Origin of the sequence: Bacillus sp. ok061 (assembly GCF_900108285.1) — a bacterium.
Classification (GTDB): Bacteria; Bacillota; Bacilli; order Bacillales; family Bacillaceae_G; genus Bacillus_A; species Bacillus_A thuringiensis_S.
In genome coordinates this window covers 30,785-146,127 of the sequence record NZ_FNUW01000005.1, presented here as the reverse complement: position 1 = coordinate 146,127, position 115,343 = coordinate 30,785, and the positions used below count along the sequence as shown (strand labels likewise).

Below are 115,343 nucleotides of genomic sequence, written 5' to 3'. Positions count from 1 at the left end.
ATTGTTGTCATCGTCATCATCCACGGTCACTCACCCCCTTTCAAAGAATACAAAAATCCGCCCCTATAAATAGGGACGGATTTTTTTCCGCGGTACCACCCAAATTGTCATACTGACCATCTTAGCCCTGATAACGGTAGGTACCGTTTGCTTTTACTAATAATCACGTTCAAAGCAACACTCACAGGTGTCTTTCCATCATGCGGTATCGCAACCTTCCCAGCAACCGGCTGCTCTCTGTAGACCTTAGCATCATGTACTTTTCCTGATCATCACTTTTTATATTTACAGAGTATTCTAACTCTTCTTTTTATAGAATGCAAGCCTTTTTAAAATATATTCTGATTTTTCACATCCACTTTTGTACAATCTCCTCTAAAGCCATGCCACGTGAACCTTTCAGTAAAACAATATCTTTTTTCGTTATAACTTTCAATACTTCCTCTGCTATTTTGGCTTTATTATCAAATGACTTTATTTTTCCCGTATGATAGTTCTTTCTTGCTTCTTCCGCTACAATTTCAGCTAACTCTCCATACGTAAATACATATTGAATGCTCTCCTCATTTAACATTTTACCAATTTCTCTATGATATGTTTCAGCTTTCTTGCCTAACTCCAACATATCCCCAATCACTATAATTTTTTTCTTATAGGCATTTAATTTCTGCAACGTTTCAATTGCAACCTTCATGGAGGAAGGACTAGCATTCCATGCATCGTTAATAATTGTAAAACCTGTTTTAGCGGTTAAAAACTGAAAGCGCATTTGTGTAATGTTTATTTGCTGCAATGCTTCTTGTATTTTTTCTATAGGGACTTTGTAAAATTGACCTACAGCGATTCCGACAATCGTATTAAAAATATTATGTTTTCCATGTAAGGGAACATCGTACTGTATTTTTGAATGATTTAATTTAAAATGAACACCATATTCATCTAATTGTACGTTCGTTGGAAACAAATCATTTGTATACTTTCCACCAAACGACTTACTTTCTATACCTAGCATATTAATATTTTGAGAAAGTAATGGCTCATCACCATTATATAAGAACAGTCCACCGTCATTTAATCCGTCTACAATTTCAAATTTAGCCTTCGCAATCTCTTCTCTTGATCCAAGCGTTTCTAAGTGTGACTGTCCAATCATTGTAATGATCGCTACATCTGGCTGTGCTATTTGTGCTAAGTTTCGAATTTGTCCCGTTTCGCTCATTCCCATTTCAAGTATTAAAAACTCTGTATCCTGTTTCATTTCTAAAATCGTTAGTGGTAAACCAATTTGACTATTTAAATTTCCCTTCGTTTTATGCACACGATAAGTTGTACTTAATATCGTGCTTATTATATCTTTTACCATTGTCTTTCCATTACTACCAGTAATTCCGATAACTTTCACATTACTTGTCTTTCGGTAATATCGCGCTATTTTTTGCAGTGCAAGTAATGTGTCATCTACAAAAATAATCGGTATTCCTTTTGGAGGATCACCGTAAGACTTTTTCCATAAAGAAGCAGCCGCACCTTTTTCCATCGCTTCTTTTACATAATCGTGTCCATCTTTCACCCTAATAATCGGAACAAACAAATTCCCTTTCGTAATTTTTTTAGAGTCAATACAGACGCCTTGCATCTCTATATAATGAAATGATTCTTGTAATCCTTCACCATTTACTATCTCTTCCAATTTATTTAATTGTATTTGAATCAAATCGTCATCCCTTTCCATTTTATTACATAAAAGTTGTATTTTTCACGCATATTAATAAAAAATTTTATAGCGAGGTGTGTATATGCAAAAAGCAATTAGTTTCTTTCTCCTATTGTTTTGCCTAATTGTAGTAAACGAAACATACGCCTATTCACCAAACTCTTTACCAATCTCTCAAAACTCTGATCAATGGCAAGTAAATATTGATAAACCGAAAAAAACAAACAAGAATATGCTTCAAGCTAAAAAAGATGAATTTCAAACATATCATTTTTCAGTAACGAATGTCGGGAATAGTGAGGTATATAACGTAAACGTCGAAGTATTCCGCAACGAACCAAATAAGAAAACGAAATATGAACTCTTTTCCCTAAAGGAAAGTCGTTTAGCAAGTGGAAAAACTGGATTTGAACACGCTAATTTACCTGTTGCTACAAAAGCGGATGAGGTTGATGTTATTATTACATGGCAAGAACACCCATTCCGATCGATGCGAAATGGTCAAAAAATTGAATCTAGAAAATTTAAAGAGCATTTTGTTTTTAAAGAAGCTAAAAAGTAAAGGGAATACGGATATATTGACACTATCATTGATATAGCTTTATTTACTAGTACCAGTTCGTAAGCAAATTAAAAAGTCGTGGCTTAATGCCACGACTTTTTATATTAATTCGTACTAATGCCTCTCGCTGCCCAAATGCGATCGATATCAGCAGCATGTTGTCCACCATATAAAAGAGCATCCGCTTGCTTAATCGCTTTTGCTCCATCACTGAATTTAGAGTTTGGTGTTAATGACCAGTGTGATTGTAAAATGATTTTTGTTGCTACATCACGGCCAAAAGCTTGTGCCATTTCGTATTGACCTTGAGCCCAAATTTCACCATCATCATGCACTTCATTCGTTATATCTTTCGGATATACTTTATTCGTATCTAATCGGCGTAAGCATGTTGGATCTGAACTAGAATAAGCTGTCGCATCCCATTCTCCAACACATGCTTTACCATATCCAGTAGTCGATACTGCATCTTCATATGTAGCACCTAAGAAGTCGCCAAATCCTTCTCCCATCGCTCCACCTTCTGCTGAACTACCAAAGCCAGGAACTTGGTTATCTTGAATCGAATGCCCATATTCATGTGCGATAATACCAGCATCTTCTGCATCATCAACACCGCCAGTACCGAAAGTTAAAGCTTTTGTTGATGGAGAATAGAATGAGTTATCATCAGTTGTACCATTAACATTCACTTTTATCGAACGGTTATTAATATTTTTAAAACCTAGACTTTGAATGTAACGTTGCAATGTGTCGATATGATAGTACGACATAACATCTTCAAAGCTATCATTTGCGCGTGTATAGTTAAATTGTAAATTCGTAGATTTTGTTTTCGCTTTTGAAGAAATCGTTACATATTCTCCAATTAAAAATCCTGTTCCATCTAAACCTTTTAACGTAACAGTTTTCAGTTGGTTCGTTAGAGCTGTTGAATCTGCATCGTTATTATCTTTTAAGCCTACTTTACTACCGCTAGATACGACTGGGTTAGGTAAAAATACTTTTCCTGACCCTTCAGCTTTTCGGTTTATATCAACCTTTTTAATTAACTTTCCATTTTCTGCATCAATAAATGTTTCCCATGCACCAAATGGATTATTAGAATGGACTACAACTTTATATACTGGACGAGCCATTCCTTCTTCAACAATATATCCGAATTCTTTCTCTGTAGGAGCCCATAAGTTTTGCTCACTTGCTTCTCCAACATACGCCATTGATTTTTGTATTGCATCTTTTTCACTAATTTTTGTCGTTACTTCCTTCACACCTGTAACAGGCTGATAATCAGAAACAGCGAGTACTCCCTTTCCTTCTCCGTTAAGAGTAACTGTAATTTGTTTTGAAAATACAGGCGCACCGTTAACAACTTGTTGGAACCTAACATATGAAGCTACTGACGTTTCTGTTGTAGAAATATATTGCAAGTCTGAAAGGTCTGTCTTCAATCCATACTGCGCAGCATTTTCTTTTAAATATTCAGTTGCTTTTTTCTGTGGCGAATAAGCTTCTAACTTTACTTGCTGTTGTTTTTCCAATGCCGAAACCGTAGAAATCGTCCCCATTACTAACGGCACAGTCATTGCCATTGCCACCATTTTTTTATTAAACATAGAACCACTCCCCCTAATAAAGTAGCTCAACCTTATCCCGTTACCACTCAGCAATCATTCTCCACAAAATGGAGGGATAAAAATTGAATCTAGGAGTAATTCTCTATGGACAATTCTATTACCTTTCCATTTGGGGTAAGTGAAATTTTCTCAATATTTATGTGTAAAGTGAAAACAATACTGTAGAAATATATTTCTACAGTATTGTTTTCGGTACGCTATGAAAAAAGACAATTGTTAGTGATTCTATCGAATGTATAGTCAAATAAATTCTAATCATACAAAAAAGGAAGTTGGAATCATTCCAACTTCCTTTTTTCTTTAATTAGCCGCACTTAATTTAATTCTAAGTTTTGTCTCACCTAAAGAAAGTTCATCGTCTTCGTTCGTTAAGTGACCAAATGTAAATTGTTTAACGAGTAAGTTTTCTTCCAATAAATCTTTATGGTTCGTTAACGTTCGTTGTAGTTCTTCTTCTGTATCGAGAATAACATCGACTCGTAAATTAACTGGTAAATTCAACTGTTTACGATATTCTTGAACCGCACGAATGAATTCACGCGCTACTCCTTCTTGTAACAATTCTTCCGTTACATTCGTATCTAACATAACTGTATATTGTCCGTTAGTCGTATTAGAGAATCCTGATTTTGCAACTTTCTCAACTAACACATCTTCAGCAGTTACAACTACTTCTTCTCCTGGTGTTGCTTCGTAAACTGCTCTTCCTGTTGATACAAAGTTTTGTACTTCTTCTTGTGATAATTGTTTTAGCCAACCATTCACTGCATTCACATTTCTACCGAATTTCGGCCCCGCTGTTTTAAAATTAAGCTTCAATTGATATGATGTGTATTTTGTTTCATCGAGTTCAACATGGAATGCTTTTACATTTAACTCATCCATAACGATATCACGATAAGATTCCCAATCCATATCATTCTCGTTATGCTCAAGTAATACAAGTTCTGCTAGCGGCTGTTTTACTTTTAAAGAATGCTGATTACGGTTACTTCTTCCAAGTTCAACAACTTGTAAAACAGCATCCATTTCCGCTTCTAATTTCGGCTGAAGTAGTGATTCATTTACAACTGGATAATCGGCCAAATGAACGCTGCTTCCTTCTAAATTCAGATGAATGTCTTCCGCGACAAATGGTGTAAATGGTGCAATTAATTTACTAATTGTTACAAGTACTTCATGAAGTGTCTCATACGCAGCTGCTTTCTCAGCGTTCATACCAGATTCCCAGAAACGATTACGTGAGCGTCTTACATACCAGTTACTCACTTCATCTACAAGTGTTGCAATTTCACGAGCTGCATTCGTAAATTGATAATCATCAAGTCCAGTTCTCACTTTTTTCGTTGTACTATGCAACCTTGATAATACCCATTCGTCTAATTTTGTAAGCTTTACATCATACTTTTCTTTCGGATTATACTCATCTAAATTTGCATATAAAACGTAGAAGCTATACACATTGACTAATGTATCTACAAATTTAGATTTCGCTTCCAGTACTGTTCTTTCAGAAAAACGCTTCGCATTCCACGGGGCACTATCAACAAGTAAAGCCCATCTTAGCGCATCTGCACCAAACTTATCTACTAAATCAACTGGGTCTAGTGCATTCCCTTTACTTTTAGACATTTTCTGTCCTTCTTCATCTAAGACATGCCCTAATGATAACACTCGTTTATACGGTACTTTTCCTGTATATAGTGCTGAGACTGCTAATAAACTATAAAACCAGCCGCGTGTTTGATCAATTCCTTCTGCAATTACATCTGCTGGAAACTGTTCTTCAAATAACTCTTTATTTTCAAATGGGTAATGATATTGTGCAAATGGCATGGAACCACTATCAAACCAAACATCAATTACTTCTGGTGTACGATCCATTGTGCTTCCGCATTTCCCGCAGCAGACTTGCACTTCATCTACATAAGGCTTATGCAATTCCAAATCTTCCGGAGTTTCTTTCGTACTATGCTTTCTTAATTCGGCAATGCTTTTCGGTGCGAACTGATTATCACAACTTTCACATTCCCATACATTCAATGGCGTTCCCCAATATCTATTTCGGCTAATATTCCAGTCCACCATATTTTCTAAAAACTTACCAAAACGTCCATGTTTCATATGATCCGGATACCAAATAACAGAATCATTATTTTGTAAAAATGTATCTTTAATTGCAGTTGTTCGGATTAACCAACTTTCTCCTGCATAATAAAGTAGTGGTGAATCACAGCGCCAGCAATGCGGATAGCTATGTTCATATTTTTCTTTATGATATAGTAAACCTTCCTTCGCTAAATAACGAACGATATCCACGTCACAATCTTTTACAAATTTTCCTTTCAAAAATGGTACTGCTTCTGTATACTCACCTTTTTCATCTACAACGTGCAAGAATGACAATCCTTCACTTTGAACGACTCTATAGTCGTCCTCTCCATATGCTGGAGCAATATGAACAAGTCCTGTACCACTATCTGCCGTTACAAAATCTGCTGCGATAACGCGGTAACCATTTGTAACTTCTTTCATTGGAAATGGCGCTGTATAAGATGTGTTTAATAATTCTTCGCCTTTATGAACAGATAATACTTCATAGTTCTCTTTTAATACTTCTTGTACACGTTCTTTCGCAACAATGTATACATGACCTTCTTGTTTTGCTTTAACATATTCCATATTTGGATGTACAGCAAGCGCAACGTTTGCTGGAAGTGTCCAAGGCGTTGTTGTCCAGCCTAAGAAATACTCATTTTCACTATCTTTCACTTTAAACTTCACAGTTGCACTTAAATCTTTTACTGTTTTATACCCTTGTGCAACCTCGTGTGAGCTCAATGAGGTTTGGCAGCTTGGGCAGTATGGTGAAACTCTATGTCCTTTATATAACAATCCTTTTTCATGGATTGTCCCCAAAATATGCCATACACTTTCGATATATGGATTCTTTAAAGTTACATATGGATCATCCATATCTACCCAATAACCAATACTTTCAGTGAATTCACGCCACTGCTTTTCATATGTGAAAACACTCTCTTTACACTTCTTAATAAACGGCTCAATTCCGTACTCTTCGATTTCATGTTTACCAGAAATACCGAGTTGCTTCTCAACACCTAGTTCTACAGGTAAACCGTGTGTATCCCATCCTGCTTTTCTTACTACTTTATAACCAGCCATCGTTTTATATCTTGCTACTAAATCTTTAATTGCCCGACCAAGTGCATGGCCGACGTGTGGTAAACCGTTCGCCGTTGGTGGTCCTTCATAAAACACAAACGATTGCGCGCCTTCTCGATTCTGAATTGATTGTTCAAAAATGCTTTGTTCGTTCCACTGCTTACGAATGCGTGTTTCTCTCCCTACAGCTGACTCTTTTACATCTACTTTCTTCATCTACAATCACTCCTTTGAATGTTTTAAAAGCACACAAAAAACCCGCCCCTATGAAGTAGGGACGGGTTTACCCGCGTTACCACCCTAATTCTATTAGCTTTTCACTAATAGCGCTTAGCAACGTACTATCATACGTGTTCTTTGTAACGGTAGACATCCGTCCGGGCTTACTCACTTTCAGCCTCGGCTCCTCGGAGATGATTTTCAAATAACGTCTGCCCACCGGCTTTCAGCAATATACCGGTTCTCTGGAGAACAGTTCACTATTTTACTCTTTCTCGTCTTCAGATTTGTATACTTTGTTAAAAGTTATTTTATGCCATTTGGCAACTAATTGTCAACTAATTCAAAATATATTCTTATCCCCTACTCTTATACAGTTACTTTTCAAATTCTCGCAACGCTACTAAATTTTCATCATCCTCAATAAGTTCAGCAAAGAATCCCGATTCATCCTCACGAAGGACAATTTCAAGCTCTTCCTTCGCCTCTTCATTTCTATTCAACTGTGCTAAATAACAAGCACGATCGTATCTCGCTAACAAATTACTCGCATCAATTTTTAATGCTTCATTTGCTATTTTCTCTGCCTTTAGTGTTTGGCCGGCACCATGATAAGAAGATGCTAAAGAAAGAATCATTGCTGTTTCATTTGGATGATGTATAGAAGCATTTTCTAATACTTGAATTGCCTCTTCAAACTTTTCTTGACTTTGATACATTTCTCCTAAAGCAAGAAATGCTCTACTTACAAACGGTGTTTGCTCTGTTAATTGTAAGATAATCTTTTCTGCTTTTCTTTCTTCCCCTGCTTTAAATAATACTTGTGCTTGCAGAAGAAGAGTATCATAATCATCTGGTAGTTCTCGAACCATTTGCTTCGTTAATTCCAAAGCATCTCTTAACATATCTTCTTCCTCGCACTCAACGAAAAGATTTACAAGTTGCTTCGCTACTTCATAATCCCATTTATTTTCTAGTGACGTGTGCAGAATCTCTATTGCTTCTATATTCATCTCTACATTCTCATAAAATAGCGCAAATCGCTGTGCTGCCATACTATTTTTCGGATTTAACTTTAAAGAGATTTCATATAAATCAATTATCATAGTAACCATTGAAATTTCTTTCGCACGATTTTTCATACGATAAAAAGCTCTCGTAATGATAGATCGTTTCGGCTGTTCATGCAGCTGGCGTTCAATCCATATTTCCGTAACCGCAGCTGCAGCATACATGAATGCTGTACTTCTTTCTGCTTTTTTCACCTTTAATGTATGAAGAAAATCTCGTATGTTAGACAATTTTTTATGTTGCTCTACCGCTTTTACATAAACATCAAATATACGTTCATTATCAAAATTTTTTTGTATTACTTTCATTGCAACTTCAATTGCTTTTACATTTCTTTTTTTCACTAATACTTTTGCATAATGATATAGAACTTCTATATGCTCACCATCTAATTGTAGCGCGTATTCAATCTGTGCTTGTTCTTTATCTATTTCATTCATCGCACCATGCACATATGCAATCGCATCTAAACGCCATATTTCAGGTACTTCGTCCGCTAATCGTTCTAGTTCAGTCAACAATTCTTCCTGAAGATTCATATCTACTGAAAGCTGTGCCAAATATTCCATATTAATATGCAACGGCTCTTCTTTCATCGCCTGAACCATATGACTTTGTTCTTTAGAACGGTTTTCTTCTTTTTCGTATATTTCCGCAAGCTGTAAATGTACACCAACGAAATTCCCATCAAACTCTAAACATGTTTCATACGCTTGTTTTGCTTCCGTCAATTGCCCTAATGCCATAAGTGTTTCACCAATTCGGTAATACGGTAATGCCGTTTCCTTTTGTTCTATCGCCTTATTATATCTTTTCATCGCTTGGCCGTACTGTCCAATAGATTCATATAAAATACCTGCATAACAACCGTACTCACTTACTTCATTTCTTTCTTTGTGTAACGTTCTTAAAAACGCTATACCTCGTTGTACAAATTCCGTTCCTTTAATCCGATTCACATATTCATCTAACGCACTTGCTACATTATAATCACTTTTCTTTATACCATTTTCTAACTTAGATAGCGCTACTTTAAATCCTTCTTCATTTCCACCAAGTTCAAGTTCAGCATCCCATAAAACCATTCCTGCATTCATGAGGAAATCTTGGCTCTTTTCAATTTGCTTCTCAAGACCAAGAATATATTCTTTTGCTTCCTTGTATTGTTCTCTTGCCATATAAACTTGTGTAAGTCCGAAGTGAGAATAAACATCATCATTTTCTTCTAAAGCACGCTTATACAATACTTCTGCTTCTTCCAAGCTATCATTTTGAAAATGATAGTCACCTAATTTTACGTAAAGAGGTGCTTTATCATCACAATTCTCAATACCGTTTAATAAAATTTCTTTCGTACTTTCCTCATCCTTCAAATCAGATTCGTATATTTCCGAAAGTTTCGTATAAATGTAAGGTGCATTACTATCCAAATGAATCGCTACTTTAAGCCCTTTTATTGCTAAATATAATTTTCCTAGTTGATGTGCACATCTCGCTCGTTCATACCATACATGTGCTTCATATTTATACTCTTTTAACAAGTCATTAAAGATTTCATATGCTTCTTCATATCTTTCTAAATCTATTAATATTAAACCGTGATTCGTTAAAGTGAATCTTTCAGGACTACGCTCTAACGCAACTTGAGAGTATTGCAATGCTTTTTCAGATTGATCAATATACATATAGGATAAAGCGAGAAAACTCCAAGCAATCGGCTGATCTGCATCTAATTGTAATGATGAACGAAAGCTTGAAATCGCTTCTATATAACTTTCCTGCTCAAAAGCATATCTTCCATTTATCAAATGATATAATGCACGATTATTTTTCTTCTCAACGCTTGTCAGCATTTGCTCGGCTTTCTCTACTTCCTGAAGACGAATAAAACACTGTGCACCATGCAATTTAACAAAGTCCGAGTTCGGAAACTTTTCCATTAACTTATCGATACAATATAAAATAAATTCTTTATCTACTTCAACATCTAAGTGCTTTATCGTATATAACCACGTATTTGGATTATCGCTCGTTTCTTTTAAAAATTGTACTAAGTTACTAATTCCCTCTTTGTCATGTTCATCTAAATGATCCGTAAGAGAAAAAATAGATTTAAAATAACGATTTTCTTCCTCACTTAGAAACGCTAGTTGCGCCTTCTTTTCTTTCGGAACAAACGTGATTGCTAAACAGCCTGTATAACGATATTTTTCTTGTAATTTACTATATTCCACAAGCACTGGTTCTATAAAGTTTGGATCTTGAACATAGAAAGCTTGCAATGTATCATCATATCCAGATAGAACTTGTACGTGTGAAGCATGCTCAATATCTATACTTAATAAAACAGGAATTCCTTCGTCAATCAGTCTCTTATAATTCTCTTCATTCCCTTTAAAATAACGATATTCATAACCTAATTCTTCTAAATAAGAAACAGTATCTGAAAACTTCGAACCTGTCATATCAAAAATAAACTCTGCTATTTCATCTTGTGTACGTTTTTCTCCCCATAACTGCAACATCATTTCTAAACTTGTCGGAACACAATAATTATCCTTTTGTACAATAGGAACTATCGGTAAATGCACCTTTTTTCCATCTGGATTTTTTTCTAAATTATGATATAAAGACTCTTTTAAACTTTTTTCTTCTTTTAATAGCTTTTGTAAATCTACAAGTTTATTCATTTTGTAAAGCGCTTCTGCACGTAAATGTACAAAGTAAGCTTTATACGCATGATAAGGAAGCTGATTATTTATGTTATCTATTACCGCTAACATTTCTTCATACTTCCTTAAATCTAATAAATATTTTACCTTTTCAAAATGAAAATATGGTACTTGCGGGAACTTTACAATCGCATCATCAATTAGCTGTAATGCACGTTTTTGTTCTCCTTGATTCGCATATAATTGTGATAATAAATAGGTAGATAGCTCTTCACAATCTTTATGCTGCATGCCGGCTATAAATTGTTCTTCTGCTTTCTCCCATTCACCTGTATGCATATAGACGTAGCCCCATTTATCAAATACGGCACGCGCACTGTACTCCTCTGCCTTTTGCATATAGATTAGGGCTTCTTCATTTCGTTTCATTTCCAACAAACATCGTACTAATGTAAAATATGTTTTCGCTAAAAGATCAGCTTCTATTTCTTCTTTACTTACCTCTTCTAATGAGTCTTTTAACAACTGTTCTACTTCAAGTATTTTCCGCTCATCAATTAACTCATCACAATATAAAGAGAGCGTTCTCATGTTTGGGAATTTTTTGTAGGCGTAGCGAATGAGGAATGAACTGTATTGGTGCATAAGGCCTTCATCAGTAAGACGTATTAATATGTCAAACTCCTTATGCGAAGGAACACTAGCAAGCCAATTCTTCACATAGGATAAAGTATTCGTTTCTTTTATATATGAAATTTCATTATTTATTTCCTGTAATCCGTCTACAAATCTCTTATCTTTCAAACACGCTTCTAACTGTTTAAAATCTAGCATGCATTCACCTCGAATTTATATTTAAACTGCTACTTGCTTAGATTTTACACACCATATAGTATGTATTCAACTAAAATCTCTTATAATGGATGGTATTAATTAATATTATTCAAATTTATAACAAAATATAGTAAAAACGATTGCTTTTCTCTGTATTTTGTTTGATTATATGGAATAACGTAACATGCGGTTTTAAACTTGTAGAAGCTGAAATTAGTACATAAAATTATATCGGCGATAATTTAAATATATCGGCGATTTTCAAATTATATCGACCAATTCTTAACATATATCAGCGATTATATGTCGAATATCGATTTATCGACATTAAACGACAATCCTTATATATCCTACCCTTTAACATACTATGTCACCAAATGTAATTTTCATATTCGGAGCGTACACTAAAGAAGAATGCGCATGAAATATTTTAAAAAATCGTAGTTCAGCTTCATATTGAGCTAGCGCATTATCATATGTTAATCCTTTGGATATTAAACGTTCTATAAATTGCTGCTTATCACCTGGATTCCCTGCAATCCCCTCTTCTTTTAATGAATGATACAAACTTTGTTTATCATTATGGTGCATATTAGAATCTAAAAAGTTCACTTTATCACTTACTCTACACTCAATATTTTTAACACCTAATTCACTTAAATACATCGGTATTTTCATACCAATATTTCCATCTTTTCCACTTCTCTGCGTGTCACTTTCAAATAAATTCTGCAAAATGCCTAGCTGGATAATTTCCGATTGGTTCTCTCCATCCAAAGTGTATGAAGACATATTTGATATCCAATGTGGTTCAAAACAGATTATTTTCCCGCCACTTTTAACTGAATGAATCATTTTTTGTAGCATCGTTTTTGGTGAACTCATATGTAATAAGAAGGCATGACAAATTGCTATATCGTATGTATCGTTCAATTCAATTTCTATAGCATCTCCTTCAAGAAATTCTGAATCATACGGAAGTAAACGAAACAACTCCCTCGCTTCAGCTAATAATGTTTCTCCACTATCAATACCTGTATACTTTGAACCTTCTGGGAGTAATGGCATTAATACTAACCCTAAATAACCATATCCACAACCGTAATCAACGATATGTACAGGCTTAGTAATCTTCCAAACTGTATCTACTAAAAAGCTTACATAATCGTCATTATAATATAAATCTCTCGTGTTTTTTAAATATGTTAGTTTATTGTTCCAATCATACGTTTCCAACATCTAACGCCTCCTTTTATATACAAAACTAAAGTTCTCTATATAATAGCCGTATTCCTACACTTTTCTTAAAATTTCAAAGCAAAAAAGCTAGTGTATTTTTAATAATTCACTAGCTTTTTATTTGGAAGAAAAATTTAACAAGTACAATCACAATCAATCCGTACAGTCTAAATCGTCACAATCTACTTTTCTCTTTCTTTTGTTTCTCTTAAGATAATAATACAGTAGCCCAAACAATAGTATACAAATAACAAAAGCTATTATTGCTTCTGTATACTTATTTTGAATCATAAAACCAATTCCACTTCCACCTGAAATAAAAATTAGAATTAAGTAAATCCAGAACATCTATGTAAATACCTCCATTACTATATATCTTAAGATAATATCCATATAACACTAGATGAAATGAATAATCCCATACCATTACCGCTTAATACACCAGTAGTTATTCTTAGCAAATTTGAGCTACTTCTCCATTTCCACTTTTGGGTGAACCCATCGATAAGTAAAGGAATTTGAGCGAAAAATGATAGTATGATTGCCAAAAGAAGTGAAGGTGTCATATAAAAATAAATTGGAAACATTAAAATACCAATAAGCATGCCTGTACAACGCGCACATAAAGGTATGTACTTTTGTAGTTTAAGAAAACTCCTATCTAACCTTCTATGACAAGGAATTTGTAAAATAAAAGTTCGAATCAATATGAATCACCCTCTCTAATAAGATTTTAATTGATTTTGCAAAAAAATTATATATCCAATAAAAAAACAAACCAGGTTTATACTAGACCCAGTTTGTCAGTTTACTACTATGTTACATCTCCTCAGGTGCCTCCACCCCAAGTAAACGTAATCCTTCTTCTAATACAACCGTCACAGCATAAACCAATGCGAGTCTGCTGTCTTTTTCTTCGCTCTCTTCTAATATACGAACATTACCGTAATATTTATTGAATGATTGTGCTACATCTAATACATATTTCGAAATAATAGATGGCTCATTTTTATTGAAAGCTGCTTCAATTACTTGAGGGAATTTATTAAGTAATTTTACGACACTCCAGCTATGATCACCTTTTAAAGCAAACGTACATGTTTCAAATTCTACACTTTCTTTTCTTAAAATAGAGCACGCACGTGCATGTGTGTACTGTACGTAAGGTCCTGTTTCTCCTTCAAATTTCAGCATATTTTCTAATGAGAATTCGATATTGTGCATACGCTCATTTTTTAAATCGTGGAAGATGACTGCACCAACACCGACTTGCTTTGCTACTTCTTCTTTCTGTTTTAAGTTTGGGTTTTTCTCTTCAATATTTTGTTTTGCAAGTTCGATTGCTTCCTCAAGTACTTCTTCGAGTAAAATAACTCTTCCTTTACGTGTGGACATTTTCTTACCGTCTTTTAAAATGAACCCAAACGGTACATGTTCCATGCCATCAACCCAAGTGTAGCCGAGCTTTTTTAATACAGTAAAAAACTGATTGAAGTGTAAGCTTTGTTCTGGACCAACAACATATAGCGCTTTATCAAACCCATAAGTGTTTTGACGATATAAAGCTGCCGTTAAGTCACGCGTTGCATAAATCGTCGCACCATCTGATTTTCTAATTAAGCAAGGCGGCATTCCTTCTTCTTCTAAATTAACGACTAATGCGCCTTCTGATTCTTCAAGCAACTCATGCTCTTCTAAAATCCCAATAAAATCTTCCATTAAATTATTATAAAATGCTTCTCCCTGAAAATTAGTAAATTCTACGCCGAGAAGTTCATAAATGCGAGAAAATTCTTTAAGGGACTCATGACGGAACCAATTCCAAAGCTCTACCGCTTCTTCATCACCTTCTTCTAATTTCTTAAACCAAGCACGTCCTTCTTCTTCTAGTTCTTCGTCGTCTTTTACCTCTTCATGGAATTGAACATATAACTTAAATAGCTCACGTATTGGATCTTCTTTAACTACTGCTTCATTTCCCCATTTTTTATAAGCCGTAATTAACTTTCCAAACTGTGTTCCCCAATCTCCTATATAATTAATCCCTACAACTTCATAGCCACATTTTTCAGCAATATGTTTCAGCGAATTTCCTATCATTGTAGAACGTAAATGCCCCATCGAAAAAGGTTTCGCGATATTAGGAGAGGAATAATCAATTACTACTGTTTTTTCACAGCCAAAGTGGTTTTGACCGAACTCTTCTTTCTCCGCTAAAACCGTTTTTAATACTGCATCACTTACAGTTTCACGATTGAAAAATACATTTACATAAGGACCAACGGCTTCTACTTTCGTAAAAAACGGATCATTTAATTTCTCAGCAACTTCCTTTGCGATAATAGCTGGTGCTTTTTTATATTGCTTCGCTAATGAAAAGCATGGGAACGCTGCATCTCCAAATTCATCTTGTTTCGGTGTTTCAATTAAATCTAAAATTTGTTTTTGCGTTAATTCATTCGTGAAAATATTAGATAAACTTTCCGCAAACTGCATTTTATAATCCATGATTTAACCTCCTTATTTTTTAAAACACAAAAAACTCGTCTCTAGAAAAGAGACGAGTTTTAACCCGTGGTACCACCCTTGTTGTTCGTTACGAACCACTTTCCCGTTTATAACGAGGACAGGGGGCCTCGGCTTTCTCTACTATTCGTTCAAGAAGCATCTCCGAAGTGCGCTTCATCTTTTTCTTTCGTACTAGGCTCACACCATCCCTAGCTCGCTTTCCTTCTAAAAAAGACTACTCTCTTCATCACAGACAGTATATTTAATTAATTATTGCTTATTATACATCTTTTCAAACAATTAGCAAGGGTCAATTACACCAAAGTGAAACTTAGCACTTTTTCTTTTGTATACGTGAAAATTGTGTTTTTCAAATCTAGAACTACGGAAATGATCTTTTAATACGACACGTTTTCTCGCCACTCGCTTCGCCTCCGCAATTGTTTCATCAGTAATATCATGATACAAAGCGAAGTGTTTTAATCCTTTAATTCCGTCAGATTCTATGACAGTTTCTTCAAACATCGGATCAAGGTAAACGACATCGTAACTATTATCTTCACATTGCGCTAAAAATGAAAAATGCTCCGTTTGCTTTACTTGGATTCTTTGCATTGCTTCATCGATTTCAGAAACAGATGAAGACCATGTTTTCAAACCATTTCTCATGATATAAGCCATATATTCATTACCTTCAAGTCCTGTTACTGTTCCACTTTCACCAACAACATAACTAGCTACAATACTATCTGATGCCATACCGAGCGTACAATCTAACACTGTCATTCCGCTCTCTAATTTAGCAGCTTGTACAAACGGATCGTGTTCTCCACGCATTAACCTTTTCACACGAAACATCGCTGAGTTCGGATGAAAGAAAAATGATTCTTCCGTACCTTTCGGATAAATAGCTAATCGGTTCTTTCCTACGACAAGTACATCTTGTTCATACTGCTCATGTAATTTATGTACTGGTATTTCATTACGTTTAACGAATGAACGATTTAATTCTGCGGCTACCTGCTTTGCATAATCTGTCATTTCTTTATTCGTTCTTCCTGCTGTTGTTACTATCATTGTTTCACCTCTATATAAAGAAAAGAGGGAGATTTACTCTCCCCCTTCTTTAGCAATTCTTTTCGAAAGCTTGCTCTAAGTTCGTAATAATTTCGTCCATAGTTGCACCTTCAATTTCATGACGGTGAATGAAGTGAACAACTTCTTTTCCATTTAATAATGCCATAGATGGTGAAGATGGAGGAATTTCTCCGAAGTATTCACGCATTTTTGCAGTAGCATCTTTATCTTGACCTGCGAATACAGTTACAAGATGATCCGGTTGTTTTTCAGCACGAACAACCGCTTGACCTGCTGATGGACGTGCTAAACCAGCTGCACAACCACAAACAGAGTTTACAACTACTAAAGTTGTACCTGATGTATTTTCCATAAATTCTGTTACAGCTTCTTCTGTAGTTAACTCTTCAAACCCAGAACGCACTAACTCTTGGCGCATTGGGATTACCATTTGGCGCATGTATTCTTCATAAGCATTTGACATCTTGTAATCTCTCCTTCAACTTTCATTCCAAATTCATCATATCACGCTCTATTAATAGGTGCAAAAGAAAGATAACGATGATTTCATTTTTTTGTAGGGATTTCACAAACCCCACCGCGGCAATGTCCCACTGGAACAAGTTTTCTATTGTTAGCGATATAATCGTATACTTTACTTCCAAAACCAAGTACGATTGATAACTTTATAAAAGGAACGGCAAACCAATAAGATGGAACGGCCTTTGCTAGTACATCTATGCTCTGAATGCCGTCATACCACTTATTATTTTTAAAAATATACAGTCTTTGTTCCATCTTACTTTGTAGTTCTTGAGAAAGCTCATACTTCTCAACTACATCTTCATCTCGAAATGAAACAAATTTCATCTTACCTTTTTTATCTAATTTTTTCGTACGTTCTGCAACCGCCGTACACATCGGACACCAACTATCATAGAAAACAATCATACATTATTCCCCTTTACGAGACTCCGTCATTTGTTTCCATACAGAACCTTTTGCTTCTTCTCCGCCTTCAATACGCTCTAATGCTAGACGCGCTTGCATCGCTACTTCAAACTCTGGATCATCTTGCGCTGCTTTTAATGCTGGAATCGCACTTTCATCTCCAAGCTCAAATAAGAACATCGCTGCACGCCAGCGTACTAATTTACTTGAATCTTTCAGAGATTTAATCATAACGAACATCGCTGCTGGATCACCTACGTCTGATAAGCAATCGCCTGCTGTACGGCGAACACTTACTGAACGATCTAATAACGCTTTATATAATAATGGCAATACTCCATCACCTTTTACCATACCTAAATACGCTGTTGCTAAACGGCGTATTGAAACTTTTTCATCATCTAACGCCATCTTCAACACTGGCATATCTTCTTCAGTAGGATCCATTTGTTCTAATGCTGCAAAACGGTTTTTCCAGTCAGAATCTTTCATCATCTCTTCTGTTACTTTATATGGCTCACGCTTTTGAATCGTTACTTCAACAGCCCCTGCTTGATTTAATAATTCTTTAACCGTTTCATTTACACGTTCTTCTGAATATGCAGCAACAATCTCTTCCACTACTTCTTTCCCAATTTCTTCAAAATTACCGTAACGTGTACTTTGTTCTACCCATTTACGCTCTTTTACAACGTTTGGTGCAGACATTTGTACTTTCATAATTGATTCTTTGAAACGATCTGGTAAGCCAACACGTTCTTCCGATGTTCCATCTGTTAACTTTACTTGCATTGGAATTGTAAAGAACATTTGAACAAACACTTTCACTTCTCCAAAATGAGCAAGTTGTTGTTCTTCACTTTCTTCCACTACTTCTTCGCCAAAAACAGCACGAACTTGTTGTAATAAAACTTTCCAGTCATACTTTGCATTTCGCTCGACTGCTAAAAAGTCAGCTACATGATACACACCTTTAACACCTTCAATTTTCAAAATTTCTTGCACTTGCATTGGTGCTTGTTCTTTATTTTCATTTGTATAATTATTACGCGCTCCTGATGGTAATACTTCATTCAAAATAACTTTCATTGTATTTGGACTTGGCGTCGGTTCAATTGCTTTAATCTTCACGTAAAAAACTCTCCTTTATTGCTTGTTCTTAGCTGTATTGTAACATGTTATTACTCTATACTCCTACTCAGGTGCTTAATTTTACTACTTTCTTCCCGCTACCATACTATTTCATTCTTTTTACATTTTAAATTAGGAATGGGATTTTAAAAGCTTTCGTTTCCAATGATTTTTATTTTTTATCCATTTCTTGAGGTACCGCCAGTATAAAAAAAAACACGCTAAGCAAAAAATATAATAAGCTGTCCATATGGACAGCTTATTTACATAATTTTCGTTAGCGGAAGTTGATTTATAAAAAATGTTCCAAGTATTTTCAATTTCTTTTTAAAAGATATCTTTCACGGGAACCGTAATTTTGCTCAGCTTGAAAATATGCAAGTTTGTCTGGGACACATGAAATGATAGAAGATAAACCATAAAAAGCTATTTTTTCTACCGCAATGTGTAAAGGTAAGTGTTTACCGTCTATATCTTCGTTTAAGGACATAACATAACAGTTATCCTCGGCACCATGATTTTTTAATAGTTGTAGGAGTTCGTCGATGTTAGCTATACGTTGTGTGATGCTTACGATGTATTTCTCATTCAAGGCAACGCTGTAGTTATGATTTAAACGCCATAAGGCATCTCTTCTTTTTTTAGGAGAAAATAATTCAAATAGAACCCTGTCACGTAATCTCTTAGAAAAAAATTTTTTGACAAATGCTTCTTCATATTCTTTGTCCATATATAGTCCTCCGAGTAAATGATTTCTTTAAGGTTGTATTCCATACTAATCAGAGGTAACCTTCTCCGTATATCATATTCATAGTTGGTTAACATAACGTCCTATTATCGGTAGCAACAAAGAGGAGGATTCCTTACTCTCAGAAGGAATCCCTTTTTTTATTTTCTATCACTCGATTCATCTTTTTATACATTTCTATCCTGTGATGGGTTTTACGGTTCTCGTTTGTTACTGGATTAGCCAAAAAACGTTATAAAATTTTGTATACTCTTTACTTGTTTTTTCAAAAAAGTTGGAGATATTCCTTCTTTAAGTTTATTAAAATACTTTCCACAATTTTTTCCGAAGCTATTACTTAAAATCACCTTTTATTACGATGCCCCCTCCCGCCTTCTCTCCAAAAAGGTAATACTCTCAATCACAACTTCAGTTCTATATATTCTCTTGCCTTGTTCATCATCGTAATTACTCGTCTGAATACGCCCTGTAATCCCAACAAGTGACCCCTTCTTACAATATTCAGTTACATTCTCAGCCGATTTTCGCCAAACGACACAATTAATAAAATCGACTTGTTGTTCACCTAAACTATTTCGAAATCCTCTATTCACCGCAATACATATTCTTGCATAAGCGACGCCTTGTTTTGTGTAGTATAATTCTGGCTCCTTTGTCAATCTACCGATTAATACAACTCGATTCATCATAAGTTATACCACCTCACATATTTTTCTTCATTGTAATGAGAAATGTTTGAATGGTAAAAAGCACAAAATGATATATCCGTAAGTAAAAAGTATTATTTTAGACCCTACAAAACAAAAAAAGAAACCATACATAGTTCAAACATGTATGGTTTCAAAATTTATTACACTTCAGTACAAGATATGTAATATCCTCCGCGAGCCATCTTTATTTCAGCACGGTACATTACATTTTCTAAGTAAAACGTAATCGGTTTAACTTTACTCTCAAATTTTAGTCTCTCATTGCACTCAGTTGCATATCCTTCAATCGCTGAAGTAATAACTTCTGATGATGGATACGTTAAAGCTTCATCTAGTTCTATGAAAAAACTTTTAGAAAATAGTTTTTTCATAATCCCCTTCTTCTCTTTCATCATATTCCATCTCCTTCAATTCAAATTGATAACATCCATATTATACCATACGTTCAATTTATCTTTGAAAATAAAAAAATCCTGCATTTTTCATGCAGGATTTTTTTATTAGTCATTTTTCGTAAAGTAAGAAACGAAACGAAGAATTTCTAAGTATAACCATACTAATGTAAGCATTAGTCCCATCGCAGTATACCACTCCATATATTTCGGAGCTTGACCACGTACACCATTTTCGATTAAATCGAAATCTAGTAATAAGTTTAATGCAGCAACTACGATAACAACTGCACTAATAATAATACCGATTGTACCACCTTGGTGAATGTATGGAACAGTTACACCAAACATATTTAGTAGGAATACGACTAAATACATAACCATAATTCCAAGTGTTGCTGCCATAACGCCTGTACGGAATTTATCCGTTACTTTTACTACGCGTGTTGCATATAACACTAACATTGCAAATAGAATTGAGATTGTTAGTAATACAGCATTTAAAACGATAGAATCGCCAAATTTCATTGTATAAACTGCTGAAATACTTCCTAACACAACCCCTTCTACCGCTGCATAGATTGGTGCACCAAAAGGTGAAATACGTGGGAAGAACATAGACGCAAATGCGATGATTGCCGCAACGATTAAAGCACCAATTAATACTGGCATCTTCATCGTCCCCTGCATCATCTGTATGTATGAATAGACAGACGTTGCAAGTAGCAAGATAAGCATAATGAACGTTTTGCCTACTGTTCCGCCAATCGTCATCGCAGAAGCGCTTGCTCCCTCTTTACGGAATGCCTCTTTTTTCAACATTGGATTAGATGTTCTCATTTTTTCCCTCCTAAAATAGGTTCTACCAATAGTGTAAAGTTTTTCTCTTTACTTTTCAATATATGCAGCTTGTTTTTATTTTAATCCTTCAATGATGTCTGATAGTTCACTCCATCTTTCCATCTTTTTTTCTAGCTCTTCTTCTGTTTTCTGCTGTGCTTCAGATAATTCTTGTGCCTTTGTGAAGTCAGATCCAACTTTCGCAAGTTCTTCTCCAATTGACTCAATTTTCTCTTCAAGTTCGGCAATTGTATCTTCAATCGTTTCCCATTCACGCTGCTCATTGTATGAAAGTTTACGTTTACGTTGTTGTTTTGGAGCTTCTTCTACAACTTTTTTCTCTTTTTGAACTTCCGCTTTCTCCATAAGTTCTCTCGTTTTTTCCATTTCTAAATAATCTGTATAACTACCTAGGAACTCACGCACTCCGCCTCCGCCAGTAAAGATGAACAGTTCATCTACTACTTTATCTAAGAAGTAACGGTCATGCGATACAGTTAAAACGACACCTGGGAAATCTTCTAAATAATCTTCTAGTACTGTTAATGTTTGTGTATCTAGATCGTTCGTAGGTTCATCAAGTAAAAGTACGTTTGGTTCTCCCATTAAAATACGTAATAAATATAAACGTCTTCTTTCACCACCAGATAGTTTACCAAGCGGTGTACCATGTGAATGAGTCGGGAATAAGAAACGTTCTAACATTTGAGATGCACCAATTACTTTTCCATCTGTTGTATGAATAACCTCTGCAATCTCTTTAATGTATTCAATCATACGCTGATTTAAATTCATCTCTTCATTTTCTTGCGTATAATAAGCAACTTTTACAGTTTGTCCTACTTCAACTTCACCACTATCAGGAGATAACTTACCTGCAAGCATATTTAATAGGGAAGATTTCCCGCTTCCATTCGCCCCAATAATTCCGATACGATCACCCGGTTTCACAATATGATTAAAATTATGTAATACCGTCTTATCGCCAAATTTTTTCGTTACATCTTTTAATTCAAGTACTTTCTTTCCTAGACGACTTCCACTTAGTGCAATATCAACTGACTGTTTTGCAGCTGGTCCTTCTTGTTCCTTTAGCTCATCAAAACGCTGAATACGCGCCTTTTGTTTCGTAGAACGGGCTTTTGCACCACGACGAATCCAAGCAAGTTCACGACGATATAAATTTTGGCGTTTCGATTCTTGTGCCAATTCTTGCTCTTCACGAAGTGCTTTCGCTTCTAAAAATGTACTATAGTTTCCTTCGTAGCTATATAGTTTACCATTATCTAATTCAAAAATACGGTTCGTCACACGATCTAAGAAATAACGATCATGGGTTACAAGTAATACCGCACCTGTATATCTTGCTAAATATTCTTCTAACCATTCAACTGTCTCATGGTCAAGATGGTTCGTAGGCTCGTCTAAAATTAATAAATCAGGCGTTTCAATAAAACATTGTGCCATTGCGATACGTTTTTTCTGTCCACCAGATAAATTCCCAACAATTGCAGTGAAGTCCGTAATTCCTAATTTCGTTAAAAGAGATTTCGCATTTGCATTTGCTTCCCATGCACTCATTGCATCCATACGTTGCTGCACTGCAAATAATTGTTCCTGTACTTTTTCATTACTTGGATCTTTTTCAATATTTAATAGCGCTTTTTCATAATCACGAAGAAGACGAATTAAAGGTGTATCACCATGGAACACTTGCTCTAATACTGTTAGTTTTTCATCAAACTCTGGTTGCTGTGATAAATAACTAATTGTATACCCACGTGAATGCGTCATATCACCTGTATCAGGAGTTTCTAATCCTGCAATAATTTTTAATAATGTCGATTTACCAGTACCGTTTACACCAATAATTCCGACACGTTGTCCTTCTGTAATACTACATGATAATCCATCAAATAACGGCTTTTCTCCATATGATTTTGATAAGTTCTCCACAGTTAACATTTTCATATTTGTGCATTCCACTCTTTCATAAATTGTTCAATAAACTGTTCCATATAACGATGACGAATTTCAGCCTCTTGTTTTGCTGCATTCGTATTCATTAAATCTTTTAATTTCAAAAGTTTTTCATAAAAATGATTTAAAGATGGATCATTATTTTTTCTATACTCTTCTTTCGTCATTTCTTCACGCGGCGGAATAGTTGGGTCATACATTAATCTGCCTTTTGCCCCGCCATATGCAAATGTACGAGCAATTCCAATTGCACCAAGAGCATCTAAACGATCCGCATCTTGAACAATTTTCCCTTCAAGTGACTCTACTGTGCCGCCATGGCCACCTTTATAAGACATATTGGCGATGATATGAAGAATATGTTTACTTTCCTCTTCTTCAACACGTAGCTCTTCTAACCAATCAGAAACTTTTTTCATTCCTGCTGCTTCACTTTCATTTAGCTTTTCATCTGCCACATCGTGAAGTAATGCTGCCATTTCAATTATAAAACGATTTCCACCTTCTTGCTCAGATAAAGAAATCGACAGTTTATGTACACGCTCAATATGATACCAATCATGCCCACTCGCATCTTTTTCTAAAATATGTTTTACAAAAGTAATTGTTTTTTGGATTTTTTCTTGTTTTGTCATTTTATCTTCACCCAGTTACTTATTGTAACACGCCCGCATTTTTTCATCACATATTTTCTTGTCTGCCCATACACTAGGTGGTAGGCATCATCATGAAGGAGGAATAAACATGTTCTATAATAATCAACCGCCTTACCCAAGGCAACCATTTTACCCTCAACAGCAGGAACAGAGATACACAGAACAATACGAAGAACAAGAGTTACAGCAACAAGAACAACAATATGACGAAAATCCATATGCAACAACGCAAAATCAAGAAACTGAATTTCAACAAAATCCATATGACACACGTCCAAATTATAAATATCCTCAAAATCCATATGCAGTAGCACAAAACCAAGAACAGCGATATCCTCAAAATCCATATGTAATACCACAAAACCAAGAACAACAATATCAACAAAATCCATATGCAGCACCACAAAATCAAGAACAACAATATCAACAAAATCCATATGTAGCACCACAAAACCAAGAACAACAATATCAACAAAATCCATACACAACTCAACCACAACAACCGCAATACCAACAACAAATGTATCAACCAAACTACGACGTACGTGTCTCACCACCTAAACCACCAACAATAGATCCAACTCAACCACAAATCTTACCACCTGGACCAACACTAGACATTACACAACCACAAATCTTACCACCTGGACCAATTACTGAACCAACACAACAACAAATTCAACAAGTTGTCGGTACACAGTTTTTACCTTTCAAGAAACCCGTACTAGATTTCGTAAAACCATGGGTAGATTACGGTTTAAATGAAGCAAAACATACATCACATGAACACGCATTAACAGAAGTTGCTGCGATTATGTTTTTAGTTGGTAAAGGCTTCAATCCGACGATCGCACATTATATCGTTGAATCTTGGGAGAAGAATGAACAGTTTTAGAATTGTTTATTTGATAAAATATAAAAAACACAAAAGTGCCAAACCCCTTATACCACAAGGGTTTTGGCACTTTTTAATATCTAAAACAAATTTTATTGAAATAATTATTTTTATAGATTTTCATACTTTTTTATATAGTACGTGAACATATACAGTACAAAATTACACCTTTGTATACACATTTTTAGAAACATCTTACGTTTATCAAACAATAACCAAAAGACGTACCTGCAACCTCATCATATAAATAATAGATATTAAAAAGAGGACACTATAAGCGCCCTCTTCCTTAGGTTTTAAATATGTTCTCCATGATCCATAAACACTTCAATTGCTTCGTTTTGTGGTATGTCTTTTACATTAGTAAGACCAAAAGTAAAAACAGCCGATAACATCATCATTAATAAGATTGCTTTTTTCATTTTAGCGCCCTTCTTTCTATGCTCTTTTTGTCTGCATCTAAAGCGATGTGCAAATACTTGCTTGCTTTTCTGTGATTTTCTGAACCATAGAATCTTTCACCTAAAAGAGAAGCATATTCTTTTACCCAATCATATAATTCTTCTTTTTCAAAATACGAAATACCTTCTATAACCACATTTTCTAATTCTTCTTGCGGTACATAGTTATGTACTGCTTTTAAAATTCGGAAATGATGACGATAACATAAGTCGCTAATCTTATAGCCATTCTCAATATATTCATTAGCGATATGACTATAACCTAACTTAAAATGTTCTCTTGCTAAAAGAAACATAGTTTTAGCGTTATTTTCTAATGAATCCTCTAAGTGTTTAATTGCTAACTCTGGCATGTTTTGACTTGCGTATAAAAGTCCTAAATTATGCTTAACTCGTTTAATAAGAAGTTCATCATTAGATTTTTGGAAGGTACCTAGTGCTGAAAGTAAATATTCCTCTGCACTTTCGAATTCATTTAGTCGAATGTGTGCCATTCCTAAAGTATTTAAGCATGCTGCAGTTTTTAATTCATACCCTGGACTAATTGAAAATACTTCATTCGCCTTTGTAGCAAATTGAACTGCTAGGATCGGTTTTAATACGTGATAGTAATGGACTGCAAGCCAATAATTAAATTCAGCTTTTTCAATTTCATCATGCATGTACTCTAAAAACGTTTCAGCTTTTTCAAATTGCATTCTTGCTTCACTATGGTTTGCTTTATTAATAGCGTAAATTGCTTTAAACAAATGATGATAGTACTCTAAAAATGTTTCTGTAGACTCTGGTAAAGGCTCGATTTTGTCCAGAATATCTTTTGTACTATCCATATCCCGAATTAGCAGTTTATACCGTGCATTCAATAAAGCGTAGTAGACTAATATTGTTTGGTCTTCCTTAATATTATTGATTTTATTTGCAATATCTTCTTTTATTTTCTGAGACTGTAATACACGTTGTGAAATCATAGCTTGATACCATTCGTTTAATAATTTTGTGATTTCTTCTTTAGAAATAATGTCAACACTCATCTACTTCTACCCCCTTTTGTTAAATGTTATCATGACATGCTTGTTTGCATAAATAAGTTTTTGAATATTCTAACTTGAAAAAATTATTTTTGAATATTCATGTTAACAAAATGGTCCCTTTTCAAACCTTAAAAAAGAACACATGTTTGTTTGTAGTGGAGTTAAAAAAACAAAAGTGAGGTATTACATCATGGGATATAACAGCTTTCCTGTAGTACGTGGAAGAGGTATGGTGAAATGGAATCCGTTTGCTTCAATACCGGAGCAATACGAGGAAATACATAGAATGTTTGAGGAACAATATAAAGTACCTAAACCTTTTTTAACACAAGATACTATGGAACGAATAGAACGAGCGTTAATGCAATCTTTTCACGAGGAAGAAGAAATACATATCTCATACTATCGTGATGGAATGGTGCAAGACATGTACATAAATGTATTACATATTGAACCGATGATGAAAACTATATATTGTACAGATGCCTTTGGTTTGAATACTAAGTTTAAGTTTGATGAATTGGTGAATATAAATTAAAAGAAGCCGCCCGACAGGACTGAAGTGCCCCCCAATTGTTAGACACAGCCTAACAATTGGGGGGCACTTCACATATATAGGTGGCTTTTGTACGACAAAAAAAAAGAGCTCTGCTATACAGCAGAGCAAAAGAAAAATATATAACCCTATAAAAATAATACAAATTATTGATACTTTCAAAAGACGAAATTTAAATTCCCATCACAATAATAGCTATGTTTAAGTATGAAACATTCTACCTTCACTATAGCTATGAATATTCTTATTTTAGAATTCCATAGTATCCAAATAGCTCTTTGAGAGATACCTCAATACCGAACTTCTTCAAAGAATCTTTTCTTTGTTCAAAGAGAAGTTCTAAAACTTTTTTCTTATCTTTGTCTCTTCCATAATGAATCAACCTATGACAGTTCGGACATATACTAACTATATTTCCAACAACATCTAAACTATTTTCAAAATCATGTTGCATTCTTAACGGTATTAGATGATGGGCCTCCATATAATTTTTTCGGCTGGCTTCCGATACAAATGTTTCATGTGTGTCATCTATTTCACATTTAAATTCTGCCTGTTTAATAGCTTGTTTAGCTTTTTTCGGATCACGAGGCCATACTTCCCTACCAGATTCCATTTTAGTTTTTTTTCGATTTTCCGGTTTCTCTTCTTCTGCAATCTTTACTTTACTAAAATCCGAATCAATATTAGCCTGATACATATCTTCCTCTTGCTCATCCTCAGAAAGAATAAAGCTCTCATTCAACGCTTTAATAATATTATCAATAGATTTATATTTTGCTAATTTTGTTGAATCAATATATGAATATATAAATTTAAAAGATTAAAATAAAAATAAGTACACATGTTTTATTAGGAGGTATATGTATGTCCAACAGCACTTCATGGCTAGATGAAATTATAGCAATATTAACCGAACTAGATGGAGCAGGAACACTGAATCAAATTAAAACAAAGGTTATGGAGCGTAATAAAATTGACTTGAATAGATACCAACACGAACAGTCTATAGCTGCAAGAATTAGAAAGACCATTTATCAGGTAAACTATCATAAAAACGTTCAATGGCCGCTACTAAAACTAAATCTTCTAAATGAGCAGTTTTAAGGTTGTTTATTTTTAAAAACATCAAAAATGCCAAATCCCTTATATCACAAAGGATTTGGCATTTTTAAGTATCTAGAACACGCGCTAAATTTAAGGAGAAATTAACAGACATGAGTCCGGTATAATGCCGTGTCCACACCCAAGGATCGGTTACATAAAATAGCGTATCTAACCTGGGAAGTCTATTGGCCTTTTTCCCTTATAGTAACGCTCTCTTCTACTAAGACCTTTTCTTTCTAGGGCCTACAATTAATTTAATCGCTGTTCTTTCTTCATTATTGATAGAAATCTCTTGAAACGCTGGAACAAAAGCTAAGTCAATACCACTTGGAGCGACGAACCCTCTTGCAATCGCAATTGCTTTAATCGCTTGATTTATAGCTCCAGCCCCAATCGCTTGAATTTCCACATTACCACTTGTTCTTAGTACTCCTGCTATTGCACCTGCGACTGAATTTGGGCTTGATTTTGAAGATACCTTTAATATATTTTCCATGTAAGTTGCTCCCTCTATTATTTAATCTCTCTTTCGTTACAATTTTAAATATTTTAGCGTATCTTTAATTACTATTCACACCAAAAACAAACGATGCTTCATATGTATATTATTCTATATTTTCTGACTTTTTCCTGCTCAGCTACGCAAATAAAAAATAAACTGAATAACCTAATATAAATATAGCTAAATATTATAACTTCACCAAATGATAACATCCATACAGCTAAAGGTAATATTTCTGTTTTGTCAGACTAAATAAATATAGTAAAGTGAAATTTTAATGAGTGGGGGTTTAATTCATCCCCCACCTAACTTCTTTGCTTTCGCTGAATTTTGAGATGGGAGTCTTACTGCTCGGAAAATAGCGGGATAAACGTTTCCTCGTTACTTCAATCTATTTAGAAATTCCATTTATTTTTCTATCAAATTATAAACCTTATCATCTTCAAAAGGTGTTACAGGTAATACCCAAATACTACACTTCATCATTTGACCACTTTATATTCCAAATCTATTTCCTTTTATAGTACAAGCATACACGCCAATTGTGATTCATCTTCATAAACTACTATGTGGTTTAAATTTATTAAGAATAGGAGGTAATATTTTGGGTTCATACTATCATTCTTCAAACTCGTATAAAAAATGCTCATGCAAATCTTCTTCCAGTTCAAATAAAAAATGTTCATGTGACCATTCACATAAACGAAGCTGTCCTGCATACGGAACTTTTTGGCAAACTGAATTTATAACTGTTCCTTTTGGAGATCCTTTTCCATTTAATCACGTTGGACCTTTAGCAGGAGGTGTTTCCTTACTAAATCCTACTACTATACACTTTAGACAAGCTGGTGATTATAGAGTTTCGTTCATTTCCAGTATTAATACTACTTTAAATCCTGTATTTCCACATATCCCAGTCATAACTATATTTTTAAATAACAATCCACTTGCTAATAGTCAAGGTGACTTCGCTATTCAAATGAATACTTCATCAAATAACGAATGTCTTCAACTCGTTGGCGAAACGATTGTTACAGTGCCTGCTAATTCAACTCTTCAACTTAGAAATAATAGTGGTTTTAATCGTCAAAGTATTGTAACTTGTGACAATGGTATAAATTCAATTGAATTAACAGTTACAAAACTAAGTTAAAATTATTTCTTCACATTCAGATGCTATTTCAGCATCTTTTTTTATTGAATAACAGTTTTTTCAACTTTTATTATCTCTCCCCACATAAACAAGTGCAGAATTCTTTCTAACACAAGATTTCTGCACTTTTTTATTATACTTATTTATTCTTCCTTATTTCTCTACATAAACCGACTTAACAATCGTACGATTATATGGTTTTCCTTCTTTATTCATCCCTTTTATATCCATCGTAACGTTATATACTCCCGGTTGTTTTATATCTTTCAAAGCACCTGTAAATGTATTCGTATTAACATTTTGTAATTCATTAAATTCAGAGACTAACTTACCTTCTTTATTAACGACTCTTACTGTTATGGAAAGATCCCCTTTCATTTCAGGTGCCACAGGTGATTTTTTCAGTTTATACTCAGGTTTATTTACTTTAACTTTTGTAGGCATTCGAAGAACAAATGGTGCGTCATCCTTGTAATCGCTTACAACTAAATATGCATCTTTCGACTGCTTCGCCATCATTTTGATTTTCCATTCGCCTACTTCCAATTTATCAAACTTAAATGTTCTAATTGTCGCCCCATTAAAGAAAGATTCGCCTTCACTAGTAGTTATAACGCTATCTTTGTTTTCATAGATTTTTCCTTTTGGAGATACCATTTGTACTTCTACATCAGAAGAAGCAGTTAGTACAGAAACTATTCCTTCAGCCTTTTTATCAACAGCAATACTTTGCTCTATCCACTGATTTTGTGGTAATTCGCCTCCTAAAATATTTTGATTTGAAGTTGTATTTAATTGTTCTAGATTTTCATTTGAACTAGTGCTGGATGCTACTAAAGCTGGTAACCCCACATTTGTCGTACGTAAATATGGTTCAATTCGTGCAAAAACAGCTGATCCTATTCTTATATTGTCATGATCAAATCTGGAATCTGTAAATAAATGTGTACCATACGGCAGCTTCGCACTCCATTCATTTACTAGTCCATCATTTGAACCGTACGATGATAAATATACCCCCCCCATAGATAATGCAGAAAATGTTGGCCCCCAGCTAGTCCCAGTAGCCGTATAGTAACGGTTTAATTTAGCTGCTGGGTTATTATCTATTGTTGAACGAAACTTTGCCATTTCACCTATTTGTAACGAATACGTACCATCATCTTTTTGACCTAATATAGAAGCAAGCCACCCTGCCCACCAACTATATGACAAATCTGCTAAATTTGAGCCGTGATGCGGTGTAGCAAGTGTAATAACATTTCCAACAAATCGATTCGCATCATATTCAACTAATGCGGCTTGTGTATCAATACCACCTTTACTATGCGCTACAATATTAACTTTTTTACCGAAATGATTATATATTTCTTCAAGTTTTTGTGCTAACAGTTTTCCGTTATCCCACTGACTAGCCGAACCTTTCCCCGCAGCATCATATAATTGTATAAACACTGTTTGATAGCCTGCTTTCAAAGCATAATCATACATATCATTTATATCATGATATACTGTCTTTCCATACCAACTATCCGCATTACCATTTCTTCCTTGTACAAAGAGAATTGGTGGTTTATTCTCATCATAATTAGCAGGTTTTTGGCCTAAAAACCATTCCCCAGGTGTAAATACTTCTGTGTCAGGAAACCCCTTTCCAAGCTCTTTTACAACTTCTGCCTGTACATTTGTGCTAATCGTTGGAGCCATGATAAAAAATACAATTAGTAAGGCCACATATCTTCTCATCAGTCTCATATTACTCCCCCTATTTTTTTGAAAGAAGGTGTTCTTTATAATATTTTATATTTTCCCTTCCTTAATAATAGCTAATCTTTGATTTTAAAAAGATGTTAGCCCTATTTTTAGAAGGTTACTAGTTGTGTACCCTCTTCCTTAACTCTCGTTATTCTCTTTGTTTCTACCTCTTCCTTTTGATAGAATACGACAAAAAAGTTTCTCAATAATTGTTAACTTCGCTACATCCAGATATTTTTTAAATCATTATTGTTTATATAAAGCATACAAATCTTGAAAAAATTTTAGTAAAAAAACATTTTATTACTAGTTAGTTATTTAAAAACATAATAAAGATATGTACTTTCTTTTCATTAAATACAAAATAATTTTAAAGGACCCTATATTGTAAGGCTTTCCTACAATTAAAAATCAAACTGAAATTTCCGAATAAACAATCATATTTCCAGAAACATATATTATGATAATTTCCGCGCACTTGAATTAACCTTGTAGAAGTACTAACCTATCGGTGAGCAGAAGAAAATTCTGTAAAAAGAAAGGAGAATACTTTATGATGACCAATTTACAAAAGGAGTTTTTTGAACGCTTAAAAATTCCTGCAAAAGAAATAACATTTGATGATTTAGATGAAATCTTATTAAAAATGGGAATGATTCTCCCCTATGAAAATCTTGATATTATGGCTGGTACTATTAAAAATATCTCAAAAGATAACTTAATAGAAAAGTTACTTATTCAAAAACGAGGTGGACTTTGTTATGAATTAAACTCCTTATTGTATTATTTTTTAATTGATTGTGGGTTTCAAGTATACAAAGTAGCCGGTACTGTTTATGATCTTTACGATAATAAATGGAAGCCCGATGATGGTCATGTCATTATCATATTAAGTCATGAGAATAAAGATTATGTTGTGGATGCAGGTTTTGCATCTCATCTCCCTTTACATCCAGTCCCTTTTAAAGGAGAAGCCATCTCCTCTCAAACAGGAGAATATCGAATTCGTAAACGAAATACTCGAAAAGGTACGCATATTTTAGAAATGAGAAAAGGAGCTAACGGAGAATCTACAAGTTTCTTACAATCTGAACCTTCAAATGAATGGAAAATAGGTTATGCTTTCACTTTAGATCCAATAGATGAGAAAAAAGTGAATAACATTCAAAAAGTGATTGTAGAGCATAAAGAATCTCCTTTTAATAAAGGGGCTATCACTTGTAAATTAACTACTTATGGTCACATATCGTTAACAAATAAAAATTACACAGAAACCTTTAAAGGCACCAAAAATAAACGACCAATAGAATCTAAAGATTATGCTCGCATTCTTCGTGAATCTTTTGGAATAACGCAAGAGAAATATGTAGGAAAAACACTAGAAAGAGGTTAGTTGACTAGAAGTATTTCATAATAAAGCAGATTCTATATTTAGAATCTGCTTTATTTTATATTTTGTTATAAATTAATTTAATTTTGTTGTTACCCTTTAATTTTCAATTATATACTCATCATCATATTTATCGTATTGTAACCCTTTCCCTATCTTTGATTCTGTAACTTGATCTCTTAAAAACGGTGCAGCACCCATTTTGCTAGTTGCAATTTCAATTCCATATTTTTTCGTTAAATGAGCTAACTCTATTAAAAACCACTCTCTTCGCAATGTAACTGGAATATCAAATGTTTTTCTTTTCATATATAATAGCACCTCTTTTATTTTCATAGCTTAAAAACATCACTGGATGCACTTATTAAAACTACCTTCCACCCCTAACATCCAATGAAACATTATAGTATATGCATGTCCATTTCAAACGTGCTATCACAAATATGATATTAAAGTTTACATAATTATATTATGTAATAATAGAAGAGAAAGGCATGTCCCTTCCTCTTCTATTATAGATATTTAAATTAAGAACATCTTGGTACACCTAAAGCTAAAAATAAACCTGCTACTCCCGCAGTAATCGGTACTTTTAACGTAATAACATCGTCTACCTTCGTTACTAAAAAGTAAGCATTACCTTCTTGTAATATACAAGTTACCAACAATTGAAATTCCATTCAAATCTCCTCCTTTCAATCGATATACTATAATTTATGAAATCTCTTTCAAAAAGTAATAGTAAATATATCTATTTTCCCTTATATGCAAATAAATGTTTATAAGTCTAGTAAAAATATTAATTTTCTAAATTTATATAAAACGTGTAATATCCAATAAGTTCCTATATAATCAATAAGAAAAATCTTACAAATGGAGGTATGAAAATGGCGATTTTGAGTAATATTGGTGCAGCTTTATTTTTTATTGCTTTTATTCTTTTAATCTTATGTATCATTTCATTCTTTAAAAAAAATGGAAAAGCAAAACAATATGGACGTCCTACCGTTATTCTTTTTATGATTTCAATTATATTAATAGTGACTGGTACAACAAAATCTGAACACCCAGTCATCGAATTTTTTGCTATTTTAAGTTTCATTCTATTTATATTCTTCCTTGTACTTGCAATATTATCTGTTATTAAGAAAACAGGTGTAGCAAAAAAACAATTTATTATTACAGCCGTATTATTTGTCATTTTTGTTGCGCTATTAGGTATTTCAGCTCCTTCTTCTGAAAAAACGACAGCAACTAGTACAAAAGTTGCCTCTAACAATGAAGAACAAAAAGATAGCGAAAAGAAAAAAGAACTAGAAAAGAAAGAGGCTGACGAAAAAACTCAAAAGCAAGAAGATGAGAAGCGTCAAGCCGAGGAACAAGCTCGTAAGCAAGAAGATGAAAAACGTCAAGCCGAGGAACAAGCTCGTAAGCAAGAGGATGAAGAACGTCTAGCTGATGAACAGGCTCGTAAACAACAAGAAGAACAAAAACGTCAGGCTGATGAACAAGCTCGTAAGCAACAAGAAGAGCAAAAACGTCAGGCTGATGAACAAGCTCGTAAGCAACAAGAAGAGCAAAAAGCACAGCAAACTCAAACACAACCTACCTCAGGAAATACTAGTAGTGCATATTACAAAAATTGTGATGCAGTTAGAGCTGCGGGGAAAGCTCCTCTATATAAAGATCAACCAGGATATAGTCGTAAACTAGATAGAGACGGCGATGGAGTTGCATGCGAATAATAGTAATAAAAAAGAAGCTTAGTAAAAGCTTCTTTTTTTACTGTAATGCCTTACATTTAATATCCCTTTCTCTTATTTAGATGTGTTCTTAAATAAATTTCATACTATTATTCTCAAAAATGACACATAATAAGTGATTTCAATCACCACATTGATTTTCATTTATCGCTATTCTTAATTTAGTAATTACATTCAAACTTTATGGAGGCGTTCATATGAAACATACATTTACTGAAACTTCTATTGTCGGTGAGATCGTTACACAATTCCCGAAAGCTAGTGATTTTTTTAAATCATATAGAATAGATTTTTGTTGTGGTGGCAATAAACCGCTTATTGATGCAATTCATGAAAGAAATTTATCAGCTACTGAAGTGCTTACAGAGTTAAATACGCTTTATAATAATATGAAACGATTAAATGAATCTGAAATTGATTGGAAAAATGCTTCTTATCGCGAATTGATTGATTATGTTATAAATAAGCATCATCGCTATTTAAATGAAGAGTTGCCACAATTAAGTCCGTATGTGACAAAAGTATTACGTGTTCATGGGGCAAGTCAGCCTCATTTAGCTCAAATTCATAAGCTATTTCATGAACTAAAGATGGAACTAGAACAACATTTAATTAAAGAAGAAACAGAAGATTTTCCATTAATTTTAGAATTTGAACAAAATCCAACTGAAGAAAACTATGTGAAGTTACGTAAAGTAGTAGATGAGTTGGAAAATGAACATAACCACGCAGGCAACATTATTAAAGAGCTTCGTAAAGTTACAAATGACTTTACTCCTCCAGAAGGAGCTTGCGGCACTTATCGACTTGTTTACCAACGCCTTGAAGCACTAGAGTCTGATTTATTTGAGCATATTCATTTAGAAAATAACATTTTATTTCCACGTGCAATTACGAGAGTGTAAATTAAGTGCAGGACATGAGTGTAAGTAAATACTTATGTCCTGTTTTTTCATTTGGTAAAGAATATACACATCCCTCTCGAATAAGTCCGAATTTTAACAATTTGTGAATCATTGTAAAAATGTGATAAATATCACATCTCCCTCTTTTTAAATTTTCTATAATAGAAATATAATCCTTTGTTCAACACTTCACATAAAAAGGGGAAACGAAAATGAAAAAACGTTTAGTTATGATCGGAAATGGTATGGCTGGCATACGTTGTATGGAAGAAATATTAAAACATGATAGTGATTCATATGAGATTACTATTTTTGGAGATGAACCACATCCAAACTACAATCGCATTATGCTCTCTCATGTTTTACAAGGCAAAACAAATATGCAAGATATCATTATGAATGAATATAGTTGGTATGAGGAAAATGAAATAACTTTGTATACAGATGAAAGGGTTCAAAGTATTAACCGAGAAGAAAAAATAATTATCACAGAAAAAAATCGTACTCTTACATATGACAAACTAATTATCGCAACAGGTTCTAGTGCTTTTATTTTGCCCGTTGAAGGTTCTACTCTTCCTGGCGTAACAGGATTTCGAACTATTGAAGATACACAATTTATGATTGATACCGCTAATGAAAAGAAAAAGGCTGTTGTCATTGGTGGTGGATTACTTGGCTTAGAAGCTGCAAGAGGTCTTATTGATTTAGGAATGGACGTATATGTCGTTCATTTAATGCCAAGCTTAATGGAGCAACAACTAGATGCCAAAGCAGCTTCTCTATTACGCGAAGATTTAGAAGCGCAAGGCATGCAATTTCTAATGGAAAAGAAAACTGTAAAAATTCTTGGTACAGACCATGTTGAGGGCATTCAATTTGAAGATGGTGAAGTTGTAGATTGTGATTTAATCGTAATGGCTGTCGGAATACGCCCAAATACGCAAATAGCAAAAGATGCTGGTTTAATTGTAAATCGCGGTATTGTAGTCAATGACTATATGCTAACAAATGATGAATCTATTTATGCAGTTGGAGAATGTGCAGAACATGACGGTATCGCATATGGACTTGTTGCTCCTCTTTATGAACAAGGTGCGATATTAGCAAAACATATAACGAATTTACAAACTGATGGATATACGGGCAGTATCGTCGGTACACAATTAAAAGTTGCAGGTTGTGATTTATTCTCTGCTGGCCAAATTTATGAAGATGACCAAACGAAAGCAATATCCATCTTTGATGAATGTAAACGTTCCTATAAAAAAGTATTAATTCGTGACAATAAAGTCGTCGGTATCGTTTTATATGGTGACACAGCTGACGGTACCCGCCTCTTTAGCATGTTAAAGAAAGAAGAGGATATACAAGAATATACAGCCGCTTCCCTTCTCCACAAAGCTGGTGAAGAAAGTGCACTTGACGTTGCTACAATGAGTGCGGATGACACGATTTGCGGATGTAATGGTGTTACGAAAGGTACAATCGTTCACGCCATTTTAGAACAAGAGTTAACGACTTTTGAAGAAGTTAAGGGCTGTACGAAAGCCGCAGGTTCTTGTGGTAAATGCCGTCCGCTTGTGGAACAAGTTTTATCTCATACACTTGGAGATGCTTTTGATGCCTCAGCGCAATCTGCCGGTATGTGTGGATGTACAACTTTATCCCGTGATGAAGTCGTAGCGGCCATTCACGAGAAAGGCTTAAAATCTCCAAAAGAAGTACGAAATGTTCTTGGTTTTATACATGAAGAAGGCTGTTCAAAATGTCGTCCTGCTTTAAACTACTATTTACGTATGGCGATTCCAGAAGAATATGAAGATGATAAATCGTCCCGTTTCGTTAATGAAAGAATGAATGGTAACATCCAGCACGATGGTACATTCTCTGTTATTCCACGCATGTACGGAGGCGTTACAACAGCTGATGATTTAATGAAAATTGCTGAAGTTGCGAAAAAGTACGATGTTCCTCTTGTGAAAATTACAGGTGCAAGCCGAATCGGCTTATATGGTGTTAAGAAGCAAGATTTACCTAACGTATGGGCTGACTTACATATGACTTCGGGATATGCATATTCAAAATCGCTTCGTAATGTAAAATCATGTGTTGGTTCTCGCTTCTGCCGTTTCGGTACGAAAGATTCATTAGGACTTGGTATGTTGCTTGAACAATCATTAGAAATGGTAGATACACCTCATAAAATGAAGATGGGTGTAACGGGCTGTCCGCGTAACTGTGCGGAAGTACTGACGAAAGATTTTGGCGTTGTTTGTGTCGAAAATGGATACCAACTTTATATTGGCGGAAATGGTGGTACGGAAGTACGCGAAGCTGATTTTGTAATGATTGTCCCTACTGAAGATGATGTCCTTCGCATCGCTACAGCTTATATGCAATATTATCGTGAAACTGGTATTTATGGAGAGCGTACTGCCTACTGGACAGAACGTTTAGGCTTCGATCACATAAAAGAAATACTGCAAGATGCAAATATGGTCACTAAGTTAAATGAACGTTTCCAAAAAGCTCGTGGCACATATAAAGAAGCATGGGGACAAGCACTAGAAACGAAATCATTAAAAGCGATGTATGAAGTAGAAACTGTGAAATAAGGAGCTGTGATCTATATGATACAAACGAAAGAAAAAATAAAAGTTATGCGTGCGGAAGACCTTCCTATTCAAATCGGTAAAGAGGTGCAAATGAATGGTATGTCTATCGCCCTATTCCGCCTTTCAAATGGAGATATTCGAGCTGTAGAAAATCGTTGTCCTCATAAAAACGGACCGTTAGCAGAAGGAATTGTATCTGGAGAATTCGTCTTTTGTCCACTGCATGATTGGAAAATTTCATTACTAACAGGTGAAGTGCAAAAACCTGATGACGGCTGTATCCAAACATACGAAGTAGAAGTTATTGATGGTGACATTTATATAAACATGTAATTTACGAAAGGAAGCCTCCTCTGGCTTCCTTTTACATAAAAATAGAAGAGGTGCGATTATGAACGGATATGTATATTTAGTTGGTGCAGGACCAGGTGATGAAGGGCTTATTACAAAGAAAGCGATAGATTGTTTAAAGCGTGCAGATATCGTTTTATATGACCGTTTATTAAACCCTTTCTTTCTTAGTTATACAAAAGAAACATGTGAACTTATGTATTGCGGCAAAATGCCAAAGAATCATATTATGCGACAAGAAATGATTAACGCCCACCTCCTTCAATTCGCACAAGAAGGAAAAATCGTTGTCCGATTAAAGGGCGGAGATCCATCTATTTTTGGCCGCGTTGGTGAAGAAGCAGAAACTTTAGCAGCAGCGAACGTTCCATATGAAATCGTACCAGGTATTACATCTAGCATCGCCGCTAGTAGCTATGCAGGTATCCCCCTCACCCACCGTAACTACAGTAATAGCATCACTTTATTAACTGGGCATGCAAAAGGCCCTTTAACCGATCATGAAAAATATAATTCATCCTATAATAGCGACACGATCGCCTACTACATGGGTATAAAAAACTTACCTACAATTTGTGAAAACTTACTACAAGCAGGAAAGAAAAAAGATACACCAGTAGCCGTCATTGAATGGGGTACAACTGGTAAACAACGTGTAGTCACAGGGACACTGTCCACCATTGTTTCTATCGTCAAAGACGAAAATATTTCTAACCCTTCTATGACAATTGTTGGTGATGTTGTTACTTTACGGAATCAAATCGCTTGGAAAGAACGTAAACCATTGCACGACAAGAAAGTTTTACTTGCATCTGCAACGAATAAAAAAAGCGCAATAAAGCAAATGTTACAAGAGTCCGGTGCAGAAATATATCAAATTCTAATTTTCCAAAAGAAAGAATACACATTAACCTCTGAACAAATTAATAAGATTTTTAACGTTGATCGTCTTGTATTTTGTTCCGCTGAGAGTGTAGACATCTTAGTGCAATCATGTAGTAAATATCATAAAGATATTCGCTCCTTACAGGCAGAGCTTCAGTATATGAACCTTTCTATTCAAGAAAAGCTTATGCAATATGGATTGTTAAGTAAACCTGCGCAATTTTCTTCGAATTCAACGATTTATTTAGGACGAAACATTAACCGAATTGCTGTTATTCAAGAAAAAATTGGTGCTGGTTCCTATATGATGACTCATGAGTACACAATTGATCATCGCTTCGATGAAATTCATTCCCGTATGCTTTCTGAATTCTCATGGGACAGCATTGTATTTGAAGGTCGTGCTTCTATTGATACGTTTCTAGCAGAAATAAAACGCCTAGGCTTTATCAATATTCTTACTCTCCCATTCTCGTATACCGACGTTCCAACTTTACACTATGCGAATAAAGTCGGTTTTCATAATGTAGATGAGCAATTACAAGACATGATTATGAAGAAAGATTTGGTGGTACGATGAAAGGAATTGTATATGTTGGCCACGGGAGCCGCTTGCAAAAAGGTAACGAACAATTCATTCACTTTATTCAATCTGTTATAAAAGAACGTAACGAACAGATTCAAAAAATAGCTTTCCTAGAACTAACGACACCTACCATTTCGGATGCAGTTACAGAAGCAATACTAGAGGGTGCAACTGCAATAATGATTGTACCTGTTTTATTATTTGCAGCAGCTCACTATAAACGTGATATTCCTTTTGAGATAGAGAAAATACAAAAGCAATATCCACATATAACATTTTCAGTTGTACAACCTTTTAGTACACATCCACATATGGTTGAACTTGTAGTAAAAAGAATACGTGAAACTATGCCAATGCAAGGTAGTAGTGTTTTACTCGTAGGGAGAGGCAGTAGTGATCCACAGCCGTTACATGAATTACAACAAATCGGAGCAGCCGTCGAACGAAAACTCAGTATGCCAGTATCGTGCTCCTTTTTAACGAAAGGAACTCCCTCTTTTACTGCTGAGCTCAAGGCTATAACATCGACTTCATCCCATGTATATGTCATGCCGTACCTTCTCTTTACCGGATTATTACTTCAAAAAATTAAATTGCATGCAAACAAATACGATCACGTTACAACTTGTAACTGTCTTCAGTTTGATAGATACATGAAGTTAACATTATTAGAACGAATGGAGGAATGCATATATGTATAACATGTACCCTCTTATGTTTAATTTAAATAAAAAAGTGGTCGTTATAGTTGGTGGTGGTAAAATCGCATATCGAAAAGCGTCCGGATTAAAGGATACAGGCGCTTTTGTCACCGTTATCAGCCCAGAAATTTGCGAGGAAATGAAGGAACTTCCTTATATTACTTGGAAGCAAAAAGCTTTTAGTAATAATGATATTAAAGATGCTCATCTTATTTATGCAGCTACAAATCAACATGCTGTAAATATGATGGTCAAACAGGCCGCCCATGATTTCCAGTGGGTTAACGTCGTAAGTGATGGTACAAAATCATCGTTTCACACACCTGGTGTCATCCGACATGATGAATATGTTGTCACTATTTCAACTTCAGGTAAAGATCCATCGTTTACGAAGCATTTGAAGCAGGAACTAACATCTATATTTCCTAAACTTATAAACAAGCTTTCTCGTACTCATAAAATGTAATCTATCACTTAGCTAAAATAGTAATTAACTTTGAACAAACGTTTTTTAGAGGCGTTTGTTCCTTTTGCTTTAGTTTCGCTTTTTAGGATCAGACAAACAATTGAACAAGAATCTGTGAAGAAAAATAACGGCAACAATTACGGACAAAAAAAGCAGTTGCTTGAGAGCAACTGCTTCAATACAGGTTTTATATTGGATATTCATTCAACCAAATTAGCGCTTGTTCATAATCATCAAAAAATCTCACAGATTCTTTCGTATTAGATTGTTGTAAATAATCCATTATCTCCCCCTCTTCAAGGAGAAATGCAATTGCCTTACTGTTATTCAAAATGATTTCATTGAAGAACTTCTCTTTCCATACTTTTTGAACAGAAAAATGATTTGGCGTGTATCCTTTTCTATCCACCAACAATTTGTATTTCCGCCCTTCAGAAATGAATTGCTGACAAACCTGCTCAAAACCATTAAACCATTCATACACATCATCTGTTTTTATATTTCCAACTAGATGGGTAACAATTATATCTCCTGAAACTGTTGTGCTGATATTCTGTTTACTCAACTTGGAATCCCTCCTTAGTTACAATTTTGCGGAAAAACCGCATAAAATCAATAAAGAAAAAATTCTTACTTGACACTCCCACCCCATCGCTATCAAACTAAGCTCATGTAACGTCAATTATAAGCGAAATTGTGTCTTTTTTCGCAAGTCTATATGTAGATGCTTTAAAGATTTGCATCCGAAATAGCCCCTAATGCGTTTCCTTTTTTTGAATTAAACTGCTTGATGATCAGACATGGTACAATTGTAAACGACACCCAATATATCTAAGACTGTTTTCTTCTCATATCGATGGGATTTCCGTCCATCATTTACCGCCTCAAATCTAATCGTTTTTGCACGTATATTCAAAACAAAATATATGACAAATAAATAACGACAGTTACTGTAATAATGCTGAAAAGTGTTGAAAATAAAACGATTTGTGCATGTAATTCAGGTTCTATTTGATACTCCATAGCAATGGTTGATGTATTTCTTGAAGTAGGAAAAGAACTTGCAATAAATAATGATTGTGCAACAATACCATCAATGTTTAGTAGATAGATCATGGCAAGTGCTAATAATGGTCCCATCAGTAACCTTCCAATTAAAGCCCATGTTATGACTCGATGGAAAAAATTAAGCTTAATGTTAGATAATTGCGCTCCTAGCAATATGATTGCTATTGCAACAAAACTATTCGCAAGCTGATTAAGAGGTAGAAAGATAGAATTAGGTATTTGAATTTTAAAAGATTGAAAGAGAACCCCTAATACAAGCGCATGAAGTACAGGCAGTCTTAGAAATGATTGAATAATACTTCCGATTGTTTTTGTTGCTGATAGTAAGTTATATATCCCATATGAATAAGTTAAAAGATTCTGGAAAATCACAATAAAAATTTGAATGGAAACCCCCACTGGATTGTGACTGAAAATCAATTGACTTACTGGTAATCCATAATTACCGGAATTCATTAACGAAATACTATTTTTTAGAGCTGCACTTTCTCCTTTTTCTAACTTTAATGTTTTTGAAATGAAATGACTTACTATGATCAGACTCAAACTATAAAGCATTAAATAGTATATTATCTGGAGCAACAAACCTGTCTCTATACTAATATCATATATATTCATAAATACAGCCGCTGGCATCAAGCAATAAGTAATAAGTGTAGATAGCTGCTTTAAGTTAAATTGGAACTTCCTTTGTAAAATTGCACCAATTAGCAGCAATATTAATATTGGTAATATTACGTCTAATATAATAAAAATAATCATTTAAAACCTCATTCTACATATATTTTAGTTGGATTAAACGCTCTCTTTTCTTTAACATATCAAATATGACTCATAAAGAAAATTATAGATTATTTATACAAATTCATAACTTTATCTTATTGAACTAAACTGTATTCTTTAGTTTAAGTGTACTTTTTTCACAATATCCGTTAGCCTTACCAAAAAATCTTGCCCTAAAAAAATCTGATACTGCAGTTACTATGCGAAGAATACTTACATCAATTCCATACTTGTCGCTTGAGTCACCTAACACACCTGATACTTGTTTATCTTGAGTGGACTTATATTTTTTTCATCTAAACATCCCGATTCAATTAAATATTTGCATTCTAAAAATGAGTTCGATCTTTAGAATAGATTTAAGATTTCCTTAACTAATCTGCCCTTTAATTAAATAACTTTTGACATCTATATTTTAAAATAAAATTCCATCAACCTTCTGTTTTTCATTTTAAAAGCACATTCTTATAGAAAACAAGCGTTTGTTGAGATAGCAATAAAAACATGTTGAAGCCTATTACTAAAAGAACCATCCCAAAATACTTTGGGATGGTTCTTTTTCCTTATTAATGATTCTTTAACATCACTAACAATTTCTCTTGGCTATACATCCATACTGTAATGATTAAACAAGCAAGTGCGACTTCTGATAACGCCATAAATCCAATTGCATAATGACCTGTTAATTGGAATAGTAATGTTAAAATTAGTGGCGGGAAGAATCCTCCTAGTCCGCCTAAAGCTGAAACGAGCCCATTTACAATACCGGCTTGTTCTGAGAAGTACATTGGAACGAGTTTGAAGATTGTACCATTTCCAATCCCTGCACAAAATGCGACTAGTAGGCAACCAAATGTATACACGTTCATACTAGGCATAAATGATAAAATAATACCTGAAAGTGTTAAACCGATAAATACGAAGATTAATATTTTAAATGGATTAAACTTATCACCGAGCCAACCACCAATCGGGCGCATAATTGTTGCGAGTACAATGAATCCGGCTGTCCGCATACCTGCATCTACTTTTTCTAATCCGAAGTGAGATACTAAAAAGTTTGGTAAGTATACTGTAAATGCGACAAATGATCCGAATGTTAAAAAGTAAAAGATACATAAAAACCAAAGTTTTTCATTTTTATATACACCTTTTATTTGTTCCATTAATGGTGTATTCACCTTTTTCTCCTTACGATCACCTAATAAAAAGTTCATAAGTGCAAATGCTGCAAGTAAAACTAAATAACATTGTACTGTCGTTCTCCAACCAACTGAAGTTGCGATAACAGGTGCTAAAAACGAAGTGATTGCTGTTCCGGCGTTACCGACACCGTAAATACCATTTACAAAACCGTGGCTCTCTTTCGGAAAGTATTTTGGTAAAGAAGTTACCCCTACTGAGAATACAGCTCCACCAATTCCTACAAATAATCCACCAATAATTAAATCCATCATAGAATTGGCAACACTAATATAAAAGACAGGAAATAATAATAGAATAAAACTAATAAAGAATAATTTTCTTGCTCCGAAACGATTTGTCCAATAGCCAATTGGAATACGAAGAACAGAACCTAAAATAACCGGTACTGCTGTTACCATAGAAATTTGTCCCGCAGTTAATGGAATATCCGCTTTAATATAAGGCATTAATGATGATAAAATAACCCATACCATAAAACCGATAACTAGATTAGAAGTTTGTAAACTTAATTGAAAATTAGGACCTTTCATCCTGTTCCCTCCTATGTATGCATAGTTATATTCATTCCCTCCAGCCTAATCACGTCCTAACATGATTAGGCTGAAAAGAATCAACCACCACTTACTGGCGGAATCATTGCTATGACATCGCCAGTTTGAATGATATCATCCTCATTTGCATACTCTTCATTTATAGCGACCATTATCTCACTTGAAATTGCTACGTTGTATTTCGTAATAAGGACTTCCTTTAGTTCAGCAACCGTAATATTTTCACAACCTATGTGTAATGCTGACTTACTTACTTCTTCTTGTAAATGTGCAAATAATAGTACTTCAATCATATTCTCATCTCCTTTCCAGGCTCACCATTTGCATACGCTACCTTCTCTAACTGATCACCTATCCATGACTCACCATCTTTCCAAAACTCTTTCTTCCATATTGGAACAATTTGTTTTATACGCTCCATAATATATTCGTTCGCCTCATAGGCAGCTTTCCGGTGTGGTGTAGAAACAGCGACGACAACAGCAAGATCAGAAATTTGTAATGTACCAATGCGATGTGTAATGGCGACATTTGTCCCAGGCCACATCTCTCCTACTTCGGTGCCAATTCTCTTAAGCTGTTTCTCCGCCATTGACTTATATGCTACATACTCTAAATATAGCGTACGACGGCCTTTCGTAAATTCTCTAACAGTACCAATGAAAGTCGCAACTGCGCCACATTCACGACGAATTACTTTGTTTGTAACTTCTTCAATTGAAATAGGTGTATCAATTACTTCATAATACGTATGTGCCATCTTGCACCTCTTATCTTTGTATAAGTTAGCAATCTATTTTTCTATTATTTGTATGATCGAAGTGGTTCTTCCCACGGCCACTCACTTCCGGCGCTTGATTCTAATAACAGTACCGAGACAGTTATTCCTGCTTTAAATCCTCTCGTTCCTCCTGGCAGGACGATACATGCATTCGCCCCTGCAAGTGAAGAAATTGCACTAGATTTGTCTAAACCAACTGGTGTAGCTTGCAATGTTCCATCTACAATTTCCACTTTCCCTCGTACAAAACGAGTAAATGGGTTTGCTTTCAGAAAGTCTTTCTGTAATATTGCCTCTGTACGATATACGTGCGAATCTTTTCTATGCAAATATGTTCCAATGACTGGCCGAACATATAATTCACAACCGACATAACAAGCTGAAGGATTACCAGATAGACCAAATAATAGTTTTCCTTCTAGCTCAGCTACAGTTGTCACACTTCCTGGTCGCATCGCTATTTTGTTGAAAAGCACATTAGCTCGTAATTCCTCATAAATAGCAGATAAATAGTCATAGTCTCCTACCGAAACGCCACCAGTTGTAATTAAAATATCGACTTCTTTTATCGCTTTTTTCACAGTGTTATAACACGTCTCAAAATCGTCAGCGAATTGTCCATAATACTGTACAACTCCGCCCGCTCGTTCAACTTGAGCAGCTATCATATAGGAGTTACTATTTCGAATCTTCCCTGGCTTTAATTGTTCATGTACTTCAAGCAGTTCGCTTCCTGTCGTTACAATTCCGATAACCGGCTGTTTTACAACGTAAACGGTACTATAACCAAACGTAGAAAGAAGCGCCACTACTCCAGGGTTAATAACAGTCCCTTTTTTCACAAGGATGGTATTTTGTTTTACATCTTCACCTTTAAAAGAAATGTTATCCCCAGCAATAAAGGAGCGTTTCAATTTCATATAAGTCTTTTCACTTTCTTCAAATCCTTCAGTTAGCTCTAACATAACAACTGCATTACATCCGGCTGGAATTGCGGCACCTGTCATAATACGGACAGTTTGAAATGGTTTCACTTCTTCTGGAAAAACAAAACCTGCTCCAATTTCGCCAATCACTTCAAACTGAATGGGGTTACTACTACTCGCTTCTTTTGTATCTTCCGCTCGAATCGCAAACCCGTCGTACGGAGAGCGATCAAAATACGGAACATCATGATCTGCAATAACATCTTCTCCAAGCGTTCTACCGTAACTTTCTATAAGAGAAACCTTTTCTATTTCACCTTGATGAGCGTATTTCATTACACGTGCCACTGCTTCTGCCACCGGAATTGGTATACGTTTTTCTAACATTCTTTTTCACCTCGTTTTAATAAGGGGCAACGCTCTTTCTGTTCATCCTATATATTTTGCGTATAATCGTTTTGCTATTTTCACATCATTTGTTCCATGAATAAATGCCCTACCGTCTGTAAATAAAACGAAACGATATTCATCAATTAGAAATGATAGTAAGTAAGGCGTTTTTTTGACATGTACACTCTTTTGTAATCGTTTTTGAATTTCGTTTAAATTAAGATTTCTCTTTATTCCTGAACGGATTTGAACTGTATTCCGTCCGCATAACGCTTCCGTTTTCATTTGCGCTTCAAATGCTAGACTTGGATACGTTCGTGATTTCCCACAAGATGGACATGTACTTTGTTTCTGTCTATTTACTTTTAATGAGAGATATTGATTGTTCCAAATATCAAATGATAACATCGTCCCTCTTAACGACTCATAATCATCCACCAATATTTTCATCGCCTCTGTTACTTGATGAGCAACGACCATTTGTACAGCTGGCTGAATGATTCCTGCTGTATCGCATGTTGCACCGCCCATAGGATGATCCATTAAGCAACGAAAACATGGTGTTTCTCTAGGAAGAATTGTATACGTTACACCGTAACTTCCAATACATCCACCGTATATCCAAGGTATATTTTCTTTTTGTGAAATGTCATTTATAAGTAGGCGCGTATCAAAATTGTCAGTCGCATCTAATATGAGATCCACTTCTTTTGTTAACTCTTGTATTTCTTGCAGTGTGACATCCGTTACAACTGGTACAATTTTCACTTCAGAATTAATCTTTCTTAAATGTTCTGCGGCTGCAATTGCTTTCGGTTTGCACTGCTGTGCATCTTCTTCTGTGTATAACTGTTGCCGCTGTAAATTACTCCATTCGACATAGTCACGGTCAGCGATTGTCAATTTCCCAATTCCCATTCTAACAAGAGCTTCTGCATTTGCAGCTCCAAGTGCACCCGCACCAATTAGGAGCACATGCTTTTCTCCTATTTTTCTTTGTCCCATTTCACCGATTCTAGAAAACAACACTTGTCTTGAATAACGCTCTTGCATCAGAAATCCTCCTCTCACTATCCGCCAATGTAGAACATTTCAACTTTTGGACGTTTATTTGTACTTTCCGCCGTTCTTTCATCTGAATATCGATCTGTTCTATATCGCCATGTATGTTGTAAAATTTTTAATAGTGATGCATCAGAAATATTTCCTCGAAGAAGCGTTCGCAAATCCGTTCCTTTCGTTCCAAATAGACACGTGAAAAACTTGCCGTCTGCCGAGATACGAGCTCTCGTACAAGAAGAACAAAATGACTCAGATACTGAAGTAATAAACCCAACTTCTGCATCGCTCCCTACATATCGATACAATTTCGCAACTTCTCCAAAGTAACGAGGTTTAACAGGCTCAACTGGATATACGCGATTAATCTTCTCTATTAATTGTTCCTTCGTAATAACTTGTTCAAAGTTCCAGTCGTTTGTACTGCCCACATCCATAAACTCTATAAAACGGAGCTGAATGTCTTGTTCTTTAAAGTAACGAGCCATACTAAGAATTTGACTATCATTCATTCCTTTTTTTATGACCATATTTACCTTTACTTCTAATCCAGCAGCCTTTGCTGCTTCAATTCCTTTCAGTACAGGTTTTGTATTTACATTTCGTCCATTAATTTTTTTGAAGACATAATCCTCTATCGCATCTAAACTAATATTTACACGTTTTAATCCCGCTTCTTTTAACGCCTTTGCTTGTTTTGCTAAATGAATACCGTTTGTTGTGAGTCCAATATCTTTTAAGCCTTCTAGCTTTGCAAGTCTTGCAATTAACATCGGTAAGTCTTTACGCAATAACGGTTCACCGCCAGTAAGCCTAATTTTATTGACTCCCAGACTTATAAATAATCTCGCTAATCTTTCTATTTCATCAAACGTTAATAAAAGCTCTTCCTGTAAAAAAGCGTAATCAGGTCCGAACACTTCAGCAGGCATACAGTATGTACACCTAAAATTACAACGATCAATAACTGAAATACGTAAATCTTGAAGTGGACGTTCTAAAGAATCTTTCATGTTCTCGTGCATCTATATCCCTTCTTTTCTGCTGTAATCCTTAGTAAGCTTTCATTTTTTTATTTGCCTTCATTATAAAAAAGAAGCTACATATTCAATGTGACTTTTCTCACATTACTTTCCCCATTCAAAAATTCTTCACAAATCCGTTCGAATTTTGTTCACATCTTTAATCTCATCCACTTTGTCTATTGAATTTTTCAAACTAAAAATTGAAAATCACTTCCCCTTACGGTCATTGAAATTTCAATGTATTTTTAAAATAGCTCTTGCATTTTCATCATACTTACACTCAAAATAGGAAATGTATTGCTTATAAGAAGAAAGGTGATCACTGTGGCAAACAGTATGACATTATCTCAAGATTTAAAAGAATTACTTGCATCTGTTGAATATAAAATGCAAATTAAAAAAGGTAGTTTTATTTTTCAAGAAGGTATGGAGGCAACAGAGCTCTATATCATCCACTCAGGAAAAGTACAAATTAGTAAATTAAGTGCTGACGGGCAAGAATTAACACTCCGTATTTGTTCGGCATACGACATTATTGGAGAATTAACATTATTCACGGACAATGCGAAGTATTTATTAAATTCAAAATGCCTTGAAGATGTTGAAGTAGGGGTTATAAAGCGTGAAACCTTAGAAAAAGCATTGCTCCAAAAACCCGCACTTGTATTTGAATTTATGAAATGGATTAGTGAACATTTAAGAAGAATGCAAACGAAGTTCCGAGATTTAGTATTACACGGCAAAAAAGGTGCCCTGTATTCTACTCTTATACGAATGACAAATAGTTACGGTGTATTAAAAGAAAATGGGATTCTCATCGATTTACCATTAACGAATCAAGAACTTGCTAATTTCTGTGCAACTTCACGTGAAAGTGTAAATCGAATGTTAAATGAATTAAAAAAGCAAGGTACAATTTCTATTCATAAAGGAAAGATTACAATCCACGATTTACAATTTTTAAAATGTGAAATTGCTTGTGAAGATTGCTCTGCCTCTGTTTGTAGCATTGATTAGCATCTTATTTAGATGCTAATCTTTTTTCAATTTAAGCTACTTATTAACGGTTATTCCCTATATAAACAAAAACGAGGCCTTCCATATTAGACCTCGTTTCGTTTTAACCATTAGCTCCTATCCGTTTACAGCAGTATTATTTTTTCAACTCATTAGGAATACGTCTTCTGTAAATTACATAACTACGGCTTACATATTTAATTGGGGCACTAAATACATGTACAAGTCTTGTAAATGGCCATACTGCGAATAAACCCATTCCTGCAAGAATATGAATTTTAAACCATACTGGTACTTCCATCATATATTCAACTTTCGGTTGGAGAATAAAGAGACTTCGGAACCAAGGGCCAATCGTTGTACGATAATCAAATCCTTTTGAATCTATATTTAAAAATGTTGAAGAAAGTCCTGCTAGCATTACGATAAGTAATAAAATAAGCGCAATATAATCTCCCTTTGTACTCGTTGCAATGATACGCTTTACTGTTACACGGCGGTACGTTAATATAATTAAACCGATAATAGAAGCAATACCTGCCGGAAGCCCAAAACTAATTGCTACTACATGATACATATGCTCAGAAATACCTATTGAACGATATACAGCTTCTGGAATTAAAATCCCCATAACATGGCCGCCAATTACGAACATGATCCCAAAGTGGAATAATAGACTTCCGACCCGGAGCATCTTCTTTTCTAATAGTTCACTAGATTTTGATGTCCATCCAAATTGATCATAGTTGTATCTAAAAATATGTCCACCGATAAAGATCGCAAAAATGATATAGGGAAACAATACCCAAAGAAATTGATCCATCATTTTGACAACGCTCCTTTCTAATTTGTCTGTACACCCCATGTTTCGATAGCGAGTAGCACAGACGCAAGAATTGGTTCATACATACTACCCGCTTCTTTTAATTGAACATGTAATGCTTGTATATTTTCCGTGTATTTACTCATAATTGGTTCACTGTCTTGCTCATTTGCATTTGCAAAAAACTCAAGTAAAAGTGGTAAATAGTCAGGTAGTTCTTTATCTGTTACGCTAAAACCTGATTTTTTATAATGTTGTTTTAACTCTAGTAATTCAATACCTCTTTCTCTTTGTTCACCAGTGTTCATATAAGTAAGATACATATTTGTTTTCTTCCCAAAATCGAATGTATATACGTAACTATCAATGAGTTGATCATTCGTTTTATCTAGCGCTTGCTTTATAAAGCCTGTAAGTGACGCTTTAACGTCTTCCTGTTCTATTGTTTCAACCTCTTCTTGCAATTCAGTTAAAGCTTCTCTCCACCCTAGTTCGGGATAGGAGAGAAGAAAAGAAGAAAAAGAAAAAGCTGTTTGTAAACTTTGTTTCATAATTTTCTGCCCCCTTTATTTAAGAAATTGTCATACAAGAGCCTGGACCACCTGTGAATGATAAACCACAGCTTCCTTGTTCGCTATATAAATCTGCCACTTGTTCACGGTGAGATGTCGGAATAACGAAGCGATCTTTATATTTCGCGATGGCAAGAAGACGATACATATCTTCTACATCCTGTTTCGTTAAACCAAGTTCTTTTAATACAGCTTCATTTGGCTCTTTATTAATTTGAAGTGCTCTCATATGCGTTCGCATAACAGCCATTTTCTTCAATGTAAGACGAATGTGTGATTCATCCCCCGCAGTGAGTAAATTCGCTAAATATTGAATTGGAATACGCATATTATCAATAGCAGGGAAAATCTCTTCTGCTTGCCAGTTACTACCTTTTCCCTCCACCATATTCATAATCGGGCTAAGCGGCGGGATATACCAAACCATTGGCATTGTACGATACTCTGGGTGAAGAGGTAGAGCAATTTTCCAATCGATAATCATTTTATAAATTGGCGATTGTTGCGCCGCTTTAATCCATTCTTCAGGAATTCCTTGTTTTTTCGCTTCAGCTGCCACTTCTGGATCATTTGGATCTAGAAAAACAGTAAGCTGAGATTCATATAAATCTTTTTCGTCTTCAACAGAAGCTGCTTCTTTTACTTTGTCAGCGTCATATAGCATTACCCCAATATACCGAATACGTCCTACACATGTTTCCGAACAAATCGTTGGCATACCCGCTTCAATACGTGGGAAACACATTGTACATTTTTCAGCTTTATTCGTTTGCCAGTTAAAATACACTTTTTTATATGGACAAGATGATACGCAGAATCTCCATGCGCGACATGCATTTTGATCGACAAGAACAATCCCATCTTCTTCACGTTTATACATCGCACCAGATGGACAAGATGATACGCACGAGGGATTCATACAATGTTCGCATATGCGTGGTAAATACATCATAAAGACGTTTTCAAAATCTGTTTTAATTTCTTCTTCCATTTTCTTTACGTTCGGATCTTGCAATCCTGTTATATGTCCGCCTGCTAAATCATCTTCCCAGTTTGGACCCCATTCAATTTTGTCGATAAATTCGCCTGTAATTGCTGATTTCGGACGAGCAACTGGTTGATGCTTACGTTGCGGACTATTTGTTAACGTTTCATAATCATAATTCCAAGGTTCAAAATAATCATCAATTGTTGGTTGATCTGGATTGTGGAAAATGTTCATAAGACGTTTCATTTTCGAACCAGATTTCAGCTGAATTTCACCATTTTTCAATTCCCAACCGCCTTTATATTTCTCCTGATCTTCCCATTGTTTCGGATAACCAATTCCAGGCTTCGTTTCTACGTTATTGAAGTACATATATTCAGCACCTGGACGATTTGTCCAGGTGTTTTTGCACGTTACGCTACAAGTATGGCAGCCGATGCATTTATCTAGATTCATTATCATTCCGACTTGTGCTTTAATCTTCAAGCCAATCTACCTCCTTCAGTTTGCGAATTACAACGTTTAAGTCACGCTGGTTCCCAGTCGGACCGTAATAGTTAAATCCATAACTTAATTGACCATATCCACCAATCATATGTGTCGGTTTTACGTGAATTCGAGTTGGACTATTATGCGTTCCCCCGCGGTTACTTGTTAATTTCGTACCAGGTACGTTAATGTGACGATCTTGTGCATGGTGCATAAACGCCATTCCTCTCGGTATACGATGCGTTACAACAGCACGGGCTACAACAACACCGTTACGATTAAAGCACTCAATCCAATCATTATCTGCTACACCAGCTTCTTCAGCATCCTCTTTATTCATCCAAACAGTTGGACCACCTCTAAACAGCGTTAACATCGGTAATGAATCGAAATACATACTATGAATGGACCACTTATTATGCGGCGTTAAATAATTTAACGTAATCTCTTTTCCTTCTACTTCAGGTCGTGATTTACGGAACGGTTTATGTTGCAGAATCGGTTTAAACGTTGCCATCGTTTCACCAAATTCTTTCATCATGTCATGATCTAAGTAGAAAGATTGTCGTCCAGTGATTGTTCTCCAAGGGATGAGGCGTTCCACATTTGTTGTAAACGGTGAGTAACGACGTCCACCTTTTTCAGAACCTGTAAAGGCCGGAGAAGTAATTACTGTTTTTGGCTGCGCTGTAATTTGTTCAAATGTGAAGCATTCTTCTTCACGTTCTTCTGCTAAATCACGTAATTTTAAATCCGTTTGTTTTTCAAGTGCTTCCCATGCTTTTACAGCCATATGACCATTTGTTGTAGAAGAAAGTGTTAATACCGCTTCAGCAGCATTGATTGCTTCTTTTATGTCTGGGCAACCTTTTGCAATAGAATCCGTTCGAACAACTCCTAATCGGCTCTTTAATTGCTCATACTCTTTTTCTGCGGACCAAGAAATCCCTTTCGTACCAATCGGTTGTTTTCCCGCATTTGGTCCTAGCGAAGTCATTTTGTCATAAATTGTTTTATAATCTCTTTCAACAACATGAATTTGTGGCATTGTTTTACCTGGTATTGGCTCACACTCACCTTTGCTCCAATCTTTAATCTTGCCAAGTGGTTGCGCTAATTCTTGCGGTGTATCGTGAAGAAGTGGCGTTGCAACAACTTCTTTCATTGGTTCAAGATCAATTTTCTTCGCTAAATCTGACACAGCTTTAGAAAGTGAAGTGAAAATATCCCAGTCAGAGCGCGCTTCCCACGGTGAACCGATTGCTGGATTAAATGGATGCACAAATGGATGCATATCTGTACTACTTAAATCATGTTTTTCGTACCAAGTTGAAGCAGGTAAGACGATATCAGAATAAAGCGCTGTTCCAGCCATACGGAAATCTAAGTTAATGAGTAAATCTAACTTCCCTTCTGGTGCTTCTTCATGCCATTTAATTTCTTCTGGTCGTAATGAATCACTATCGTCATTCATTAACCCGTTTGTTGTACCTAATAAATGTTTTAAGAAATATTCTTGTCCTTTACCAGAACTTGAAATTAAGTTCGCACGCCATACGAATAAGTTGCGCGGGAAGTTGTTTTTGTTATCTGGATCTTCAATCGCAAATTTTAGTCCTTTTTCTTTTAATCTTTGTGCAACATATTTTCCGATTTCTTCTTGCGTTGTTGCACCAGCAGCAACAGCTTCTTTATATAATTCAATCCCATTTTTCTCGAATGTCGGATACGAAGGTAGCCAGCCAAGTCGTGCCGCTAATACGTTGTAATCACCGTGATGTTGATAACGAGAGTTGCCTTCTACTGGTGATGCTAGATGTCCAACCGGTGTATCTTCATAGCGCCATTGATCTGTTACGAAATAGAAGAAAGATGTACCATTTTGTAATTTCGGTGGCCCTTGCCAATCTTTTGCCATCGCGATTGTTTGCCATCCTTCTGCTGGTCGTAATTTTTCTTGCCCAACATAATGCGCCCATCCCCCGCCGTTTACTCCTTGTGCTCCAACTAGAAGAACAAGATTTAAAACTGCGCGATAAATCGTATCAGAATTAAACCAATGGTTAATACCAGCTCCAACAATAATCATCGAGCGACCATTTGTATCAACGGCATTTTGTGCGAACTCACGAGCGATTTGAATAATTAGTTCTCGTTTCACTCCTGTCATTTTCTCTTGCCATGCAGGTGTAAACGGTACATCATCATTGAAGTCTTTCGGCTCTTGTCCGCCAAGCCCTCGGTTCACGCCGTAATTTGCTAACGTTAAGTCGTATACAGTTGTAACGAACACTTCGCCTTCTTCTGTCATAACCTTTTTCACTGGAATTGTACGTTCTAATACTTTGTTTCCATCATCAGAGAAGTACGGAATTTGTACAGTTCCAATCGATTCTTCCATTCCAAGTAAAGAAAGACGTGGGTCAATCTTTTCACCTGTTTCTTCATCTTCTAAACGCAAGTTCCATTTCTTTTCGTTATCCCAACGTGAGCCCATTGTGCCTTGAGGTGTTGCAAAATCATTCGTATTCTCGTTCCAAAGAACAGGCTTCCATTCTCCTAACTTCGTTTCGCGTCCAATATCAGAAGCGTTTAAGAAACGATCAGCAACGAATTGATCTCCTTTTTGTTTCAATGTGACAAAGAAAGGAAAATCAGTATATTGCTTCGCATACTTTGTGAAATATTCCACTTGATTATCTACGTAAAACTCTTGTAAGATCACATGCCCCATTGCCATCGCAAGTGCACCATCTGTACCTTGTTTTACACTAATCCAATCATCGGCAAACTTTGTAGATTCAGCGAAGTCAGGACTGACAGAAACGACTTTCGTTCCTTTATATCGAACCTCTGCTAAAAAGTGAGCATCTGGTGTTCTCGTCATCGGTACATTTGAACCCCATGTCATAATGTAACCAGAGTTATACCAGTCACTACTTTCTGGTACATCTGTTTGATCGCCCCAAATTTGAGGAGAAGCTGGTGGTAAATCTGCGTACCAATCATAGAAACTAAGCATTGGCCCGCCCATAAGTTGCATAAAACGACTACCAGCAGCATGACTTAACATCGACATAGCTGGAATTGGTGAAAAACCAACATTTCGGTCTGGACCGTATTTCATTACTGTGTAGAGTAATGAAGCAGAAACAAGTTGTAACACTTCATCCCAATTCGCACGAATGAATCCCCCTTTACCACGTGCCTGCTTATACTTGCGTGCTTTTTCAGGGTTTTCCACAATGCTTTTCCAAGCATCTAGTGGTGACTTGTTATTTTGTAATTCCTCTTGCCACATACTCCAAAGAACACCACGTACATACGGATATTTCACACGAAGTGGACTATAAATATACCAAGAAAAACTCGCTCCACGCGGACATCCTCGTGGTTCAAAATCAGGCATATCTGGACCTGTAGTTGGATAGTTAAGCTCCTGTCCTTCCCAAGTTACGATTCCATCTTTCACATATATATTCCAGCTACATGAACCAGTACAGTTCACACCATGTGTAGAACGAATTACTTTATCATGCTGCCAACGCTTTCTGTACACATTCTCCCATTCACGATCTTCATATGTTTCTTGAGTATGATTATCGTTATAACGATCTATTGGTGAAAAATATTTTAAACGTCTCATTAGTGCTGAAGGTTTCTTCTTCATACTGTTCACTCCTTTAATACGTCTCTCTTACATACCCTTACTATAAGAGAGGTTGTAAAATACAGATGTGACATTTCGCACAGTTCAAGAGATTGTCAAAAATTCAGTAGAAAATAAGTTTGTGAGAAAATCTTTTATTCCGTTTTGAAGGGTTATGATTAATCGTGATTATTAGGAGAATGGTATTTTGAGGTATCGACTATTTTGCAAAAGAAAAACGCAGGAGAAATTCCTACGTTTTTCTTTATAAATATATAAAAAAGAGTTTTGATATTATTTCAAAACTGCCATAAGAAAGAGTTTAGAAATTGTATATAAGGAATTTTTTCTTTAACAATACTATTTTATATCCAGACATATTTTACATAAAACTACAAATCATTATTTACTGTATTGCCCTTAGTTACGGAAACAATTATACTAGATGTAATCGAAATAAATATTCTGAATATTCTTAGAATTAATGACAAAATTTTTACTACCTGCAAATATAATTATAAATTTGTCCACTAAATAGATTAGAAAACGATAATAAAATTAGGAGGATTACGATGCCCCAGCTTGATTCATTACATCCCACTGTAGAAAAAATAATCAATAATATTGAAAAAATAATGGTCGGAAAACGAAAAGAAACAATCTTAGCTTTGACAGCTCTCTTAGCTGAAGGTCATGTGCTATTAGAAGATGTTCCTGGTGTCGGCAAAACAATGCTAGTACGTGCTCTTTCTAAATCCATTGATGCGGATTACAAGCGAATTCAATTTACACCTGATTTACTGCCATCAGATGTAACAGGAGTTTCTATTTATAATCCGAAAGAGCTCCAATTTGAGTTCAAGCCTGGACCAATTATGGGGAATTTTGTACTTGCTGATGAAATTAATCGTACATCTCCTAAGACACAATCTGCTTTACTTGAATGTATGGAAGAAGGCAATATTACAATAGATGGCATTACAAGGCCTTTACCAAAGCCGTTCTTTGTCATGGCTACACAAAATCCGGTCGAATATGAAGGAACATATTCTCTACCAGAAGCTCAGCTCGATCGTTTCTTATTGAAACTAAAAATGGGATATCCTACACCAGAAGAAGAATTTGAAATTTTAAACCGGATGGAAAAAACAAATCCACTCTCTCAATTACAGGCCATTACTACAATAGAAGAATTACTTTATTTACAACAAAGCGTACGGGTAGTAAGTATGGACAAAGCAATTAAGCATTACATTGTAAAGCTTGTTAATCAGACTCGTACGTATAGCTCTATACAGCTAGGAGCAAGTCCACGTGGCTCAATTGCTTTAATGAAAGCTTCACAAGCTTATGCATTTATCCATGGCAGAAATTATGTTATTCCAGACGATGTTAAATTTTTAGCTCCTTACGTTTTAGCGCATAGGCTCATTCTAAAAATGGAAGCAAAATTTGAAGGGATAACAGGAGAACAAGTTATCGCAAAAATCGTTGCACGAACTACCGTGCCGACTCAAAGGACGATGAACCCTTGATGAAACAAATGCTGCGAGCGCTATATCACGTTATGAAGTTATTGCTACTCCCTTTATGCCTAGTCTTAACATTTGTGTACGCTATGTTTCAAGGAGGGTTTGTAAGTTGGTTTTTATTTTACAGCACAATTCCCATTGCTCTTTATTCACTACTACTCCCCTTCTACGCTTTACGGGACGCTGAAGTAAAACGAACAACAAACCAAAATGGATATGTAGTAGGAGAACAATTTGTAAGCACGATTACAATAAAAAGAAAATTTCCTTTTCCCTTACTTTATTTAGTTATAGAAGATGAACTGCCACCACAATTTATAAGTTGTAAACAAACAAAGATGAATAAGGTAGTACTCTTCCCAGGATTGAAACGAAATATTTCGTTTCAATATGTTATTGACACAATCCCTAGAGGCGAGCACACTTTTTCAAGCGTCCGTGTCAAAACTGGCGATTTATTCGGCATGATGGAGAAAGAAGTAACTTTTTCAGTTCCAGATACATTTTTAGTCTATCCCCAGTATGTAGATATAGCGTATCGACAATTGGAAAATCATTTCGAACAAGGAGCGCTTTCAGCAAATATAAATTCTGCAAAAGACTCTACAATCTCTGTCGGTGTCAGAGACTATAAACCTGGAGATCGCTTTTCATGGATTGATTGGAAAGCAACTGCACGAACAAACAATATTATGACAAAAGAGTTTGAACAACAGCGCAGCCATAATATCATGATATTCATAGACAGAACCGAGTCTCCTCTATTCGAATCAGTCGTCACATTTACTGCCTCTATCGTAAGGGCTGTCTTGAAACAAAATTCACCAGCATCATTCGTGTCTATCGGAAAAGAACAAACTATTTTCCCTTTAGATAATGGAGATACGCAGTTACAACAAATCCTTTGTCATTTAGCAAAAGTACAAGCAGACAGTGTATTCCCGCTCTCCCAAAGTGTAGAAATAGAACTAAGAAAAATTTATGAGCCCGTCACGGTTATACTCGTGACAAGTAATCTTTCTCCCGATATTCAAAAGGCGGCTGATTGTGCTGCTATAAGAAATAGAAAATGTATGATTTTTGTCGTGAAAGAAAAAGCGAATCAACTTTCACACCGAGAACTCAGTATATTAGAAACTCTAAAAAAACGACAAATATTTGTAAACACGGTTTATGAAAACCGGTATACAAACGTGTTTTTTGAGGTGAGCAAATGATAACATTACAAGCAAAATACAAGTGGGATACGAACAAATTCTTCATGCATGCATGTGTATTTCTTCTTTTACTAGAATGGATAAGACCTCTTATAGGTATTACAAATGTAGGTAGATTAGATATTTTCGTAACATTTATAGGAATTTGCTTCGCTCTCTCTTTTTTTCAAACGAGGTGGCAGATTCCAATAAAAATTGTCACAGTCCTATTTATCATTCATTCCCTATATTATAAAAATGCTTTTATAAATCCATCTTGGCTAACAACACTCTTTTCTGATATGTCTCGAAATTCCTCCCTATTTTTCCAAGGGAATTTACTAGATATTTCTCCAGTTTTTCCGACGGTTTTATTTTTTCTCTCATTTTGGTTTTTGAGTTCTTTCACTTCATTTTGGATTATTCATAAAAAACGTGGGTTTTTATTTCTTGTATTGACTATTATTTATATCGCAACTTTTCATAACTTACATTTATACAATGCAAACTACGCTATTATTCGTACTGTTGTCATCGGCTTTTTTATGCTTAGTCTTCTTCAAGTAGAACGAATAAAAGAGCGCGAACACTTACAAAATTATGCTAGGGAAATCTCAAAATTACTTAGACCACTTACAATATTTATTGTATTATTAGCAACCATCGCATACTTTGCTCCAAAATTTGGCCCTCAATGGCCAAACCCAATGGATTTTTTAAAATTCAACACATCTGAAGCAAGTAAAGAACAAAAAGTTTCTACAATTGGGTATGGTTTAGATGACTCGCGATTAGGTGGTCCTTTTAAGGCGGATCCTACAATTGTTTTCACAGCACGAACGCAAAACAAACAATATTGGCGAGTAGAAACAAAAGATTTTTATACAGGAAAAGGCTGGGAAATTTCTGAAAATCCGAAAAAGGTTTCTTTTAAAAATAAAAACGACGTCGTAAGCTGGTACGAACAAAATACAAAAACGGAAACGACTGAGGCAACAATTACCATGCTAAAAAGTTATCCTCACCTTACCTATCCAGCAGGATTAGTATCAGTTGAGGCTTCTTCTGATGTATCATACAGTGTTAACTCGTTTTCAGAAAAAATTTATACAATGAATGGAGACTCTTCTACTACTTTACATTCGTATAAAGTAACATATGAGATCCCTGAGTTTTCCATAGAAAACTTGAAAGCTGTAAAAACAAATGAAGGTCAAGAAACAAATCCTTATTTTATGACAAAGTACACACAACTTCCCGAGTCATTACCACAGCGCGTAAAAGACTTGGCTGCCAATCTTACAAATGATAAAGACAACCGATATGATAAAGTATTAGCTATTGAAAATTACTTCACAGACAACTCTTTTACATACGAATCAACGAATGTCTTATTTCCTGCCAAAAGCCAAGATTATGTAGATCAATTCCTTTTCGATACAAAAAGCGGCTACTGTAATAATTTTTCGACGTCTATGATTGTACTACTTCGTTCTGCCGGGATTCCTGCTCGCTGGGTAAAAGGCTATACAGAAGGAACTCTTGACAATACACTTGCCTCTGCAGAAGGTGCGGATGTTTATACAATCACGAACGATAACGCACACTCTTGGGTCGAAGTATATTTCCCAGGATACGGATGGATTCCATTCGAACCAACAAAAGGATTTACCAATCCCTATAATTTTATAAATAATACGCCTGCTCCTATTTCACAAAATAGCGAAGCAAATAATTCTAATAACGAGCAAATACACCAACGAAATAATGAAGCAAAACTTAAAAGTTTAATAGAACATACAGAAGAAGCTTCTACTAAAAAGGTCACAAATTCTAAAACTAGTTTTTCTTGGTGGTACGTATTCCTCTCTACGATACTAATTAGTATTATGGGATACATTCTCTTCATCACTAGAATGAAATGGATGACATTTCTTATTATTCATTTCTATAGATACCGAAAAGATGATGCTGTTTATCAAAAAGCTTACGGTGCACTTTTAAAACAATTTGCGAGAATTGGCATACCACGGGGTGAAAGTCAAACATTCCGAGAATACGCTCTCCATATCGATACACTTTACAAATCGGCCGATATGCAACAACTTACTGCCAGTTATGAGAACGCTATGTATCAACAGGGGCAGGCTGCAGCAGAATGGAAGACATCCGTACACTTATGGGAAGTGCTTATGAAAAAAGCAGGTTCTCTACCTAAATCAGATGGCTTTGATACAGTTATTTAATCTTGAAAATGTGAGTTTAAAGAAAACGTCTCAAAGAACTACATTGTTCTTTGAGACGTTTTTTAATAAAGTGAAACTCCTAATTATTCTCCAAGTACCTTCTCAATCTCAACCTCTAAATCTACCGGCTTCGTCTGCGGCGCAAAACGCCCTACTACTTTCCCGTCTTTTCCGATTAAAAACTTCGTAAAATTCCATTTCACTGCTTTCATACCGAGTAAACCTGGTGCTTGTTCTGTCATGTATGTATATAAAGGATGAGCCTTATCACCTTTCACATCAACCTTTGCAAACATTGGGAAGTTTACACCGTAGTTTAATTCACAAAAACTAGTAATGTCCGCTTCTGTACCTGGTTCTTGTCCCCCGAATTGGTTACAAGGAAATCCGAGTATTTCGAGTCCTTGGTCTTTATATTTATCATACACCTCTTGTAATCCTTTATATTGCGGTGTGAAACCACATTTACTAGCTACATTTACAATAAGAAGTGCTTTTCCTTCGTAATCTTTTAACGATTTTTCTTCACCTGTAATTGTTTTAGCTGAAAAATCATAAACTGTCATTGTCTTTGCCCCTCTCTTCACTATCATTCTATGTTTATACTATACTACATTCGTGAATATACAGCTCTTATTACGTACTTATACGCTATAATGATAGCGCTTTATTTCCGTTCGGAAATTCGGCACAAACTACTAGACTTTTATGATGGAAAGTTTTACAATCGAAATGTGAACAAAATGTGACAGTTTATATTCCATTATAAAAGAAAAGGATGGTGTTCATTATGAAAACTGCACAACATGAAACGATTTCAAATCGCGAGTTTTATTTCGTACTATATATGATGTTATTGTATGTTACTGGCTGGGTAATCGATGTAAATGGTTTATTCTTAAGCTCCTACTTTAATTTAGCAGGAGAAATTATGCTTCCATTAGTTGGTGGGATTGTTGGACTGTTCATTATGTCTATTAATAAACAACAAACGAAATAATAGTATTACAAAAGGCAGAAGACGAGCTTTCGTTTTCTGCCTTTTTTCTATTTTAGCGTATAATAGAAACATGTAATATATAAGGAGTGGTAAATATGAAAAAAGTAGAGCAATTATCTTCTCACCTATATCTTATTGATGATTTCGATTTACAGCATAATGAACGAACAGGTACGTACGTTTTATTAGGTGACGATATTACTTTAATTGAAACTTGTGCAGCCCCTTCTCTTCCGTATATTTTAGACGGCTTACAACAATTACATATTGATTTAAACGAAGTTAAAAACATTATCGTTACACATGTTCATTTAGATCACGCCGGTGCTGCTGGTTTAATGATGGAAAAATGCCCAAATGCTACGTTATATGTGCATTCTCGTGGTGCTCGTCATATGATTGATCCAACAAAACTTATTTTAGGTGCAAAAGCTGTGTACAAAGAAGATTTCGATAAACTCTTTGATCCAATTCTTCCAATTGAAGAAGAACGTGTTCATATTGTACAACATGGTGATACGTTAAAAATTGCAGAAGACCGCATCCTTACATTTTATGATACACCAGGGCATGCGAAGCACCATATTAGCATTCACGATTCATTAACAAACGGGATTTTTACTGGCGATACAATTGGAATTTATTATAGAGAACTCGCAGACGTTGATGTAGAGTTATATCTACCATCAACGTCCCCTTCACAATTCCAACCAGATGCGATGATTGCTTCTAAAAATCACATTCAAAGCATGAATGTAGATACTATTTATTTCGGTCATTACGGCGCATCCTCTCATGTTACAGAAATATATAATCAACTGGAACATTGGCTACCTATTTTCGTTCATACTGGTAAGGAAGTTTTTGAACAGTATAATGATTTCGATGAAGCGACTAAAGCTTTACAAACTGTGTTAATGGATAAAATCTCTTCCCATCTGACAAAGTTAAACGTTCCAGCAGATCATTCCGTTTATAACATTTTACATCTAGATATAGAAATTAGTGCGATGGGCATTATTGATTATTTCACGAAGCAAGAAAAAGCAAACTCCACTATTAACTAACAAAAAAAGAAGAGATATACAACAGTAGTTATTGTATATCTCTTCTTTTTTTGAATATATTTTGAGTAAAGGATGGTGGAATATAATGCAAAAAGTAATGCTATACCTCTGCTTCACATTGTTTATCGTCTTATTATTATTTGTTGGAGTGAAGATTCAATTTTATTTAGATACAGACGCACAAGTGAACTTTAACGTTTATCCAAGATTATTCTACTTTACACTCTTTCCTCTTTTGGTCGGCATTTTATTACGATTCCTTCAATCTATTAATCGCGAAACGAGTAAACAAAACTGGCGTTTTCAACCGGATAAGTTTATCGCTATTACAGTGCCTACAATATTAATTTCCTTTTCTCCGGCACTACTTTTCTCACCACTTGGCGAATACCTACCTTATTTAGCTAATATTATTCTTATAAATACAACTTTTGTTACGATAATTAGTTTAATAGCTGGTTATTCACTATTAGATTGTTTTATACAAAAAGATACTGCAAATATGAAAAAATATAATTGATGACCAATTTTTAAGTGTTGCTGATTAGGACATTTTGTTTATAAGTGCGCTATTATTTGTAAAAATCGCCATAAATGAAAAGGGGAATTCTGTTAAAATAAAGTTGGTCGTATATTATGTCAAAATGCATTTTAACCAAGGAGACTTATTATGTATAAATTAGGGGCTTTCTCTTTTCTAACGGTTATCGCAAGTATATTTTCTTTCTTTATCCTTAGAGGACCTAATGCGAATTTAACGTTAATTATTGTGACTCTAAGTATCCTTTCATTACTCGGCATCATTTTTGCAATAGCATCAAAAAAATGGTTATTCAGAATAGTTGGTACAGTATTAAATGGACTAATACTAGTATTTGTATATTTCTTATTGCTAGCAAAAGGAATAGGTGGTTAATATATTTCCGTTTCAATAAGAAAAGCTCAGAGCTCAGAGCTTAGGCTATGAGCTTTTTTACTTATCTCACCTTTTCATCTACATACTCCATAAACTGCTCCGCTTTAATAAATCTTTCTTTGTACGCCTCAGGCACTTCTTCTACTGTTATCCCGCCACTCGATTTCGTTTTTACTAACACAGTTTGATGTGACATTAATGCCTCCATATATTGTTCATACTCTTCAGGAGTTAGTACTTCTTTACTAGATTTATGGCCATTTAATTTATCAAAATACGGATGAAGCTCCATTACTACCTTTTTCAATTCCTCTTTTTTAGCTGGTGATAATTGATCATAATCTATATTACCGTTCGAATCTCCGTACGCAAGCTTTGCATTAGTCAATTTTTTCAGTTCTTTTGTAAACTCTTCATATTCCTTCGAACCCATTTCATCTTTCGCTTCTGATAATTTTGCATTAAAACGCATATACGTTTCTAATGTCATTGCTCCGGCATGTTTTTTTAAATTCTCAAAAGATCCATATATACCATCCGCCATAATAGATTGGTACGCAAAACCTGTCGTCGGGATTAAAAGAGCTGCTGCAAGTACTCCTGCGATAAGGCGTTTCTTCCTCTTACTCCCCCCGTGCTTCATTTTTATTTGCACGATTACTTTTTCTTTTAAATCCGGCGGGGCAACAATACCCTTTGCTTCTTCTTGTATAGATTCCCTAACTCTACAATCTAAACTCATTTCACATTCCCTACCTCTCCTAAAAAGATTTCTTCTACTTGCTCTTTTTGACGTAGTTTCTTTAATGCCGAATGAATTCTAGATTTCACAGTACCAATTGGAATATGTAATATTTGTGCTACTTCTTCTTGTGAATAATCGTGTAAGTATCTTAAGATAATAACTTGTTTCAATTTATACGGTAATTTATGAATGAGTTCAATTAGTTTTTTGTTTGATATTTTACTTACAACATCGTTAGAAAAATCAATTTGTACTGGTTTTCTTTGCTCTTCTGCTTTTTTTATAATGCGTAGTCGCATCCACCTCTTTCTTCTATAAGAGTGAATTTGTTTAATCGCAAGTCCAATTAGCCAAGGACGAAATGGCTTCTCACTATCATACTTACGAAGCGATTCATATAGTTGTATGTATATTTCTTGAACGACATCATCTACATCTGTTTTATCTTCAATTAAAAAATGTGCTGTTTTATATACTTCTTGAATCGTTTTATCATACAATTCGCTATACGCTTCTTTATTTCCTGATAAAGTCAATTGGATTAAATTTGTATACACTGTTTCATCCTTCACATACCATCCCTCCTTTGTCCTACACTATATATTGGCAAGTAATTACTATTTCGTTCGATTTTTTTGAATTTTTTTATATAGATTAATATAATGATTTAATATGTACATAAGCTTCACTTATAAAGTCGCATAACTATTATATAATTTCCCAATTTCTAATGAATATTTAAAATGTTTTATATAGTCAAATTTAGGAGGACATATAATGAAAGCTATCGTTGTAACGTCGTTCGGTGGTCCTGAAGTGATGAAATATACAGATGTGGATATGCCGGCTTTTTCAGAAGATCAAGTTTTAATTCGCGTTGTTGCTACTAGTGTAAATTTCGCTGATATTAAATCCCGTTATGGTAAAAAAGGAAATAAAGCACTACCTTTTATTCCAGGGATAGATGCCGCTGGTATTGTAGAACGAGTCGGTTCTCATGTGAAAAATATTTATCCTGGACAACGTGTCATTGCTTTTCCTCAAAATGGCTCTTACGCAGAATACGTTGTCGCAAACGAAAACCTTACTTTTGCTTTACCCCATGAAGTCGATTTTCAAACTGCAGCTGCTTGTCCGATTGTATCTTTTACAAGCTATAATTTACTTGCCAATGTAGCAAGGATTCAAAAAGGTGAATCTGTACTCATTCATGCAGCTGCTGGCGGAATTGGTACTACCGCAATTCAACTTGCAAAACTATTAGGGGCTAGAACAGTTATCGATACTGTCGGAAGTGAAACGAAAAGAAAAATCGCTTTAGATGCTGGAGCTGATTATGTAATTTGTCATCAAGCTGAAGATTTTGTAGAGAAAGTCAATGGGCTGACAAACGGAGAAGGAGTGAATATCATTTTGGACTCTATTTCTGGAACTGTTTCTGAAAGAAGTTTAAACTGCCTTGCTTATTTCGGTCGCCTCGTTCATTTCGGTAATGCTAGCGGTGAAATTGGTAACTTTCAAACGAAAGATTTACATGCAAGTTGCCGCTCTATACTCGGTTTTAGCTTTGGAACCACACGAAAAAAGCGTCCTGAACTGCTCCAAGAAACTGCAAATGAAGTTTTCCGTTATTTGCGTGACGGACGTTTACAAATTAAGGCTACGAAATCTTTTCCAATTCAAAATGCAGGGAAAGCACATGAATGGGTCGAAAGTAGAAAAAGTACAGGGAAAGTAATACTAACTGTTCAGTCCTCTTCCTGAAATGAATACTGGAAACAGAGGTGGCATTCATGGGATCAAGAATTATGCATGTTATTATCGCTAACGGTATTGCTGAGAAACTATCTATTCACGATAAGACTTCTTTCTTACTTGGAGCTGTAGCCCCTGATGCTGTTCATTCAAAAAAAGAAAAAGGAACCTCACATTTTTATGCCGGTACAACGAAGAACTATACGAGAAGAATAGATTATGATTCATTTTTTCATAAATATGAATCACATATAGATTCCCCATTTATTTTAGGATATTATACCCACCTCATTGCCGATGATAATTGGCTAAGCGGCTTCTTTCTACCGTGGCTAAAAAATAGAATAGAAAATGATGAAACGATCGCACCCCTGTACTATAACGATTTTAAATTGTTAAATGCAAAGTTGCTTCATCATTACGATAAAGAACAACAGCTCTTCTCTCTTCTCAATCAAGAGGCTCACATTGTGGATATTGAAGAGGTTTCTAAAGAAAACGTTTTAGCTTTTCGAAAGTATCTTTTTGAAGATATGTTATATCCAAAGCAACATTTGCATGAAGACTTACAGGTGTTTACGTTTAATCAAATTGTCGGTTACATTGAAACTGCTATTGAAAAAGGTGCATTTTTTATTACACAACTCTCTCATGAAAAATCCACTTCAAAGATTTAATCCCCCTCAATATATTTAAGGGGGATTTTCACATAGCAATATTATTATTGGTTCTTCTCCATAACCGCAAAATAATTCCCTTCACTATCAGCAAAGTTAAACACTTTACCAGAAGGCATAGTTACCATTTCTCCAACAGTAACATTTTTATTTTTTAAATCTGCATATAATTGATCCAGATTTTCTGAGAAGAACATTAAGGACGGTGTACCAAGATTTAATTCTGGGCTCATTTTCGAAATAACTTCTTTATTATGTAGTATAATGCTCGTTTCAGCACCGTTAGTCGGAGCGATTTCAATCCATCTCCTTCCTTGCTTGTTATCTTCCTCTGCTACTACATGAAACCCTACCTTTTCCGTCCAAAAATTTACTGCCTCATCTTGATTATTTACATATAACATAATTTGTCCAACTTTATAAATCATTTGTATTCCTCCTATTGTTTTTTTACATTCTATGTAGCTTTCTACAGCTGCTATCGTTATTCCTTTTGAGTTGGTATGTACTTCTTTGCAAAATTTATCGACTGACTCATCCCATCCAGTTCGTCAAAATAATCATTTCTTTCAATCATATTATATCCGTCGAATCCAATTTCATCTAATACTTTGAAGAATATATCGAAATCCACTTCACCATTTCCTACTGCTACTTCTATATACTTACTTGAACGATCGCTTTTCACTTCTTTACAATCTTTAATATGAGTTTGTACTATATGATCTTTTAATAGTAATAAACTTTCTTCCGGATTTTCATTTACATCTCTTATTAAATTTGCTGGGTCAAAGTTAACAGCTAGTCCTTTCGAGTTTGCAGTTTCTAAAAATTGTTTTAATACTATTGTTTTTTCAGATCCCGTCTCAATAGCAAAGACTCCCCCAAATTTGGATGCTAATTCCCCTATCTCATAACAAACCCGTACCATTTTATCATAGTACTCACTTTTTTCATCATCTGGAACTTTCCCAATATGAGCTGTTATTATCTTTGCTCCCAGCTCCAAACCTCTGTCAGTAATATATTTAATCTGATCTATTGCACTGCCAGCTTCTGTTCCTGTAATTCCATTTTCTCCAAAACTAATTGCTAATGATGGAATCTTTATTCCATTAAAAGATAAGCTTTTCTTTAAAGCAGTCCATTCTACCATTGAAATATTAGCTAAGTTGAAGTTTTTATTCATAGCATATAATTGAATATATTCTAAATCCCATTCCCTTGCTTTTTGTATTCCTTCGTTTACTTCAATATATTTCGTATTCAAAAACATTCCTAATTTCCTATCCATATATGTACCTTCTTTTTATTATTTCGCATCAATTTAATATTCTACTTTTTTTATATTACTTCCTTGTACATATGTTGATTTAAAAAATGATGATAGATACATTTTAATAACCATTAATAAACCTCCTTGTATTATTCAATTGCAAATAAAAAAGACGTAACTACAAATAGTTACGCCTTCCCCATTATTTATCTAGGCTTTTTCTTCCCAGTAAATGCTGGTTTCTTTTTCTTTGGTGCTTTCGGTTTCGTTTCTACGAATGATCCGTTGAACATTTCTTGCTTCGTAAATACGATGCCTAGTTTTTTCGCAAATTGCAGTAATTTACGTTCTTCTTGTTCTGTTACAAGAGAAACTACTGTTCCTTCTTTACCCATACGTCCAGTACGTCCTGAGCGGTGAATGTATTGGTCTACTGTGTCTGGTAACTCTAAGTGAATTACATGTGTTAAATCATCAATATCGATACCGCGTGCTGCAATATCAGTAGCAAGGAGAATCTCTAGTTTCCCACCACGGAATGCACGCATCGTTGCTTCACGCTCTTGCTTACTTGCCTCTGCATGAAGAGCTGCTGCTTTCATTTTACGGAATTTCAATTTCTGAGTAATTTCATCTAAACGGAATGGATCGTTTAAGAAAGCAACTGCTTTTACATCACCCATATGCATAATTCTTCTTACATAATCATTTTTTTCGCGTCGTTCACAAATGATATACGTATGTTCAACTAAGCTTTTTGACTCTGCACGTGTTACACGTACTAATTGTGGTTCAACTGCTAAATCACGTGCTGCATCTTCTGCAGCTTTTGTCATTGTCGCTGAGAAGAATACTAATTGACGATCGCGCATCGTTGATTTAATTACATCTTGCACTGCTCCCATCATTTTTTGCTTTACAATTTGATCAAACTCATCAAATACAATTGTTTTTACTTCATGCATTTTTAGCTTTTTCATACGAATTAATTCTAAAATACGGCCTGGTGAACCGACAATTACTCTTGGGTGTTTCTTTAATTTTTCAACTTGGCGCTTAATATCTGCACCACCAATTAAAGATGCACCTGAAATTTCAGTTCCTGCTGTAAACTTTTGAACCTCTTCATGAATTTGCATTACAAGTTCACGTGTTGGCGCTAAAACAACAACTTGTGGCTGTTTTACTTCAGGATTAATTTTATGTAAAAGTGGTAATAAGTACGCTAATGTTTTTCCTGTTCCAGTTGGAGATTCAGCTATAACGTCTTGTCCTTCTAAAATAGTTGGAATCGCTTGTTTTTGAATTTCAGTTAACTCTTTAAAACCAGCCTTCTCCCAAGCTTGTTGTAAAAATGGTTGCATATCTTTTATCATTTGTTTTTCTCCTTTATCTCTATTTTTGAAGAAAATGCTGTATTGTTCGCACCGTTTCTATCATGTGTGAAATAACAGCTATTAAATCATCAACATGGTCTTCTGTAATCGCTTTTTGAAATAGAACCTCTACCTTATTATGATATGAAATCGCTTGCTTATTATATTCGTATGAAACTTTCTGCATAATCATTCTTTCTTTTCCCCATATAGAACGCATTAATGTTTCAATTTCTTCGCATTTTACTTCTGGTTGTTCTAACGGGAATGAAAATGCTAGCTTCATTTCACAACCTGGTGTAAACTGAGGCACTTCTAGTATTTCACCAGACAAGTTCTTTGCATCCACAGATAATGAAAATGTTGCTTCTACTAATGGTTCAAACGGTTCTGTTAATTGAAATGAGATATGATATATACGACTTAATGAAGCAAGGTCCATCATATCTTTTCGATCTGTTACAAGAATATCTCCATGTAGATCAAAATCATACACAGCACCTTCTACGATTACTTTTAAATTGTCAAAAGCAGTTGGATCAAACATAATTTCCTCCAAAAAACAGGCGCCTTTCGATGGAAAGGCGCCACTTGATGTATATATAGTTTACAGATAAACGAGATGAATTACAACCTTTTAGAATAAACCTACTGCTTTTCCATCTTCATTTACATCCATTTGAAGTGCTGCTGGTTGTTTTGGAAGACCTGGCATTGTTAACATTGTACCTGTTAACGCAACGATAAAGCCTGCACCGATAGATGGTTTTAACTCACGAATTGTAACGATAAAGTCAGATGGACGACCTAATTTTGTTGCATCGTCAGAAAGAGAGTATTGAGTTTTCGCCATACAAACTGGTAGGTTACTCCAACCTTCTCCTTCATATTGAGCTAATTGCTTACGTGCTTTCGGAGCAAATTCAATATCTTTTGCGCCATATACTTTTTGAGCAATTGTACGAATTTTTTCTTCTAAGGGTAATTCTAATTCATAAAGTGGTGCGTAGTTGTTTTCACCTTTTTCGATTTCTTTTAGTACTTTTTCAGCAAGATCAACTCCGCCTTGGCCACCTTTCTCCCAAACTTCTGTTAAGGATACTGCATAGCCACGCTCATTACACCACTCTTGTAAGTATGTAACTTCTGCATCTGTATCTGTAATGAATTTATTAATTGCAATTACGAAAGGCACACCGAAGCTTTGAATTGTTTCAACATGCTTCTGTAAGTTTTCCATACCTTTTGCTAATGCATCTACATTTTCTTCTTTTAATTGATCTTTTGCAACGCCGCCATGCATTTTAAGCGCACGAATAGTCGCAACAATAACAACTGCTTCTGGTTTAATACCAGCTGCACGGGCTTTAATATCTAAAAACTTTTCAGCGCCTAAATCAGCACCGAATCCAGCTTCTGTAATAACATAATCACCTAATTTTGCTGCCATTGTCGTAGCGATAACACTGTTACAACCGTGAGCAATATTCGCAAATGGTCCACCATGAATAATAGCTGGTGTATTTTCTAACGTTTGTACTAAGTTTGGCTTTAATGCGTCTTTTAATAATAGCGTTAACGCACCTTCTACACCTAAATCTTTAACCGTCACAGGTTGATTTGCAAAGTTATAAGCAACTACGATGCGAGATAGACGTGCTTTTAAGTCTTGAATATCTGTTGCAAGGCAGAACACGGCCATAATTTCAGATGCTACTGTAATGTCAAAACCGTCTTCACGTGGTACACCTTGTACAGGTCCACCAAGACCAATTACTACATTACGAAGGGCACGATCATTTAAGTCAACACAGCGTTTCCAAACGATTTTACGCGTATCAATTCCAAGTGTGTTTCCTTGTTGGATATGATTATCAATAAACGCTGCTAATGCGTTATTAGCAGTTGTGATCGCATGGATATCTCCAGTAAAGTGAAGGTTAATGTCTTCCATAGGTACTACCTGTGAAAAACCACCACCTGCTGCTCCGCCTTTTAGTCCCATTGTTGGTCCAAGAGATGGTTCGCGAAGTGCAATTACTGTTTTCTTACCAATTTTATTAAAAGCTTGACCTAAACCAACTGTTACTGTTGATTTACCTTCTCCAGCTGGAGTTGGGTTAATTGCTGTTACTAAAACAACTTTACCGTCTTCCTCATCTTGTAAGCGCTTAAAAATATCAAGAGATAACTTACCTTTATAATGCCCGTATGGCTCTAATTCATCTTCTAAAATATTTAAATCAGCTGCAATTTCTTGAATCTTCTTCATACTCGCTTCTTGTGCGATTTCAATATCGGATTTCACTGTTGTAGTAGTTGTCATATACCCTAGTCCCCCTTTAATTGGTTCTGATGATATTGTATCAGTTTTTTGTATTTTCTGCACTTATTTACCTCCTAAAAATTCTTTCATTTCTTTATACGTTTTTTAACATAAATACCCATAAGAATGTTAACGATTGTTGTAACTCTGTAGGTAGTTGACCTAGCATCTTCTCATTTACTCCGCGCTTATATACGCCGATGCCATCTACAACTTCAAAACCTTGTTCTTTCGCTAACTGTTCAAATTCCCAAGGCATCATCGTATTACAAACAACGTCTTTTCCATACAAGCGAGGATAACTGTTCTCTCGTGGCTTTGCTGTCGGTCCTAAAATTGCAATACATGCATATCCATCTTTCTTTAACACACGCTTTATTTCATTTAACGCTCGTAATGGCTCTTCCGTCCATTCTAAAGAATTAATTGCCATAATTGATTCAAATTGCTCATTTTCAAATGGTAATGCAGAAAGATCTCCTTTTATAAAAGATAAATTCGGCCCTTCTCCGCGCTCCTTACCTTTTTGAATCATCACTTCCGATAAATCTACTCCCACTGCTTTATAGCCTGCGCGACTTAATTTATATGTACCGTAGCCATCACCACAACCAACATCGAGCACTTGTGCTTCTTTCTTCACGTATTGTTCAAAAAACGGAATAATTGTACTTCTGCTACCACTGTCCCACATCTCTTGACTATTTTGATTCCAAAACTCTGCACTACTATCCCATTTCTTCTCCGCTGACTCGTGCCAATTAAATTTCGTCATACATTCCCCTACCTTCACGTATTATCATTCATTTCATTCTACATCATTTTCCAAAATTCCTGTTTTATCCCGCTTGCAGTAAGACACCTACCTCAAAATTCAATGGATGCGGACCAGTTAATGGGAGAGAACTGCTCATAAAAATCCAATTGTTGCTGGCTGATAATCAGTCGTGATGTAAAAAATCCCGCACTTTATCTTCAATAGGAGATGGATATGTTAACGATGGAATGCGTATTCTCCAATTTTTGCTTTACTTGGGTTTAACTCATACTCATGCTCTTCTCATTTTGAAAGATACTATAGATACACCCAATTGAAAGAGAGGGATGTACATGCGAAGAAAGAGAAATCATCATTTTAAAAGTGGTGAAAAAAACGAAGAGTATGCTGCTGAAATATCACCAGCTGGCATTCCAATTAGACATAAGCGTAAAGAAATTGCAAATGAGATAGAAGGTACAAATACCGGCGCAATGGTAGGCTATGTCGCTTTATTTCTTTCGTTATTCTCCATTGCTTTTTATCCAGTTACGCTCGGCTCCCTAGCAATTTTAGTTGGCCTATTAGCTGTCAATTTCGGAGCAAGAACACTTGGATATACAGCAATTGGTTTTGGTAGTTTTTCTGTTTTATTTACTTTACTTTATCCGCTTGCTTTGTCAGCGTTTTAAAAAAACACACCAAGTTATACTTGGTGTGTTCATTCATGATACAACATAATATGACCGCATCCACAACAATGTTTCGCTGTAATTTCTTGAAACACTGGATAATTTTCTTCATCTCGATGCTCAATAAATACTTTTTCAAATCGATACATGTTTGGTGCATATGCCCAATCTTGTTTCGTACGTGCATATAACGTTGAGGAAAAAAACTCCTCACCACCGCAAACGATACATGTGTTCTTCATCGCTATCCCTCCTATGCTTGTCTTACTTCATCTATATGAACATAAGCATAAAAAAAAGACCTTCTATTACTAGAAAGTCTTCTCTGAAACAAAAAGAAATGTACCAAACATTCCTACTCCGCTATATTCTTTTGAAACACCAGCTTCTGTTTTAAATGTTTGCTTTACAGTCATAAAGAATACACCATTTCGTGCATCTGTACTTTCAAATTGTAGTTTTTCTTTTTTACCATCTACATTTTGCGTGCATTCAAAACTACTCTCATTACAATTCAACGCATACTTATCCTCTACATACACTTTAAAATCTGATTCTTTCGGACAAGTTATAAGTAATATTGCCACGAGAATAATACTTATAATACCCACAATTGTATAATATTTCTTCATTTGTACTCCTTTCAAATGACAAGAAAACTTGACTTCATACGCCAAGTTTTCTTAGTCAACAACCCATTGCCACTCTTGTTCTTTCTTATCAAAAATGAGCCAACCTGTTTCTGTTGCTTCCTCTTTCAATTCATCGATATTATCTAACACCTCATCCGTACTTTCATACGAACCAACTACATATACCGGAATTTCAAGACCTCTTCTTGACTCAATCTTCCCTGCTAGATCTATGTAAAGACCATCTTCCATTAGTGGAATCAGTCCCATGATCAATTCTTTTGAAATTGCTGGGAAAATTTTTGATTTTTGGAAGAAAGAAAAACGTTTCTTACCGAAAGCACCGAGTTTATACGGAATGACTTTACTTAACATTCCTACAAAATCAGCAATTCTACGATAATACACTTTGTTGTACCATCCGTCATCATGTGAAAAATAAACAAATCGATTTTTCAACAGCGGAAAGAATGTTCTTGCAAGTGGTTCTTTTTTGTGAGCCAAATATAATAATTCTGCAATTTCTTTCGGCTCTAATTCATCTAAATCGCTTGCATCATCAAAATCTACCCAACAAAATTCATCAAATTCATCAATCTCTGCTTGAATTAACTTATGTATATTTTCTTCCTCAACATATTCAAATAAAGTATGATAATGAAAATCCGTCCATTCAAAGTTGTGCTTCAAAAGCAACACTTGATGAAGCGGTGAAGGGATGTTACTCGCAAACTCTTTAAACGTAATTCCTGATGTAATAAAACAATGACCTCGACGATTACCATTAATATATATCATATTCTTTACTTGGTCAGATCCTCCAGACAAAGCACCTAGCCACCTTCGTTTTATATGTTTCAATTCTATAGCATATTTTAACATGAAAAATTTTAGAAACATAGAAAAAACTTCAAAAACTATTTACAATTTCATGTGTTTTATTACATAGTGATTACAAGAAAAAACGCCTGCTCATAAGCAGGCGTTTTTAAAGGATTTCATCAGGGTTTTGAGGATGATGATTTCCCTCTTTCTTTTCTTCTTTTTGGAACATCGATTGAATTTTATCAATTGTTTGTGGAGCTAATTCAATCATTTTTTCTGCTAAATGTGTAGCATTTTGTAAATGAAGAATATTTACTCCATCTTTATTCACCACAAGAAATGCTACTGGTGTAATAGAAACACCACCCGCGCTACCGCCACCAAATGCAGCGTTACCGTTTGCTCTTTGTCCATCATTCGTTTGGAAATCAGAACCTCCTGCTCCAAAACCGAACGCTACTTTAGAAACCGTTAACACCACACCACCGTCAGCCGTTTGAACAGGCTCTCCAACAATCGTATTTACATCAACCATTTCTTTTAAATTTTCCATTGCTGCTTTCATTAACCCTTGAATTGGATGATCCACCGTTCATAACCTCCTTTGTCATATCTTTCCTAGTTTTTCCGAAAGTTTGTGAACTAAACATAAAATTTAATATTGATTTCAAAAAACTTAAGTTGTAATATTTAGAAAAATAAAAAAGAGGTCGATTCGTTATGATGCGAAAATTAACAAAGAAAGATCATGAACAAGTATTCCCTTACCTAAAAGAAGAAGCAGCCCTTAACTTGTTTATTATTGGAGATATTGAAGCTTTCGGTTATGACACAGATTTTCAAGAATTATGGGGAGTATTTAAAGAGGATGGAACATTAAAATCAATTTTACTCCGATTCCACGATTCATTTATACTATATAGTAAAGAAGACTTTGTTACCACTGATTATGAGGCACTTCTTTCAGCGTATAAGCCGCTTAAACTATCTGGTAAGTCAACTATCGTAAAAAAATTTGAAACTTCTCCTGCTATTCAACTAGGTGTCAAAAGTGATATGTATTTTTGTGAATGTCTAAATGGCAACAACTTACCTGACACGCCTATTCATGAAACGATTAAACTTGCATCAATAGATGATGTAGATCGAATTATGCAATTAAGAAGTAGCATCACTGAATTCCGAACTGCTCATGAATCAGAAAAAATTTTACGACAATCTATTGAAACAAATACAGGACGTACATATTATATTGAAAAAGACGGTGCAATCATCGCATCCGCCTCTACTTCCGCTGAAAATTCATTATCCGCTATGGTAGGACAGGCGAGTTAATTCACCCGAGGCAGGACAAGCCTCACAAGGTCAAGCTGAATGGTTGTCTATGACAGAAACAATATTCTCACAAGAGACCACTTTCTAGGTTACTCACAAGTAGCCTATGGAGGTGGTCTTTTTGTGCGTACTCAAGGGGGAAACTAAATGGCACTACTCAGATTTATGATTAAGGATTACCTAGAGGATAAAGAACTCAGTGGGCTAGCTCCTAGGACAATACAGAGCTACGGAGATACACTCAATGAGTTTTCTCGCTGGCTCGTTGCTGAGAAGGAGATCATTAACATCGAGGATATTACTCCGCAAGTTATAAAGGGCTACCTCCTCTACTGTTCCAAGGAGAGAGGAAACACAGTAGTTACTCGTAATGGTAAGCTCCAGCACTTGAAAACATTCTTTAGATACCTAGAGGATGAGGACATTATAGAAATCCGTAGCAATCCCACTAACAAGATTAAGCCTGCTAAGACGGACAAGACCATCAAGGTGTACTCCGATGAACAGATAAAGCAAATGCTTAGATACTACAGGAGGATGCGCTCTCGAGAAAACACGTTGTATAGCTACAGAGGTCATACCGTGATAGTCGTCCTCGCTGGTACAGGCATAAGACTAGGCGAGCTGGTATCCATGAGGTGGGATTCCGTGGATCTACTCAATAAGACTATCACTATCTTCGGTAAGAATCGTAAGAGCCTGTCTACTCCGTTAACGGATAAAGTGGCTCGAGAGTTGTACGAGTGGAGATTATTCTGCGAGAAGTACTACATTAAGTTGCCTGCTCATGTGTTTAATGACCACAGAGGTAACCCACTCACAGTGAATGCTGTCAAGTTAATGTTCACCAGGCTGTCAGTTCGTATGGGATTCAAAACTACAGCTCACATGTTTAGACATACCTATGCGAGTAACTGCTTGAGAGCTGGAATGGACATATACACCTTGAGTAAGCTGATGCATCACTCCCAGATAAGAACTACTGAGGTTTACCTACATGCTTTCGGTAACTCGTTAGCTGAATCCAACGATAAGTATAACCCTCTCAATAGGTTCGACCTATAAGTAAACACAAAAGAGCCCTGCTCTAGTTTGGCGGCCAGACAGGACTCTTTCACAAAATAACTATGGAGCTATTTGCTTATTATTGTACTACCCTAAGATACACTCTGCAAGTAGCTCCTATTAAGGAGATTATTTACTATGAAGGAACTACGAAAATATCAATCTTTTAATTCAATTACTGAGATGGACAATTCTATTAGTGAATACCTGTCAGTGTACAAACTTAAAGAATCAGAGTACACAGTGCTATGGAACCTTGCTTGTTACTCATGCAAATTCATAGGAGTCAGCTACCTCAAGGTAGACTCTTTAGCTGATCTCACAGGTTACTCTAAACGCACTATACAGCGCGCTTTCAAGGTTTTATCTGAGCTAGGAATTATTACTCGTATCAATCAATTTAAACCTGTTAAAGGTGGCTATAGCGCTTCAATAACAGTGATTAATCCCTATGAGAGTCACCTTGGTAAGTCACCTTGTGAGGAATCTGTAGAGCCTACTCCTGAGCGAATTGAGGAGCCTCCTTCTCATACAGATACAATTACTTACAAAACTAAAAGCTCTAAAGATAATACATACGTAGACAATCTAGGTATAGATTACTTAGTTTCTGCTGATGTTCCTACCGAGTTCGCTAGCTTGGCTATCTCCTACTTTGATGCAACTGAGGTGTACAAGCTATGGAGTCGTGTTCAATTGGCAGCACGTAAACATGCACCTGACTTGGTGGAACTAACAGAGATCGCCGTCTCATCAGTACGAGCTAGTGTGCTGGCATCTAAGGTTAAACATGTGCGTGACTTCACTGGATACTTCTACGGAGTTATTAGTCAGAAACTAACACAGGCTCAGCGTTCTCTTAAGTGTCGCCTGTTTAACTTCCTTCAGTAGGATTACTGTAAGTAATATTCCCTACCATCTGGTCCCTGTCTTATAGCAGTTAACCCTAGAGACGGTGCTATCAGGTATATGCTCGATTGGATACTGGGGAGGCTTTCAATCTGGTTCCTGTCCTACCTCTGTGGGTACAAGTCTTAGAATAAGACGTCCTTATTTAGAGCAGGCATCTCATCAGGCATATGCTCGATTGAATACCGCTTCAAGGCTAACTTCATTTTGAAGGTCACCTAATTCGAATTGCCAGATTACTCCGTATGAGCTTCTGCGGGACAACCCCTAGTGTTTGTACCTAAACAGGTTAACTCAATTGTACAGTCTCTGTATGAATCCTGTGAGTCAGGTACGTTTTCCGCTCTCAAAGGGCACACAGACACCTACTGTATATTGAGTTCGAAAAAAAGTTAAATAAAAGGGTTGCGCAACTTCTTTAAGGCGTGTTAAGATAATTTCAAGCAAGGGAGGTGACAAACTTGCAGGAGAAACAACTGAGATACTTCACTAAGATTATGGACGCCTACTCCCTAGATTCAATCGAGGAGGCCCAGAGGTTCTACAAACTGTTCAGCGCCCTCAAGTTATTACCACCGAGTAAACGCAAGGAACTAGTAGACCTATCTTTTGAACGTATCAATGCAGGCAAATCCATTGTGGATAAGTAAACACAAATAGCCCTACCTAGCGAACACCCTGAGAAAGTGGCTAGATAAGGCTATGCAATTCAGTCGAACCAATACTGGCTCTCCCTCCATAGTAACATGGGTAGGAATAGCTGTAAAGGTTCGACCTCAATAGGAGGCGATCTCATGAACGAAGAACTAAGAGAGGCCATCGTTGTTGTTAGTGGCTCTACAGCTTTCTTGTTTGGAGCTGGATACTTAGTCAGTTACTTAATCGTTAACTTCTAAGCTTCACCTATCTCATAAAATACTAGGAGGAATACAAATGAATACAACTGTACAGGTAACTAAAGAGGATATTGTTATGCACGAGATCGACACATTAGTATCTCATTATCAGGATGCACTGGCTCGTGTTACTGATAATGAATGTGTAGTAGATACATTCCAACTAGGCATTATATACGTAGTAACCCTGAGAGCTGGACGAATCTTCAAGACTCTCAGCTTCAATTTACAAGAGTTGACTGAGGAGACAAACTAATGGCATATACTGTATTGGCTGTCTTAGCAGTAATCGGAATGAATGTAGCTATGGTGGTTATGGATTTAGAAGAAGACCAAACTAAGGAGGAGCTCAAATGAACTTATTCAAGCGAGTACTAGCATGGGAGAAACGTGAAAGAGAGAATCTATTCAGCCAGCTCAAGGGGAACATACAAATCCACAAGGACAGACCTGTTAGTGGTGCTGAGTTCTACCTAGACGGTGAACGCTGGATAGTAACTGGCATGTCCGATCTCAAGGTGGTTTGGAGCTACAGAGAAGCAGACAGACGTGCTCATACAATGACCAATCAATTGACAGGTGAGAAAGCTAAGTTGAACATGAACCACATAAGTAAGATTAGAAAAGTTACGTACAATCCAGTGACTAATGAAGTAACAAACCGATGAGCATTAACACTAAATCCACTATCTCGTTTCACTAATAAAGTTTGCAAAGGATACACTCCAACTAGGCATTAGATATGTAGTTATCTTACGAGCCGACTCTCATTGAGTCGGCTCTTTTGTTTTTTTCTCATCGATATCATTACGGTAATTGAAATTATAATTTGTATTCATGTGAATACCCTTTATGAGACCGGCCTACTGAGGTTACACCCGATGTTACCAATATGTATTTTCTCTATAAGTCTACATTCCCTACAGACACCTACCCCTATGGCCATAAAAATAGGTAGCCCCTCGGGATAGAAGTTACCTCAGTTAACCAAACAGCCATATGAAAGCTACCCAAAAGACAGTATTAAAGAGTGCACCTATCACGACTCCTCTGTGGAGATCACTCATCGACATTACCTCCTCTTATAGACTTATCACTAAAGCATACACAAATCCTAACAGGAATACTGCTATAGCTAACTTATCCATCTCACCACACTCCTACGGCTAGCTCATAGAGAACGACTACAGCAGCAAGCAATATAGCTCCTCCAAACCATACAGTACCAGCTAACAGGAACATCCCACCATAGATATACAAGTAGGACTTAACTACATCCCACTTGTCATCCGGAGGAAAGCCTAGCTTCTTGAGGCCACTATTGTTCTTCTGACGAGCTTGCTCTTCCGCTTTCCTATCCTCTTCCTCTAGTAGACTCTTAAACCTGTGTTCTAGTTTGACCACATTAGATCACTTCCTCTAATTAAATTAGACTCATTAGTTCATCTCTTACAGCACTACATCGAGTACGGCATAGAAGTTACCGAAGCAACCAAGCACCACTCTCTAGCCAGATATCTCACCAAGTAGAACTCGCTTGCCCTACTTAGTCAGCTTCACTTCAACCACTGTAGCCATATTAATGGCCTCCCTCTAGGATTACTAGTTCTTTATTGGATTCAAAATACTTTCTTGATACCTTACGAGTACGAACACTATTGAGTGTTCCTCCTAGCGGCTCGATAGACTCCCTCACTAACCTCTCTGTGTTCCCTCTCAATTGTACCGCCGCTAAGACTGGGTTACCCTCCATAGCCACACACTGTTGAGTTTCCATACGTTCACCGTTCTCTACAAAGTTAACGTTCACTTGGTAATAGTTCATTTATTGACTCCCCTTTTCTGTAGGTTAAGGTCTCGCTTGCCTTCTCTGGAGAGTGCGTGCCTTTTGTATTCAATCTCACTTACTTCTCTAGGAGTAACACTAATGAGATCGCACTGAGTAATAACGAACGCTTTCTCGTATGCTCGTTTGGTTGCCACTGAGTAGGCTTCCATCGTCTCGTTGATATTGTCCTCAGTTTGGAACATACGGCTATCTAGGAATCTCTCATTGTTTTGCTTGTAAGCTACCTCTATACAAAAGTAATTCATTATCCATCTCTCCTTTTAATAACCAAGGAGACCGAAGCCTCCCTAGTATTTTCTAATTGATTGTTGTAAGCCCGAGTAGTCCATTCCTCCGTAGCCACCAACTGAAGTGTTAACTACCTGTTGAGTTACTCTATCTTCGAACTCCTCGATACCCTTAGAGTCTAGACCTAAAGTGCCATTAACATTATGCTCGTGCTTATGGGTAACTGTGAGAGCTGTCTTTCCTCCAGTGAATGCCTCTAAACCTGTACCCGCTAGAGCTACATTAGCCTCATTAGCAACCCCTTTGAAGGCGCCTCCTACAGCACGTTCCATCGATCTCACTTGTGTTAATGCAGCTTCATACCACGTAGGGAAGAACGCTTCACCTGACTTGTCTAAGTCTGATAGAGGCCCTTTCTTTGCTGGTGAGAATGGTAAGTAGGCACGAATGTTTTTCATACCTCTAGAGACAGCATCAGCAGCATCCCCGAATCCTTTCCAAATACCATTTACGAACTCACTAAGTAGCCCTTTCCCTGAGTTGTAGAAGTCTCTGAAGTATCCAGTGAACTTGTTTACCATCTTTCTAATTCCGTCTCCTGTGGCGCTAACAGCATCGTTGAATCCATCTCTCACAGAGTTCTTTAATGCTCTTAGCATATCTGAGCCAGCTTCTCCAAAGTTACTTGCCTTGTCTTTAGCAGCTTGAACCATATCGTTAAACTTCTGCTTAGTGTCATTCAGCATTCCTTGTAATTTATCTACTGTCTTACTCTTTAGTTCTTCGTATTTCTCGACAACACCGTTCTTCAAGTTAGTTACTTTCTGCTTAGCATCATTAACAATACTGTTCCACTTGTTAGCATTGTCTTGGAGGATACCTTGTATCTTATCGACTGCAGCTTGTTTCATCTCTTCGTACTTAGCGACTACTTTGTCTTTCATCTCCTGAGCTTTCTGTTTAGCGTTGTCTACAGTGTCATTCCATTTCTGCTTAGTCTCATTCCACCACTGTTTAACAGCCGCAATCATCTGATCGTGAGCGTCGCCTACAGCCTTAGTCATTCCGTTCCAAGCATCCTTAACCTTGTCCCACAGCTCCTGAGCATACTTCTTAACCTCATCCCAGTTTTGATACAGGAGAACGCCAATAGCAATCACTGCTGCAATAGCTGCTACTACCCAGAACCAAGGAGAAGCCAACAGCGTCATACTCAACCGACCTAGCAACTTGATAGCGTCAAGTATCCATGAACCAAACAATTTACCTATCTCGATTACCTTATTGATAGCCTTTCCTGTATCATCAATCCATGTAGCTACACTAATAAGAATGCTGAATGTTTTGAACCCTGCCCAGAGAGCAGCTACTAGAGGGATTAACCAATTAGCATTATCTACTACGAACTGGATAGCATCGCTCACTAGACCTAAAGCAGTATCAAGAGCGCCTGACTCCCTAGCCCACTCCATGAATCTATTAGCTAACTCGAATACTTGTATAGATACTGGCGCTAACGCTTGGATGATATCCCACAGAGTTAACACTAAGTTGCCTATGAATTGCATAATGACTGGCGTACTCGTCTTAACAAAATTAACGAAGTCTTGGAAGGCTGTATTCGATTGTAACCCTGCTGCCCAGGTAGCGAACTTCTGAGTCAGATCTACCATGCCATTCCCTAAATCCATACCTAGTGGAGTGAATGCTATCATGATGTCACTGAACCCCTTGAGGATATTACCGGCAGACTTCATTACCATTTCGAACATCGGTACCGCAAAAGTATTCATATGCTCGAAGAACTTATCAGCTTTACCTTGAGTGATACCTTCGTTCATTTTGCCTATCATGTTAGAGAATGATTGTCCGACTCCTTGGAAAGAAGGGAACAATTTAGTCATTGTCAATCGGAGAAAATCTGTGGAGTTAGCTATGAGGTTTAACGTAGTAGGAGCCATCTTATTTTCCATCTCTCGCCAAGCATCACTGAGGTTGTTGATAGCTACTACAGCTTTCTTTTCCTCCTCGGTGAGATCTTCCATGATGGCCTGCACCAGAGCCATCTGTTTGGCATAACCTTTGGTGTCACCTGCTATCAGGGCTGCGTTAGCCTTGAGTTGGGCTTCCTCTAATTGGTTTGCTGTCTCTACAGTTTTACTTATCGTAGTAAACGCTAAAGCACCAAACCCAGCTGCAGCTATACCAGCAGTACCAAACAAGGAAGCGATTGCTCCTAGTCCGCCTAGTAGAGCTGGAGTCATTGCACTTGCCGCTATCGTGATTCCACCTATGATGGCTGCCATCTTCTTGGCTTCTGATGAGGTTTGTCTAAACTGACTACTCGCTCTATCTTGAGCTTGAATTATAATATCAATTACACTCGCTATGATAATCACATCCTTATGTTTGTGAGAACGACAAGTAAGCCCACCTGCAAAGTAGGCTAGAGAGATCCGTCCTCACTAGTTCTTATTTTTCCATCCCATCAAACAAGCTATTGAATACATTTACGTTCGTAGAGTTAGATGAGTTCTCACGAGACTTCTTAAACTTACGAGACATACCTAGGTCGTCAAGTAACTTGATAGCTCTGTTCTCAAAGTCAACCATTGAGACCTTCTCATTGACTGCATAGCTCATTGACTTACCATTCTTTCTCCAACTCTTCAGTGTATTAATTAGAGCTAGGTCAAGTTTAGCAACGTCTAGGGGATCTAAGTCTTCATAGTTGTTCTTGTACCACTCCATAGTGTCGCTATACCAGTCCTTTTCCTCCTCGGTTAATGTTGCTAAGAAGTCTTTCTGATACAACCCATGTATAGGCTGTCTCCCTTTAGCTAAGTTTTCTTTCATTTTGTTTTTTCCCTCCTCTGTAGTTGCCCCTGTGCTTTTACCTCCATGGAAACAGCAACGCAGATTCTTCTCATTAGAAGGAATTCGAGTACACACTTCTCCACTACCCTTGATAGCTCCGCATATAGACGACTCCTTCTTGAGAAACTCCTTAACGAGTGCCATCTCCTCAGAATTCTTTTTAAGATCTCCGTTAGCTAGACCTGATTTAATGTTGTCTATGTACTTTTGGAGATCCTTCCTTAATTTCTTTTTAGCCATATTATTTCTTCCCCTGGCCTAGACCTAGGCTAGCCATATACTTATCGTAATAAGCTCGGTCTTTCTTGCTCATCTCGATAGACTTTTCTTTCTTGCCGATGCTGATTAGGTACTCATCGTATTCCTTCTCGAACTGAGCCTGTTCATTAGCTTTCTTCTGTTCAGCAAATGTTCGCTTGTCTTCCTCAAGTTGTTTGTTCATTCGGTCAATCTTTTCGTTAAACTCTTTGAATCGTCTCTCTAGTTTCATTTGTGCTACTCGTTGATTTGGGTTCATGTTCGTTTCCTCCTCGTCTGTTTAATCTGTATGAGAAAGCCACCTTCTGAGTAGTGACTGTTCATCTGTTGTGTAGCTTTCTAGTGGAGCCGATCTACCGAGTTAGCAACCTCCACCTGTGTTAACGGCTTCCGCGGCTACTAACTCAGCATCCAACTCTAAGTGCTACTTATATAGAAACCCACCTCACTTAGATGCGAGATAAGTTAATCAACGTCTGTTCGTTTAACTCAATGTTATGTTTCTTGAAGACTAATAAGATAGCTTCTTCTAGCTCTCGAGAAATAGCTTCAGCTTGTTTATCTGCCTCAGCTGCATCCTCTTTATTCATGTCTGCAATGAAATTCCAATCTTCACTACGAGGATCTAAGCTGTCTGTAGCGCCTACTCCATACTCAACCCCTAAGTCATATCCTTTTGCATCATAGACAGTAACCAATCGTAGAGCATCCTCTAATTGGAATACATTGTTGAATCGACCAGCTACTACCATGTTGCGTCGTTGCTCTACATTGTACTTACGAGCTTTCTCTCCGCGAGAACGATACAATTCCTTAACCGCTTCTTGCTTCTTCGAGCTAACCTCTGCAAGTTTAGACTGCGTAGATTCGATCTCCTTAGTTAACGCTTCTAGCTTAGCCTCACCTTTCTTCTTGTTAGCTAAAGCTACCTTGTCTGTCTCATCAATGATTAGGCTAGCTGAAATAATGTCTAGTGCGGCTGATACTCTGGAGTGTCCTGCTTGTGCTTCTTGGAGTTTTCCTTGTAGGTCATTCTCTTGAACTTGTAACTTTTCAACCTCTTTGTTTGCTTGCTCCTCTGTCTTTACCTTTGTGTTACCTGCTAATAAGTTTTTAAAAGTGTTCATCATTTGTCATCTTCTCCTTTTGGTTTGGGTTTAGTTTGTATTGAGTCGGCTAAGGGGTAGCCTGTGAAGCAATAAGGTTAGGGGATTAAATCAGGTCTAGTAATCTAGCGAACTCTTTGACACCTTTCTGGCTAACAAGCATCTGTAGTTTCTTCTTCTCAATAGGCTTGTAATTAATGTAGCCATCCTTCAAGTATTCATATCCTGCTCGATGCAACCATGAACCTCTGCCTGATCGTTTGATAACTCCTTTGTCTTTTAACATCTGATTTAGCTGCTGAGCACTTCTGAGACCGAGTTCTTTAGCTGTCTCGTCTATAGTCATGAAGCCCTCAATAGACAGTACTTTGTTGTGATACTCGATAGCTGGTGCCTGCTCATCCAACTGAGCTTGTAACTTCTCTGTAGCTTCCACCTGTTCGACTAACTGTAGTAACGCTTCTTTGTAAGTGTTCGGTAGAGCTGGTTGCTGTACAGCCTTTTCCATTTCGTGAAAGCGATCAATGTAGGCTACCGTGAAGAGAATACCCTTCTCACCTGTCATCTTGTTAGCCACTAATTCACAACCCTTACGTGTAAGAAGATACTTCCTTCTCGGTTCACCTTTAAGGTCGAGGTACTTAGCTGTTACGAAGTAATCTAACGAACGAACTTTTCCGTTGGTTAAAAATACTTCCAAGTATCCATCTATTGTTCTCAGTAAATCAGCGTGTCTTTTTTCTGTCATCTCAGCAACTTCTAAGCTATCAATATAGTTTACTTCTTGCTGGTTTACACTTAGTTCATTTGCCATTCTCTCCATCTCTCCCTTTTGTTTAATCGTGGCTAACCGGCTCCTCCTGTAGTATGCCGTCAGTGGAATGGACTACCTACCTCACGGACGAACTCTCCGGTACGATCCATCAAGCTCTCGATATTGTAAGTAGTGATGTGCGTCTCAGAGACAGCATCCTTGATAATAACCCCTCCAGAGATATCTTCAATGCCATTCTTCCACTCGAATGCTTCTACAAAGCGAATACTCTTCTTAGGCTTGTTAGTCGCTCTCATGTCATTGCCGATGTAGTACGAGTTAGCGTGTACTCCTCGCTTGATATGGAGGTAACCCTTTGAGACTAATTCCTCTACGTGGCGTTTTACCGTTCTCAAGTTGTACCCCGTTAGGTTAGCCATGTCAGTATAAGTACACTCAGCACCCACAGTAGCGATCATCTTAATAGCGTCAAACGTCACTTGTATGCTCTCCTTTACAGCCACGTCCTCAAACAGTTCCTCAAGCTCCTTGGCTTCGATTCTAGATAGTTTTTCATTCTCTGTAGGCCCTCCTGTCTCAACTAAGTATTCATTGTATTGTTCATCTGTACTTAACCCCGTATAGCTTCTCTGAGTACGCCAGTCTAGGTAGCCACTCCATTGCTTGTCCATTAGATCACCTCCATATGTTTTTGTTTGAGTAGAGTGTACTCTCCCTCACTTATTTCTTTACAATCGATACTAATTAGGTAAGTAATACCTGAGTCATATACTTGCCTGTAAGTATCCTTTATGAGCCGGATATGCTCATCTTGTTTGCCTTCTCCACAAGCCGCAATGTGATGACCTATGAGGATGTTATCAGTATTCTTGAAGCGCCACCTCACAGTGTAATGCAAGTAAGTTTTCTTCATTAGCTCCTCACCTCCATTAGTTGTTTCATTGATTCAAAGTGTTTGTCCATCCTAGCCTGTCTCACTTGGATGTTATGTTCAGCTTCCATCCTCATTAGTTTTAACTCTAGCTCACTTTGTCTCTTAAGTATCTTCATCTCAAATGTCTTTCTCATTATCACCATCTCCATTGGTTTAGTTGTGCAGCTGACTCCTTGGTACTTAACCTTTCATAACTTTGATTAACTTAGCTGGCTCATCAATCTTTAGCGCTGTAGCTATTTTGCTGATCGTCTCTAACGTTCCTGACCCTGTAGCCTTTACCCGAGATAGCGTTGCTCTTGTGACTCCTGACTCTTCAGCTAACAATGTAAGTGTCTTGTTTCGCTGCTTACATAGTTCATCTAAATCAATGTAGAACATGATTGTCATATGGTTTCCTCCTCATTAGTTTTAACTTATATTGTCAAAGTTTAATGTATAAGCATATTGGCAGTTCACCCAAAAAGGAGCCAGCTCAGTAGTTAAACCAAGCTGGGATATCAATCATCTGGAGAGATGAAAATGACCTAAATGGATGTTTCCCCGTATCATTCTACGGAAGTCCTACATAGGAGGTGTAAGTATACTTCCTCGCTAGCTACCTCTAAGAGGGGAAGAGATAACCACCAAGCAAATACCCTTGTTTTCCCTTACTATATTAGTAGCTCCTTCGGGACAATCCTTATCCGTCTACTAATATAGTAAGGAATGTGTGAGTGTGTCTTAATTGCTTCATATATATAGTAGTATCCCCATGACCCATAACTCATCTCAAAAGGTTAATTCCTCCTATTGAATTACGTTTCAAAATAAGACACAAGATATACCTGCAAAGAACGAACAAAAGAGCTACCCTCCTCAGGTAACTCGACTTCATCAATACTAGCGATCATTTCCATTTTGACCTGAGGTGCTTAATTGGCACATCAGCTTTTCATCTTCATCAAAGTAATTATTGTTTAGTTCGACTTTCTCGTCCTCCTCACGGTCAATCTGTACGTGTCCACCATTGAGACGGATATTCTTTAGAATTTTCTTTACTTCCTTTTTCCACTGTTTTGCAATTGGCTTGCGAGAAAGCATTAATACTTCGTAGATTCCGTCTTCTGTTAGGAATTTGGCACTATAACCATTTGTTAGTGTGCTTAGTTTTCCGTCAACAACTTCTTCGTCGTCAATATTTGAAACCATCTTGCTTACATTACTATGATCAATCCACTCAGCAACACCCTTCGCTAGGAACAGCGGCTCCTCTACAGTTCCATAAACTTTAAAGCTTCTTCCTAGAACTTCCTGTTGGTGTACTACTGATAGGTTACTCATTAACAATTCCCCCTTGATTCCTCTCACGACCATAATTATTGTTTAGTGTCGAGAATTCATGAGTTTCTTGTTTGCCCTGAGGTGCTTAATTGGCACATGTAGATTCCGTCCTCTGTTAGGAACCAAGCTTCTCGGGTTCCACCTAATGTGTAGAGGCTTGCTTGTAGACCCCCTAAAGATTTTTTAGTGGGTACTTTGATAACAACCTTTTCATCTTCCCTAGAATTTTAATCTTCTTTAGTGACAATTTGTCACCATAGAGATTTGATGATTCTTTTCCGGTTTTTGTTTCCATCCAATAAGAAGTACCCTTTTCGCTGATCTATTTTAGTAGGATTCTTTAACCGTCCTACTAACTCTTTACCGTTAAGATTGTTGTCGGCTTCAAAGTGAACAACGATTAATTTGACCTGTGGTAAACAATCTTGCCACCAGCTCTTCAGAAAAACTTGAGAAGTTATTATTAATGAATTCTTCCAAGGGTATCGGTTAAAGCGCCCCCCTTTTCATCATCGTCTACCTCATTAGCACCACCTCCTAAATTATCCCTATATAGCAATATCTCCCCTGTATCCTCCTCAAGAACCACTCCTAAAGTTATACCTTTTCTGTCACTCTGGTGCTATTTTAGCTACACCAAAACAGCCACAACCCTTGGTACTACTAGGTTTACCTAGGAGTCGGACTAGTTCAGCTAGCTCTATGCACATATACTCTAAAGGCTAACCTACAGAGAAGTACCTAGAGAGGTAAAGCTATACAGAGAAAACTAATTAGAATACCTGTTAGTAAAGATTTAAATATTTAAAAGGACTACTAGAGGTAGATACTCTAGAGGTAATACTATAAAGACTTGTCTATCTCGGTAACGAGAAGGTAAATCTTTATAGACCTTACTCTAGAGAATAACTAATTAGTTCCCAGCTCCTATAGTTCTTAAATAATTAAAGGACTACAGAGAAAGATTTAATTAGAAATACTCTATGGTATTACTAACTAGGCTATCTCATATAGTCCTTTGTTTTTAAATCTTCAAATAACTAAATACATATGGAGATGGGAACTAATTAGTTAATTCTATATAGGTTTAATCTTTAGAGTTCTTTTATTCTTTCTCTAATGTATTCCTATATAGGTATTCTCTTAAGTTCTTTTATCTTTTCTTAAGAGGTTATTCTAATTAGTTTACCTATCTAGTTAACTCTTTTAAGACATAGTAGTAAAGAAGCATCTATGAGACGGCATTCTCTAAGTATTTCACTCCTATATTTATACACTTGAGATAAATTATTTGACAACTTAGGGAACGATACCGTCATGTTACTACTTTGTATCATCTCACTAGTTAACTTGGGAGAGATGGCTAGATGAGGTGGCGGTCTCTAGGGTGTTACCCTTTGAGGTGGGACGAGGTAGGAATGTTTTCTATAAGATAGAAGAAGGGTTTCACATGCCAAAACAGGGTTACGCCTTAGAACCCCAAGGGATAGAGCCACTTTTTATCGACGCATTTTTTTTACACTTTTGGGAGAATCGACGCATTTTTTTACACTTTTGGAGTTCACTCTGGGAGGTTGCGGTCTCATGAAAGTTAAATTAAGAAAGAATTTATACATATATCTTGTGTCTTATTTTGAAACATAATAAAATATAAGCATAAGCCAAACATACAATAACTCTAAATTATAACACTTATATTTCTTAATCGTCAACAATAATTTACTGGAGGATGATATCATGGTAACACTAAAAGAAGCTAAACGAGTATTATACGAGGCAGGATACAACACAGTATCACCTGCTCAAAGGGAAGCACAAAAGGAGTATGTAGAGAAGAAGGCACAACAAGACAAGCACCACTACAGCAGAATGATCCTCGATAGGTACGATGCTATAAAGGAGAATCTAACACTACAACAACACGGACTCCTACTCTACTTAGCTACTTGTATGAGTATCGGTCATGAAGGTTTCTTGTGTGACGACAGAGGAGATCGCATCAGTGTTAAATCTCTGGTGAACAAACTAGGAAAGACACGATCCCAGATTAACAAAGTCCTGTCAGAGTTAGAAGCTAACGGAGTGATCACACGAGTGACTGAAGGGAAAACAACTTATGTAGATATGACTGACGCGGTTTACATCTGCGGCAAGCTAGAGGGTGAATACAAAACAGTTAAACTATTCAAGACTCACCTACACGAGAAGGCAAAGGGCTTATCCCTTAACACCCTAGGATTGTTCGCCTTGTTACTAACTCATATGAATTGGAAGACAAATCTAGTAGTAGAGAACCCAAATGAGATGGACGCTAGCAAACTTGTACTACTGAAGAGATCTCACCTAACTGACGCTCTAGGAATATCAAAACCTACCGTGAACAAGTTGATGGATGAGCTTAATAGAGCCAGACTAATTGTGGAAGTAAAATCTATCACAGAGGCCATCTGTTTAGATCCTAAAGCTGTGAGTAGACAAGCTAAGAAGATTACTTTTGAGGAGCTGCTAGACAATATCGAAAAGGCTTCTCTCTCTCCTAATAACTTTAAGAAGTAATATCCCCTAACCTATTATCTTCACAGGCTACCCCTTAGCCGACTTAGCAAAACTAAGTGAGTTCCTTAAAGGAACCATCTAAAACCCAAGGAGGAATACCCATGAGACAATTAAACCTAAGCATGTTACCTATCAATAGCGGAATTAGAATGCAACTAGAACGAGCGTACCTAGGAGGCAGCCAAATGGATATGTGTACTAAGGAGACCGTACTCGAGGTGTTAGCTGAAATGAAGTACCTAGGTAAGCCGATCTCAAGTGCAAGCCTACAGAGAGACCGCCCTCAATTGTACACTGCTGCGGTAGAACACTTTGGGTCTGTAGAGATGGCGGTCTCACAGGTGCCAACTGTAAAGTACAAGACTAAGAGTTTAGCTGAGCAAGAAAGAGAACACAATAGATATCTGCTTGGATTACACTAGGAGGGTTTACTCACAAATGAGTAAGACTTCTTTTTTGTATATAGAGTTAACGGTCTCATCAGCAACAAACTAAACGATAACCCATACAGCACGAACCCATTTAGGTATGACTGTGTAGCGCTCTCCTCAATATTTAACAACTGAGTACGGACTTCTTTGGCCACTTCCGAGTCACGTAGTAACATTCCTACTCGGAGGATTGCTCTCTTGGGGAACAAGCCAACCTCATTATAAGGTATCTTAATTTCGTTATTTATTAAAATGTACCCTCTCTTGTTTTCTTTTTTAGTGCTCTTCATTTTGAGGAGGGCTAAATCTTTTCCGTTTACTTGCTCATACCCATCAGCCAACAACTCATCTCTATTTCTTAAAAGTATATTATTGACACTCTTTATTGGTACTCCGTAAAATTCAGATACTTGTTTTGATGTAGCCATTTCCAACTCGGGTAACAAAGATAGTTGTTTCACCTTATCAAGAACCTCCACTCGTTCTACTAATTTGTCACGCTCTATCTTGTTGTCGATTACCTCGATAGTTATACTCATTTTATCCCCTCCTTTTTAGTTATCATTGTACGCCGTCTCTAGGAAATAAACAATAATATTTGTATATTCTGAATATAAGTCATACCTAGGTAATACTGGGGAGGTAGCCTCGATGTCCCGACTCTAAATTTTAATTTTCTAGGGAGGCGGAAACTCTGTAGGCGTACTTGTGGATGACAGGTCTGGGGAGGCGCTGTCTCAGGAGCCGATTTTCCTATATGATTTCTCCTACATAAGTTTAGGTGCGTACGTACGTACACCCCTACACCTCCTAAAAGGTGGGGTACCCTTGGTAGGTGGTGGCTGGTGAGAACGTGTCTACTGAGCTGGCTCATGGTACTGCTCCTTAGTCCACACTGTGGAGGCGTACACCCTTAGACACACCTAGCAGGATCACAACTGAGGAGGCAAGGCACTAGTAACACACAAATCATAAGGCACCCTCTTAGCCACAACACTACATAGCAACGTATACTGTCTCGTGTGTAGCCTAGTAGGCAAGGCCATACAGTAACATACACTGTAGGCATATACTAACGAGGTAGCAGCACTGTAGCTGTACACTAAGGAGGCAGTGTTATACTGTACCTATGGGTGAGGTGGCTCTCCTCTCCTGCTGTCTCATAGTGCTTTCACTTTCGGAGGTGCCTTACTTTCAGAGCGCGTACTTTCGGAGGGTGTGTCCAGTGAGGCGGTGTACTTTCATGGTGGCGTACTTTCGTGACAGTGGACTGCATAGGATAAGTGCCTTACTTTCATTGATTAATTCAAGATCAATAGGAGTTAGCATCTATTGAGGTTCGCCCTCTGTAGCTACACTGAGGAGGCAGGGCCAACAGTCTATCACTATATGTACCCAGCTCACAGGAGTCTACCTGATGGTGTATACTAGTGAGGTAATAGCTCCACTCATATAGCTTCCGTCTCATACAGGGCAATCTGGAGCGTTTAACAAGTATGTCTGTATGAGTACCACTGTAAGTTGTACTGGTGAGGTGGATCTACCCTAAGAGTTCGACTACCGTTACTATACTTTCAGTAAGACTAAGAGCTCAGCCTAGTTAGCTACCTCCATTAGCCCTCGTACTTTCATTCATTAATCAAAGGTCTATATGAGGACGCAGACTAAACAGTACACACTCTATGCCTGCCTCACTAGGCCTAACACACAGGTGTACTCATAGGTATACGCATATCCACCTCAACAGTACACACTGCACAACGTACCGTTTAAGGCGTCTAGGAGGCTCATACAGAGGCGCACCTATATAAAGTAGTCTGTTTTGTATCCACTCTCCACAAGTACACACAGAGGCAGGCTCATGAGTTCACTCTGTAGAGTTCAGCTACCTCGCTTTTATATAGTTGTAACCCAGATAGTTACTACCTATAAGATTTCTTATGTAAACTAGAGGTTCAGCTCCGTAGGTATGCTCTAGGGTATCTGCCTCCTTGGTACATCTACACTGATCGTACTTTCACTATCCCTTTGAATAAATTACTGTATGAGGTGGCGGTCTCCACAGGTATTCACCTAGTGTATATCTACTCATTCGTATTCACTGCGAGGTGGCGCTAACTAGCATGGATATAGGGTTTCTGTCTCTGTTTGTTATGCACTTCTTTGTAGGTTCACCTCTGTAGTCGTACTCTGTGGGTAGTTGCGAGGAGGTATACTCTGGAGGGGTACTTGTAGACTGACTCAAGGGCGATTACTTTCAAGGTCATATGACCTTATAGTTCCTAAATTGGATATCCCAACAGGCACCGCATCGAGGGGGAGGTTTACCTATTTAGTATCACCTGACAGTTACTTTAATTGGTTAGAGATTGCACCCCGCTTACTTCTTTTTAGGTACATCGCTCCACAGGAAGAACCAACTCCCTATAGCTACAAATAACAAAGCCACTGTTCCAGCAAACCACTTGCTCATCACTACCTCCATAGTATCCGTTAGTTTCCTACCTCCCAGTTGCTACTCTATAAGTTGTTCTCTTGTAGGTACCCACATGAGACACCCTAAATCGTATATTCGTTCCAGTTAATTTATTTTCAACATATAGAGTTTGGTATTTCTTATTAAAGTTAGCTACAAAGTTCATTGCATCAGCACCTATGAGAACGACTCTATCGTCACCGATATAAAACTCAATAGCAGCCTGATCTAGATTATCGGGCCCTTTAACCCACTTCTCAAACCACTTAAACATTTTATATTCCTCCTCTTAGTTTTCATAAATAGTTATTCTATTTATTCCCAATTTCTCCCTATCAATACCACCTGAGACGGCACCTATATTAGTCTCCTAATTTTGTCGAATACTAACTCACAAGTTTTGTCTGAATAGTACACCTTGTTAGTATGCTGTCTCAGTGAATCTATTAGTTAATAATCATTTACAATATCTCTCTTGAGAACGTTAACTCAAAAGCTAATACTGTGGAGGTCGCAACAAAAGAAGGTTGACTACATAATCCAGCTCTCTAGTTACCAGTTCATACACGAACGAGCTAGATAAATCCATTAGTTAAGCTTTCTTGCCTACCTCACAAGTGTCCACCGAATAATTTACCTCTGATAGTTATTGACTCACAAGTCTGTAACCTCTATAATTTTCCTAAACGAATAACTAAAAGAGTGGTCACTCATAGATAAAACCTCATCAGGCATCGCATCCGCCTCTACTTCCGCTGAAAATTCATTATCCGCTATGGTAGTTGGTGTATGTACACACCCGAATTATCGTGGAAATGGATTTGCTTCACTCATACTACAAAAAATGATTCAAGACTTTACGAAAGAAAGCCGAACACTTTGTTTATTTTATAACAATCCAGCTGCTGGACGAATTTATAAACGACTAGGATTTAAAGACATTGGGATGTGGACGATGTATCGATAATAAGAAGTACTCTATAAGAGGAAATAGTCGTAACTTAGTAATACAAGCAAATTACAAAATAACTCACACCGTTATTATGAAGATGGAGAAACTACTTGTAAAGCCGTGCCCCTAACTAAAACATGTCATGTATTCAAGCTAAATTTAGACAGATAAACGCCCCAGTTGCATCTACTCCAGCAACTGGGGCTACATATTTATACTCAATTTCTTTCCACTACAAATAGAAATATTTATGAAACATTTATCACACTTATGTCGCTATTATCTTTCCGTACAAATGCCCTTCTAAATATTACTGCGTCTCATTATACTTTGCTTTAAAATCAATATATTCCTGTTTCACATCTTGGTTATTACCTTGGTGACTATCAAAAGATGTGTGTATTTGTGATATATATTCTACTAACTTACCTTCATCATTTCGCTTCTTATAATTTATTACAATACTTACCTCCAATATCTGCTCTGAACTATCTTTAGAATCTATATGCAATGCGATTGATCCACCATCATATTCATCATATTGTATTTTCAACTTATCATTAACAATACTCTGAAACTCTGATTCATTTAGTTTGTATCCAACAGTACTAGGCTGATCAAACTTTTTTATATCATCCCCGGGCTTCATCTTTAGTTTCCCTATCCCTTTTAAACGATCTACAATTAAGTTCACATATGAAACATCCAGATTCGATTCCGGACTTTGTACCTGTCCATTTTTATACATAATATTGGTACGATAAACAACTTCTTCTTTATTATCTTTGCTGTCTACTGCTGAAGTAACCTCTTGTGTTGTATTTCCATATAAACTTTTATCTTTCGTATTATATATCCCTTCCGAAGTTTGATAGATTGTTTTTCTATGCTCTCCATCTTCCTTTTGCTCATATGTACTATATATACCTCTTTGTTTCACATACGCATATCCATCATCACTAGCGGACATAACCTTTTTCATGTCACCTTCATCCAAAGCTTTGACAAATGGCTCATATTCTATCTTCGTCTCCCCAAAACCACATCCACTTAATAAACTTGATACTATTAACAGAACTATCATCATCCTAGCTTTCTTCTTTAACTTCATACTGACACCCCGTTGATTTCTCTAGGCATTTTTAGGTTCATTACATTCCCATTTTGATAGTAATATAGTTCACCTTTACTTACCGGTATTTATTAACTCATACAGATTATGTTGAAGATACTTTAATTTTTAATAGCATCGATTTTTATACAATCCTTAATTGTTTATATATTCCGTTCGAATTTTCAGAAAGCAAAACTTATTTTATTTCTTTGGCTTGCTTTTTTTCCTTTTCTTCATAAAGCTTTAGTCTTTTCTGACGTTCCCTTTCGTGTTCCTCCCATGAAATATAAAATGACGGAAATTTAAATCTACAATAGGCTAATAATTGGAACTCTGCTGCGCCTACGGCTACCGCGTACATTACAAGAGTTCCTGCTATATACCCTGCTAATATCTCTATTTCATAATCATTATGAAAATAAATTAAAATAAGAAGGATTAGTGCATATACCGTAACACCAATCATTACGTTGTTTTTTGTTTTACTAAAAAATGAAGCTGCCCTTTCATCCATACTAAATGCTCCACTCTCTGCTTGTTTAAAGGTATCAATTGTTGTCACCAGATGAACAAAAACTGCTACTAGAAACAATAAACCCACATACAATAATGTAATTTGATCAATCGAATAATTTGAAATTGCTGGAAGTATAAACAATGTGAATCCTATAGTTCCCAGCTGAAATGTACATAATAATATCACAAGCGCTTGCAACCTTTGACATTTAAAACGAACTTTTGGAAATAGATATAGAATTAAAAAGATTACTTGCAAGGTATATAAAACTAATTCAATACAAACAATTATTTTGTCAAAGAGATTTGGATAGTAACCCCAGCCAAATTTAACTAATGCTCCAAAAATAAAAAGCATGAATAATGAACTATAAACAGTTGCGCCAAGTATAAACACCATGGAGCGTTCTGGGCTTAAACGATTTCTACATGTAATTCTAAATTCATCTAAATCTTCTTCTTTTATGTTCCACATTTGTTAGCTCCACCTTTCCCCGAACTATAGTATATTACCAAAATAAAGATTCAATTTTCTTAGTCACTGATTTTATACCTTTTTATGTTCATCGCCACTCTTAACTATCTCTTTTGTTGTACTGCGCCTTGTATTTTAAATATTCCTGTCTTGCATCTTGGTTATTATCCTGTTTTCTATTAAAATACGTTATTATTTGGAACATATTTTCTACTAATTTTCCATCCTCATTCTTTTCTTTAAAATCTATATCTATCCTCATTTGCAAAATTTGTTTTGGATTTTTTGAGGCATTCAGGTGCAATACGATTGTTGCTCCATCAAATTCATCGTATTGTATCTTTAATTTATTATTAATAATATCTTTAAATTCAGATTCAGTTAGTCGATATCCCACTGAATTAGGCTGATCAAACTTTTTTATATCACCTTCGGGCTTCATCTTTAGTTTCCCTATCCCATTTAAACGATCTACAATTAAGTTTACGTATGAAACATCTAGATTTGAATCCGAACTTTTCACCTGTCCATTTTCATACTTAACATGAGTACTATAAATAGTTTCTTTTTTATAATTCTCATTTGTCCTTTTTCCCTTGTCTTTTTCTATATCAGTCATAACTGTTTGTATCGCCTCTCCGTATAAACTTTTATCTTTTGTATTATATACACCTTCCGTAGTTTGACGAATTGTCTTACTATGCTCTCCATCTTCTTTTTGCTCAAACGTACTATAAATACCTCTTTGTTCCACAAAAGCATACCCATCATCACTTGCAGACATAACCTTTTTCATGTCACCTTCATCCAATGCCTTAATAAATGGCTCATACTCTACCTTTTCTTCAAAAAAACTGCATGCTTGTAGTAGGCTGATTGTTATTATGATAGTAATCATTTTAGAAACCTTTTTTATGTTCATTTCATCATCACACTACCCACTCTACATTTTCGATCAGATAACCTTCTAATCACTTTAATCACCTTACATAATTAAATTTTCTTTTAGAAGTTAAAATACTCTCTTGTAAATAATTACTTTTCTATCATCAAAACGTACAATACGCACTTTCTTTATGCCTTACGTTTCGATTTACCTTTTTTATTTTTCTTTCGATATCTTGGAGTCTCTCTTTTATGTTGCTCCCACGTTTTATTAAATGATGGAAATTTAAATCTGCAATATGCTAATAGCTGAAATTCAGCTGCACCGATTGCTATCGTATACATTAAAAAGGTCCCTACTACATACATAAATAAATCATCAAACCCATAATCGTTATGAAAAGATATCAAAATAAGAATAGTTACTGCGTATAGTGTAGCCCACTTCATCATCTTTCCTTTTCCTTTACTAAAAAAGGAAGCGGATCTTTCATCCATACTAAACGCACCTTCACTCGCTTGCTTAAGTGTATCAAGCGTTGTAACAATATGAACAACAACTGCTCCTAAAAATAACAATCCTGCATACAGTAATGTAATCTGATCAATTGAATTATTAGCCATTTTAGTACCAATCAAAACTACGAGTAAGATTATTGCCATTTGAAATGCATTTAATAATACAACAAGTGTTTGTAGCTTTTGAAATTTAAATTGAGCTTTTGGAAATAAATATAGAATGAAAAAAATTACTTGCAGAGCATATAACAACACTTCCAGCTTAACAATTCCTATATTAAGGAGGACCATACAGTAATCCCAATCACCTGATACAATAATAGAAAAAACAGCTATTGAACTATAAAGTATTCCTCCAAACATAAATCCTGTAGCACCCTCAGGACTTAAACGATCATTACATGTCATCCTAAACTTATCTAAATCTTCTTCTTTTATATTCCACATCCTGGCCCTTCACCTTCTATACGTTTCAATTATTTTTCGCGCACTAAAATTCTATTAATATATTATTTATCCCGCTTTAATGGGCAGTAAGACCCCCACCTCAAAATGCAGCGAAAGCAAAGAAGTTAGGTGGGGGATCAACTGCCCATAAAAGTCCGATTGGTTCAACTAATAATCAGTGGGGGATGAAGAAAACCCCCACTGATTAAAGTTTCACTTTATTTTTCGTTTTGAATTTCTTATTTCGCTTTCGAATTCTCCCACGCATTCTCTCATTCTCTTCCCACGTCATATGAAATGACTTAAATTTGAATCTACAGTACGCCAATAGTTGGAATTCTGCCGCTCCGATTGCAACCGCATACATTAATACAGTTCCTACTCCATACATAACAAAAAAATCAATTGAATAATCATTTTGAAAATACATCAAAACAAGTAGGATTAATGCGTATATTAAAGCTACTTTCATCATAGCTCCTTTTGTTTTACTAAAAAAGGGAGCGGATCTTTCATTCATACTAAATGCACCTTCACTTGCCTGTTTAAACGTATCAATCGTTGTCACAATATGAACAATCACTGCTCCTATAAATAAGAAGCCTACATATACTAATGTAATTCCGTCGATTATATAATCAGACATTCTAGGAAGAATTAAAGCCGTGAATAATATCGTACCTAATTGAAATGCATATAATAACACAACAATCGTTTGAAACTTTTGAAATTTAAATCGAGTTTTTGGAAATGAATATAGAATTAAAAAAATTATTTGTAAGCTATATAGCACAAGTTCAATTTTAACAATTGTTTTTTCGAATAAAGTAGTATAGTAGTCCCAACCAAAGGTTACTAAAGTACCAATAAGAAAAAACATCATAACTGAAACATACACTATTGTTCCTATCATAAAACCTAAAGCACCTTCCAGACTTAAACGCCTTCTACATATCATCCTAAACTTTTCTAAATTTTCTTCTTTTACATCCCACATCTAGTTACACACCTCTAGCTACTTTTTGGGTATATATCACTATGAATTACTTAATTTCTAAGTGAGATAGCTGACAACAACCAATCATCCTTTTTACAATTTGAGTGATGCTTATTAAATTAAAAAGCGATAATGCTTTATAGTGAACTTTCATAATCACTACCCCTTATACAATGTTTTAATTCTTCACAAATAGATTCTTCCACCATAAAAAAACCATCTATTACTATTATCATTTCAGTTTTTATTTTGCTTTTGTTCTTTCTCTCTCATTCTTTTTCTATTTGCTATAAATTCCTGGCGTTCCTTTTCATGTTGTTCCCACGTAATATTAAATGATGGAAATTTAAAGCGACAATACACCAATAGGACGAATTCTGCTGATGCAACGGCAAATACATATAATATAATTGTTTGTAAAAAATAAAACACCATCGGTTTTAGCGCAAAACGAATACTTGCAAAGATTAATATCAACAGGACAACTATATAAATAAACATTCCAATTAACATCCAAAGTTTTGTATTAGTAAAAAATGAGGCTGACTCCCCTTTTAACTTATAGCCTCCATATTTTGCTTTTTTAAAAGTATGGATTGTTATTACAATATGAGTAATTATCGCTCCTAATAATAATAGACCTACATAAAATACTGTTAGATTTTCACAATAATATCCAAATATTGCTTCAATTAATACATACGCATAACCTACCGTTGCAACCTGAAACGAGTTAAAAACAATTACAACGGCTTGTAATTTTTGTAATTTAAATCTTAATTTCGGAAATGAATAGATTATCAAAAAAAGGATTTGCAGAATATATAATGCTAACTCTACAGAAACAATTATTCGTTCAAAAGATTTTGGATAAGTCTCCCAACCAAGTTGTAAAAAACCCAAAATAATAAAAAACATCGGTAATGAAGCGTATACAAAAACTCCAACTAAAAAGGCCATTACACCATCAGGACTTAATCGGTTTTTATTTGTAATTTGAAAAAATCCTAAATCTTCTTCCTTTATTTTAAGCATTCATCTTTCCTCATTTCGACACAAAACTTATTTTATTTCTTTAGTTTTCTTTTTTCCTTCTCTTTATAAAGCTTTAGTCTTTTCTGACGTCCCCTTTCGTGTTCCTCCCACGAAATATAAAATGACGGAAACTTAAATCTACAATAGGCTAGTAGTTGGAACTCAGCTGCGCCTATTGCTATCGCGTACATGATGAACGTAAATATAAAGTAACCAAACATTATGCTCAATGAGTAATTATTTTGTATATAAATTAAAACAAGAAGAATTAGTACATAAATTACCACACCCAACATTACATTTTTCTTTGCCTTATTAAAAAATGAAGTAGATTTTTCTCCCATACTAAATGCACCTTTACTTGCTTGTTTAAAAGTATCAAATGTTGTTACACCATGAACAAGTATTGCTCCTAATACTAGTAAACCTACATAAATAAGCGTAATAAAATTAATAGAATAATTACTCATCCCTGGAAGAACAAACGCCGTAAGACCTATAGTACCTAACTGAAACGCATATAATAATATCACCAATGTCTGGAGCTTTTGAAATTTAAAACGTACCTTAGGGATCAGATATATAATAAAAAAGATTACTTGTAGGCTATATAACAACAATTCCATTCTGACTATTACTGTGTCAAAAAGAGTCGGATAGTAATCCCAGCCAAATCTAATTAGTGCTCCAAAAATAAAAAGCATCAATAACGAACTATAAAGCATTCCACCAAACATAAACAACATAGCTCCTTCAGGGCTTAAACGATTTCTACATGTTATTTTAAATTCATCTAAATCTTCTTCTTTTATATTCCACATCCAATTGTCCCACCCTTAACTACATTCACTTAAATCATGTAGATTAAAAATAAAAACCTTCTCATTTTGATGAAAAGAGAAGGTTCTATTAATCTCAGATATTCTTACATTATAATAATGATTCTTTTTAAGCTATTTCATAGTGCTCTGCTATTGTTTTACACATCTTTTTATATTCCAGCATCCACTCTGCTATTTCTTCTTTCTCTTCGTCAGTGGATTTTTTCTTATATTTAAAATCAATCACTTTCATATCCGAAAATACTTATTCTTCCATTTCCTCATCTACCGGAATACATTGGATAATAACTTTTGTTGTGTTTGAAACTTGTACAAAAATTTCAAATGTACCAACAAACATAGCAACCGTTCGGGATAATTCTTTATTACTAATATATAAAATCGTTGCAAGTTCTTCTGCAAATTTAGGTATATAAACAATATATCAAGCATTTCAACAGCTATTATGCAATCATCCACCGATACTTTATCCAATATTTTCTGTTCAATTAATCCCCCAGTTTTATCCCCACACTCTTACTGAAAGTACAAAGGTTTTTCTTTTGAAAATAACCACATATGTAGGCCCCTTACTACTAAAAACAACAATTAGAACTCTTAATTCAAGAATACCTTTATATTCTTCAATAAAACAAAAATTAGGGTTTTACTTTTCATATCTTTATTACTAAAAGTGTACTAAATTATTATTGTGTATCTACTGCAATTTTTATTTCAACATACTGTAACTCTTCATCACCACTAAAAATATGGTAAATAGGTGAGATCATATCAAGTTCATTATCTTCCATATACTGAAGAATCTCAGCATATGCATACTCTGTTAATGTTTCAAAATCTCCTGCATATCTTTTCATTAGCATGTTATCAACATAGTAATAACTTCGAAACTTCATTGTTTCTGATTTAGGAATACTACTCTCATATACTGGCATAAATAATTCAATAAACATATCTCCATCTGATGGTACATTTTTCAGCGCATAAAACATTGGGCCTTTGACCGTTAAATTCGCTTGCGCAATTTCTGTCAATAAATCTTCTATTACTTTTTCCATATCAGTATAGTGAAAAAAATATTCTTTCGATACAACATTTGTATAAGCAATGCTTTGTTCCTCAACTATCATCGCACTAATTCACCTACTTCAATAATAGGAGCATAAATATCCAACCACATATCACCATATACATCTAAACATACGTGATAAAAGCTACTATCTAATTTCATATGATTCTGTTCAGCAAATTCATTTAAAACACGATAAGCGTCTTCAATATCACCATCTTCATCTGAGAATCTAACACAAAGTGCTTCTTCAATAAGAATTGCATCAATATACTCATAAGGTGAATCCTCTTCCATATTTACCCTTCCATTCACTGGGACACAATACATATATTCACCATATTCCGGTTCATTCTCTAATGGTGAATACGTAAAAAGAACAGGTCCTATTGGGTATATATCGTTATGAACTACTTGATTTCTAAGTGCGATAGCTGGTAATAACCAATCATCTTTTTTTACAATTTGAGTGATGCTTATTAAATTTAAAAGCGATAATGCTTTATACTGAACTTTCATAATCTCTACCCCTTATACAATGATTTATTTCTTCACAAATAGATTCTTCCACACATAAAAAAAAGTTTATGACTATTATTTACAAATATCATTTCAGTTTTTGTTTCGCTTTTGTTCTTTTTCTATTATTCTTTTTCTATTCGCTATGAATTCTTGGCGCTTCTTTTCATGTTGTTCCCACGTAATATTAAATGATGGGAATTTGAAGCGACAATACACCAATAGGACGAATTCTGCTGATACTACAGCGAATATATATAATATTATTGTTTGTACAATATAAATTGCCATTTGGCTAAATGTATAATTAAGATTTAAAAAAATTAATATAAGTAGAACCATTACACCAATTGTCATTCCAATCAATAAATATAATTTTGCGTTAGTAAAAAATGAGACAGCTGGTCCTTCCGATTTATATCCTCCATGTTTTGCCTTTTTAAAAACATTAATTGTAGTTACAATGTGAGTACAAAGCGCACCTAACATTATTAAACCAATATAAACTAACGTTTTATTATTACTTGGAAAATCAAACATTCCTTCAACCATCATAACGATAAATGGTAATGTTGCTAATTGAAAAGAATAAAATAAAGTCACGATGGCTTGGAGTTTCTGTAATTTAAAAGCAACCTTTGAAGACATGAAAATTATTAAAAAAATCAACTCCAAAATGTATAACTTTACCTCAGTTCGTACCAAAAATGTTTCAAATGGTGTTAAAGAAATCTTATCACCGTTCAGCAAAACACCTAAAAACATGATGAGCATTGGTATAGAAGTATATGCAAAAACTCCCCCATAAAAGATTCTTATATAATCCGGACTTAATCTGTTTCTATTTTCAATTTCAAAAAGGCCCAAATCTTCTTCCTTTATCTTTAGCATTCATTTATCCTACCTTCTAATTTTATATAAATTACCAAAATATTGATTTTAATTTTTTCAGGACCTTTTCATTTTCTTTCGTAAACTCTTTATAATTTCCAGACTTTAAATTATCGTTCATATTTACTGCCCATTTTACTAATTTCTTTGTTCCGCTAACTACACTTTCACCTCCTAATATGCTAAGTTTCTCATTCACCAGTAATGAGGCTCCAATCCCCACCACTGCACCTATAGCTCCTCCTGCCAAGGTTCCAAGTGGTCCCACAGCAGTCCCAATCGCTGCTCCAGTTGCTGCTGCTCCCGCTGCATATGCTAAGTCCACACCTGTATCTAATGCAACATCTCTTACATCCTGTAGCTGAAATCCATCATCTTGTGACTGTATAATATTATCTACAACTGTCAACCCCGTTCCAATAATTGCCACACTTTTGAAGAGCGTCCCAGTACCTTTGAGTTTTTTAAATGTCTCTGGCCACTTCTTAAAATTGAATTCGTCAATGCTCTTTTGAAATTCGGTCCCAAATGAATCTGTCCATCTATTTTTAAATGCTTTTAAAAAACCTCCTGCATTCCGAGTCATCATAAAATCTTCAACCGCTTTAAATTCAGGCAATTTATAAATATCTTTTTTTGCTTGTTTTATTACATTTCTTGTTTCGTTGTTGTAATTGACTTTAAATTTATCTTTAAAAATAAATTTAAAAATAGCATCTTCATTTGCATCTGAAGCTAAAAGTTTGGAAGCCGCTACAATATCGGCATCGTTTAAAGTTTTAAATACATATGCCCCTTTTCCTTTTCGAGCATCAACATGAAAATCAACACCAAACCCCAAATTTTTTTTCATGTAAACAAGGCGTAAATAACCAGAAAATAATCCGACTACTCCTTTTTTCACTTTACCCGTATATCCCGCAATCTTTTTAGCTACTCCAACTATAGATGCAAAGGTTCCTTCAGACAGAAGTTTTTCGGTTGTATCACTAGAAAAGTTCCCTTCAGTCTCTTGTATTTGTCTCATAGCACCATCTAATCCGCGTAACATGTCATCAAAATTTTGAAGATCATTTTGTTGACTATTGTAAGCCTCTAGTTTTTCTAACGTATCACTGATTTCTTTTTGACTTTTTTCAACCCCTTCAGAAATTCCTGATGATGGGGGATAATGGATCGGAACAATATCATTAATTGAACTGATAGTCTGTTGGGCTAACTCATTCGATTGATTAAAACTGTTACTATACCCATTAATTTTTTGCTTTACATTATCTAAATAACTCCCATAAATCTTCGTATCTGCATCACTATCAACAGAACTATTAAAATCTTCTAATGCTTTTTCAAATTGCATACTTAAGCTTTCTGCTGCGACCATACAACCTGAAATAACACTTCCATGAACTCTAGATAAATGGCCTTTAATTCCATCAGCAGCAGCACCTTGAAATGAATTAATCTCACTAAAATCCGCTATCTTTCCTAATAATGATTCAAACTGTTGATTCAACTCAGTGGCACTTGCTTGAAATCTATTTTGAAGTTCTTTTACTTCTTGTAACTCTATATTTTTATCCACGTTTCTCCCTCCTTATTTTGCATGATAATTTGAATCTATCATTCTTAATTGCTTCTCAAGTTGTTCGTCTTTTTCAACTATTTTCTCCCCAGTTTGTTGTATTTTATTTAAGTCATTTTCTAATATCTGTTCATATCGCTGCACCTTTTGAGATAACTTTTCAATTGCTTCACAATATTGAATCAGCCTAGTCAAATTCGTACGACTCAACTGCATACCATTAAATTTAGTCTTACCTAAATCACTAGCACCACTTTTCAAATCACTTACTTTCGCATCAAATACCCCTTTATTTAATTTAATTTCCCCCATTTATCATTTCCCCGCCTTCTGTACTTCTACTTGAATACTAGCATCAACCATTGAAACACTTCTACTTAGAGAAAGAATACTAGACTCACATGTAGCGATTTCTCTTTCAAGCCGCCGTATAGCTTGATCGATGTCTTCTTGCACTCTCCCTAGTTCTCCGATAAACTTCCCTAAATTCGAAATGACTTGTTGTTCATATGTTTCTTTAAAAGTAGTTGCTCTTTGCCCTTTCCAACTACTTTCGTTTATTTCTAAAGACTTAAACTGCTCTTGATTTTGTTTAATTGCTTCAAGATTATTTACAAATTTCCCTTTAGCAGTTATTAGCCTTCTTAGTTTCATTTGTAGTTCAGCCAATTGCCCTTGTTGATGACTTATACTACTTAATAAACCAGATTTTTGACTATTTAATTCCTCTATCCCCATGCAAATCCCCCCTTAAATAGTTGGCACTTTAATTCTAGTAGCAAAACGATTTTCAACAAAATACCCTTCAAATGGATTTAATTTTGTACTACTTAAATCTTTATTAGATACATCGAAGACCATTTGGCCTGATGATTTTCTAAGTAAAATAACATGAGATTGCGTTTTTATTGTTTTTGAAACTAAGTCGTATCGACTGTCAATTGAATCAACATCACAGCCAATTACGAAGTGGATGCCCATAAATGCACCATTTGTTATTAATTCCGCTAAACTATATATATCGCTATCTTCTAAATTACTTAAAATATCATTTACATCTGCAATTACGATTACAATCGGCTTAAATTTCTTAATAAATTCTGCCGGGTTCACTGTTTCACTTGATGCTTCCTGCTCCTCTTTAAACGCCGCCTCTCTCGATTTATAAGCGTTTGTAACTTGTTTAATCGTTTTCTCAATTCCTGTTTTTTCAGCTACATATAAAGCAGCGCTCTCTCTATAGTTTGAGAAATTTCGTGTTCTTGTATCAATTAAACCTAGGTCAAAGTGTCCACTGTCTGCTAACTGTTGAAGGAATTGATGAACTACATTTTCAACTTCATCTTTCTTAATTCCCCCTACAACAATATTAGACGCTTCCGTTAAATCTAATTCGAGAGGCGTAACGTTTTCTGTCTCTACACCAAATGTTAGTTTGCCTGCTTCAATAATTTTTCTTGTTTCTGGCCATGCAATGAATTCCTTGTATTCCAGAACTTCAGGTACCATAGGAATTGCTTTCGGTCTTTCTCCATCCCAGAAGGAATCCATCTCTTTTCCTTCAGCTTGTATATTTTCAATTCGAGTAAGGACATCTTCTCCATTTGTCGGTAAAGCTGTTTGGAAGATTGTTGGTTCGTCAATTTTAACTAAACCACGGCCTGCTAATTCTTCAATTTTTAACTCTGTTCTTCCTACAATAGCTCTAGATTCTGCCTCATCTATCATATATAGAGCAATTTGTAGTTTAATATTTGTATTTACTTGTACTCTCAATGCATTTTGACGTGTAGCCGTAAGCATTAAATGAATTCCTACTGCTGCCCCTTCACGTACAATTTGTGCAATAATGCGTTCAAAGTCTTCGACAAATCCAGCTTCTCTAACAGCATCATAGTTATCTAACGTAATTAATATTGTTGGTAATACTTCTTTACTAGCTCTCTCATACATTTCAAGACTCGCAACACCATATTTACTTAGCAATTGCTTTCTCTCTTTTAATAGGTCTTCTATGCGACGAAGAAATTTCTCGCATTTTTCAACTTGGTCTAATGTAATGATGTCTGCCACATGCGGTAAAGATTTTAATGGCATTAAGCCATTTGTTCCGAAGTCTAATAAATACACATGCAAATGCTCCGGACTATGCTGGCGAGCTACATCCATAATGACTGATTGTAAGAATGTTGATTTTCCGTAGCCTGGACTTGAGAAGACTGCTACGTGTCCGTCTTTACTAATATCTAGTGTTAATGGTGTTTGTGATTGTAATTCAGGCTGATCTAGTAGACCAACTGTTGCTTGTAATGGTTTCTTTTCTTTCGTCCATGCTTCTTTGAACTGAATAGCGTGTAAGTCTTGTAAATATACGCTTTCTGGAAGTGGTGGTAACCACGGTCTAGCTAACGCTTCAATTTCATTTATTTCTGCGTAATCGTGAATGTAGTCAATAACAGCATCCAGTTCAGATGGTACGCTTATTACTTCTTTACTGCTACCAAGTCCACTTAAATCTTCACTTAATATTTCATATTGTCCTAGATCATTTATTGCATAGATTGTTGCGTCTAAATGTTCTTTATCCTCTTTGTTTTCTACATAGTCTGCTCCGCTCCAAGCTGATTGGAATAGTTCATAAATTTCATTATTCCCAACTTGTAAGTAAGCACGTCCTGGTAATGTAATTTCAGCAGCATCTGGCGTTTTTAAGATTTCATTACTATCTGACGTATTTTGAACTTTTAGTGCTAGTTTGAATTTCGAGTTACTCCAAATTTGATCATCTACAACACCACTCGGTTTTTGCGTAGCTAATATTAAATGGATCCCGAGTGAACGACCGATACGCGCTGTTGAAACTAACTCTTTCATAAATTCTGGTTGTTCTGACTTCAGTTCCGCGAATTCATCACTAATTAAAAATAGGTGTGGCATCGGCTCACTTACTAAGCCTTCTTTATACAGTTTTTGATACTGATTAATATGGTTTACATCATTTTCCCCAAATAGGCGTTGTCTTTTTTGCAATTCAGCTTTAATTGATGCGAGCGCTCTCATACTTTGTGCTCCATCTAAGTTCGTAATTGTTCCTAATAAATGCGGTAAGTTTTTGAATAAATTCGCCATTCCGCCGCCTTTATAGTCAATTAGTAAAAAGGCTACTTCGTACGGGTGGAAATTGACTGCTAGAGATAAAATATACGATTGTATAATTTCCGATTTACCTGAACCGGTTGTACCTGCTATTAATCCGTGTGGTCCGTGTGCTTTTTCGTGTAAGTTTAAGTTTACGATATCTTCTTTACCACGTAATCCAAGTGGTACAGCTAAAGATTTATGCGCTGCATTTTTCTCCCAACGACTTGTGATATTCAGTTCTTTTACTTTTTCAACGCCGTACATTTCTAAAAATGTTACGCTTTCTGGAATACTATTTTTTAAGTTTTGCAAATGATTTAATGGTGCTAATGCCCGTGAAATATCTTCTAAATTGAACCCTTTCGGTACGTGATTTAGTTTAAATTGACGGTTAACAAGCTCTCCTTGCTCTAAGATGATGTTCCCTTGTTTTGCATCTCTTATATCTATTACCGTTTTCACATGCTCCGGTAAACTTTGCATAACATCTTGTACAAATACAAGTGATACACCTAATTGACTCGGATCATCATTAAAGAATTCCATAACAACATGGTCTAATATTAGTTTTTCATCTGTAATGAGAACGACATAGTGCGGTGCAAAGTACATTTTTTCATTAGTAGAACTTTTTTCATCTAGTTTTAATTTTCGTTCTTTCAATATTTGATACAAACTATTTAACACTTGATCACGGCTACGATCATGGTATACAAATCCACGTACATTTATATCACGAACACTTCCATGAGGTAACCAGCGCATCCAATCCCATTTTTCTTTTTCTTCTTCCGGAAAAATAGTAATAAACTGCAAGTCATAATAACTATGGAATAAAGCCGTTTGTGCAACTAATAATTGTAATTGCTCTAACACTAAAGAGCGTTGGCCAATATAACCGACTGGTCCATTCATTAAATCTGTTACAACTGGTACATCTTCCAATGATAGATAACGCTGTCTTAGTTCACGTGCTATATCGATTAATTCATCTTTCGTTTGACTAAATTCTTCTTCATTAAATTGAATTTCAAAACTCGTATTAGCTTGTCCTGTTCCAACGCTAAATGTTAAGAAATCATGATGTAACATTGTTTTTTCATAAATTCTAGGATTTACTTGAACTGCCATATTACGTATTACTTCTACATTTGGATTGTGATAATGTAATGCGTGACGCTGTTTTTCACTTTCTGCATGTAAATCTTTCGTTTTTTGTTTTATATACTCTCTATAGCTTTTATCTCGTTCAACAATGTCGACTTTATATTGCTTCAAATTTTTAATATACGATGTGACAGAAACAATGATTGTTACTAATGTCATCGCAATCGATGCAATAATAAACATTCCATATTTCATGAAAATAGCAAGTAATACAGTTACGACAATCATGACAAGTGAAGGTGCAATGATTCTTGCTAAATGCTCCGTTGGTTTTGATGGCATACTTGAAGGCTTTGCAATTGTCATTTTCTCTTCTGGTTCACGATAAATAATACGCGGTGAACGATGATAGTCTGGATAACCACTTTGATAATTTGTTTCTGATTCTACTAAAATAGGTAACGCAGATTTCACTTTATCTTCTGAAGAAAGTACTTGAATGTCTTCACTACCAATCTCCAATAAAATACCATCAAAATATAATACGTCTCCTGATTCCAACATAACGCTATCTTTTAACTTCGTATAATTATGAAATACATCCCCGCCATACACGTTCACTTTAAAAGAATCGTACAACGTTTCGCGAGATAGCATTAAATCTACACTAGTCCCGGTAATAGAAATATCATCGTAATCGTTTTGACTCACTGTAAGAGAATGTTTCGTTCCGATATCAAACACTTTAGTTGTGCCAACAATAGATATAAAGATTTTCAAGCTCACATCTCTTGTTTTCCCAATCTCAATTTCCTTATTAAATTCTATTAATTGATCCTGTACCATCCAAGCATTTACTTCATTATTCCACTTTAACTCTACTTCTTGTTCTAAACTTGGATTCGTAATATCATTTGTCCACTCTTTTCCAATCGACACTATTGATTGCTCATTTGGATGTAATGTGCACTTATATATTTTGTCTCCATAAGTCAATACTAATAGTTGCTCCATCCGTGTTCACTGCTCCTTTTCAACTGTCTCATCAAGTGCTTACTCTTTTTTCTCTGTGTCCGACAAATTTTTATCGCTTGATGAATTGCCATATTTCTTTTTATATTCATCTAATTGTTGCTCATATGTTTTTAACTTTTGATCACGTTCTTCCCCTGATAAATCCGGATTATTTTTCAGTGATTCAATTTGTTTAACAAGGCCGTACATAATAAGCTGAGGATCATCAAGTGTCTTAGCTAAATCTAATGATTTATCAAAATTACCTTTTCCGTTATACATCCAATACAGCAAATACTTTTCATCACTTTTCAAACTAATGTTTTTCATAATCGATTTCTTTTGAGCTTCACCTAGTTTTTCAGCTGTAATGTATGCAAATGCTAACTCATATTTAGATGCAATCGGTAATGATTCAAACTCCTCTTCATTCAATTGCGTAATGACTTTGTCATAATCAGTTGCTATGAAACTTGCATTTGCTTCTAATAATTTATTTTGATAAGGAAATTTTATAAAAGTGAAATATATTAAAGGAGCAGCTAAAATAACTGTCGCCGCTATGAAGGAAAAAGCTAAGTATTTAAATGATTTATAGCTTTTTTTAGGTACTAACTGCATATTTTTTTCTGTTTTTGTTTGTTCCTTCTCAAAGCTGTCATCAAGAAACTGCAGTAATGCATCTAAGCTTTCCATTTGAGCAACGGTCTGTTCAAATGTTGTTTCTTTTGCATCTTTTAGTAACCCAGCATACAAATCATCAAAGTTATGTTTTTGGGAGAATAAAGCAATAATTAGACACTTATATTGTGTTAAAAATTGCTCTTCTAATAACGGGGTTGGTGGAACAATATCTCGAATTCCTCTATGTATAATACTTGGTATTAAATTAGCATTAAAAACTATATTGTCTGGATGTAAAAAGAACGTGATTCGTTTATTTAAATATTTACGAAACTGCGCAACATTCCGAAGTAGTCTTAATTTCTCATTTCTTCCAAAACGGCTAAGATCGTCCCACTTATATAATTTTTTATCTACTTGATATAGAAACGTAAACATATCATCCGTTTCTTCTATTGTTAATGGTACAAATTCAGATGATTCGCCCGTAATTATATCGAATTGACGGAAGTCTTTTATACGTGTTTGAGATTTGGTCATCTCCAATTTCCAATTTTCTTTTTCTATTTGAAATTGATAGTTCATTGCATCAATTTGAATTATTTTTTCCGTCATGTTTATCCTCTTCTCCTTTTCTTTATAACCCGTAATAACTTATTTTCAAATAACTAAAAGTAAAAAATATTCTTTATAAAACTTGCAAAATATCTCCATCTGTTATTTGGTGATCAATTAAACGATCATTATCTGTTAAAACAATTGACTTATTTTTCACTTTAATTACAAAATGTGAACCTTCATGATTATCAATCTTTAGCGTATCTAATAAGTTTTTCAATAAATATTTAATAGATTGGTGATTCGGAATACGCAAATCGTATGTATTTCCATTCCATTTATTAAAATCTACTGTGACATTAATATGTGTTTGTATTGCCATCGCTTTACCTCCAACTTTTACGAAGAACCGTATAAATACCGATGCAAATAAGTAGAATGCCGCCGCCAAATAATAATATTATTGTTATACTAATTGGCTCTTCATTCATTGTTTCATTACTCGCTACTTCATCTGCACTTTTTCTGACAATGTATTCACTGCTAAACAAACTATTTTTCGTATCTTTAACACTATTATTCTCTTTTTGTTTTATAAAAAGAGAATCTCGCAGAGCTTCCATATCTTTTTGTTCTTTCTTTTTCTTTTTCTCAATTTCTTCTTCTATATCTTGGTTAAATAACTCAATTGATGCTTTATCTAATTCTGTTTCCTTATGTTCCTTTTTATTTTTTTCTTGGTCGCTTTCTTCAAGTCGATCCACTTTAAACTTAATCTTCCCATCATCACCAAGATAACTGTCAGCCGCGCTCCTGATCGGTAGCGCGACAAACAGTAAAAGGATAGAGAGAAATGATAACTTAGCCACTATGCTCCATTGTTTGATCATTTACTTCTTTTTCCTCCCATTTCTTATGCCATACAAATAGATTACTAACCAATCCAATAATGGCAATTACAAACAATACGACAAAAATAACTTTCCCAGTATCTTTACCACTAATAAAATCATTTAGAAAACTTTCTATATACTGAAGCGGTGAGAATTGACGTATCTTTCCGACAGACGACATTTGATCTACTTTACTTCCAACTGCCTCAGTTAAAAATAGGTACATGCTTAAAAATACTAATAGTATAAACATTCCTACCATTTTTATTTGTCGTAATAAGTAGGTTGAGACTAATACAAACGCCATCATAATAAATGTGATGAACGCAATCCATAGTAAACTTTGATCCTGACCGAACTTTAAAAGACGCCCAGAAATGATACCTATACTAATCCCTTCCACAATTGATATACCGAAAGCTACTACTGTAGTTGGTACATTCATATCAATTAATGAGAATTTCTCTTCAAAATGATCTGATTGCATTCGTTTCTTTTCTTGATTCGCAATTGCGTATGCTGTAAATAATGCAACAATGAAACAAGTTAATACAATTAAGTATGGTGTAAAAGCATTTCCTGCTACAATTACTCCATCATTTTGCTTTTGAACTGGACTAGCTAAAAAGTCATATAACATCTCATTTTGACGATCTCCAATACGGCTATTCGCTAAAATTTTCGTAAAGTTTTTGGAGAATGATTTATCATCTTCCATTTTCTTCGTAAAGTCATTTAATAATAAATCAGCTTTTGAAACAATTGTCGTTCCGCTGTCTTGAATTTCTTTTGCTTGTCCATTGATTTGATCAAATGTTTTATATACATCGTCTGAAGTTGCTAAACTATGCTTCGAACTTTCGACCAATGACTGACTTTGCATCATTAATGATTTAATACCAGAATCTAACGATAAAACAGCTGTTTGCTCACCAGCATGATTTGTTGTTACTACTTGCTGCTCTTCAACTAGCTTTAAGCTATTCTCACGCCATTTCGCTAAACCTTTTACATACTCACCTAAATTTTCATTCATACTAGTTGCTTGTTGCGTCGTTCCATTTAATTTCTCTGCTAGTAGTATTGAATTTTGATCCGCACTAGTAATGAATTGTTGATAAGAGTCTATTTTTGTTTTAACCCTGTCATATCTTGCTTAACTTCTGTCGTAATACTAGATGACACAAGATTTGAAATTAAATCAATTAAGCTTTGTTTATTTAATACGTAGTACAAAGATTGATCCGTCGCAATTGCATCTAAACTTCCCTCTTCTAACTTAGGACCTACATCTTTCGTTCTTAAATCAATCCCATAATACATTTCGTAAAGGCTCATTAAACCTTGATAACTTTCGACTGTATCTACTGCTTCTTTTATTAATACACTAGATATATTTTTTGTTAATACTTCTGCTTTTTGATGTACAACTTGATTCGTTGTACTTTCAATAACTTTACCGTTATCTGTTCCTGTTTCGCCTCCTGGATTTCCTCCGGTTCCGTTATCTGTTCCCGTTCCGCCTCCTGGGTTTCCTCCGGTTCCGTT

Annotated in this window: 107 protein-coding genes, 4 pseudogenes and 3 other annotated features; of the genes and pseudogenes, 32 read left to right on the top strand and 79 right to left on the bottom strand. The window is 35.6% G+C overall.

Translation table 11 applies throughout. The features are described 5' to 3' along the window. Positions 1–68 precede the first annotated feature (68 nt). Positions 69–282: a binding site (T-box leader), on the bottom strand. Positions 283–349: 67 nt separating this feature from the next. Beyond that, a complete protein-coding gene (gene murF / locus C4S65_RS09395) occupies positions 350–1,732 on the bottom strand; it encodes a UDP-N-acetylmuramoyl-tripeptide--D-alanyl-D-alanine ligase (protein ID WP_061665971.1) in 1,383 nt (460 codons plus the stop codon). Positions 1,733–1,796: 64 nt separating this feature from the next. Here murF and C4S65_RS09390 point away from each other — a divergent pair, with 64 nt between their 5' ends. Beyond that, on the top strand, positions 1,797–2,276 hold the full coding sequence (locus tag C4S65_RS09390) for a hypothetical protein (protein WP_098838384.1): 480 nt from the start codon (positions 1,797–1,799) through the stop codon (positions 2,274–2,276). Positions 2,277–2,380: 104 nt separating this feature from the next. Here the strand turns inward: C4S65_RS09390 and C4S65_RS09385 are convergent, their stop codons facing one another. The 17 genes and pseudogenes from C4S65_RS09385 to C4S65_RS09305 form a co-directional block, all read right to left on the bottom strand. Continuing rightward, on the bottom strand, positions 2,381–3,892 hold the full coding sequence (locus tag C4S65_RS09385; protein WP_098838385.1) for a M36 family metallopeptidase: 1,512 nt from the start codon (positions 3,890–3,892) through the stop codon (positions 2,381–2,383). Between the two features lie 321 nt (positions 3,893–4,213). Then, positions 4,214–7,315: an isoleucine--tRNA ligase gene (gene ileS / locus C4S65_RS09380; RefSeq protein WP_086406084.1), complete on the bottom strand. Its 3,102-nt coding sequence runs from the start codon at positions 7,313–7,315 to the stop codon at positions 4,214–4,216. Between the two features lie 54 nt (positions 7,316–7,369). Then, positions 7,370–7,609 (bottom strand) — a binding site (T-box leader). 86 nt (positions 7,610–7,695) lie between these two features. After that, entirely contained in the window at positions 7,696–11,895 is a 4,200-nt protein-coding gene (locus tag C4S65_RS09375; RefSeq protein ID WP_086406083.1) for a bacteriocin-processing peptidase family protein, read from the bottom strand. Positions 11,896–12,252: 357 nt separating this feature from the next. Next, on the bottom strand, positions 12,253–13,134 hold the full coding sequence (locus tag C4S65_RS09370; protein ID WP_086406082.1) for a class I SAM-dependent methyltransferase: 882 nt from the start codon (positions 13,132–13,134) through the stop codon (positions 12,253–12,255). A gap of 134 nt (positions 13,135–13,268) precedes the next feature. Continuing rightward, positions 13,269–13,482, bottom strand: a pseudogene (locus tag C4S65_RS09365) (hypothetical protein). Between the two features lie 29 nt (positions 13,483–13,511). After that, positions 13,512–13,841, bottom strand: a complete 330-nt coding sequence (locus tag C4S65_RS09360) for a DUF2085 domain-containing protein (protein WP_000621479.1) — start codon at positions 13,839–13,841, stop codon at positions 13,512–13,514. 112 nt (positions 13,842–13,953) lie between these two features. After that, entirely contained in the window at positions 13,954–15,642 is a 1,689-nt protein-coding gene (argS, locus tag C4S65_RS09355) for an arginine--tRNA ligase (protein ID WP_061665965.1), read from the bottom strand. Positions 15,643–15,687: 45 nt separating this feature from the next. Beyond that, positions 15,688–15,902 (bottom strand) — a binding site (T-box leader). A gap of 40 nt (positions 15,903–15,942) precedes the next feature. Beyond that, on the bottom strand, positions 15,943–16,719 hold the full coding sequence (locus C4S65_RS09350) for a class I SAM-dependent methyltransferase (RefSeq protein ID WP_000637454.1): 777 nt from the start codon (positions 16,717–16,719) through the stop codon (positions 15,943–15,945). Positions 16,720–16,768: 49 nt separating this feature from the next. After that, positions 16,769–17,203, bottom strand: a complete 435-nt coding sequence (locus C4S65_RS09345) for a BrxA/BrxB family bacilliredoxin (protein ID WP_000063708.1) — start codon at positions 17,201–17,203, stop codon at positions 16,769–16,771. 83 nt (positions 17,204–17,286) lie between these two features. After that, positions 17,287–17,670, bottom strand: coding sequence for a DCC1-like thiol-disulfide oxidoreductase family protein (locus C4S65_RS09340; protein ID WP_000634874.1), 384 nt, complete (start codon positions 17,668–17,670; stop codon positions 17,287–17,289). Positions 17,671–17,673: 3 nt separating this feature from the next. Beyond that, on the bottom strand, positions 17,674–18,801 hold the full coding sequence (locus tag C4S65_RS09335; protein ID WP_086406081.1) for a conserved virulence factor C family protein: 1,128 nt from the start codon (positions 18,799–18,801) through the stop codon (positions 17,674–17,676). 316 nt (positions 18,802–19,117) lie between these two features. Beyond that, positions 19,118–19,531: a hypothetical protein gene (locus C4S65_RS35120; RefSeq protein ID WP_061665964.1), complete on the bottom strand. Its 414-nt coding sequence runs from the start codon at positions 19,529–19,531 to the stop codon at positions 19,118–19,120. 371 nt (positions 19,532–19,902) lie between these two features. Continuing rightward, a complete protein-coding gene (locus C4S65_RS09325; RefSeq protein ID WP_000982013.1) occupies positions 19,903–20,238 on the bottom strand; it encodes a single-stranded DNA-binding protein in 336 nt (111 codons plus the stop codon). 161 nt (positions 20,239–20,399) lie between these two features. Further along, positions 20,400–20,654, bottom strand: a complete 255-nt coding sequence (locus C4S65_RS09320) for a DUF4318 domain-containing protein (RefSeq protein WP_000975133.1) — start codon at positions 20,652–20,654, stop codon at positions 20,400–20,402. A gap of 105 nt (positions 20,655–20,759) precedes the next feature. Next, positions 20,760–21,491 (bottom strand): Bax inhibitor-1/YccA family protein, encoded by a 732-nt coding sequence (locus tag C4S65_RS09315; protein WP_001260648.1) that lies wholly within the window; start codon positions 21,489–21,491, stop codon positions 20,760–20,762. 75 nt (positions 21,492–21,566) lie between these two features. Beyond that, positions 21,567–23,462, bottom strand: a complete 1,896-nt coding sequence (locus C4S65_RS09310) for an ABC-F family ATP-binding cassette domain-containing protein (RefSeq protein ID WP_086406079.1) — start codon at positions 23,460–23,462, stop codon at positions 21,567–21,569. Then, the gene (locus C4S65_RS09305; protein ID WP_000165962.1) at positions 23,459–24,106 is read right to left on the bottom strand and encodes an HD domain-containing protein; all 648 of its coding nucleotides are present in this window, start codon (positions 24,104–24,106) and stop codon (positions 23,459–23,461) included. Before C4S65_RS09305 ends, C4S65_RS09310 begins: the two co-directional genes overlap by 4 nt. Positions 24,107–24,215: 109 nt before the next feature. On the opposite strand from C4S65_RS09305, the gene C4S65_RS09300 reads away from it, so the two are divergent. After that, positions 24,216–25,022, top strand: coding sequence for a hypothetical protein (locus tag C4S65_RS09300; protein ID WP_103945209.1), 807 nt, complete (start codon positions 24,216–24,218; stop codon positions 25,020–25,022). Positions 25,023–25,318: 296 nt separating this feature from the next. Here C4S65_RS09300 and C4S65_RS09295 read toward each other — a convergent pair whose 3' ends face one another. Together C4S65_RS09295 and C4S65_RS09290 are read right to left on the bottom strand one after the other, a co-directional pair. Then, positions 25,319–25,444, bottom strand: a complete 126-nt coding sequence (locus tag C4S65_RS09295) for a hypothetical protein (protein ID WP_000709202.1) — start codon at positions 25,442–25,444, stop codon at positions 25,319–25,321. Further along, positions 25,441–26,514 (bottom strand): tetratricopeptide repeat protein, encoded by a 1,074-nt coding sequence (locus tag C4S65_RS09290; RefSeq protein ID WP_000109862.1) that lies wholly within the window; start codon positions 26,512–26,514, stop codon positions 25,441–25,443. The genes C4S65_RS09295 and C4S65_RS09290 overlap by 4 nt, the downstream gene beginning before the upstream one ends. Positions 26,515–26,704: 190 nt before the next feature. Between C4S65_RS09290 and C4S65_RS09285 the strand changes: the two genes are divergently transcribed. Continuing rightward, positions 26,705–27,052 (top strand): YolD-like family protein, encoded by a 348-nt coding sequence (locus C4S65_RS09285; RefSeq protein WP_061666622.1) that lies wholly within the window; start codon positions 26,705–26,707, stop codon positions 27,050–27,052. A gap of 262 nt (positions 27,053–27,314) precedes the next feature. On the opposite strand, the gene C4S65_RS09280 is transcribed toward C4S65_RS09285, so the two are convergent. Then, on the bottom strand, positions 27,315–27,770 hold the full coding sequence (locus C4S65_RS09280) for an HNH endonuclease (RefSeq protein WP_000283853.1): 456 nt from the start codon (positions 27,768–27,770) through the stop codon (positions 27,315–27,317). A 167-nt stretch (positions 27,771–27,937) separates the two neighbouring features. Here C4S65_RS09280 and C4S65_RS09275 point away from each other — a divergent pair, with 167 nt between their 5' ends. Further along, positions 27,938–28,177 carry a hypothetical protein gene (locus tag C4S65_RS09275; protein WP_000071988.1) on the top strand — a complete coding sequence of 80 codons (240 nt, stop codon included), beginning with the start codon at positions 27,938–27,940 and terminating at the stop codon, positions 28,175–28,177. Positions 28,178–28,397: 220 nt separating this feature from the next. Here the strand turns inward: C4S65_RS09275 and C4S65_RS09270 are convergent, their stop codons facing one another. Next, positions 28,398–28,673: a stage V sporulation protein S gene (locus tag C4S65_RS09270; protein WP_000427801.1), complete on the bottom strand. Its 276-nt coding sequence runs from the start codon at positions 28,671–28,673 to the stop codon at positions 28,398–28,400. A 610-nt stretch (positions 28,674–29,283) separates the two neighbouring features. Between C4S65_RS09270 and C4S65_RS09265 the strand changes: the two genes are divergently transcribed. Next, positions 29,284–29,832 carry a hypothetical protein gene (locus tag C4S65_RS09265; RefSeq protein WP_000536152.1) on the top strand — a complete coding sequence of 183 codons (549 nt, stop codon included), beginning with the start codon at positions 29,284–29,286 and terminating at the stop codon, positions 29,830–29,832. Between the two features lie 153 nt (positions 29,833–29,985). Here the strand turns inward: C4S65_RS09265 and C4S65_RS09260 are convergent, their stop codons facing one another. After that, the gene (locus C4S65_RS09260; protein ID WP_103945208.1) at positions 29,986–31,587 is read right to left on the bottom strand and encodes a hypothetical protein; all 1,602 of its coding nucleotides are present in this window, start codon (positions 31,585–31,587) and stop codon (positions 29,986–29,988) included. Between the two features lie 553 nt (positions 31,588–32,140). On the opposite strand from C4S65_RS09260, the gene C4S65_RS09255 reads away from it, so the two are divergent. Then, complete coding sequence (locus C4S65_RS09255; RefSeq protein WP_000988895.1) at positions 32,141–32,980, top strand: arylamine N-acetyltransferase; 840 nt, start codon at positions 32,141–32,143, stop codon at positions 32,978–32,980. Between the two features lie 96 nt (positions 32,981–33,076). Here C4S65_RS09255 and C4S65_RS09250 read toward each other — a convergent pair whose 3' ends face one another. Beyond that, on the bottom strand, positions 33,077–33,286 hold the full coding sequence (locus C4S65_RS09250) for a hypothetical protein (protein ID WP_000824195.1): 210 nt from the start codon (positions 33,284–33,286) through the stop codon (positions 33,077–33,079). A gap of 218 nt (positions 33,287–33,504) precedes the next feature. Beyond that, on the bottom strand, positions 33,505–33,657 hold the full coding sequence (gene exsG / locus C4S65_RS09245) for an exosporium protein ExsG (protein WP_000395679.1): 153 nt from the start codon (positions 33,655–33,657) through the stop codon (positions 33,505–33,507). A 207-nt stretch (positions 33,658–33,864) separates the two neighbouring features. On the opposite strand from exsG, the gene C4S65_RS09240 reads away from it, so the two are divergent. From C4S65_RS09240 to C4S65_RS09210, 7 genes are all read left to right on the top strand, one after another. After that, positions 33,865–34,722, top strand: coding sequence for an excalibur calcium-binding domain-containing protein (locus tag C4S65_RS09240; protein WP_061666625.1), 858 nt, complete (start codon positions 33,865–33,867; stop codon positions 34,720–34,722). A gap of 215 nt (positions 34,723–34,937) precedes the next feature. Then, complete coding sequence (gene ric / locus C4S65_RS09235) at positions 34,938–35,645, top strand: iron-sulfur cluster repair di-iron protein (protein ID WP_097960456.1); 708 nt, start codon at positions 34,938–34,940, stop codon at positions 35,643–35,645. Between the two features lie 212 nt (positions 35,646–35,857). Then, positions 35,858–38,263, top strand: a complete 2,406-nt coding sequence (nirB, locus tag C4S65_RS09230; RefSeq protein WP_000746933.1) for an NADPH-nitrite reductase large subunit — start codon at positions 35,858–35,860, stop codon at positions 38,261–38,263. A gap of 15 nt (positions 38,264–38,278) precedes the next feature. Further along, positions 38,279–38,596 (top strand): nitrite reductase small subunit NirD, encoded by a 318-nt coding sequence (gene nirD / locus C4S65_RS09225; protein WP_000616697.1) that lies wholly within the window; start codon positions 38,279–38,281, stop codon positions 38,594–38,596. 58 nt (positions 38,597–38,654) lie between these two features. Next, a complete protein-coding gene (locus C4S65_RS09220) occupies positions 38,655–40,079 on the top strand; it encodes a uroporphyrin-III C-methyltransferase (RefSeq protein WP_098838387.1) in 1,425 nt (474 codons plus the stop codon). Continuing rightward, complete coding sequence (locus tag C4S65_RS09215) at positions 40,076–40,786, top strand: sirohydrochlorin chelatase (protein ID WP_000676488.1); 711 nt, start codon at positions 40,076–40,078, stop codon at positions 40,784–40,786. The genes C4S65_RS09220 and C4S65_RS09215 overlap by 4 nt, the downstream gene beginning before the upstream one ends. Beyond that, a complete protein-coding gene (locus tag C4S65_RS09210) occupies positions 40,779–41,252 on the top strand; it encodes a precorrin-2 dehydrogenase (protein ID WP_000282583.1) in 474 nt (157 codons plus the stop codon). The genes C4S65_RS09215 and C4S65_RS09210 overlap by 8 nt, the downstream gene beginning before the upstream one ends. A 187-nt stretch (positions 41,253–41,439) precedes the next feature. Here C4S65_RS09210 and C4S65_RS09205 read toward each other — a convergent pair whose 3' ends face one another. From C4S65_RS09205 to moaA, 8 genes are all read right to left on the bottom strand, one after another. Beyond that, on the bottom strand, positions 41,440–41,817 hold the full coding sequence (locus C4S65_RS09205) for a hypothetical protein (protein WP_000043368.1): 378 nt from the start codon (positions 41,815–41,817) through the stop codon (positions 41,440–41,442). A 347-nt stretch (positions 41,818–42,164) separates the two neighbouring features. Next, positions 42,165–43,082, bottom strand: coding sequence for an AEC family transporter (locus C4S65_RS09200; RefSeq protein ID WP_061666627.1), 918 nt, complete (start codon positions 43,080–43,082; stop codon positions 42,165–42,167). A 587-nt stretch (positions 43,083–43,669) separates the two neighbouring features. Next, on the bottom strand, positions 43,670–44,839 hold the full coding sequence (narK, locus tag C4S65_RS09190) for a nitrate transporter NarK (protein WP_000678170.1): 1,170 nt from the start codon (positions 44,837–44,839) through the stop codon (positions 43,670–43,672). Between the two features lie 80 nt (positions 44,840–44,919). Next, positions 44,920–45,153 (bottom strand): molybdopterin converting factor subunit 1, encoded by a 234-nt coding sequence (moaD, locus tag C4S65_RS09185; protein WP_000573687.1) that lies wholly within the window; start codon positions 45,151–45,153, stop codon positions 44,920–44,922. Beyond that, positions 45,150–45,620, bottom strand: a complete 471-nt coding sequence (locus C4S65_RS09180; RefSeq protein ID WP_000951544.1) for a molybdenum cofactor biosynthesis protein MoaE — start codon at positions 45,618–45,620, stop codon at positions 45,150–45,152. Before C4S65_RS09180 ends, moaD begins: the two co-directional genes overlap by 4 nt. Before the next feature lie 44 nt (positions 45,621–45,664). After that, entirely contained in the window at positions 45,665–46,954 is a 1,290-nt protein-coding gene (glp, locus tag C4S65_RS09175; RefSeq protein ID WP_098838388.1) for a gephyrin-like molybdotransferase Glp, read from the bottom strand. A 42-nt stretch (positions 46,955–46,996) separates the two neighbouring features. After that, complete coding sequence (locus C4S65_RS09170; protein WP_086406069.1) at positions 46,997–48,010, bottom strand: molybdopterin-synthase adenylyltransferase MoeB; 1,014 nt, start codon at positions 48,008–48,010, stop codon at positions 46,997–46,999. A gap of 17 nt (positions 48,011–48,027) precedes the next feature. After that, the gene (gene moaA, locus C4S65_RS09165) at positions 48,028–49,041 is read right to left on the bottom strand and encodes a GTP 3',8-cyclase MoaA (RefSeq protein ID WP_098838389.1); all 1,014 of its coding nucleotides are present in this window, start codon (positions 49,039–49,041) and stop codon (positions 48,028–48,030) included. A 324-nt stretch (positions 49,042–49,365) separates the two neighbouring features. Between moaA and C4S65_RS09160 the strand changes: the two genes are divergently transcribed. Continuing rightward, positions 49,366–50,058 (top strand): Crp/Fnr family transcriptional regulator, encoded by a 693-nt coding sequence (locus C4S65_RS09160; protein ID WP_000013863.1) that lies wholly within the window; start codon positions 49,366–49,368, stop codon positions 50,056–50,058. A gap of 136 nt (positions 50,059–50,194) precedes the next feature. Here C4S65_RS09160 and narI read toward each other — a convergent pair whose 3' ends face one another. From narI to C4S65_RS09140, 4 genes are read right to left on the bottom strand one after another with little or no spacing between them, the layout of a single operon-like run. Further along, positions 50,195–50,884: a respiratory nitrate reductase subunit gamma gene (narI, locus tag C4S65_RS09155; RefSeq protein ID WP_000969224.1), complete on the bottom strand. Its 690-nt coding sequence runs from the start codon at positions 50,882–50,884 to the stop codon at positions 50,195–50,197. Between the two features lie 17 nt (positions 50,885–50,901). Continuing rightward, the gene (narJ, locus tag C4S65_RS09150; RefSeq protein ID WP_098838390.1) at positions 50,902–51,432 is read right to left on the bottom strand and encodes a nitrate reductase molybdenum cofactor assembly chaperone; all 531 of its coding nucleotides are present in this window, start codon (positions 51,430–51,432) and stop codon (positions 50,902–50,904) included. Positions 51,433–51,451: 19 nt separating this feature from the next. Next, on the bottom strand, positions 51,452–52,927 hold the full coding sequence (gene narH, locus C4S65_RS09145) for a nitrate reductase subunit beta (protein ID WP_000692656.1): 1,476 nt from the start codon (positions 52,925–52,927) through the stop codon (positions 51,452–51,454). Further along, a complete protein-coding gene (locus C4S65_RS09140; RefSeq protein ID WP_098838391.1) occupies positions 52,917–56,600 on the bottom strand; it encodes a nitrate reductase subunit alpha in 3,684 nt (1,227 codons plus the stop codon). The genes narH and C4S65_RS09140 overlap by 11 nt, the downstream gene beginning before the upstream one ends. 551 nt (positions 56,601–57,151) lie before the next feature. Here C4S65_RS09140 and C4S65_RS09135 point away from each other — a divergent pair. The 3 genes from C4S65_RS09135 to C4S65_RS09125 are packed head-to-tail and all read left to right on the top strand — an operon-like array spanning position 57,152 to position 61,553. Next, entirely contained in the window at positions 57,152–58,114 is a 963-nt protein-coding gene (locus C4S65_RS09135) for a MoxR family ATPase (RefSeq protein ID WP_001135803.1), read from the top strand. After that, a complete protein-coding gene (locus C4S65_RS09130) occupies positions 58,114–59,328 on the top strand; it encodes a DUF58 domain-containing protein (protein WP_000812152.1) in 1,215 nt (404 codons plus the stop codon). Before C4S65_RS09135 ends, C4S65_RS09130 begins: the two co-directional genes overlap by 1 nt. Continuing rightward, positions 59,325–61,553 (top strand): transglutaminaseTgpA domain-containing protein, encoded by a 2,229-nt coding sequence (locus tag C4S65_RS09125; protein ID WP_017763077.1) that lies wholly within the window; start codon positions 59,325–59,327, stop codon positions 61,551–61,553. Before C4S65_RS09130 ends, C4S65_RS09125 begins: the two co-directional genes overlap by 4 nt. Before the next feature lie 83 nt (positions 61,554–61,636). On the opposite strand, the gene bsaA is transcribed toward C4S65_RS09125, so the two are convergent. Beyond that, the gene (gene bsaA, locus C4S65_RS09120; protein ID WP_000219434.1) at positions 61,637–62,119 is read right to left on the bottom strand and encodes a glutathione peroxidase; all 483 of its coding nucleotides are present in this window, start codon (positions 62,117–62,119) and stop codon (positions 61,637–61,639) included. A 224-nt stretch (positions 62,120–62,343) separates the two neighbouring features. Here bsaA and C4S65_RS09115 point away from each other — a divergent pair, with 224 nt between their 5' ends. The 4 genes from C4S65_RS09115 to C4S65_RS09100 all read left to right on the top strand — a co-directional run bounded on the left by C4S65_RS09115 (position 62,344) and on the right by C4S65_RS09100 (position 64,536). Beyond that, the gene (locus tag C4S65_RS09115; protein ID WP_000844984.1) at positions 62,344–62,553 is read left to right on the top strand and encodes a DUF3925 domain-containing protein; all 210 of its coding nucleotides are present in this window, start codon (positions 62,344–62,346) and stop codon (positions 62,551–62,553) included. Positions 62,554–62,648: 95 nt separating this feature from the next. Further along, entirely contained in the window at positions 62,649–63,620 is a 972-nt protein-coding gene (locus tag C4S65_RS09110) for an MBL fold metallo-hydrolase (protein ID WP_098317754.1), read from the top strand. A gap of 85 nt (positions 63,621–63,705) precedes the next feature. Next, a complete protein-coding gene (locus C4S65_RS09105) occupies positions 63,706–64,140 on the top strand; it encodes a hypothetical protein (protein WP_098316703.1) in 435 nt (144 codons plus the stop codon). A 150-nt stretch (positions 64,141–64,290) separates the two neighbouring features. Then, complete coding sequence (locus C4S65_RS09100) at positions 64,291–64,536, top strand: hypothetical protein (protein ID WP_000277247.1); 246 nt, start codon at positions 64,291–64,293, stop codon at positions 64,534–64,536. Positions 64,537–64,597: 61 nt separating this feature from the next. Here C4S65_RS09100 and C4S65_RS09095 read toward each other — a convergent pair whose 3' ends face one another. Beyond that, the gene (locus tag C4S65_RS09095) at positions 64,598–65,278 is read right to left on the bottom strand and encodes a DUF3600 domain-containing protein (protein WP_097888954.1); all 681 of its coding nucleotides are present in this window, start codon (positions 65,276–65,278) and stop codon (positions 64,598–64,600) included. Then, on the bottom strand, positions 65,275–65,853 hold the full coding sequence (locus C4S65_RS09090; RefSeq protein ID WP_000651123.1) for a sigma-70 family RNA polymerase sigma factor: 579 nt from the start codon (positions 65,851–65,853) through the stop codon (positions 65,275–65,277). The genes C4S65_RS09095 and C4S65_RS09090 overlap by 4 nt, the downstream gene beginning before the upstream one ends. A 205-nt stretch (positions 65,854–66,058) precedes the next feature. Here C4S65_RS09090 and C4S65_RS09085 point away from each other — a divergent pair, with 205 nt between their 5' ends. Both C4S65_RS09085 and C4S65_RS09080 read left to right on the top strand, forming a co-directional pair. Then, positions 66,059–67,045 carry an NADPH:quinone oxidoreductase family protein gene (locus tag C4S65_RS09085; RefSeq protein WP_103945207.1) on the top strand — a complete coding sequence of 329 codons (987 nt, stop codon included), beginning with the start codon at positions 66,059–66,061 and terminating at the stop codon, positions 67,043–67,045. A 29-nt stretch (positions 67,046–67,074) separates the two neighbouring features. Then, complete coding sequence (locus tag C4S65_RS09080; RefSeq protein ID WP_000535619.1) at positions 67,075–67,713, top strand: hypothetical protein; 639 nt, start codon at positions 67,075–67,077, stop codon at positions 67,711–67,713. Between the two features lie 44 nt (positions 67,714–67,757). Here the strand turns inward: C4S65_RS09080 and C4S65_RS09075 are convergent, their stop codons facing one another. The 6 genes from C4S65_RS09075 to C4S65_RS09050 all read right to left on the bottom strand — a co-directional run bounded on the left by C4S65_RS09075 (position 67,758) and on the right by C4S65_RS09050 (position 73,466). Further along, entirely contained in the window at positions 67,758–68,141 is a 384-nt protein-coding gene (locus tag C4S65_RS09075; protein ID WP_098221615.1) for a VOC family protein, read from the bottom strand. Between the two features lie 56 nt (positions 68,142–68,197). Further along, on the bottom strand, positions 68,198–69,007 hold the full coding sequence (locus C4S65_RS09070; RefSeq protein ID WP_000375220.1) for a sugar phosphate isomerase/epimerase family protein: 810 nt from the start codon (positions 69,005–69,007) through the stop codon (positions 68,198–68,200). A gap of 188 nt (positions 69,008–69,195) precedes the next feature. After that, positions 69,196–70,365: a DEAD/DEAH box helicase gene (locus C4S65_RS09065; protein ID WP_097888956.1), complete on the bottom strand. Its 1,170-nt coding sequence runs from the start codon at positions 70,363–70,365 to the stop codon at positions 69,196–69,198. Positions 70,366–70,384: 19 nt separating this feature from the next. Next, the gene (locus C4S65_RS09060; RefSeq protein ID WP_000460219.1) at positions 70,385–70,912 is read right to left on the bottom strand and encodes a hypothetical protein; all 528 of its coding nucleotides are present in this window, start codon (positions 70,910–70,912) and stop codon (positions 70,385–70,387) included. A 90-nt stretch (positions 70,913–71,002) separates the two neighbouring features. Next, positions 71,003–72,691 carry a formate--tetrahydrofolate ligase gene (locus tag C4S65_RS09055; protein ID WP_013141915.1) on the bottom strand — a complete coding sequence of 563 codons (1,689 nt, stop codon included), beginning with the start codon at positions 72,689–72,691 and terminating at the stop codon, positions 71,003–71,005. Positions 72,692–72,785: 94 nt separating this feature from the next. Further along, positions 72,786–73,466 (bottom strand): class I SAM-dependent methyltransferase, encoded by a 681-nt coding sequence (locus C4S65_RS09050; RefSeq protein ID WP_061666634.1) that lies wholly within the window; start codon positions 73,464–73,466, stop codon positions 72,786–72,788. Positions 73,467–73,801: 335 nt separating this feature from the next. On the opposite strand from C4S65_RS09050, the gene C4S65_RS09045 reads away from it, so the two are divergent. Beyond that, complete coding sequence (locus C4S65_RS09045; protein WP_001253201.1) at positions 73,802–74,140, top strand: hypothetical protein; 339 nt, start codon at positions 73,802–73,804, stop codon at positions 74,138–74,140. 29 nt (positions 74,141–74,169) lie between these two features. Here C4S65_RS09045 and C4S65_RS09040 read toward each other — a convergent pair whose 3' ends face one another. The 4 genes from C4S65_RS09040 to ytfJ form a co-directional block, all read right to left on the bottom strand. Further along, entirely contained in the window at positions 74,170–74,382 is a 213-nt protein-coding gene (locus C4S65_RS09040) for a hypothetical protein (protein WP_000798747.1), read from the bottom strand. A gap of 69 nt (positions 74,383–74,451) precedes the next feature. Further along, a complete protein-coding gene (locus C4S65_RS09035; RefSeq protein WP_000761171.1) occupies positions 74,452–74,772 on the bottom strand; it encodes a hypothetical protein in 321 nt (106 codons plus the stop codon). 51 nt (positions 74,773–74,823) lie between these two features. Further along, entirely contained in the window at positions 74,824–75,600 is a 777-nt protein-coding gene (locus C4S65_RS09030) for an oxalate:formate antiporter (protein WP_000014087.1), read from the bottom strand. Between the two features lie 160 nt (positions 75,601–75,760). Next, the gene (gene ytfJ, locus C4S65_RS09025) at positions 75,761–76,186 is read right to left on the bottom strand and encodes a GerW family sporulation protein (protein WP_000349986.1); all 426 of its coding nucleotides are present in this window, start codon (positions 76,184–76,186) and stop codon (positions 75,761–75,763) included. A gap of 131 nt (positions 76,187–76,317) precedes the next feature. Between ytfJ and C4S65_RS09020 the strand changes: the two are divergent. The 6 genes and pseudogenes from C4S65_RS09020 to C4S65_RS08995 all read left to right on the top strand — a co-directional run. After that, positions 76,318–76,917 (top strand): annotated as a pseudogene (locus C4S65_RS09020) (GNAT family N-acetyltransferase); the annotation flags it as partial. A 162-nt stretch (positions 76,918–77,079) separates the two neighbouring features. Then, positions 77,080–77,997 carry a tyrosine-type recombinase/integrase gene (locus C4S65_RS09015; RefSeq protein WP_098975574.1) on the top strand — a complete coding sequence of 306 codons (918 nt, stop codon included), beginning with the start codon at positions 77,080–77,082 and terminating at the stop codon, positions 77,995–77,997. Between the two features lie 138 nt (positions 77,998–78,135). Continuing rightward, positions 78,136–78,888: a helix-turn-helix domain-containing protein gene (locus C4S65_RS09010; RefSeq protein ID WP_098975575.1), complete on the top strand. Its 753-nt coding sequence runs from the start codon at positions 78,136–78,138 to the stop codon at positions 78,886–78,888. 479 nt (positions 78,889–79,367) lie between these two features. Further along, positions 79,368–79,556 carry a hypothetical protein gene (locus C4S65_RS09005; RefSeq protein ID WP_017762677.1) on the top strand — a complete coding sequence of 63 codons (189 nt, stop codon included), beginning with the start codon at positions 79,368–79,370 and terminating at the stop codon, positions 79,554–79,556. Between the two features lie 322 nt (positions 79,557–79,878). After that, complete coding sequence (locus C4S65_RS09000) at positions 79,879–80,058, top strand: hypothetical protein (RefSeq protein ID WP_242476467.1); 180 nt, start codon at positions 79,879–79,881, stop codon at positions 80,056–80,058. 97 nt (positions 80,059–80,155) lie between these two features. Beyond that, a complete protein-coding gene (locus tag C4S65_RS08995; protein ID WP_098975576.1) occupies positions 80,156–80,470 on the top strand; it encodes a hypothetical protein in 315 nt (104 codons plus the stop codon). A 1,468-nt stretch (positions 80,471–81,938) separates the two neighbouring features. On the opposite strand, the gene C4S65_RS08975 is transcribed toward C4S65_RS08995, so the two are convergent. The 8 genes from C4S65_RS08975 to C4S65_RS08935 form a co-directional block, all read right to left on the bottom strand. Continuing rightward, positions 81,939–84,185 carry a hypothetical protein gene (locus C4S65_RS08975; protein ID WP_258043868.1) on the bottom strand — a complete coding sequence of 749 codons (2,247 nt, stop codon included), beginning with the start codon at positions 84,183–84,185 and terminating at the stop codon, positions 81,939–81,941. 166 nt (positions 84,186–84,351) lie between these two features. Beyond that, entirely contained in the window at positions 84,352–84,996 is a 645-nt protein-coding gene (locus tag C4S65_RS08970; RefSeq protein WP_098975579.1) for an HGGxSTG domain-containing protein, read from the bottom strand. 1 nt (position 84,997) lies between these two features. Continuing rightward, entirely contained in the window at positions 84,998–85,273 is a 276-nt protein-coding gene (locus C4S65_RS08965; protein ID WP_098975580.1) for a hypothetical protein, read from the bottom strand. A gap of 190 nt (positions 85,274–85,463) precedes the next feature. Next, positions 85,464–86,144: a hypothetical protein gene (locus C4S65_RS08960; protein ID WP_098975581.1), complete on the bottom strand. Its 681-nt coding sequence runs from the start codon at positions 86,142–86,144 to the stop codon at positions 85,464–85,466. A gap of 82 nt (positions 86,145–86,226) precedes the next feature. Continuing rightward, positions 86,227–86,934, bottom strand: a complete 708-nt coding sequence (locus C4S65_RS08955) for a Rha family transcriptional regulator (RefSeq protein WP_098975593.1) — start codon at positions 86,932–86,934, stop codon at positions 86,227–86,229. A 59-nt stretch (positions 86,935–86,993) separates the two neighbouring features. Further along, positions 86,994–87,566, bottom strand: coding sequence for a winged helix-turn-helix domain-containing protein (locus tag C4S65_RS08950; RefSeq protein WP_098975582.1), 573 nt, complete (start codon positions 87,564–87,566; stop codon positions 86,994–86,996). Positions 87,567–88,009: 443 nt separating this feature from the next. Next, on the bottom strand, positions 88,010–88,219 hold the full coding sequence (locus C4S65_RS08940) for a helix-turn-helix transcriptional regulator (RefSeq protein ID WP_098975584.1): 210 nt from the start codon (positions 88,217–88,219) through the stop codon (positions 88,010–88,012). 492 nt (positions 88,220–88,711) lie between these two features. Beyond that, a complete protein-coding gene (locus C4S65_RS08935; protein WP_103945205.1) occupies positions 88,712–89,152 on the bottom strand; it encodes a BRO family protein in 441 nt (146 codons plus the stop codon). A 1,737-nt stretch (positions 89,153–90,889) separates the two neighbouring features. Here C4S65_RS08935 and C4S65_RS08925 point away from each other — a divergent pair. Further along, the gene (locus tag C4S65_RS08925; RefSeq protein WP_061663701.1) at positions 90,890–91,708 is read left to right on the top strand and encodes a MarR family transcriptional regulator; all 819 of its coding nucleotides are present in this window, start codon (positions 90,890–90,892) and stop codon (positions 91,706–91,708) included. A gap of 418 nt (positions 91,709–92,126) precedes the next feature. Here C4S65_RS08925 and C4S65_RS08915 read toward each other — a convergent pair whose 3' ends face one another. Both C4S65_RS08915 and C4S65_RS08910 read right to left on the bottom strand, forming a co-directional pair. Further along, a complete protein-coding gene (locus tag C4S65_RS08915; RefSeq protein ID WP_098975589.1) occupies positions 92,127–92,678 on the bottom strand; it encodes a hypothetical protein in 552 nt (183 codons plus the stop codon). 1,962 nt (positions 92,679–94,640) lie between these two features. Further along, positions 94,641–94,889 carry a polyprotein gene (locus tag C4S65_RS08910; RefSeq protein ID WP_097890434.1) on the bottom strand — a complete coding sequence of 83 codons (249 nt, stop codon included), beginning with the start codon at positions 94,887–94,889 and terminating at the stop codon, positions 94,641–94,643. Between the two features lie 459 nt (positions 94,890–95,348). On the opposite strand from C4S65_RS08910, the pseudogene C4S65_RS08905 reads away from it, so the two are divergent. Beyond that, positions 95,349–95,582 (top strand): annotated as a pseudogene (locus tag C4S65_RS08905) (GNAT family N-acetyltransferase); the annotation flags it as partial. 295 nt (positions 95,583–95,877) lie between these two features. Here C4S65_RS08905 and C4S65_RS08900 read toward each other — a convergent pair. The 19 genes and pseudogenes from C4S65_RS08900 to C4S65_RS08805 form a co-directional block, all read right to left on the bottom strand. Continuing rightward, entirely contained in the window at positions 95,878–96,678 is an 801-nt protein-coding gene (locus C4S65_RS08900; protein WP_042890671.1) for a DUF3952 domain-containing protein, read from the bottom strand. Between the two features lie 199 nt (positions 96,679–96,877). Further along, a complete protein-coding gene (locus C4S65_RS08895) occupies positions 96,878–97,672 on the bottom strand; it encodes a hypothetical protein (protein WP_016109862.1) in 795 nt (264 codons plus the stop codon). Positions 97,673–97,772: 100 nt separating this feature from the next. Then, positions 97,773–98,594 (bottom strand): DUF3952 domain-containing protein, encoded by an 822-nt coding sequence (locus C4S65_RS08890; RefSeq protein WP_098013425.1) that lies wholly within the window; start codon positions 98,592–98,594, stop codon positions 97,773–97,775. A gap of 152 nt (positions 98,595–98,746) precedes the next feature. Next, positions 98,747–99,523 carry a hypothetical protein gene (locus C4S65_RS08885; protein ID WP_061666638.1) on the bottom strand — a complete coding sequence of 259 codons (777 nt, stop codon included), beginning with the start codon at positions 99,521–99,523 and terminating at the stop codon, positions 98,747–98,749. A 205-nt stretch (positions 99,524–99,728) separates the two neighbouring features. Beyond that, positions 99,729–100,520: a hypothetical protein gene (locus tag C4S65_RS08875; RefSeq protein WP_103945203.1), complete on the bottom strand. Its 792-nt coding sequence runs from the start codon at positions 100,518–100,520 to the stop codon at positions 99,729–99,731. A gap of 237 nt (positions 100,521–100,757) precedes the next feature. Continuing rightward, positions 100,758–101,555, bottom strand: coding sequence for a hypothetical protein (locus C4S65_RS08870; RefSeq protein WP_016109855.1), 798 nt, complete (start codon positions 101,553–101,555; stop codon positions 100,758–100,760). A 32-nt stretch (positions 101,556–101,587) separates the two neighbouring features. After that, entirely contained in the window at positions 101,588–102,376 is a 789-nt protein-coding gene (locus C4S65_RS08865) for a hypothetical protein (protein ID WP_016109854.1), read from the bottom strand. Between the two features lie 127 nt (positions 102,377–102,503). After that, a complete protein-coding gene (locus C4S65_RS35115) occupies positions 102,504–102,629 on the bottom strand; it encodes a hypothetical protein (protein WP_254905509.1) in 126 nt (41 codons plus the stop codon). Positions 102,630–103,083: 454 nt separating this feature from the next. Then, positions 103,084–103,527, bottom strand: coding sequence for a DUF5085 family protein (locus tag C4S65_RS08855; RefSeq protein WP_086406040.1), 444 nt, complete (start codon positions 103,525–103,527; stop codon positions 103,084–103,086). Then, positions 103,524–103,985 (bottom strand): DUF5085 family protein, encoded by a 462-nt coding sequence (locus C4S65_RS08850; RefSeq protein ID WP_061667204.1) that lies wholly within the window; start codon positions 103,983–103,985, stop codon positions 103,524–103,526. The genes C4S65_RS08855 and C4S65_RS08850 overlap by 4 nt, the downstream gene beginning before the upstream one ends. Before the next feature lie 93 nt (positions 103,986–104,078). Next, complete coding sequence (locus C4S65_RS08845) at positions 104,079–104,876, bottom strand: hypothetical protein (RefSeq protein WP_061667205.1); 798 nt, start codon at positions 104,874–104,876, stop codon at positions 104,079–104,081. Positions 104,877–104,907: 31 nt separating this feature from the next. Further along, positions 104,908–106,458 (bottom strand): T7SS effector LXG polymorphic toxin, encoded by a 1,551-nt coding sequence (locus C4S65_RS08840; protein WP_061667206.1) that lies wholly within the window; start codon positions 106,456–106,458, stop codon positions 104,908–104,910. 12 nt (positions 106,459–106,470) lie between these two features. Next, a complete protein-coding gene (locus tag C4S65_RS08835) occupies positions 106,471–106,770 on the bottom strand; it encodes a TIGR04197 family type VII secretion effector (RefSeq protein WP_053512322.1) in 300 nt (99 codons plus the stop codon). Positions 106,771–106,773: 3 nt separating this feature from the next. After that, entirely contained in the window at positions 106,774–107,196 is a 423-nt protein-coding gene (locus tag C4S65_RS08830) for a DUF5082 family protein (protein WP_000510565.1), read from the bottom strand. Between the two features lie 12 nt (positions 107,197–107,208). Next, on the bottom strand, positions 107,209–111,720 hold the full coding sequence (essC, locus tag C4S65_RS08825) for a type VII secretion protein EssC (protein ID WP_097960441.1): 4,512 nt from the start codon (positions 111,718–111,720) through the stop codon (positions 107,209–107,211). Positions 111,721–111,759: 39 nt separating this feature from the next. Then, on the bottom strand, positions 111,760–112,959 hold the full coding sequence (essB, locus tag C4S65_RS08820; RefSeq protein ID WP_000136612.1) for a type VII secretion protein EssB: 1,200 nt from the start codon (positions 112,957–112,959) through the stop codon (positions 111,760–111,762). Positions 112,960–113,032: 73 nt separating this feature from the next. After that, on the bottom strand, positions 113,033–113,284 hold the full coding sequence (locus C4S65_RS08815) for an EsaB/YukD family protein (protein ID WP_001007566.1): 252 nt from the start codon (positions 113,282–113,284) through the stop codon (positions 113,033–113,035). A gap of 4 nt (positions 113,285–113,288) precedes the next feature. Next, complete coding sequence (gene essA, locus C4S65_RS08810; RefSeq protein WP_000595661.1) at positions 113,289–113,792, bottom strand: type VII secretion protein EssA; 504 nt, start codon at positions 113,790–113,792, stop codon at positions 113,289–113,291. Continuing rightward, positions 113,764–115,343, bottom strand: a pseudogene (locus C4S65_RS08805) (type VII secretion protein EsaA); the annotation flags it as partial. The pseudogene C4S65_RS08805 and the gene essA, both read right to left, overlap by 29 nt.

What these genes read in the sequence shown, in the direction of transcription:
- C4S65_RS09085 (WP_103945207.1), top strand. Translation starts at nt 66,059, where the DNA reads ATGAAAGCTATCGTTGTAACGTCGTTCGGTGGTCCTGAAGTGATGAAA.
- glp (WP_098838388.1), bottom strand. Translation starts at nt 46,954, where the DNA reads ATGTTAGAAAAACGTATACCAATTCCGGTGGCAGAAGCAGTGGCACGT.
- C4S65_RS08975 (WP_258043868.1), bottom strand. Translation starts at nt 84,185, where the DNA reads ATGGCAGCCATCATAGGTGGAATCACGATAGCGGCAAGTGCAATGACT.
- C4S65_RS09375 (WP_086406083.1), bottom strand. Translation starts at nt 11,895, where the DNA reads ATGCTAGATTTTAAACAGTTAGAAGCGTGTTTGAAAGATAAGAGATTT.
- C4S65_RS09275 (WP_000071988.1), top strand. Translation starts at nt 27,938, where the DNA reads ATGTCCAACAGCACTTCATGGCTAGATGAAATTATAGCAATATTAACC.
- C4S65_RS09270 (WP_000427801.1), bottom strand. Translation starts at nt 28,673, where the DNA reads ATGGAAAATATATTAAAGGTATCTTCAAAATCAAGCCCAAATTCAGTC.
- C4S65_RS09220 (WP_098838387.1), top strand. Translation starts at nt 38,655, where the DNA reads ATGAACGGATATGTATATTTAGTTGGTGCAGGACCAGGTGATGAAGGG.
- C4S65_RS09080 (WP_000535619.1), top strand. Translation starts at nt 67,075, where the DNA reads ATGGGATCAAGAATTATGCATGTTATTATCGCTAACGGTATTGCTGAG.
- moaD (WP_000573687.1), bottom strand. Translation starts at nt 45,153, where the DNA reads ATGATTGAAGTACTATTATTTGCACATTTACAAGAAGAAGTAAGTAAG.
- C4S65_RS09260 (WP_103945208.1), bottom strand. Translation starts at nt 31,587, where the DNA reads ATGAGACTGATGAGAAGATATGTGGCCTTACTAATTGTATTTTTTATC.
- murF (WP_061665971.1), bottom strand. Translation starts at nt 1,732, where the DNA reads ATGGAAAGGGATGACGATTTGATTCAAATACAATTAAATAAATTGGAA.
- C4S65_RS08910 (WP_097890434.1), bottom strand. Translation starts at nt 94,889, where the DNA reads ATGTTTAAGTGGTTTGAGAAGTGGGTTAAAGGGCCCGATAATCTAGAT.
- C4S65_RS08950 (WP_098975582.1), bottom strand. Translation starts at nt 87,566, where the DNA reads ATGGACAAGCAATGGAGTGGCTACCTAGACTGGCGTACTCAGAGAAGC.
- C4S65_RS09170 (WP_086406069.1), bottom strand. Translation starts at nt 48,010, where the DNA reads ATGCAAGAGCGTTATTCAAGACAAGTGTTGTTTTCTAGAATCGGTGAA.
- ric (WP_097960456.1), top strand. Translation starts at nt 34,938, where the DNA reads ATGAAACATACATTTACTGAAACTTCTATTGTCGGTGAGATCGTTACA.
- C4S65_RS09385 (WP_098838385.1), bottom strand. Translation starts at nt 3,892, where the DNA reads ATGTTTAATAAAAAAATGGTGGCAATGGCAATGACTGTGCCGTTAGTA.
- C4S65_RS08875 (WP_103945203.1), bottom strand. Translation starts at nt 100,520, where the DNA reads ATGTGGGATGTAAAAGAAGAAAATTTAGAAAAGTTTAGGATGATATGT.
- C4S65_RS08830 (WP_000510565.1), bottom strand. Translation starts at nt 107,196, where the DNA reads ATGGGGATAGAGGAATTAAATAGTCAAAAATCTGGTTTATTAAGTAGT.
- C4S65_RS09320 (WP_000975133.1), bottom strand. Translation starts at nt 20,654, where the DNA reads ATGATGAAAGAGAAGAAGGGGATTATGAAAAAACTATTTTCTAAAAGT.
- C4S65_RS09070 (WP_000375220.1), bottom strand. Translation starts at nt 69,007, where the DNA reads ATGGATAGGAAATTAGGAATGTTTTTGAATACGAAATATATTGAAGTA.
- C4S65_RS09285 (WP_061666622.1), top strand. Translation starts at nt 26,705, where the DNA reads ATGGGATATAACAGCTTTCCTGTAGTACGTGGAAGAGGTATGGTGAAA.
- essA (WP_000595661.1), bottom strand. Translation starts at nt 113,792, where the DNA reads ATGATCAAACAATGGAGCATAGTGGCTAAGTTATCATTTCTCTCTATC.
- C4S65_RS09250 (WP_000824195.1), bottom strand. Translation starts at nt 33,286, where the DNA reads ATGAAAAGAAAAACATTTGATATTCCAGTTACATTGCGAAGAGAGTGG.
- C4S65_RS09300 (WP_103945209.1), top strand. Translation starts at nt 24,216, where the DNA reads ATGTTCTATAATAATCAACCGCCTTACCCAAGGCAACCATTTTACCCT.
- C4S65_RS09210 (WP_000282583.1), top strand. Translation starts at nt 40,779, where the DNA reads ATGTATAACATGTACCCTCTTATGTTTAATTTAAATAAAAAAGTGGTC.
- bsaA (WP_000219434.1), bottom strand. Translation starts at nt 62,119, where the DNA reads ATGACAGTTTATGATTTTTCAGCTAAAACAATTACAGGTGAAGAAAAA.
- C4S65_RS08865 (WP_016109854.1), bottom strand. Translation starts at nt 102,376, where the DNA reads ATGTGGAATATAAAAGAAGAAGATTTAGATGAATTTAAAATAACATGT.
- nirB (WP_000746933.1), top strand. Translation starts at nt 35,858, where the DNA reads ATGAAAAAACGTTTAGTTATGATCGGAAATGGTATGGCTGGCATACGT.
- narJ (WP_098838390.1), bottom strand. Translation starts at nt 51,432, where the DNA reads ATGAAACAAAGTTTACAAACAGCTTTTTCTTTTTCTTCTTTTCTTCTC.
- C4S65_RS09315 (WP_001260648.1), bottom strand. Translation starts at nt 21,491, where the DNA reads ATGAGAACATCTAATCCAATGTTGAAAAAAGAGGCATTCCGTAAAGAG.
- C4S65_RS09135 (WP_001135803.1), top strand. Translation starts at nt 57,152, where the DNA reads ATGCCCCAGCTTGATTCATTACATCCCACTGTAGAAAAAATAATCAAT.
- C4S65_RS09075 (WP_098221615.1), bottom strand. Translation starts at nt 68,141, where the DNA reads ATGATTTATAAAGTTGGACAAATTATGTTATATGTAAATAATCAAGAT.
- C4S65_RS09305 (WP_000165962.1), bottom strand. Translation starts at nt 24,106, where the DNA reads ATGACAAAACAAGAAAAAATCCAAAAAACAATTACTTTTGTAAAACAT.
- C4S65_RS09350 (WP_000637454.1), bottom strand. Translation starts at nt 16,719, where the DNA reads ATGATAGTAACAACAGCAGGAAGAACGAATAAAGAAATGACAGATTAT.
- C4S65_RS09105 (WP_098316703.1), top strand. Translation starts at nt 63,706, where the DNA reads ATGCAAAAAGTAATGCTATACCTCTGCTTCACATTGTTTATCGTCTTA.
- C4S65_RS08995 (WP_098975576.1), top strand. Translation starts at nt 80,156, where the DNA reads ATGAACTTATTCAAGCGAGTACTAGCATGGGAGAAACGTGAAAGAGAG.
- C4S65_RS08955 (WP_098975593.1), bottom strand. Translation starts at nt 86,934, where the DNA reads ATGGCAAATGAACTAAGTGTAAACCAGCAAGAAGTAAACTATATTGAT.
- C4S65_RS09050 (WP_061666634.1), bottom strand. Translation starts at nt 73,466, where the DNA reads ATGACGAAATTTAATTGGCACGAGTCAGCGGAGAAGAAATGGGATAGT.
- C4S65_RS08965 (WP_098975580.1), bottom strand. Translation starts at nt 85,273, where the DNA reads ATGAACCCAAATCAACGAGTAGCACAAATGAAACTAGAGAGACGATTC.
- C4S65_RS09035 (WP_000761171.1), bottom strand. Translation starts at nt 74,772, where the DNA reads ATGAAGAAATATTATACAATTGTGGGTATTATAAGTATTATTCTCGTG.
- C4S65_RS09015 (WP_098975574.1), top strand. Translation starts at nt 77,080, where the DNA reads ATGGCACTACTCAGATTTATGATTAAGGATTACCTAGAGGATAAAGAA.
- C4S65_RS09060 (WP_000460219.1), bottom strand. Translation starts at nt 70,912, where the DNA reads ATGTTTGATCCAACTGCTTTTGACAATTTAAAAGTAATCGTAGAAGGT.
- C4S65_RS08960 (WP_098975581.1), bottom strand. Translation starts at nt 86,144, where the DNA reads ATGATGAACACTTTTAAAAACTTATTAGCAGGTAACACAAAGGTAAAG.
- C4S65_RS09125 (WP_017763077.1), top strand. Translation starts at nt 59,325, where the DNA reads ATGATAACATTACAAGCAAAATACAAGTGGGATACGAACAAATTCTTC.
- C4S65_RS09390 (WP_098838384.1), top strand. Translation starts at nt 1,797, where the DNA reads ATGCAAAAAGCAATTAGTTTCTTTCTCCTATTGTTTTGCCTAATTGTA.
- C4S65_RS09130 (WP_000812152.1), top strand. Translation starts at nt 58,114, where the DNA reads ATGAAACAAATGCTGCGAGCGCTATATCACGTTATGAAGTTATTGCTA.
- C4S65_RS08850 (WP_061667204.1), bottom strand. Translation starts at nt 103,985, where the DNA reads ATGAAAGTTCAGTATAAAGCATTATCGCTTTTAAATTTAATAAGCATC.
- C4S65_RS09140 (WP_098838391.1), bottom strand. Translation starts at nt 56,600, where the DNA reads ATGAAGAAGAAACCTTCAGCACTAATGAGACGTTTAAAATATTTTTCA.
- C4S65_RS35115 (WP_254905509.1), bottom strand. Translation starts at nt 102,629, where the DNA reads ATGAAAGTGATTGATTTTAAATATAAGAAAAAATCCACTGACGAAGAG.
- C4S65_RS09000 (WP_242476467.1), top strand. Translation starts at nt 79,879, where the DNA reads ATGCACGAGATCGACACATTAGTATCTCATTATCAGGATGCACTGGCT.
- C4S65_RS08890 (WP_098013425.1), bottom strand. Translation starts at nt 98,594, where the DNA reads ATGAACATAAAAAAGGTTTCTAAAATGATTACTATCATAATAACAATC.
- C4S65_RS09100 (WP_000277247.1), top strand. Translation starts at nt 64,291, where the DNA reads ATGTATAAATTAGGGGCTTTCTCTTTTCTAACGGTTATCGCAAGTATA.
- C4S65_RS08815 (WP_001007566.1), bottom strand. Translation starts at nt 113,284, where the DNA reads ATGGCAATACAAACACATATTAATGTCACAGTAGATTTTAATAAATGG.
- C4S65_RS09255 (WP_000988895.1), top strand. Translation starts at nt 32,141, where the DNA reads ATGATGACCAATTTACAAAAGGAGTTTTTTGAACGCTTAAAAATTCCT.
- C4S65_RS09280 (WP_000283853.1), bottom strand. Translation starts at nt 27,770, where the DNA reads ATGTATCAGGCTAATATTGATTCGGATTTTAGTAAAGTAAAGATTGCA.
- C4S65_RS09180 (WP_000951544.1), bottom strand. Translation starts at nt 45,620, where the DNA reads ATGGCACATACGTATTATGAAGTAATTGATACACCTATTTCAATTGAA.
- C4S65_RS08855 (WP_086406040.1), bottom strand. Translation starts at nt 103,527, where the DNA reads ATGATAGTTGAGGAACAAAGCATTGCTTATACAAATGTTGTATCGAAA.
- C4S65_RS08885 (WP_061666638.1), bottom strand. Translation starts at nt 99,523, where the DNA reads ATGTGGAATATAAAAGAAGAAGATTTAGATAAGTTTAGGATGACATGT.
- C4S65_RS08915 (WP_098975589.1), bottom strand. Translation starts at nt 92,678, where the DNA reads ATGAGTATAACTATCGAGGTAATCGACAACAAGATAGAGCGTGACAAA.
- C4S65_RS09200 (WP_061666627.1), bottom strand. Translation starts at nt 43,082, where the DNA reads ATGATTATTTTTATTATATTAGACGTAATATTACCAATATTAATATTG.
- moaA (WP_098838389.1), bottom strand. Translation starts at nt 49,041, where the DNA reads ATGCACGAGAACATGAAAGATTCTTTAGAACGTCCACTTCAAGATTTA.
- C4S65_RS08895 (WP_016109862.1), bottom strand. Translation starts at nt 97,672, where the DNA reads ATGTGGAACATAAAAGAAGAAGATTTAGATGAATTTAGAATTACATGT.
- narK (WP_000678170.1), bottom strand. Translation starts at nt 44,839, where the DNA reads ATGAAAGGTCCTAATTTTCAATTAAGTTTACAAACTTCTAATCTAGTT.
- nirD (WP_000616697.1), top strand. Translation starts at nt 38,279, where the DNA reads ATGATACAAACGAAAGAAAAAATAAAAGTTATGCGTGCGGAAGACCTT.
- C4S65_RS09295 (WP_000709202.1), bottom strand. Translation starts at nt 25,444, where the DNA reads ATGAAAAAAGCAATCTTATTAATGATGATGTTATCGGCTGTTTTTACT.
- C4S65_RS09370 (WP_086406082.1), bottom strand. Translation starts at nt 13,134, where the DNA reads ATGTTGGAAACGTATGATTGGAACAATAAACTAACATATTTAAAAAAC.
- C4S65_RS09310 (WP_086406079.1), bottom strand. Translation starts at nt 23,462, where the DNA reads ATGAAAATGTTAACTGTGGAGAACTTATCAAAATCATATGGAGAAAAG.
- essC (WP_097960441.1), bottom strand. Translation starts at nt 111,720, where the DNA reads ATGGAGCAACTATTAGTATTGACTTATGGAGACAAAATATATAAGTGC.
- argS (WP_061665965.1), bottom strand. Translation starts at nt 15,642, where the DNA reads ATGGATTATAAAATGCAGTTTGCGGAAAGTTTATCTAATATTTTCACG.
- C4S65_RS08845 (WP_061667205.1), bottom strand. Translation starts at nt 104,876, where the DNA reads ATGCTAAAGATAAAGGAAGAAGATTTGGGCCTTTTTGAAATTGAAAAT.
- C4S65_RS09215 (WP_000676488.1), top strand. Translation starts at nt 40,076, where the DNA reads ATGAAAGGAATTGTATATGTTGGCCACGGGAGCCGCTTGCAAAAAGGT.
- C4S65_RS08970 (WP_098975579.1), bottom strand. Translation starts at nt 84,996, where the DNA reads ATGGCTAAAAAGAAATTAAGGAAGGATCTCCAAAAGTACATAGACAAC.
- C4S65_RS35120 (WP_061665964.1), bottom strand. Translation starts at nt 19,531, where the DNA reads ATGGACAAAGAATATGAAGAAGCATTTGTCAAAAAATTTTTTTCTAAG.
- exsG (WP_000395679.1), bottom strand. Translation starts at nt 33,657, where the DNA reads ATGGAATTTCAATTGTTGGTAACTTGTATATTACAAGAAGGTAATGCT.
- C4S65_RS08925 (WP_061663701.1), top strand. Translation starts at nt 90,890, where the DNA reads ATGGTAACACTAAAAGAAGCTAAACGAGTATTATACGAGGCAGGATAC.
- C4S65_RS08940 (WP_098975584.1), bottom strand. Translation starts at nt 88,219, where the DNA reads ATGACAATCATGTTCTACATTGATTTAGATGAACTATGTAAGCAGCGA.
- C4S65_RS09240 (WP_061666625.1), top strand. Translation starts at nt 33,865, where the DNA reads ATGGCGATTTTGAGTAATATTGGTGCAGCTTTATTTTTTATTGCTTTT.
- C4S65_RS08870 (WP_016109855.1), bottom strand. Translation starts at nt 101,555, where the DNA reads ATGCTTAAAATAAAGGAAGAAGATTTAGGATTTTTTCAAATTACAAAT.
- ileS (WP_086406084.1), bottom strand. Translation starts at nt 7,315, where the DNA reads ATGAAGAAAGTAGATGTAAAAGAGTCAGCTGTAGGGAGAGAAACACGC.
- C4S65_RS08900 (WP_042890671.1), bottom strand. Translation starts at nt 96,678, where the DNA reads ATGAAGTTAAAGAAGAAAGCTAGGATGATGATAGTTCTGTTAATAGTA.
- C4S65_RS09045 (WP_001253201.1), top strand. Translation starts at nt 73,802, where the DNA reads ATGCGAAGAAAGAGAAATCATCATTTTAAAAGTGGTGAAAAAAACGAA.
- C4S65_RS09325 (WP_000982013.1), bottom strand. Translation starts at nt 20,238, where the DNA reads ATGATGAATCGAGTTGTATTAATCGGTAGATTGACAAAGGAGCCAGAA.
- C4S65_RS09340 (WP_000634874.1), bottom strand. Translation starts at nt 17,670, where the DNA reads ATGATTGTTTTCTATGATAGTTGGTGTCCGATGTGTACGGCGGTTGCA.
- C4S65_RS09055 (WP_013141915.1), bottom strand. Translation starts at nt 72,691, where the DNA reads ATGACAACTACTACAACAGTGAAATCCGATATTGAAATCGCACAAGAA.
- narI (WP_000969224.1), bottom strand. Translation starts at nt 50,884, where the DNA reads ATGATGGATCAATTTCTTTGGGTATTGTTTCCCTATATCATTTTTGCG.
- C4S65_RS08935 (WP_103945205.1), bottom strand. Translation starts at nt 89,152, where the DNA reads ATGAGTAACCTATCAGTAGTACACCAACAGGAAGTTCTAGGAAGAAGC.
- C4S65_RS08835 (WP_053512322.1), bottom strand. Translation starts at nt 106,770, where the DNA reads ATGGGGGAAATTAAATTAAATAAAGGGGTATTTGATGCGAAAGTAAGT.
- C4S65_RS09115 (WP_000844984.1), top strand. Translation starts at nt 62,344, where the DNA reads ATGAAAACTGCACAACATGAAACGATTTCAAATCGCGAGTTTTATTTC.
- C4S65_RS09290 (WP_000109862.1), bottom strand. Translation starts at nt 26,514, where the DNA reads ATGAGTGTTGACATTATTTCTAAAGAAGAAATCACAAAATTATTAAAC.
- essB (WP_000136612.1), bottom strand. Translation starts at nt 112,959, where the DNA reads ATGACGGAAAAAATAATTCAAATTGATGCAATGAACTATCAATTTCAA.
- C4S65_RS09095 (WP_097888954.1), bottom strand. Translation starts at nt 65,278, where the DNA reads ATGAGTTTAGATTGTAGAGTTAGGGAATCTATACAAGAAGAAGCAAAG.
- C4S65_RS09110 (WP_098317754.1), top strand. Translation starts at nt 62,649, where the DNA reads ATGAAAAAAGTAGAGCAATTATCTTCTCACCTATATCTTATTGATGAT.
- C4S65_RS09040 (WP_000798747.1), bottom strand. Translation starts at nt 74,382, where the DNA reads ATGAAGAACACATGTATCGTTTGCGGTGGTGAGGAGTTTTTTTCCTCA.
- C4S65_RS09345 (WP_000063708.1), bottom strand. Translation starts at nt 17,203, where the DNA reads ATGTCAAATGCTTATGAAGAATACATGCGCCAAATGGTAATCCCAATG.
- C4S65_RS09010 (WP_098975575.1), top strand. Translation starts at nt 78,136, where the DNA reads ATGAAGGAACTACGAAAATATCAATCTTTTAATTCAATTACTGAGATG.
- C4S65_RS09065 (WP_097888956.1), bottom strand. Translation starts at nt 70,365, where the DNA reads ATGATAAAAGATATGCAACCATTTTTACAACAAGCTTGGGAGAAGGCT.